The organism is Mycobacterium sp. PO1 (genome assembly GCF_017312405.1).
GTDB lineage: Bacteria > Actinomycetota > Actinomycetes > Mycobacteriales > Mycobacteriaceae > Mycobacterium.
Genome location: NZ_BLTG01000016.1, coordinates 1 through 114,233, shown reverse-complemented (window position 1 = coordinate 114,233; position 114,233 = coordinate 1). Strand labels below are relative to the sequence as shown.

The window sequence follows — 114,233 nt, the reverse complement described above, 5'->3', positions numbered from 1 at the left end:
TGGGCGACGGGACTGACGGTCGCAGCCTTCGTCGCCGCGGTCATCGGGACGGCGATCGTGGTGCTGAGCATCGGTCTGGCCCGGGTGCACCCGTTGCTCGCGGTGGGGCTCAACCTCATCGCGGTGGGCGGGTTGGCGCCGACGGTGTGGGGCTGGCGGGCGATACCGGTGTGGCGGTGGTTCGTGCTGGGATCCGGGATCGGTGTCGCGGGCGGATGGATAGTGCTGTTAACGCTCGCCGCCGCTGGAGCGAACGCCTAGCAGCACATCCTCCCAGGCGGGGACGGCCGGGCGCGCCTTGCTCTTGCGCGCACGCGCAGGCTTGGGCGCCGGCTGGGGCTCTTCCTCCGGCTCGATGTGCTGCTCGACCGGTGGGTGGGCGGGCTGCTCGGGTTCTTCGAGCGCCAGCTGGGGAACCGGCGCCAGGGGGCGCAGGGGCCGGCTGAAGTCGGGGTCGATGAGCTGCGAGGCGGCGTCGTCGAAGGCCGACACCGTGCCACCGTGGGCGCCCGGGGCGTAGCGGAAGTGCGCGACGTTGTCCGACATCCCCGCCTTCCACGCCAGCTGCACCGTCCAGCGGCCGTCCTCGTTGCGCCAGGCGTCCCACGTGGTGTCGTCCGGGTTCAACCCGCGCGCGACGAGTGCGGTCGTGACCGTCTCCAACAGGGTCAGCACCGACGGCCCGTCGGCCAGGATCGGGTGCGCGGCCGTGGCCAGCTCCGCGGCGCGGGAGCGCTCCAACAGCACCGGATGCGCGAAGCGCTCCACCCGCTCGATGTCGGCGCCCGAGGCCGAGGCGATCTGCTCGACGGAGGCTCCGGCGCGAATCCTGGCTTGAATGTCCTTGGGGCGCAGCACGTTGTGGACCTCGACATCGATCGTGGTTTGGTTCGAGCCGACTCTGTCGCCACGGACCGCGGCCTTGAGCCGGTCATCGGAGCGCAGCACGAACTTCTCGGTGGAGTCGTCGGTCTCGCAGATGATCCGCCTGCCGTCGACGTCGAGTCCGACGACCTTGAGCTCTCGCATGTCGACCTCCTCCGGGCTGTCGCAGGCCCGATGTTTTGGTCACCCTACTGTGTTATCAGTCCGTAACCGAGGTGACACGCGGCGGTCGGCTACAAACGCTGGACAACCCAGTCGATGCACTGAGTCAGCGCGCTGACGTCGTCGGGCTCCACCGCGGGGAACATGCCGACGCGCAGCTGGTTGCGGCCCAGCTTGCGGTAGGGCTCGGTGTCGACGATGCCGTTGGTGCGCAGGACCTTGGCCACCGCGGACGCGTCGACGTGGTCGGCGAAGTCGACGGTGCCGACCACCTGCGAGCGTAGCGCGGGATCGGCGACGAACGGGGTCGTGTACTCGGTCGTTTCGGCCCAGGCGTAGAGCCGCGCCGAAGAGTCGGCGGTGCGTTTGGTTGCCCACTCCAGCCCGCCGTTGCCGAGCAGCCAGTCGATCTGCTCGGCGAGCAGGATCAGCGTGGCGATGGCCGGGGTGTTGTAGGTCTGGTTCTTGACGCTGTTTTCGATCGCGATGGGCAGCGAGAGGAAGTCCGGCACCCAGCGCCCCGCCGCGGCCACCTTCTCCACCCGGGCGAGCGCAGCGGGGGACATCAGCGCGATCCACAGCCCGCCGTCGCCGGCGAAGTTCTTCTGCGGTGCGAAGTAGTAGGCGTCGGCTTCGGTGATGTCGACGGGCAGGCCACCCGCCGCGGACGTCGCGTCGATCGCGATCAGGGCGTCGCCGGCCCCCTGCGGGCGGTGCACCGGCACCGCGACACCGGTCGAGGTCTCGTTGTGGGCCCAGGCGATGAGGTCGACCGACGGGTCGCTGACCGGATCGGGTGCGCCGCCCGGGTCGGCCTTGACCACGATCGGGTCGCCGACGAACGGGTTATTGGCCACCGCCGAGGCGAACTTGGCGCTGAATTCCCCGTAGGTCAGGTGCAGCGAGCGGGTGTCGATCAGACCGAACGCGGCGGCATCCCAGAACGCTGTCGAGCCGCCGTTGCCGAGGATCACCTCATAGCCGTCGGGCAGGGAGAAGAGCTGACGCAGGCCGTCGCGGACTCTGCCCACGAGGTTCTTGACCGGCGCCTGGCGGTGTGAGGTGCCGAACAGGTCACCGGCCGCGGCCAGCGCCTGCAGCTGTGCGGGGCGGACCTTGGACGGTCCGCACCCGAATCGACCGTCGGCGGGCTTGAGCTCGGTCGGGATGGTCAGCGAAGTCGGGGCGTCGGCCATGGTTGCAAGCCTAGAACCGGCCATCGACCCCTCAGGATGCGGGCACCCCACGACCACGACTGTGATCTGGGACACATGTGATGTGGATAACCCGGCTAGGGCACAGCATGGAAAAGGGCCTGGTTAATTCCTGGGACCGTGGGTACTGTTACTGGACAGCGAGCAGACGAATGTAAAACGGCACGGGAGGCTGCAATGGCTGTCAAGACCGCAAGGACGCGCGTCATCCGGCGCTGGCGCAAGAACATGGACGTCCTCGACGACACCGAGTACGTCGACATGCTCAACACCCTGTCCGAGGGGTCGGTGCGGCGCAATTTCAACCCCTACACCGACATCGACTGGGATTCGCCCGAGTTTGCCGTCATCCCCAACGACGAACGCTGGATCCTGCCTGCGACGGATCCGATCGGCCAGCACCCGTGGTACCAGTCGCAGCCGGTCGAGCGGCAGATCGAGATCGGCATGTGGCGGCAGGCCAACGTGGCCAAGGTCGGTCTGCACTTCGAATCGATCCTGATCCGCGGACTGATGGAATACGCCTTCTGGGTCCCGAACGGATCACCGGAATACCGCTACTGCCTGCACGAGGCGGTCGAAGAGTGCAACCACACGATGATGTTCCAGGAGATGGTCAACCACATCGGTGCCGACGTGCCGGGCATGCCGCGGCTGCTGAAGTGGATCCAGCCGGCCATCCCGTTGGTAGCCGGGCCGCTGCCGATCCCGTTCTGGTTCGGCATCCTCGCCGGCGAGGAGCCGATCGACCACACGCAGAAGAACGTGCTCCGCGAGGGCAAGTCCCTGCATCCGATCATGGAGCGGGTGATGGCGATCCACGTCGCCGAGGAAGCCCGCCACATCTCGTTCGCTCACGAATACCTGCGCAAGCGGGTGCCCGACCTGCCCCGCCGCAAGCGGTTCTGGCTGTCGCTGTACGTCCCGGTCGTGATGCGCGTGCTGTGCTCGGCCATCATCGTGCCGCCGCGCGCGTTCTGGAAGGAATTCGACATTCCGCGCTCAGTGCGCAAGGAGATCTTCTTCAAGTCGCCCGGTTCGCGGAAGATGTTGCGGGACATGTTCGGTGACGTTCGCATGCTCGCCGAGGACACCGGCCTGATGAACCCGCTGGCCAAGTTGATGTGGCGGATCTGCCGGATCGACGGCAAGGCCAGCCGGTACCGCAGCGAGCCGCAGCGCCAGCACCTGGCGCCGGTCGCGTAACCGGAAGACCCACCGAGGTTCCTTCATGCCACACGTCATCACCCAGTCGTGTTGCAGCGACGGGTCGTGCGTCTACGCCTGCCCGGTGAACTGCATCCACCCGTCACCCGACGAGCCGGGCTTCGCCACCGCGGAGATGCTCTACATCGACCCGGCCGCCTGTGTGGACTGCGGCGCCTGCGTCAGCGCATGCCCGGTCGGCGCCATCGCACCCGACACGAAACTGACACCCGAGCAGTTGCCGTTCATCGAGCTGAACGCGTCGTTCTACCCCAAGCGGGAGGGCAAGCTGCCACCGACGTCGAAGCTGGCGCCGGTGCTGGACGCACCGGTGGTGTATCGACGGCCCGGCGGGCCACTTCGGGTGGCCGTGGTGGGCTCCGGTCCGGCGGCCATGTACGCCGCCGATGAGTTGCTGACCCAAGAAGGCGTGCAAGTCAACGTCTTCGAGAAGCTGCCGACTCCCTACGGACTGGTCCGCGCCGGTGTCGCGCCCGATCATCAGACCACCAAAAGGGTCACCGGGCTGTTCGACAGGATCGCCGCCAAGGACGGTTTCGGGTTCTACCTCAACGTCGAGGTGGGGTCCGACATCACTCACGATGAGTTGCTCGAGCACCACCACGCGGTGCTCTACGCGGTCGGCGCACCCAACGACAAGCGCCTTCAGGTCGAGGGTATGGACCTGCCCGGAACAGCCACTGCCACCGAGGTCGTGGCCTGGTACAACGGGCATCCCGACTACATCGACCTCCCCGTCAACCTCAGCGGTGACCGCGTCGTCATCATCGGCAACGGGAACGTCGCGCTGGACGTCGGGCGGATCCTGACCGCCGACCCGGACACGCTGGCGGGCACGGACATCGCCGATCACGCGCTGACCGCGCTGCGTGCGTCGCAGGTGCAGGAAGTGGTGATCGCGGCCCGCCGGGGGCCGGCGGCTTCGGCGTTCACGCTGCCAGAGCTGATCGGACTGACCTCTACCTGCGAGGTGGTTCTGGATGCGCTCGACCACGACCGCGTTCTGGCCGACCTGGCCGCCACCACCGACGCGTTGACCCGCAACAAGCTCGAGGTCTTGTCGAAGCTCGGATCGGCGAGCACGCCGATCACGCGGCCACGCATCCGGCTCGCCTACGGACTGACACCCGCGCGGGTGCTCGGGGACACCGAGGCCACGGGTGTCGAGTTCACCGTGACTGGATCCGATCAGGTCGAGCAGATGCCGGCCGGCTTGGTGTTGACCTCCATCGGCTACCGGGGCAAAGCCATCCCCGCGCTGCCGTTCGACGACGAAAATGCCGTGGTGCCCAACGCGGGTGGTCGGGTGCTCGAACCGGCGTCGGAGCGGCCGGTGGCCGGGACGTACGTGGCGGGCTGGATCAAGCGCGGGCCCACGGGCTTCATCGGGACCAACAAGTCGTGTGCCGCGGAGACGGTGCACAACCTGGTGGCCGACTACAACGAGGGTCGGCTGCGCGACCCCCACCACAAGCCCGGGGCGATCGGCCGATTCGTGCGTGGTCGTAAACCCGACGTGGTCGACGCCCGGGGTTGGGCCGCGATCGACGACGCCGAGCGGACCCGAGGCGGGGCCACCCGCCCGCGGGACAAGTTCACCGCGGTGACCGACATGCTCGACGCCGCCGCCGACGCACCGAGCCGGCCCCTGCACCAGCGCCTGCTCGCCGGCCTGCTGCGCTGAACCTCTTTCACCGCTGGACCTCTTTCACCAAAGGCCCTGCCCGAGGGCTCCGGCAGCGGTAAGCAGTGGGGATGAATGCTGCGCAGTTCGTCGGCCGGGTCGGGGGCCTGGCGGTGGCCCTGGGTGTCGGGGCCGCGGTGCTCACGGGTACCGGCGTCGCATGGGCGAGTGAGGATTCCGACGGGCCGGCCGCCGCGGCGGAGTCCCCGGCGACGTCCGCGTCGTCTGGCCGCGATGGCTCACCCCCGGATACGGGGTCGCCGCGGGACGCCGGCAGCGAGGCCAACGACATCGACGCCGCAGACACCGGCACCGCCGACGACTTCGACGGTCACCTCGCCGACGAGGACATCCCCGACGAGGAGATCGACGTCGACGTCGACGTCGATGACGCGAGCGGCCACGATGCAGCCGGCGGGGCCGTGCCCGCCGTCGACGACGAGCTCGTCGACGATGACGGCCCCGTCGAGGAGAGGCCGCTCGCCGAAGACGTGACCGACGTCGGTGGGGATGCGCCGGACGTCGAGAAGGCCCAGGAATCCGACGAACCCGGGGGCGGCGACGTCTCCGGCGACATCGACGGGACCGACGAATCGCCGGCCGCGGCCAGGCTCACTGCGCAGACCGCACCCGTCGACGAGGTCGGCGCCGCGGTGACCGACAGTGACCTCGTTCCGACGGCGCCCATCGAGAGTGACACGGCGGCCGCGTCGATCGCCGGCGAGCGGCACGCTTCCGCCACGGTCGCCATGGCCGACACCGCCGCCACCGCAGCGGCCGTGGTCGACCCCGTGGTGCCCTCCTGGCGGCCGTGGCCCACGGCGTTCGACCTGCGCACCGGGCTGGCCTACGTCAAGGACCTCATCACCAGCGTGGTCGACGCGGTGTTCCGGCCGTTCACCGCCGGTCCGCCCGCCCCCTCGGCGGACCCGGCGGCGTGGGGACTGCTCGCCTGGGTGCGCCGGGAGTTCTTCAACTCCACACCCAGTGTCGTGGCCAACCCGCTGCCGTACACCCAGAGCCTCACCGTCGACGGTGAGGTGGTGGTGACCGGCAATGTGGGCGTCGAGGACGCCGACGGCGACGAACTGACCTACACCGTCATCGGAAGACCTCTCAACGGCGGCACGGTGACCGTCGACGCCGACGGGGGTTTCGTCTACCGGCCCATGAACGCGATGGCCGCGCTGGGCGGAACCGACACGTTCACCGTGCTCGTCAGCGACGAGCACGCCGGACTGCACGTGCACGGTCTGTTCGGGCTACTGAAGTTCGTGCCGATCGTCGGTGAGCTTCTCTATCCCGGCGGCGGAGACCGCATCGAGCGCACCATCACCGTCACCGTCGAGCCCGTCGCCGGCATCGATCTCACGTTTCCCGACGAGTTCCGTTGGGGTGTAGCCCATTCGGGGTTCCAGGCCGAGGGCGGTCCGGGCTCCCCGGTCGACCCGGCATCGGACTGGTACCGCTGGGTGCACGACCCGCTGAACCGGCTGCTCGGGCTCGTCGGCGGCGTCCCCGAGAACGGGCCGGGAGCCTACGTGTCCTACGAGGATGACGCGGCGCTGGCCCGTGACGAGCTCGGCATGAACACCTTCCGCATCGGCATCGAGTGGAGCCGCATCTTCCCCAACTCCACCGCCGCCGTCGACACCTCCGACGAAAACGGCACCGTCAGCCTCTCGGACCTGCAGGCTCTCGACGCGCTCGCCGATCAGGGCGAAGTCGCCCACTACCGGGCGGTGCTCGACGCGTTGCGCGCACACGGGCTGGAGCCGATGGTGACGGTCAACCACTTCACGCTGCCGCTGTGGGTGCACGACCCGATCGTCGCCCGCCCGTTGATCCAGTTGGGGCTGCCGGCCCCGGCCGCCGGATGGCTGTCGTCGACGACGCCGCAGGAGTTCGAGAAGTACGCGGCGTACCTCGCGTGGAAGTACGGCGACCAGGTGGACAACTGGGCCACGGTCAACGAACCCTTCTCGCCGGTGCTGACCGAGTTCCTGGCGATCCCGTGGGTGGTGCCGAACTGGCCGCCCGGGGTCCTGCGTCCCGACCTGGCCTCGACGTTCCTGGTCAACCAGGCCATCGGCCACGTCGCGGCCTACGACGCGATCCATGCCTGGGACACCACCGTGGCCGCCGCGGACGGGCCCGCGGCGTTCGTCGGGTTCACCCACAACATGATCCCGGCGCGGCCGGCCAACGCGGCGAACCGGTTGGACGTGCAGGCCGCCGACGCCTGGAACCACTACTACAACGGCTGGTTCCCCAACGCGGTCATCGACGGCTGGGTCGACGTCGACTTCGACGGCGTCCGGGACGACGGCGAGTTCTTCGCCCACATGGCCGACAAGGTCGACTTCCTGGGCGTGCAGTACTACGGGTCGCAGCCGATGTTCGGCTTCGGCGTCGCTCCGGTGCCGGGGTTCCCGTTCCTGCGCGGGTTTCCCATCCGCTGCTCCGCCGAGTCGCCGACCTGCAGCGACTTCAACCAGCCGACCGATCCGGGCGGATTCCGTGAGGTCCTCGAGGTCGCGGCGTCCTACGGCAAACCGTTGTGGATCACCGAGAACGGCATCGCCGACGACGACGACACCAAGCGGCCGTCCTACCTCGTCAACCACATCGCGGTGGTGCAGGATCTGGTGGCCCACGGAACCGACATCCGCGGCTACACCTACTGGTCGTTCGTCGACAACCTGGAGTGGGCCGACGGCTACGATCTCCAATTCGGTCTCTACGGATCCGACCCGCAGACCCCCGAGTTGGAGCGGACACCGAAGCCGGCGAGTATCGCGGCGCTCAGCGGCATCACGAAATCCAACGCGCTGCCGTGGTGGTTGCTCGAGCAGTACCTGCCCGACTAACCGTCGGCGCCCATCTCCGCGAGGACCTGGTCCATGTCCACCTCACGCACGGTCTCGGCCAGCGACCAATGGTGGCCGAACGGGTCCCGGACCACCCCATAGCGGTCGCCCCAGAACATCTCCTCGAGTGGGCTGACGACAGTGGCGCCGGCATCGACCGCCCGCTGGAACCTGGCGTCGACGTCGGGACCGTGCAGGTGCACCGTCACCGGCGTGCCACCCAGTGCCGTTGGCGCACTCGACCGACCGTCGCAGAACTCGGGGAAGTCGTCGTTGACGAACACCATGTGTCCGTTGATCCGGAACGCAGCGTGCATGAGCTTGCCGCCGGGCCCGGGCAACCGGGCCATCTCCTCGGCGCCGAACGCCTTGGCGTAGAAGTCGAGCGCGGCAGCGGCGCCGTCGACGACGAGGTGCGGCACGAGCATCGGGGTGTTGTCGATCGCCATGGGTTCTCCTTGCGGTTCGGTGGTCGGCATGGCCGAACAGGTTGACCGGAGAAGACGCCAGAAGTCATCGCGGTCCGGGCACCCGGTCCTCGGCTCAGACCACCGAGAACCCCGGTGGCAGATCGCTTCGGCCGGTCAACCCCAGCAGCACGGCCGGTCCCTGGCCCAGCGCGACGCCGATGCGAGCGGCCAGCGCAGCGGCGTCGGCCAGCACCTCTTCCGGCGGGTCGCGGTCGACGCCGACAGCCCGCGCGATGTCGATGCCGTGCACGGCGAGTTCGAAGGTGCGGGTGGGCAGATAGCTGCTCAGCTTGATGCCCAGCCCGCCGATCACCTCGATCAGCGGATCGTCGACGCCATCGAGATCGTCGAGTACGCGCGCGAGCAGGTGATCGATCGCCACGGCGGGGTGGGCGCCGAGGTCGCGGCCGGCCTGCCGGCCGCGTTCGACGATGGCGTCGGCACCCATACCGGCGGCGTAGTCGCGGATCCTGACGTAGTAGTCGACCGCGCTCGAGACATCCTCGTTCACCGCCTGGGTACGCAGGTACGTGCTCACCGTGGTCAGTGACCGCGAGGTGTGACCGACCAGGTCGCGAACCGTCCAGTCACCCAGTCCAGGCTCGTCCCAGCGGTCGTCGGCGATGGAGCGGACCAGATCGGCGAAGTGACCCGCTGCGGCTTCGAACACGCCGCGCCGGCCACGGGTGCGCGTCGTCATGAGCGGTGGAGCTGATCCCAGCCGTCAACCGACTCCGGGCTGCGCGGGCCCGGCCCGACGTAGATCGCCGACGGGCGCACCAGCTTGCCCAGCCGCTTCTGCTCCATGATGTGCGCGCACCATCCGGCGGTGCGTCCGCAGGTGAACATGGCCGGCATCATCTGCGGCGGAACCTGAGCGAAGTCCAGGATGACCGCCGCCCAGAACTCGACGTTGGTTTCGATGGCCCGATCGGGACGGCGTTCCCGCAGCTCGGTGAGCGCGGCTTGCTCCAGCGCTGCGGCGACCTCGTAGCGCGGCGCTGCGAGCCGCTTCGCGGTGGCGCGCAGGACGCGGGCCCGCGGATCCTCGGCCTGGTAGACGCGGTGCCCGAAGCCCATCAGCTTTTCGCTGCGGTCCAGGATCCCCTTGACCACGGCTCGGGCGTCGCCGTTCTTCTCGGCCTCTTCGATCATGGGGATCACCCGGGCCGGCGCACCGCCGTGCAGCGGCCCGCTCATCGCACCGATCGCGCCGGACAGCGCGGCCGCCACATCGGCACCGGTGGAGGCGATGACCCGGGCGGTGAACGTGGAGGCGTTCATGCCGTGCTCGGCGGCGCTGACCCAGTAGGCGTCGATGGCCTCGATGTGGCGGGGGTCCGGCTCGCCTTGCCAACGGGTCATGAACCGCGCGGTGACGGTGTCGCACTCGTCGACGGTGCGCTGCGGCACCGCGGGCTGGTAGATGCCGCGGGCTGACTGCGCGACATAGGACAACGCCATCACCGATGCGCGGGCCAGCTGATCACGGGCCGTCTGGTCGTCGATGTCGAGCAGCGGGGGATAGCCCCAGATCGGCGCGAGCATCGCCAATCCGGCCTGCACGTCCACCCGCACGTCGCCGCTGTGGATCGGCAGCGGGAAGGGCTCGGCCGGCGGCAGCCCGTGGCCGAAACGGCCGTCGACGAGCAGGGCCCACACATCGCCGAACGTGACCCGATGGGCCACGAGATCTTCGATGTCCACCCCGCGGTACCGCAGGGCGCCGCCGTCCTTGTCGGGTTCGGCGATCTCGGTTTCGAACGCCACCACGCCCGCCAATCCGGGGGCGAAATCCTTCGGCACCGCAGTCATGGGGTGGATTCTTGCACCCGGCTTCTTCGGCGGTGCCAACGGTCCAATTTCGTGGGCGGTGCCGAGGTCGGGTTTCGTCACCGGGGCTGAGCTCCGCCGTCGACACCGGGGCTGAGCTCCGCCCCCTCGCCGGTGTCGGCCCCGCTGTCGCCGCAGCGCTCGACGTAACGTTGTGACGTGAGCACTTCTGATCATCTGGCGCGGATGCGGGTGGAGTACGGATCGGCGGAGAAGGACGGCAGCGCCGATCTGGACCCGGCCTGGCTCGGTGCCGACCCAGCCTCTGGTTGGGTCTCGCTGCTGGAGTCGTGGCTGGCCGAAGCGCACCAGGCCGGTGTCGCGGAGCCCAACGCCATGGTGGTCGGCACGGTCGACGTCGAGGGCAGGCCGGTGACCAGGACTGTGCTGTGCAAGAGCGTGTCCGAGACAGGAATCACCTTCTACACCAACTACGAGTCCGACAAGGGCCGGCAGCTTGCCGCGAACCCCTACGCCTCGGCAACGTTCCCCTGGTATCAGCTGGGCCGCCAGGTTCACGTGCGCGGCCCCGTGGTCACGGTGTCGGCGCAGGAGACCGCCGAGTACTGGTCCACCCGCCCCCGCGGCTCACAGCTCGGGGCGTGGGCGTCGGCGCAGAGCCGCCCGATCGCGTCGCGGGAGGACCTGATGCGCCAGCTCGCCCAGGTCACCGAACGGTTCGCCGACCTCGAGGACGTGCCCGTGCCGCCGCACTGGGGTGGCTATCTGATAGCTCCCGAGGTCGTCGAGTTCTGGCAGGGCCGCGAGAATCGGGTGCACAACAGGGTTCTGCTCAGCGGCGGTCGGGTGGCGCGGCTGCAGCCGTAGGTGTCGACCACAGCGGTTCACCGGAGTTCGCGCAAAGCGGATTCCCATCTATCTCGACGTCAGGCGGGATAGATTGTGGAGGTGGCCGACAACAGGGGGGCGCCCGTTCTGGGGTTGCGCGAACGCAAGAAACTGCGCACCCGCGCCACCCTGATCGACGCGGCGGTCGGTCTGTGCGAACGACAGGGGTTCGACGGGACCACCGTCGACCAGATCGCCGCCATCGCCGACGTGTCACCACGCACGTTCAGCCGGTACTTCGCCACCAAGGACGCGATCGCGCTGGCGCTCATCGACGAAATCCTCGACCACACCGCGGCTCAACTCGCCCGCCAACCGGCCGACATCGACCACTTCGAAGCGATGCGGCGCGCCTACATCGGGATGGCCGAGGCCACCAAGACCGCTCCGGTGGGCGGCTTCACGTCAGCGCGGCTGCTGCAGATCCTGCGGATCGTCGTCACCTCCTCGGCGCTGCGCCACGCCGCGATCGAGTACCGCGCCAACCCGGTCGACGCCGTCGTCGCGCAGCGCATGGGCACCACCGTCGACGACCGTCGGGTCAAGCTCGTCGCCGCGGTCTGGGGCGGCCTGTTGATGACCGCGCTGCAGGACGCCACGCGCGACCTCACCGACGCCGTCAGCATCACCGTCGACGACCTCATCGACGCTTTCGAGGCGACGTACACCGACTTCGTCGGCCAGATCGCTCCGCTTCGGCAACTCGTCTGACCCCGCCGGTGCCCCCCCCGCGGGCGTGACTGCTGGAATGGGACTACCTTTTGGTAGGCAGAGTTGTTTCGTGGTGGGCAGACTGCCTCGTGAAGACAGACTTGTGACCTCCGGATAGACCTGATCGACAGCGAAGGGATTCCAGTGGCCGATAACGCCGAAGCCGAGCAGCACGCCATCCTCAATTACCCCGGTGGCGAGCTCGAGCTCGACATCGTCAAGGCCTCCGAGGGGGCCGACGGCATCGCGCTGGGCTCGTTGCTGGCCAAGACGGGATACACGACGTTCGACGGTGGCTTCGTCAACACCGCCTCGACCAAGTCGGCGATCACCTACATCGACGGCGACGCCGGCATCCTGCGCTACCGCGGCGTGCCGATCGAGCAGCTCGCCGAGAAGTCGACGTTCATCGAGGTCAGCTACCTGCTCATCTACGGTGAGTTGCCGTCGAAGGAGCAGCTGGAGAAATTCACCACGCAGATCCAGCGGCACACCCTGCTGCACGAGGACCTCAAGCGCTTCTTCGACGGCTTCCCGCGCAACGCACACCCGATGCCGGTGCTGTCCAGCGCGGTGAACGCGTTGAGCGCCTACTACCAGGATTCGCTGGATCCGTTCGACGACGAGCAGGTCGAGCTGTCGACGATCCGGCTGCTGGCCAAGCTGCCGACCATCGCGGCGTACGCCTACAAGAAGTCCGAGGGACAGCCGTTCCTGTACCCGGACAACTCGCTGACGCTGGTCGAGAACTTCCTGCGCATGACGTTCGGCTTCCCGGCCGAGCCCTACGAGCTCGACCCGGAGATGGTGCGCGCGCTGGACATGCTGTTCATCCTGCACGCCGACCACGAGCAGAACTGCTCGACCTCGACGGTGCGGCTGGTGGGTTCCTCGCAGGCCAACCTGTTCACGTCGATCTCCGGCGGCATCAACGCGCTGTGGGGTCCGTTGCACGGTGGCGCCAACCAGGCGGTGCTCGAGATGCTCGAGAAGATCCGGCAGGCCGACTTCGACGTCAAGACCTTCGTCAAGAAGGTCAAGAACCGCGAGGACAACGTCAAGCTGATGGGCTTCGGCCACCGCGTCTACAAGAACTACGATCCACGGGCGCGCATCGTCAAGGAGCAGGCTGACAAGATTCTCGGCAAGCTCGGCGGTGACGACGAGCTCCTCGACATCGCCAAGACGCTCGAGGAGATCGCGCTGACCGACGACTTCTTCGTCGAGCGCAAGCTGTATCCGAACGTGGACTACTACACGGGCGTGATCTACCGGGCGATGGGTTTCCCGACGCGGATGTTCACCGTCTTGTTCGCGCTGGGCCGTCTGCCGGGCTGGATCGCGCACTGGCGGGAGATGCACGGCGAGCCGAACAAGATCGGGCGTCCACGCCAGATCTACACCGGCTACACCGAGCGCCCGTACGTGCCGCTCGACTCCCGCTAGGCCACGAAGTCACCGCGAGCGCGCGGGTCTGCACGCCGACACAGCCTCGCTGAGCGGGTGCTCTGCGGGCTCTCGGCGTCACACTCTCGTCGCTTGCCAGCCGAACGGTTGTAGTTTCACAATAGTTGTGTGAATGAAACTATCGGCGCGATGACGCCGCGGCGCAAGGCCGTCATCCTGGTCTCCTGCTGCCTGAGCCTGCTCATCGTGTCGATGGACGCCACCATCGTCAACGTCGCGCTCCCGTCGATCCGCACCGATCTGTCGGCCACTCCGGCGCAGCTGCAGTGGGTCGTGGACATCTACACGCTGGTGCTCGCCTCGCTGCTGATGCTCGCCGGCGCGGCCGGCGACCGACTGGGCCGCAGACGCGTATTCCAGACCGGCCTGGCCATCTTCGCGGTCGGGTCGCTGGCGTGCAGCCTCGCGCCGTCCATCGAGACCCTCATCGCCGCCCGCTTACTGCAGGGCATCGGCGGGTCGATGCTGAATCCGGTTGCGCTGTCCATCATCTCGCAGATCTTCACCGGCAAGGTGGAACGCGCCCGGGCCCTGGGCATCTGGGGCGCGGTGGTCGGCATCTCGATGTCGCTGGGCCCGATCGTCGGCGGCCTGCTGATCGAGACCATCTCGTGGCGGTCGGTGTTCTGGATCAACCTGCCCATCTGTGCCGCTGCCATCGTGCTGACGGCGGTGTTCGTGCCCGAATCCAAGTCGGCCACCATGCGCACCGTCGACCCCGTCGGTCAGCTGCTGGCCGTGTTGTTCTTGTTCGGCGTCGTCTACGCCCTCATCGAAGGGCCCGTGCTGGGATGGGGAAACGTGCGCGTCGTCGTCAGCGCTGCGGTCGCCCTGGTCGCGTTCGTGGCGTTCCTGCGCTACGAGTCGCGGCGCGCCGACCCCTTCCTCGATCTGCGATTCTTCAACAGCATCCCGTTCACCTCCGCGGTGATCAACGCGATCTGCGCCTTCGCCGCCTGGGGTGCCTTCCTGTTCATGATGTCGCTGTATCTGCAAGGCGAGCGGGGCTTCTCGGCGATGCACACCGGGCTGATCTACCTGCCCATCGCGGTGGGCGCGCTGATGTTCTCGCCGCTGTCGGGACGGTTGGTCGGGCGCTACGGGGCCCGCCCCTCGCTCGTGCTGGCCGGGACGCTGATCGCGGCGGCGTCGACGATGCTGACCTTTCTCACGGCGACGACACCGGTGTGGGAGTTGCTGATCGTCTTCGCCGTGTTCGGCATCGGTTTCTCGATGGTCAATGCTCCCATCACCAATTCCGCGGTCAGCGGGATGCCGCTGGACCGCGCCGGCGCGGCCTCGGCCGTCACGTCGACCAGCAGGCAGGTCGGCGTGTCGATCGGCGTGGCACTGTGCGGTTCGATCGCCGGGTCCGCGATGGCGACCGGCGGCACCGAATTCGCCAAGGCTGCCCACCCGCTGTGGTTCTTCTGCATCGCCCTGGGTCTGGTGATCCTGGCCACCGGCCTGTACTCGACATCGGAACGCGCCCAACGCTCAGCCGATCGGCTGGCTCCACTCGTGCTGGGCACGAACCGACCCACGGAGGCCGCCGATGTCCGGTGACGACCTGGCCGATCAGGTGTGGCGCGAGATGTCCGCATTCGTCCTCGACAACCGCGACGGATGGCGCCGCGCGGTCGTCGACCGCTCCGGGTTGCCGTTCAGCCGGATCCGAATCCTCAAGCGGCTCAATCGCCATCCGATGACGGTCAAGCAGGTCGCCGCGGCGGCCACCGTCGACGCTCCGGCGGCGATCGTCGCCGTCAACGATCTGGAGGAGCGCGGTCTGGTCGTGCGTGAGGTGGACCCGGACAACCGCCGATGCAAGGTGGTGTCGTTGACCGACGCCGGGCGTGACATGGTGCGGCTCATCGAGGGGGTTCACGACCCCGCGCCTCAGTCTCTGAGGTCGCTCGACCCTGACGATCTCGTTGCGCTGCGACGAATCCTCGATACGGCCGCCGGGCCTTGGACCGGCTGAGACCCCCACGTCTCAGCGGCCGAGAACCGCCATCGCCGCGTTGTGGCCGCCGATGCCCGATACCGTGCCTCCGCGACGGGATCCGGAGCCGCACAGCAGGATCCGATCGTGGGCGGTGGCCACTCCCCACCGTTGCGCGGGTGACCGCAGCGGTGCGTCGTCGTCAACGAACGGCCACTGCAGCGCACCGTGAAAGATGTTGCCGTGCGTCATTCCCAGCGTGCTCTGCAAGTCCCAGGTTGTCTTCGTCTCGATACACGGTCGCCCCGCGCGGTCCTCGATCACCACATCCTGGATCGGTTCGTCCAGCACTGAGTTCAGTGATGCCAGCGCCGCGGAGGTCAGCGTGTCGCGGAGCAGGTCGGGCGGCGAGCTGGAGACGAGACTGTGCGGGGTGTGCAACCCGAAAACCGTCAGTGTCTGCGCACCGGAGGCACGCAGCGGCTCCGACAGGATCGTCGGGTCGCTCAACGAATGGCAGTAGATCTCACACGGCAGCGGGTCGGGGACTTCGCCTGCGACGGCGCGGCGGTACGCGTCGTCGAGTTGGCTGTGAGTCTCGTTGATGTGGAAGGTGCCGCCGAAAGCCTGTGCCGGGGTGACCGAGTCGTCACGAAGGCGAGGTAACCGCCGCAACATCAGGTTCACCTTGACCTGCGCGCCCTGGGTGACGCCGGGATCGTCGTCGCCGAGCAGACGGGCCAACACGGCTGGGCCCACATTGGCCAACACCCGCTCGCACGTCACCGAGTACTCGTCGTCGTCGCGCCGATAGCGCACCTGTCCGTCCGGATCGATGTCGAGAACCTCTGCGCCGGTGAGTATTTCGGCACCTGCATGGGTTGCGGCGACTGACAGTGCCGCGGTGACCGCGCCCATCCCGCCGACCGGGACGTCCCAGTCCCCGCTGCCCCCGCCGATCAGATGGTAGAGGAAACACACGTTCTGGAGCAGAGTGTCGTCGCCGGTGTGAGCGAACGTCCCGATCAGCGCGTCGGTCGCCATCACGCCGCGGACGAGGTCGGACTCCACTGCCTCGGTGATCGCCTCGCCGATGGGACGATCGACGAGTGAACGCCAGGTGCGCTTCGCGTCGGGTCCGGCGTCGGTCGCCATCGAGAACATCTGCGCGCGGGTGCGAAGCGGTTCCAGCATCGTCGGCCACATCCGCGTCGTCAGGACTCGGCAGCGACGGTAGAACTCGGTGAAGCCGGCCTCGTCGGCCCCCGCGCCCACCGCGCCGAAGGTGGACTGCGGCCCGATCAGCAGACCGGTGCGACCTCCGTCGGCGGGATTGGGCGTGTACGAGGAGTACGTCCGGCGGGCCAGCAGGATCCTGGCGCCGACGTCGTCGATGATCCGGCGGGGCAGCAGGCTCACCAGATACGAGTAACGCGACAGCCGGGCGTCGACGCCGTCGAAGATGTACGCCGACACCGCAGCGCCTCCGACGTGGCCGAGCTTCTCGAGCACCTGGACGCGGCGACCGGCCTGGGCCAGGTAGGCGGCGGCCACCAGACCGTTGTGACCGCCCCCGACGATGACGACGTCGAAGTCACGCATGTCGGCTCGCAGCAGACCTCAGCTGAGGTAGCCTTCGACCTCGCCTTCCGGGCGCAGCTGCGCCGACTGCGGGTCGCCACCGGTCTCCCGCAGCGCGCGACGCTGGCGCAGCAGATCCCAGCACTGGTCGAGTTGCACCTCGATCGCCTTCAGTTGGCGGTGCTCCTCGGATTCGTCGATCTCGTGGTGTTGCAGCTTGTCGCGGAGCTCGCGCTCCTGAGCGACGAGTTGGTTGACCTGGCTGAGGATGTCTTCGTCTTTGGCCACGCCTCCAGTGTGCCCCGTCGGTGGCCCGCCGAGCGCCGGATCTCCGCACAGGATGTAATTGCCGCATGAACGAGCGCAGCGCCCTGGTCACCGGAGCGTCGAGCGGCATCGGTCTGGCGGTCACCCGGGCGCTGCGTCGGGAGGGCTTCGCCGTCACGATGGTGGCCCGCGACCCCGCCAAGCTCGCCGCCGCCGCGGGTCAGGTTGCCGAGGGGGCCGGGCCACCGGTGCAGCAACTGGCGGGCTCGGTCACCGAGGAAGCCTTCCTCGACGACGTGGTCGCCTTCCACACTGCCCGGCACGGCGCACTCGACATCTTGGTGAACAATGCCGGGGTATCCGGGCGCCGGTTGGTCGGTGACATCACGGCCGACTTCCTCGACCACCAGCTCGCAGTCAACATCCGCGCCGTCGTGCTGCTGACCGACAAAGCCCTGCCGTTGCTCAAAGCGGCTGTGCGTCAACGGGGCTGCGCGCAAGTGGTCAACACGGCATCCAACGCCGGTAAGCGCGGCGAGGCCACCCTGTCGTCGTATTCGGCGACCAAGGCCGCCGTCGTCGGCTTCACCGAAGCGCTGCACGACGAGCTGGCCCCGTCGGGGATCAAGGCCACCGCCGTCTGCCCGGGCCTGGTCGACACACCGATGGCCGACGGCTACCGCGGGGAGGTCGCCGCGTCGACGATGATCACGCCGAGTGACGTTGCCGAGGTGGTCGCGATGACGACCAGGTTGTCGGCTGCGTGCATCATCCCGGAGGTGGTCTTGCTCAGGCCGACCGAGTGGCTGCAGCCCGACGAGGTGCGCTCCGGTTTAGGCTGAGGCATGGCATCCAAACCCGAGATCGATTTCCCCGACGGCCCGCCACCGTCTGACTTGGTGATCGAGGACATCATCGTCGGTGACGGCGCGGAAGCTGTCCCCGGCGCCAACGTCGAGGTGCATTACGTGGGCGTCGAGTACGACACCGGTGAGGAGTTCGACAGCTCCTGGAATCGCGGCGAGTCCATCGAATTTCCGTTGCGTGGTCTCATCCAGGGTTGGCAGGACGGCATTCCCGGCATGAAGGTCGGCGGCCGGCGCCAGCTGACGATCCCGCCCGCGCAGGCTTACGGCCCCGCCGGTGGCGGGCACCGGTTGTCGGGCAAGACGCTCATATTCGTCATCGACCTGCTGGCTACCCGCTAAGTCGGCGGGGGCAGCTTCAGCAGCAACCGGGCCCCGCCCAGCGGGCTGGCGTCCAATGACGCCGTCCCTCCGTGCAACTCGGCTTGTTGCGCCACCAGCGCCAGTCCGAGACCCGAGCCCGAGTGCGACGCCGTCGACCCCCGGGAGAACCGGTCGAACACGACGGTGCGTTCCTGCTCGGGCACGCCGACGCCGTCGTCGTCGATGGCGATCTCGACGCCCTCGCGGGAGCTGACCGCCGACAGCTGAACCCGCGTCGCGCCGCCATGTTTGACGGCGTTGGCGATCGCATTGTCCACAGCCAACCGCAGGCCGGTCGGCAGCCCGACGATGATGACGGTGGGCGCAGGAACCAACGACACGTCCAGGTCCGGATAGACGCGCATCGCGTCGTGGGCTGCGCGGTCGAGCAACTCGGTGATGTCCACCGGCACGTGGTCGTCGGCGGTGGACAACTCGCCCTGCGCCAGTCGCTCCAGCGCGCCGAGGGTGGCCTCGATGCGGGTCTGGGTGCGGATCACGTCGCCGACCACTTCCTTGCGCTGTTCTTCGCCCAGGTCGAGCGTTGCGAGCACCTCGAGGTTGGTGCGCATCGCGGTGAGTGGGGTGCGCAGCTCGTGCGCCGACACCGAGGCGAAGTCCCGCGCGGAGGTCAATGCCGCCTTGGTGCGGCCCTGTTCTTCCCAGATGCGCTCCAACGTGCCTTTGAGGGCGTCGGCGATCTCGACGGCCTCGGTGGCGCCACGGATGTCGATGTCGGGGGGCTCGTCGCCGGCGTCGATCTGGCGGGTCTGCTGGGCCAGTCGCTTGAACGGGCGGACCGCGAACGCCGCCAGCAGCCAGCCGCCGAACGATCCGGCGGCCACCGCGAGTGTGCAGATGATCAGGACCCGACGGTGCAGGTTCTTGGTGTCGGCGATCGTCGCGTCGTAGGTCGCGCCGACGGCGACCGACATCGGCTCCGGCGCGGACAGCTCGACCGTGCGGACCCGGTAGCGCACCCCGTCGACGAACGTGTCGGCGTAGCCGGGGTCCAGCTCGGGGAGGACGACTTTGGAATTGGAGCTGACCTGCCCGTCCGGGCGGCGCACCGTGATGACGGCGTCCTGGTCGTTCGGGGACGGCGGAATTTCGTCGAGGCCGAGCGGCAGAAATGGAATGGCGAAACCGGCGGCCTCGTCCAGGCGACGGTCCAGCCGCTCCTTGCGGTCCTGTGTGATGCCGATCCAGACGACGGTCCCGACGATGCCGACCACGATCGCGGCGGCGACAGCGGTGGCAAACGCGACCCGTGTGCGCAGCGACGGTGTGCGACGAAAGATCCGGGACAGCGCGACCATGTCGTTCGGCGGCCGATCCTATTGCTGCCTGAGGACGAACCCCACGCCGCGGACGGTGTGCAGTAGCCGGGGCGCGCCGCCGGCTTCCAATTTGCGTCGCAGGTAGCCGATGAAGACGTCGACGACGTTGGTGTCGGCGGCGAAGTCATAGCCCCACACCAGCTCGAGCAGTTGCGCCCGGGACAGCACCGCCGTTTTGTGTTCGGCGAGCACCGCCAGCAGGTCGAACTCGCGTTTGGTCAGGTCGACGTCGGCACCGTCGACGCGGGCGCGTCGGCCGGGGATGTCGACTTCCAGCGGTCCGACGGTGATCGTCTCCGACGAGAACGTCGCGGTCGACCCGCGCCGACGCAGCAGCGCCTTGACCCGCGCGACCAGCTCGGCCAGCACGAACGGTTTGACCAGGTAGTCGTCGGCGCCGGCTTCCAGACCGGAGACCCGGTCGTCGACCGACGACCGGGCGGACAGCACGCAGACCGGTACGTCGTTGTCCATCGCGCGCAGTGCGGTGACCACAGACACGCCGTCGAGCACCGGCATGTTGATGTCGAGCACGATCGCGTCCGGTTTGGTCTCGGTGGCGCTGCGCAGCGCTTCTGCCCCGTCGACGGCGGTGAAGACCTCGAACCCAGACAGCCGCAGCCCCCGCTCCAGGGAAGCCAGGACGTCGGGATCGTCGTCGACGACGAGCACGCGAGGTGAGCTCACACCACTGTCCATGCCCGACATCTTGCCCGATGAAGGCCATCGCCCGGCGGAGGCAACGCCCGGCGGCCGGTGCGGCACGAAATCCGGCCTCGGCACGTCGGCCCGTGTGAAAGGCCCGCAGTTTCCGGACCGCGGCGTGCTGTGGCTCACGTGGCACGCCTGGAAGCCTTTGACCTGAATCTTTGTTCAGGTTTTACGGTGAAAACATGAGCTTGGAAACGGTTGCCCGGCAATCCCTGTACCGGCAGACGCGGGCGCGTGGTGGTGAGCTGCGCTCGCTGGCCGACCGACGCCTGCTCAGCCGGATCTGGCGGTTCGCCCAGCGGCATCACGGCAAGCTGGCGGTTTTCCTGGCTGTCAGCGTGGTCAGTGCCCTGCTCACAGTGGCCACACCGCTGCTGGCCGGGCGGGTGGTCGACGAGATCACCGGCCCGGGCACCACGTCGGTGGTGGTGATGCTGGCCGTGGTCATCGCCGTCGTGGCGGTGGCCGAGGCGGGGGTGGCACTGGTGACCCGCTGGCTGTCCGCGACGATCGGCGAAGGCCTGATCCTCGATCTCCGCACCGCGGTGTTCGACCACGTCCAGCGCATGCCGGTGGCGTTCTTCACCCGCACCAGGACCGGTGCGCTGGTCAGCCGGCTCGGCAACGACGTATTGGGGGCGCAGCGCGCGTTCTCCGACACGTTGTCCGGAGTGGTGTCCAACCTGGTCACGCTCACGTTGACGTTGGTGGTGATGCTGAGCATCTCGTGGCAGATCACGCTGCTGTCGCTGGCCCTGATGCCGCTGTTCCTGATCCCGGCCCGTCGCATCGGCGCGTCGATTGCGCGGCTCTCGCGGGAGGCGGCCATCCACAACGCGACCATGAACACCCAGATGACCGAGCGGTTCTCGGCGCCCGGCGCGACGCTGGTCAAGCTGTTCGGTGACCCCGGCGCGGAGTCCCGCGAGTTCGAGGTCCGTGCCGGACGGGTCCGCGACATCGGGATCCGCACCTCGATGTTGCAGTCGACGTTCATGAACTCGCTGACGTTGATGTCGGCGCTGGCGCTGGCGCTGGTGTACGGCCTGGGTGGCGCACTGGCTCTGGGCGGACAGTTGCAGGCGGGCTCGATCGTGGCGCTGGCGTTGCTGCTGACCCGGCTGTATGCGCCGTTGACGGCGCTGGCCAACGCGCGGGTGGAGATCGCCAGTGCGCTGGTCAGCTTCGAGCGAGTATTCGAGGTGCTCGATCTGGTGCCGCTGATCCGGGAGGCCCCCGACGCGGTCGAAGTGCCCCGGCGGGCAGACGGCGGGGTCGCCGTGCAGTTCGATGACGTGCACTTTTCGTATCCGTCGGCGGACAAGGTCTCTCTGGCGTCGCTGGAGGAGGTGGCCGAACTCGACGATCGGGGCGGCGACGAGGTGCTGCACGGGGTGTCGTTCACCGCCGAGCCCGGTCAGATGGTGGCGCTGGTCGGTCCGTCCGGAGCGGGCAAGTCGACGATCGCTGCGCTGATCGCCCGCCTGTACGACGTGGACGGCGGGCCGTCCGATCAGACCGGAGCCTCCGGCGCCGTCCGGCTCAACGGGCGGGACGTGCGCGACGTGACGTTCGCGTCGCTGAAGGACACGGTCGGCATGGTCACTCAGGACGGTCACCTGTTCCATGAGTCGATCAGGGCCAACCTGCAGCTGTCCGGACCGCCGGCGACCGACGACCAGCTGTGGGAGGCGCTGCGTCGGGCCCGGTTGGCCGATGTGGTCGCCGACATGCCCGACGGGTTGGACACGATCGTCGGCGAGCGCGGTTACCGGCTCTCGGGCGGGCAGCGGCAGCGTCTGACCATCGCCCGGCTGCTGCTGGCGTCCCCGCAGGTCGTGATCCTGGACGAGGCCACCGCGTCGCTGGACTCCGAATCCGAGGCCGCCGTGCAGCAGGCGTTGGCCGAGGCACTCAGCGGTCGGACGTCGATCGTCATCGCCCACCGGCTGTCCACGGTGCGCGCGGCGGACATGATCCTGGTCGTCGAGGACGGCCGCATCGTCGAGCGCGGCACCCACCAGGAGCTGCTGGGACGCGGCGGTCGCTACGCCGGGCTCTATCACACCCAGTTCGGCACCGAACGCCGCAGCTGCGCGCCCCGCGGTCCGCACGCTGCCTACTGCGCGCGCAACTCCGTTCCGGCGAAAGGGTTAACCAGTTGCGGGCAATGGGAAGATCTTCTAAGTGGTTGACGCCCGCCCGACCGCGCTGAACAAAGCGCCTGCGATCGCACCGCCACCGCGACGAGCCCGTCCCAGCTCCGACCTGTGGCGGATGCTGCCGTACCTGATGCCCTACCGGGTGCGCTGGATCGCGATGTTGCTGACCGCGCTTGCCAGCCTGGGCGCGACGATCTCGATCCCGCTGATGACCAAGGCCGTCATCGACGGCCCCGTGCGCCATCAGGACCAGCAGGGACTGTGGTTGCTGGGCGCGGCCGCCATGGGGGTGGGCATCACCGAGGCGGTGTTGTGGTTCATCCGCCGCTGGCTGGTGTCGCGAGCCACCATGGGTGTCGAGGCCGACATCCGCAAAGACCTGTACGCGCGTCTGCAGATCCTGCCCATGTCGTTTCACGGTCGCTGGCAGTCCGGGCAGCTGCTGTCGCGGATCATGAACGACCTGGGCACCATCCGCCGGTTCATGTCCTTCGGGCTGACGTTCCTGTTGCTCAACATCCTGCAGATCACCGTCATCACCACGATCCTGCTGGTGATGTACTGGCCGCTGGGCGTCGTGGTCGCGGTGTCCATCGTGCCGATCACGCTCACGGTGCTGCACTTCCAGCAGGAGTACACCCGCCTGTCCCGGCAGGCGCAGGACCAGGCGGGCCATGTCGCCACGCACGTCGAGGAGTCTGCGCTCGGGCTGCGGGTCATCAAGTCGTTCGGCCGCGAGGATTACGCCTACGACCGTTTCGACCGGCAGCTGACCGACCTCTACGAAACCCAGCTCGGCCGGGTGTCGGTGTCGGCGAAGTTCTGGACGCTGCTGGAGATCATCCCGAACCTGACACTGATCGTGGTGCTCGGCTTCGGCGCATACGCCGCCGGCAACGGCTCGGTCACGCTGGGCACGCTGGTCGCCTTCATCACGATGATGCTGTCGCTGGTGTGGCCGATCGCCTCGCTGGGTTTCCTGCTGTCGATGACCCAGGAGTCGTTCACTGCGGCCAACCGCATCGCCGAGATCTTCGACGCGCCGCGTGACATCACCGACGGACCGCTTGACCAGGCGCCGCGCGGGGGCCGTCTGGAGTTGGTCGACGTGGGCTTCCGGTTCCCTGACGACGCCCCGTTGGCCCCGTCCGGCGGGCCGGACAGTGTGGCCCCGTCCGGCGGGCCGGACAGTGATAGCGGCGCGTCGCAGGAATGGGCCCTTCGCCACGTCAACCTCACCGTCGAGCCGGGCGAGACGTTGGCCCTGGTCGGCGCCACCGGTTCGGGGAAGTCGGTGTTGGTCGGGCTGATGTCGCGCCTCTACGACGTCTCCGAGGGCCAGATCCGCATCGACGGCACGGACGTCCGCGAGCTGACGCTGGATGCGCTGCGGCAGACGGTGGCCACCGCCTTCGAGGACCCGACGTTGTTCTCCATGTCGGTCGCCGAGAACCTCGCGCTGGGCCGCCCCGATGCCGGCGACGCCGAGCTGCGCCGAGCCATCGAGGTCGCAGCGGCGCAATTCGTCTACGACTTGCCGTTCGGCCTGCAGACCCGCATCGGGGAGCAGGGCATGAGCCTGTCCGGCGGTCAGCGGCAACGCCTTTCGCTGGCGCGGGCGATTCTGGCGGCGCCCAAGATCCTCGTACTCGACGACACGCTGTCGGCGTTGGACGTACACACCGAGGCCGTGGTCGAGGCGGCGCTGCGGCGCGTGCTGGAGTCGGTGACCGGCGTCGTGGTGGCCAACCGCGCATCGACGGTGCTGCTCGCCGACCGGGTCGCGCTGCTGCAGCACGGCACCATCACCCATGTCGGCACCCACGCCGAACTGCTCGCCCAGGTACCCGAATACCGGTACCTGTTGGCCGCGGACGATGAACTCGACGACGGTGCCGAACGCGACTGCGAATGGTCCGACGAGCGCTGGCCCGAGGACCGCACCAGCATCGACCGGCTGCGGATGTTCGAGCCGGACGACGGTGACGACGGCAACCGGCTCGAGCACGAGATCCTGGAGCGGCGGCCGTGACCACCAGTGAGAAACGTTCGCGCGACGAGCGAACCGACGTGTCGGACTGGCGCGGGAAGTTCACCGAGCAGGCCGACCTTCCGATCGACGAGACGAAGCCCCGTCGACGGGAGGCGCGGGCGCTGCTGGGTTCACTGCTGCGACCGTACAAGTGGACGGTCGCGCTGCTGGCCGTCATCGTGGTGGTGGAAAACGCTGCCCGGCTGTCGGTTCCGATCCTGGTGCAGCGCGGCATCGATCACGGTATCCCGCCGCTGGTCGAGGGTGGTTCGGCGCGCACGCTGCTGACCATCGTCGCAGCACTCGGGGTCGTGGTCGTCGTGCAGGCCACCAGCCGGATGGTGTTCCTGCGTCGATCCGGTCGAACCGGTCAGAAGGTCCTGCTCGAGCTGCGCCGGCGGCTGTTCCGGCATTTCGGCCGACTCGACGTGGCCTTCCACGATCGCTACACGTCCGGGAGGGTCGTCAGCCGCTCGACCAATGACGTCGAAGCCATCCAGGACATGCTCGAAACAGGCTTCGACAGTCTGATCACCGCGGTGCTGACGCTGTTCGGCACGGCAATACTGTTGCTGACCCTCGACGTGAAGTTGGGGCTGATGTGCCTGGTCGCGTTCCCGGTGCTGGTCGTGCTGGTGGCGTGGTTCCATCGCGAATCGTCGAAGACCTACCGCGAGGTGCGCGAGATCGCCGCGCTGGTCATCGTGCAGTTCGTCGAAACGATGACCGGCATCAAGGCTGTGCAGGCCTACCGGCGGGAACCGCGCAACCAGGAGATCTTCGAAGACGTCGCCGACCGGTACCGGGTGATCAACGAGCGCACGTTCCGGCTGCTGGCGGTGTTCATGCCGGGCGTCAAACTGGTCGGCAACATCACCACCGGCGTGGTGCTGCTCTACGGCGGCTACCGGGTGTTGAACGGCGAAATGACGATCGGCACGTTGACCGCGTTCCTGCTGTATCTGCGGATGTTCTTCGAACCCATGCAGGAGATCTCGCAGTTTTTCAACACGTTCCAGTCGGCGGCATCCGCGCTGGAGAAACTGGCGGGTGTGCTGGCGCAGCAGCCGGCCATCGACGACCCGCGCGAACCCCGCCGGCTCGACGCGGTGCGCGGTGAGATCGCCTTGGCGGATGTGCGATTCGAGTACGTCGCGGGCCGGCCGGTGTTGCCCGGCCTGGATCTGACGGTGCCGGCAGGGCAGACGGTGGCGCTGGTGGGGACGACCGGTGCCGGCAAGACCACGATCGCCAAACTCGTCACGCGCTTTTACGACCCGACGGCGGGGTCGGTGACGCTCGACGGAGTGGATCTGCGCGACGTCGCACAGGCTGAGCTGCGTCACCATGTGGTGATGGTGACCCAGGAGAACTTCATGTTCGGCGGGACGATCGCCGACAACATCAGGTTCGGCCGTCCCGACGCGACCGACGACGAGGTGCGCGACGCGGCACGGGCCGTCGGCGCCGACGCCTTCATCGAGGCCCTGCCGGAGGGTTACGCCACCGATGTCGCCAAGCGGGGTGGACGGCTCTCGGCAGGGCAGCGCCAGCTCGTCGCGTTCGCCCGGGCGTTCCTGGCCGATCCTGCGGTGTTGATCCTCGACGAGGCCACATCGTCGCTGGACATTCCCAGCGAACGGATGGTGCAACGGGCCCTGGAGACGGTGCTGGCCGACCGGACCGCGCTGGTGATCGCGCACCGGTTGTCGACGGTGCAGATCGCCGACCGGGTATTGGTGCTCGAGCACGGCCGCATCATCGAGGATGGCTCGCCCGCCGAGTTGATCGCCGCGAACGGCAGTTACGCGAAGCTGCACCAGGCGTGGCAGGAGGCGCTGGCATGACGAGCGGGACGGATGCTGCCCACTACCCTGACGCCGAGAGTGCACCCGGGTTGCCACGGCGAGCTGCGAGCGCCAGGGAGTGCACCCGCGCGTGGCCACGCACGCTTGTGTCCCCGAGCGGCGAGAAAGATTGACGCGCCCACGCGCTGCCGGCGGCCCCACCGAGGTGGGCGGTCAGGCCTCCGGCGATTCGATGTATCGCACTTCCGGCATGTCGTCCGAACGAAAGCTCGCGATGGTTTCTCGCGCCAGCCGTGCCAGTTCCTTGGTCGCGGGGGACAAGATCGCCGACTCTTTTTGGATCAGGGCGACGGTGTCGTAGAGCGGCTCTGAGAACGGCAGGTACTTCACGCCCGGCGGCGCGATCGGCGAGACAGACACTGCCTTCGAGACGAATGTCTCTCCTGCTCCCGCGGCAACGAGATCCAGTGCCGTGTCCACTTGCTCCACTTCGATCGTCGGATTCAGCTCGAGACCTTGGAGCAGCGCGCGCTCGGCGAGTTGTCGGCGGGTGGGGTCGCGCCATCCCGCGTGGGCGTCGTACAGGATCAGCTTCGCGGCAGCGAGTTCGTCAATGGAGACGGCATCAGTGCGCCAGGCCTGAGAAGTCGCGAACATCACCTCGTCCTTGAACAGCGGTGTCACTTTCACGTAGATCCTTATTCCTTGCCGAAGCGGCATTTCTGTACTAGACAGTACACAGAATGTATTGATCGGTACATTTCGCATCAGGTGCGAAGCCAGCTGCGTGAGAGGTGTCCCGCTGACGCAGTTTTCGAACTGCAGGAGAACGACATGGAAATGAGAACCGATTTACGTCCCGCGCGGCCGTCACGGTTCACCGGGGCGGGTCCGCGGTGACCGTACGCGAACCCAGGTTCTCTGAACTTCGCAGTACGGCTGTGACGGTCCGAGTGGGCATGTGGCTCGGCATCGCCGTTGCGGTGTGCATCGTGACGGGGTTGATCAGTCACTTCATCCAGCATCCGCAGCCGTGGTTCTGGTGGCCGACGCGGCCGGTGTGGCTCTACCGCTTCACTCAGGGTCTTCACGTGATCAGCGGTATCGCGGCGATACCGCTTCTGGTGGTCAAACTCTGGTCGGTCTGGCCGAAACTGTTCGAGCGCCCCCTGATCGGCGGCCCCGCCCGGCAGTTGGAGCGGTTGTCGATCCTCGTTCTCGTCGCTGCACTGACCTTCCAGTTGGTCACCGGGTTGCTCAACATCGCGCAGTGGTACGTGTTCGGGTTCTTCTTCACGACGGCGCATTACGCGATGTCCTATGTGGCTGCGGGTGCAGTGATCGTCCACATCGGCGTGAAGCTCCCGGTGATCAGACGTGCTCTCGGCGAACCGATCGGAGACGTCGCCGACGGTGGGACCGTGGGTCCGTCAAGGAGGACCGTGCTGGTGGGAGCGGGTCTTGCCGTCGGTGTCGCCACCCTGGCCACGGCGGGTCAGACGGTCCCGTGGCTGCGTCGATTCGCGGTCCTGGCTCCCAGGTCAGGAGAAGGGCCGCAAGGTGTTCCGGTCAATCGGTCAGCTGCGGCCGCAGGGGTGCTTCGGTCCGCACGCGCCCCCGACTACACGCTCAGTGTCGTGAACGGTGAAAGAGCCCGGCAATTCACGCTTGCCGAACTGCAGGCCATGCCGCAGGCAACTCACCGACTTCCTATTGCGTGCGTAGAAGGTTGGAGTGCCGATGCCGAATGGACTGGCGTCGTTCTCGCAGATCTCGTCGCTGCCGTGGGCGGATCCGAGGACGCAGACGTCCGGATGATCTCGCTGGAACCACCTGGGCCCTACTCTCGGACCGCGTTGCCGGCTCGGCACGCTCGAGACTCGAGAACTCTGATCGCGTTGCAGATCAACGGCGAAGACCTCGACATCGACCATGGCTACCCATGCCGGCTCATCGCTCCGACACGCCCTGGCGTTCTGCAGACGAAGTGGCTCTCTCGGATCGAGGTGGTGGGACGGTGACCGCCTCCAGAATTCTGCTGGTCGTGGCGGGGCTCGCAGCGGCCGCCTACGGTGCCGTGCTGGTTCTTGATCTGCCGGGAAGAACGATTGCGTTGATCGCGGTGTGGGCGGGAGGCGGCGTCATCGTTCACGACTTCGTCTTCGCGCCGCTCAGTGCAGTACTCGGATACACGGGACGCCGGCTGGTCAAAGGGAGCTGGTGGGCACCCATCGCCGTCGCTGCTCTGTGTTCGGCGACCCTGATATTTCTTGCGGTGCCGGTCTTCGACACGCCCGGCGCCAAGCCTGACAACCCGACCGTCCTGGATCGTGATTATCCAATGGGTTTGATGATCTCTTTGCTGATCATCTGGGCCTGCGTGCCGCTCTATCAGGTGGGTGCCGCCCTGATGCAGCGGCGCCGGGCGAACAACTGATAAGGATCTCGGCCAGTGGCGGTTTACCTCACGGCAGCAGCCCGGCACGCCGCGCCTTGGACACCGCTTCATGACGGGTGTGTGCCCCGAGCTTGGTCGCCGCGCTGCGCAGGTAGCTCTTCACCGTCTCGGCTTTCAGCGACAGCCGCTGCGCTGCTTCGGCATTCGTGCATCCGAGGGCGATCTCGGCCAGCACGTCGAGCTCGCGCACGGTCAACACCGCCCCGGTCGGCGCGGTCTCACCGGCCAGTGCAGCGGCGAGTTGGCCGGCCAGGTCGCGGAGCTGTTGCTGCAGAGCGGGCGTGGCGTCGGCGGCGAGGCTGCGCAGCCCGGCATGGACCTCACGGATCTGTTCCACGCCGATCGGATGAGCGCCGGCCGGGCCCCGGGCGTCGGCGAGTCGCAGTCGTCGGTCCACCTCGTCGCGGATGCGCAATTCGTCGCCCAGTGCGCGGGCCGAGGTGATCATCAGGTCGGCGGCACGACCGCTGAACGGCGCCGACGAGCGGTAGGCGCCGTAGAGCATGGCCCGGGTCTGCCCGTCCACCAGCACGGGCACCGCGAGTACCGCGCGGATCCCTTCGGAGAGCACCGGCCGGTCGTAGTCGTGGGTGATGGTGACCGCGCGTCGGTAGTCGGCCACCGACATCGGCCGGGCCGCCACCATGCTGGCTCCACCGAGCCCCGAACTCGACCGCACCGCCAGACCCCGCAGGTTCTGGGTGCGGGTGCCGACGAACTCGCTGAGCAGCAGCGTGTCGCCGTGGACCTCACCGCCGAACAGCACCGGAACGTCGCCCTCGGTGGCCACCGCGCGCAGCGTCGCCCGCAGCGCGTCGGCGTCGCGGGGGCGCAGCAGGGACCGAGGCGTCGGGGTCACGGGGCTCACCCACTTTCGGGGGTAGTGGACCGACCGGTGTGACCTAGATCCTATTAGCCATGTCGAACACGGACAGATATCGCACCGCGCGCGACCAGCTCGTCGACCTCATCACCGACTACGACAAGGCCGTGGCCACGTTCCAGTGGCCCGAAGTCACCGGGCAGTTCAACTGGGCGACCGACTGGTTCGACGTGATCGCAGGTCAAGACCGCTCCGGCGGCGACATCAGCTACCGCAACCACCGCACCGCGCTGTGGATCGTCGAGCAGGACGGTACCGAGCAGAAGGTGACGTTCGCGCAGATGGCGCGGCGCTCCGATCAGGTCGCGACGTGGCTGCGGGGGTTGGGGGTCGGCAAGGGCGACCGCGTCATCTTGATGCTCGGCAACCAGGTGGAGTTGTGGGAGTCGATGCTGGCGGTGTCGAAGCTGGGCGCGGTGATCCTGCCGACCACGGCCGCGCTCGGCCCGGACGACATCGCCGACCGCCTGGCCCGCGGCGGCGCCCGTTTCGTCATCGCCAACGCGTCGGACATCGGCAAGTTCGATGGCCTCGACGCCGAGTTCACCGGCGTCGCGGTTGGGGGTCCGGCCGCGGGTTGGCGTGCCTACGCCGACGCCGAGGCTGTCGAGTCCACCGCCCCGTTCGAACCCGGCACCGCGGTCGACGACCCGCTGCTCGTCTACTTCACCTCCGGGACCACCAGCCACCCCAAGCTGGTTCAGCACTCCCAGGTCAGCTATCCCGTCGGGCACCTGTCGACGATGGCGTGGATCGGGGTGCGTCCCGGGGACGTGCACCTGGCCATCAGCTCGCCCGGCTGGGCCAAGCACGCGTGGAGCTGCTTCTTCGCCCCGTGGATCGCCGAGGCCACCATCTTCGTGTACAACTACGCCCGCTTCGATGCCGCAGCCCTGCTCGAGCAGATCCGCCGCGCCGGCGTCAGTACGTTCTGTGCCCCGCCGACCGTGTGGCGGATGCTGATCCAGGCTGAGCTGGGGGAGCGGCCGCCGGAGCTGCGCGAGATCCTCGGTGCCGGTGAACCGCTGAACCCCGATGTCATCGCCCAGGTACAACGCGCGTGGGGGTTGACCATCCGCGACGGCTTCGGCCAGACCGAGACCACCCTGCAGATCGGCAACACGCCAGGTCAGCCGGTCAAGGCCGGTTCCATGGGACGACCGATGCCCGGCGTGCCGGTGGTGCTGATCGATCCGGTGACCGGCGGGGCGGCCGACGAGGGCGAGATCTGCCTGGATCTGTGTGCCCGCCCGCTGAACCTGATGACCGGTTACGTCGACGACGAGCAGCGCAACGGCCACGTCATGCGCGACGGCTACTACCACACCGGCGACGTCGCCAGCCGGGACGAGGACGGCTACATCACCTACATCGGCCGCACCGACGACGTCTTCAAATCATCGGACTACAAGGTGTCGCCGTTCGAACTGGAAAGCGTGTTGATCGAGCACCCCGCGGTGGTGGAGGCGGCCGTGGTACCCCAACCCGACGACATGCGGCTGTCGGTACCCAAGGCGTATGTGACGCTGGCCGAGGGCTGGGCTCCCGACGCCGACACGGCCCGGGAGATCCTGCTGCACAGCCGCGAGCATCTCGCGCCGTATCTGAAGGTCCGGCGTGTCGAATTCGCCGAACTTCCGAAGACGATCTCGGGAAAGATCCGTCGTGTGGACCTGCGCCGTCGCGAGGAGGAGGCGCACCGCACCGGCACGCCGCTGCCTGCCGAGTACCGCTACGAGGAGCTGCTGTGATGACCTCGACGAAGTCCTACGATGCCGGCCCGACCGACATCCCGATCCTCGAGGAGACGATCGGGGCGAACTTCGAGCGCACCGCCGCCGCGCATTCGCACGTCGACGTCCTCGTCGAGGTCACAACCGGCCGTTGCTGGACGTACTCGGAACTCGACGACGAAATCAACACGCTGGCGCGAGGTTTGATGGCTGCGGGACTGGCGGTGGGGGACCGGATCGGCATCTGGGCGCCCAATTGCGCCGAATGGGTGCTCGTCCAGTTCGCCGCCGCGAAGATCGGGGCGATCCTGGTCAACATCAACCCGGCATACCGGACCCACGAGTTGGCCTATGTTCTCGAGCAGTCGGGTCTGCGAATGCTGGTCTCGGCGACGTCGTTCAAGTCCTCGGACTACGTGGCGATGGTCGGGGAGATCAGGCCCGAGGCCTCGGCGCTGCAGCAGGTGGTCTTCCTGGGTACCGACGACTGGGACCGACTGCGCGAGTCCGCGGCACAAATCAGCGTCGAGCAGTTGGCGGCTCGCCAGGCGGGACTGTCCAACACCGACCCGATCAACATCCAGTACACCTCGGGGACAACGGGTTTCCCGAAGGGGGCGACGCTGTCGCACCGCAACATCCTCAACAACGGCTACTTCGTCACCGGGCAGATCGGCCTCGGACCCGGCGACCGGCTGTGCATCCCTGTGCCGTTCTACCACTGCTTCGGCATGGTGATGGGCAACCTGGGCTGCACGACGCACGGCGCGACGATCGTGATCCCCGCTCCCGGGTTCGATCCGGGGCACACGCTCGCTGCGATCGAATCGCAGAGCTGCACAGCTGTTTACGGTGTCCCGACGATGTTCATCGCGATGCAGAACCATCCCGACTTCGCCGCCCGTGACCTGTCGTCACTGCGCACCGGCATCATGGCCGGCGCGGTGTGCCCGGTCGAGGTGATGAAGCGGTGCATCGAGGACATGCACATGGCCGAGGTGGCGATCGCGTACGGCATGACCGAGACGTCACCGGTGTCCTGCCAGACCCTGATCGACGACGACCTGGAGAGGCGGACCGCATCCATCGGCCGGGCCCACCCCCACGTAGAGATCAAGATCGTCGACCCGGATACCGGCGAGACCGTCGACCGGGGTGAGCCCGGCGAGTTCTGCACCCGCGGGTACTCGGTGATGCTCGGCTACTGGCGCGAAGACGACAAGACGGCCCAGGCCATCGATTCCGACGGGTGGATGCACACCGGGGATCTGGCGGTCATGAGGCCCGACGGCTACTGCAACGTGGTCGGGCGCATCAAAGACATGATCATCCGCGGGGGAGAGAACATCTACCCCCGCGAGATCGAGGAGTTCCTCTACACCCATCCCGACATCGAGGATGCCCAGGTGATCGGGGTGCCCGACGACACCTACGGCGAGGAGGTGTGCGCATGGATACGGATGAAGGCGAACCGCGAGCCGCTGGATGCCGCAGCGCTACGTGCCTTCGCCTCGGGACGGTTGGCGCACTACAAGATTCCGCGCTATGTACACCTGGTCGATGAGTTCCCGATGACGGTCACCGGCAAGATCCGTAAGGTGGACATGCGCGAGGAGAGCGCCCGGTTGTTCGGGTTGTGAGCTCAGCGGTGTTCGTTGAAGAACGCGGCGACGTCGTCGACGAACAGCTCGGGCTGCTCGAACGCGGCGAAGTGCCCGCCGCGCGGCATGGTGGTCCACCGGGTGATGGTGTAGTTGTCCTCGCACCAGTGCCGCGGTGCGCGCAGCACCTCCCTCGGGAACGCGGCCACCCCGGTGGGTAGCGTCACCGGGCCACCGCCGCCGAAGCTGCCGAAGCTCTCCCAGTACAGCCGCGCCGAGGACGCCCCGCAACCGTTCAGCCAGTACAGCATCACGTTGTCGAGCAGCTCGTCTTTGGTGAGCACGTTCTCGGGGTGGCCGTCGCAGTCCATCCACGACCAGAACTTCTCCACGATCCACGCCATCTGCCCGACAGGGGAGTCCACCAGTCCGTAGCCCAGCGTCTGCGGCCGGGTGGATTGCTGCTTCGAATAGCCCGAATCCCACTTTTGGTAGTAGTCAAGCCGCTCGAGGGCGGCCAATTCGTCGGGGCTGGGGTCACGCAGACCCTTGGGCGGCCGACCCAGCGGCATGTTGGTGTGGATGGCCACACAGTGACCACGGTTGCGACCGATCTGGGTGGTCACGGCGGCGCCCCAGTCCCCGCCCTGCGCGCCGTAGCGCTGATAACCCAGCCGTACCATCAGCTCGTCCCACGCCTGCGCGATGCGTTCCACACCCCAACCGGTGTGCGTCGGCTTGCCGGAGAAGCCATATCCGGGCAACGACGGGCACACCACGTGGAACCCGGCGGCGTTCAGCGGCTCGACCACTTTGTGGAACTCGACGACCGATCCGGGCCAGCCGTGGGTGATCAACAACGGGAACGCGTCATGCCGCGGCGCGCGCTGGTGGAGGAAATGGACGGGAAGTCCGTCGATGTTCGTGATGAACTGGTCGAACCGGTTCAGCGCGGCCTCGCGTGAGCGCCAGTCGTACTCATCGGCCCAGTACGTGGCCAGCTCACGGGTGTAGGCCAGCGGGATGCCCTGGCTCCAGTCGTCGACGCACTCCTGATCCGGCCACCGGGTGCGCGCGAGACGCTGTCGCAGGTCGGCGAGGTCGGCATCGGGGATGTCGATGCGAAAGGGCTGGATGTGGGCCATGCCACATCCTGGCATTTGGATAATCGGGAGACGTGTGGCCCCCTGCTGTCCTGGTGATCGCGATGACGACTCTGGCCGCCTGCATCCTGCTGGGCGGAGCTGTCTACGAGGCGCTGGTCGTCGATCCGTTCTGGCCCAAGCGGCCGGGCATCGTGCAGGCCCGCAACGGGGGGATCTCCCGGGTGCGTTTCTGGCGGCCCGCGCACCTCGCGTTCGAAGTGCTGCTCGCGGTGTCGCTGGTGGCCGCCTGGGGCGCCCCCGACGTCCGCGCCGCGCTGCTGGTGGCAGTGGCCGGTCACGTCGTCGTTCGAATCTGGTCGGCGGTCGACCTCACCCCGAAAGCACTTGCCTTCGAAACCACCGATCCTGCCGATGTGAACGAATCGGCGGCCGCACGGTGGGCGAGACGGAGCCTGCTGCGGCTGCCACTGCATGTGCTGACCTGCGCAGCAATGCTGAGCGCTCTCGCCCTGACCTGACGTCTCCGGGTCTTCGGACCTCAAATATGGCGAAATTTTCGGATGTTTCGTCGTTTCGCTTCCGATTTCGCACCCCCTACGTCTAGCCTGGCAAACTGCCACGATTGTTTGGGGGGACATCATGGGTTATTCGCGCTATGTCGGTCGGGTGGGTGCCTTGGCCATCGCGCTGGGAATCGGCACGGCAGTCGCGTCGACGTCTGGAATCGCCTGCGCTGAAACGGAAACAGGTTCGGCCGGCTCGTCGGTCGAACGGACGACAGCTGGAGCCGACGATTCGAACTATTCTGACTCCGGCCTCGACGCCGCCGATACGCAGTCGGTTGATGGTGACGAGTCAGCTGATGCCGGGGACGACCCCGGCCTCGATGAAGACGTTGATATCGACAGTGAATTCGACTCCGATGCCGACATTGCCGATGGGGACGAAGAAGACTCCGCTGCAGAAGAACTCGTCGGATTCGACAATCCCGAGGCTGAGCTCGTCGAACCGGTTGAGGATCGGAGCGAACGCTACGCCGCTGAGGCCGATCGAGTTTCGAGCACACCCGTGGAGCACCTCGAAGCAGTTCCGCCACGTCCGGAACCGGGCAGTGAGGTCGTCGACGATGTCCTCATCGACCTCGGAGACACCGAGCCGTTCACCGCGGATGATCCGATGATCAGCGCGGAAGCAACCGATCCCGGCATCGTCGAAGAGACGCGCCCTGTGTCGGCGCCTCCAACGGCGAGCACCGAACAGGCCGACCTGGCATCTATCGCATCACCCGTGATCTCGCCGTTCGACGCGTTCGGCACCGACATTCCGGCCGAATCGCCACTGCTGTGGGGCTTGTTGGCGTTCGCGCGTCGGCAGCTCGGACAGCGCGAAAAACCCGCACTCGAAGGGGCATTCGCTCCCGGGGCGTCGGCCATCGACGACAACAACGCCGCTCCGACCGGGTGGGCCTGGGTGGGTTCCCCAGGGTGGTTCACCGGCAAGGTGTCGGGACAGGTGTTCGGCTTCGATCGCGACTTCGACCGCGTGACCTACGCCGGGTCGACGAACACGGCCAAGGGCAGCGTGGTGGTCGATTCCCGCGGTCGCTTCACCTATACGCCGACGGATGCCGCACGTCACGCGGCGGCGAAGGACGGAGCCACCGAGGCGGACACGACTGATTCGTTCGTGGTCAGCATCGACGACGGCAACGGCGGGGTGACCGGGGTCGAAGTCACGGTCCGGATCCGTGCTGCCAACGACCGTCCCCGCTCGTCGGGCTCGGTAGGGCTGCCCGCGATGGACACCGGCGCGGTGACGGGGACGATCGTCACCCGCGACGCCGACGGGGACGTGCTCAGCTACCGGGTCACCGGCGTCGACAAGGGTGACGTGGTGTTCGGCGACGACGGCAGCTTCGTCTACACCCCGACTCCGCAGGCACGTGAGGACGCGGGTCAGCGGCCGGGATGGTCGTGGGACCGACGGGACACGTTCGCCGTCACCGTCGACGACGGGCACGGCGGCACCGACACCGTGCGGTTCACGGTGCAGATCGCCGCCCTCGACAATGCGGGGCCCGAGCTCGATGACGTCGTCCAGGGCGAGCCGAGCAGCTGGACGGCGACCGTGACCGGCCGTGTGCTCGCCACCGACGCCGACAACGATCGGCTCACCTACGCAGGGTCGACCGAGACCGACAAGGGCCGCGTCGTCGTGTACTCGTCGGGGCGCTTCAGCTACCGCCCGACTGCCGAAGCCCGCCACGCCGCCGCGGTCGAGGGCGCGGGCGCCGAGGCCACCACCGACAGCTTCAACGTGACCGTCACCGACGGATTCGGTGGCGCGTTGATCGTGCCCGTAACGGTGAACATCGCACCGCGCAACAGCGATCCACGCATCACCAGGGCGCGCGCCACCACACCGGATGAGAACAGCGGTGAAGTGACGGTGACGCTCACTGCCCGTGACTTCGACGGTGATGACCTGACCTTCAGTGCACCGGCTTCGACCGGCAAAGGCGCGCTGGTCGACAACGGGGACGGAACGTTCACCTACACGCCAACACTGGCCGCGCGGCTGGCCGCCGGCGCCGAAGATGCGCCGAACGCTGCCAAGACCGACGTGTTGACCTTCGCGGTCAGCGACGGACACGGCGGGACGGACAGTGCCAGTGTCACAGTGACCATCCTGCCCGCGGTCGGCAATGCCGCTCCGGTCGATGGCGAGTTCACCGCGTCCCCGCCGAACTCCGACGGCGTCGTCTCCGGTGTGGTGTCCGCCTCGGATCCCAACGGTGACGCGCTGACCTTCAGCGGGACGACGTCGACCGCCAAGGGGTCGGTGGTCGTCGACCCCGATGGTTCGTTCACCTACACCCCGGCCGCCGATGCCCGCCACGATGCCGCGGCGTCGGGTGCCTCGAGTGCCGACAAGCAGGACAGCTTCGATGTCACGGTGGTCGACGGCAACGGTGGCACCCTCGTTGTCGCTGTCACCGTCGCCGTGAGCCCTGCGAATGCCGCGCCGACCGCTTCCTATGCTGCCGGACAGCCGGATTCGGCTGACGGCGTGGTCGCCGGATTGGTGACGGGGTCCGATCCTGACGGCGACGCGGTGACCTTCACCGGACCGGTCACCTCCGCCAAGGGGGGCACGGTCGTGCTGAACAGTACAACGGGCCAGTTCAGCTACACCCCGACTCCGGCCGCGCGCGATGCCGCAGCGATGGCGGGCGCGACCGCGGCCGACAAGACCGACAGCTTTGCCGTCGTCGCGAGCGACGGTCACGGCGGCACCTCCACCGTCACGGTGTCGGTAGCGGTGCTGCCCGCACCGAACAGCGCTCCGAGCAACGGGAACGCCGTCGTCGGACAACCCGGAAACGCAGGCGTGGTGACCGGCACGGTGTCGGCGAGCGACGCCAACGGTGACACCTTGACCTTCGGCGGGTCCACGACGACGACGAAGGGATCGGTGGTGGTCAACGCCGACGGCAGCTTCGTCTACACACCCACCGAGGCGGCGCGGCACGCGGCGTCGGCCTCGGCCGCGTCGCCGTCGGACAAGCAGGACAGCTTCGATGTGACGGTGAGCGACGGCCGCGGCGGAACGCTGGCGGTCCCGGTCACCGTCACCATCGCCCCGAGCAACAGTGCGCCGGCCGCTACCTACACTGCGGGGCAGCCGAACACGGGCAGCGGCGTGGTCGCCGGCATCGTCTCCGGATCCGACCCCGACGGCGACGTGCTGTCCTACAGCGCGCCGGCCACGTCCGCCAAGGGCGGGGCCATCACGCTGAACACTGCGACGGGTCAGTTCAGCTACGTTCCGACCCAGGCGGCGCGAGACGCCGCGGCCGCACCGGATGCCACGGCGGCCGACAAGGTCGACACGTTCACCGTCACTGTCGACGACGCCCACGGCGGCGCCACTGCGTTGTCGGTGACCGTCGATGTCGCCCCCGCCTTCACGATCGACGGGACGCAGTTCCCCGGAGCTGCAGCGGGACCGGTTCAGTTCGCATCGGACGGCACCGGTTACCTGACGCTGTTCAACCAGAGCCCCGATGGGTCGCTGGACATGACCGTGGTGGTCATCCCGACGGCGGGGGCGCCGTTCGGGACCGATCCCATCCCGGGCTCCCTTCCCTTCGGCGCACCGATCCTGCGGCCCAGCGGCGATCTGTTCCTCGTCAACCTCGCCGGGCTGGCTGCGGGCACCGCGAAAACGGACATCTCGCTGGTTCGCTCGGATGGGTCGGTGACCACCCAGCAAGTCATGGGAAGCCCTTACACGGCACCGCAGTTCAGCCAGGACGGCACCGCATACCTGACGGTGCTCACCGTCGTCGACCGGGGTGACGGGACGGGTCCGGTACCGAGAATGTCCGTGGTCCGGGTGACCCCCGAGGGGCAATTCTCCACCCATGACACGGGGTTTGCCGCGGCTGCGGCCTACATTCCCCCGGGCTCGTCGCAGGCCTCGCCGAGTATCGTCGTCGGCCCGGACGGCACCGCGTATCAGGCGTTCATGGCGTCCACCGACCCCACGAGTGCGTTCTATCGTCTGGATCAGGTCGGCATCCTGGTGGTCCCGCGGAGCGGCGACTCGTTCGTGTCGACTGTGGTGCAGGGCTCGCCGTACGGTGCTGCGGCAGCGCTCGCCGACGGCACCGCCCGGTTGACGGTGAACACCTACGCCGAGGGGGCGGTGATGCTCGTTGTCGAGTCGGATGGAACCAGCCGGGTAATCGCCGTTGATGCTCTGCCGCTCGGCAAGCCGGCCATCGGTCAGCACGTCTCGTACCTGGTCGTCAGCGACGGAACCGTCGCCTCTTTGATCAGGATCGCCGCTGACGGAACGCAGTCCAGCACCGTCCTGGCGGGTGACCCGGTGCGGATTTACGACGTGCTGCAGCCGCAATCCCTCGTGGAGTCCTATGTGGCGGTCGGCCCGGATGACCGCGCGTACGTGCTGTTCGAAGGCGAACTGCGGGTCTACGGTCCGGCGGGAGTGGAGAGGGTGATTCCGGTCGACGGCCCACTCGGTGGGTTGCGGTTCGGCGCGGACGGCACCCCGTTCGGCGTGCTGGTGCACGAAGACTTCGACACGGCCGCGCTGGTCAACCTGTCCACTGGCATGGTCACGGATCCGATTCCGGTGGGCAGCGGGGGAACCGTCGTATTGGTGACCGGACCCGACAACTCGGCGGTTTTCGCTTCTGCCCTCACCGATTACGACACCGGGGCAACTGTCGGATCGGCCGTGGCGCTCATCGGCTCCTCCGTGGTCGACATTCCCCTCGGCGGCGGGCAGGTCAGTTCCGCGGTGTTCGGTCCCGACGGCCGCGCCTATGTGAACGCCGTGACGTACGAGGTCGACACCACCACGGGAACAGTCAACTCTGCGACAACCACCGTGTATGCCGTCAGCGCCGGCGGGGCAGCGGTGGTCTTCACCGGCGACGGCATCGGAAGCACCTCGATTCGTGACGGCAAGCTCTACCTCACGCTGACCGACGTCACGAACGCTCCCGACGTCGTCACCGTCATCCGTGAGCTGGACGTGTTCGGCCCGTCGACGGAGGTGTGACTTCGGCGTGGTTGTCGACGATCAACGACGACAACCACGCCGAAATCGCCAGGCGGCTGTGGTGGGATCAGGGGGTGACTGAGCCACACCCTGATCCGGCCATCACCGCGCGGGCCATCACGATGCGCGGACCGTGGGGTCCGGTCTACGGTCCGATCGACCTGAACGTCGAGTCCGGCGGGGTCACCGTCTTGGTGTGCCCACCCGGATCGGGGCGGACCGCACTGTTGATGACGCTGGCGGGCCGGATGCGCCCGGCATCCGGCGAGCTGACCGTCCTCGGCCGCAACCGGGTCCGCGACATCTTCGCCCATGCGGCGCTCGCGGGTGTCGACGAACTCGACACCGTCGCCGAGTCGGTCACGGTGCGTGACCTGATCACCGAACAGTTGCGCTGGGATGCCCCGTGGTACCGCCTCGTGCGCCGGGCCGACGCTGCCGACCTCGCCGACGTCTGCGCACGGGTGTTCGGTGACGTGCCGCTGCCACCGCTGACCGAGTACGTCGAGGAGCTCAGCGAACTCGACGGCCTGCTGCTGCGCATCGCGCTGGCCAACACCGGCCGGCCGCCCCTGCTGGTCGTCGGCAACCTCGAACAGGTCACCAGCGACCGCCACCGTGATGTGCTCGTCACCCGTCTCGTCGAACTCGGTCGCACCCAGACCGTCGTGACCGCCAGCGTCAACGGCGTCCCCGACCATCCGGTGCGCCACCTCGAGGTACCCAACGCATCGCGGACCGAGCTGGCCGGCGTGCAGAACGGCGGTGAGTGATCATGTTGGCCGGAATGTCGCTGGGCACCGATCTCAAGCGCTACTCGCGTGGCCTGATGCCCCGCATCGCGCTGATCACGATTATCGTGATGCCGCTGCTCTACGGGGCCATGTACCTGTGGGCGTTCTGGAACCCGTTCGCCGAGGTGAACAAGGTGCCGGTGGCGCTGGTCAACGAAGATCGCGGGGCGCAGGCACAGGGCCAGCCACTGCGGGCCGGCGACCAGGTGGCCCGGGCGCTGCTGGACTCCGGGCAGCTCGACCTCCATGAAATGTCCGCCCAGGATGCGGCGCAAGGAGTGGCCGACGGCGACTACTACTTCTCGATCACGCTGCCACCGGACTTCAGCGAGCGCGTGGCCTCACCGTCGGGTGGTCAGCCGCAGCAAGCCCAGTTGCGGTTCACGTTCAACGACGCGAACAACTACCTCGCCTCGGTGATCGGGCAGAACGCCGCACGCGAGGTGCTCAATCAGGTCAACGCCCGAATCGGTGAACAGACCGTCGGGACGGTGCTGACCGGCCTGACCGACGCCGGCGAGGGACTCGACCAGGCCGCCGACGGGGCCCGGCAGCTCGCCGACGGCCTGGGAACCGCCAACGACGGCGCGCAACGTCTCGCCGACGGTGCGCACGCGCTGTCGACCGGTCTCGACACCGCAAGTGCCGGTTCGGCGCAATTGGCCGCCGGCACCGAACAACTCGCCGCGTCGGTGGATACCGCCACCGGCCCGCTGCTCGAGGTGCTGGATCGGGTCGGCGAATTGAACCTGGACCCCACCGACGTCGCCGTCGCCGCCCAACACCTCTCGGGCGCGGTTCGTTCCACCACCGAGCGCGTCGCCGCGCTGAACGTCAACAGTGCGCAGGCAGCCGCCATCGTCGACCAGGCCGTGGGTTTCCTTCAGGCCAACCCTGATCCGGCCGTCCGCGACGCGGGCCACGCGCTGGCCGGTGCGCAGCGGCTGCTGCGCGCCCAGGGCATCGATCCCACGACCGACGAGGGGCTGGGCCGGCTCCGCGACAGCGCCGCCCAGCTCGAACACGAACTCGGCGACCCGAACAGCTCGCTGCGCGTGTTCCTCGCCAAAGCTCTCGACGGGGGGTTGCGCGCGGACGTCGCCCGGCTGCACGACGGGGTGGACGAGCTGAACGCCGGTGCCCAGCGGCTCAACGCGGGGCTGGTCCAGTTGGCCGACGGCGGCGACGAACTGGCGGCCGGGGCGAACCGACTCGCCGCCGGCACCGACCGTCTGCAGGCCGGCGGACAGGAGCTGGCGACCAAACTGCGAGAGGGCACCACGCTGATCCCGTCGTGGACCCCGCAGCAACGCACCGAGGTCGCCAAGACGATGGCTGCACCGGTCGGTCTGGACATCGTCAACACCAACCCGGCGGCGACCTTCGGCACCGGGTTCGCCCCGTTCTTCATGCCACTGGCGCTGTTCATCGGGGCGTTGATCATCTGGATGTTGTTGACGCCGTTGCAGTCCCGGCCGATCGTCAACGGTCTGGGCGCTCTGCGGGTGGTGTTGGCGTCCTATTGGCCCGGTCTTCTGGTGGCGGTGTGCCAGGTCGCGGTGATGTACGTCGTGGTGCACTTCGGCGTCGGGTTGAACGCCGAATATCCGCTGGCGACCGTGGCTTTCCTGGTTTTGGTGGCCGGCACGTTCCTGGCGATCATCCAGGCGTTCAACGCCCTGTTCGGCGTGGCCGTCGGCCGCGTTGTGACACTGGCCTTCCTGATGTTGCAGCTGGTTTCCGCCGGCGGCATCTATCCGGTCGAGACCACCGCGAAACCATTTCAGATCATGCACCCGTTCGACCCGATGACCTATGCGGTCAACGGGTTACGGCAGTTGACCGTCGGTGGGGTGGATTCCCGGCTGTGGGTCGCGATCGCGGTGCTGGCCGGGCTGATGGTGGCATCTTTGGCCGCCAGCGCCTGGGCGGCCCGGCGCAACCGGCAGTACACGATGGAACGGCTGCACCCGCCCATCGAGGTTTGAACGCTCGCGGGCTGGCAATGATTGTGTGGCACTGGCTCGCTCGGGTGGTGGGCAGAGACCGTACGACCCGTTCGGCGTTGACCGAAGCCGCTGAGGAGAAAATTGATGCTGACCCTCGCCGTCATCGTGGTGGTATCCGCGGCGTTGATCCTCGGAGCGTTGTGGGGGATCTATGGGTCTCTGCCTGAGGGGCTCGAAGGGTTCATCGTCGCGATGGCAGGCGGGGCGCTCATCGTGTCGGTCATCTTGGAGTTGGTGGAGCCGGCGACGGAACAGGCCCCGCTGTGGGCGGTGGCTCTGCTGGTCCTGACGGGGGCCGCCGTGTTCACCGTGCTGGATCACCTCGTCGACAAGAAGGAGGGATCCAACAACGGCGGCGGACTCCTGCTGGCCATCACGCTCGACGGTGTACCCGAGAATCTGGCCTTGGGGGTGGCGCTCATCGGCGCAGGTCCGCTGCAGGTCGCGGCGCTGTCCGGCTCCATCTTCCTGTCGAATCTGCCGGAAGCTGCCGGGGGAGCGAAGGGGATGGCGGCCAGTGGACGATCCAACGGCAAGGTGCTCGCATTGTGGGCTGGCACTGCCGCCATCCTGGCAGCAGCCGCGTTGGCAGGGAACCTGCTGCTTGCCGGGGTGCCGGACGTCGTGTTGGCGCTCATCAGGAGCCTGGCGGGCGGCGCGGTGGTGGCATCCCTGGCGACTGAGGTATTCCCGAAAGCCTTCAAGGACGGGTCCATGTCGGCCGGCGTCGCCGCCGCGATGGGCCTCGTATTGGCGCTCGCCCTGGATCAGCTCGGATGAGCGCTGGCCGGATACCGGCGCCGGGCGCTGCCACCGCCGGTCAACTGTCCTGTCCGCCCCCGTGACGGCGTCGCTTCTTCTCGATACGCACGAGCAGTTCCCCGACCGACCCGAGCAGCATCCCGGAGCTGCCGAACACGAACAGCCAGACTCCGAGCGTCTTTGTACTCTCCCAGAAGAACAGGACGCTGCCGACGACGAACAGCGTGTTGCCGAACAGCCCCAAGCCCAGATGAACCCAGGGAAAATCACTGAGCACAGCGCCGAACCCGCGTCGCTCGGTGCGTGTGGTGGGCTGCTGCTCGGCTCCCGCTGACCCGGTCGGTGGGCGCCCATCGATCGTCTCGCGCATGTGATGTCACCTCACAGTGGACTAGGCGGCTTTCGCAGCCCGTACCCGCCACTGCGGGGATCCACGCGTGGTTCGTGCGTCCGGTGTGGTGGGGCCACCTCGCGACCAGGCCGACATCACTCAGGGCAGGCCGATGCGGCGGTAACGCTGCAGGCGGGCAGCCAGGCGCTGCTCGGCGGGCACCGAACGCAACCGGTGCAACTCGACGGCGATGGTCGCCGACAGCCGCGCAGTGAACGCCTTGGGCTCGTCGGCCGCGTCGGGATGCTCGGGCACGATCGCGTCCACGATGCCGTCGCGCAGCAGATCGGCCGAGCGGATGCCCTGCGCGCCGGCCAACTGCGGGGCGTGTTCGAGGTCGCGGTAGACGATCGCGCTGGCCCCCTCGGGCGGCAGCGGTGCCAGCCACCCGTGCAGCGCGGCCAGCACCCGGTCGGCGGGCACCATCGCCAGTGCGGGTCCGCCGCTACCCTGCCCGAGCAGGACCGACACCGTCGGGGTGTCCAGCGTGACGAGCTCGGCGAGACAGTGCGCGATCTCACCGGCCAGCCCGCCCTGTTCGGCCTCGGTCGACAGCGCAGGCCCGGCGGTGTCGATGACCAGGACCAGTGGCAGCCGCAGCCCCGCCGCCAGCGCCATGCCGCGACGGGCCTCGCGCAGTGCAGCCGGCCCGACGACGCCGCCGACCACCCGTTGCTGGCCGACGACGACGGCCGGCTGGCCGCCGAAGCGTGCCAGCGCCAACAGCGTGGTCGCGGCCTCTCCTGATCCGGTGCCCGACAGCAGCACGCGGTCGGTGGCCCCGTGCCGCAGCAGATGGCTGATGCCGGGCCGGTCGGGGCGGCGCGACGCCTCCACCGACTCCCAGGCCGGGATGTCGGGCAGTGGCTCGGGGTGCGGCAGCTCGGGTGGTTCGCCCGGAGGATCCGACACCACCGTGAGCGCGCGATCGAGGGTGGCACGCAGGGTGGCCAGCGGCAGCACCGCATCGACCACGCCGTGGCGCTGCAGGTTCTCCGCGGTCTGCACTCCCGTCGGGAACGGTTCACCGTAGAGGTGCTCGTAGACCCGGGGGCCGAGGAAGCCGATCAACGCGCCGGGCTCGGCCGCGGTGACGTGACCCAGGGAACCCCAGGAGGCGAACACCCCACCGGTGGTGGGGTGCCGCAGGTAGACGAGGTAGGGCAGGTGGGCCTGTTTGTGCAGTTCGACGGCAGCGGCGATCTTGACCATCTGTAGAAAGGCGACGGTGCCCTCCTGCATACGAGTGCCCCTGGAGCTCGGCGACGCCAGCAGCGGCAGTCCTTCGGCGGTGGCCCGCTGCACGGCCGAGACGATGCGTTCGGCCGCGGCCACCCCGATCGACCCGGCCAGGAAGTCGAATTCGCAGGCCACGAGCGCCACCCGGCGTCCGAACACCCGGCCTTCGCCGGTCACCACGGCTTCGTCTAGCCCGGTGCGGGCGGCGGCGCCATCCAGTTCTTCGCGATAGGACTGCGACATCGGGATGGCCAGCGCCGGGGCGTCCCAGCTGACGAACGACCCGTCGTCGAACAGCGCGTCGCGCAGTTCCAGGGCACCGATCCGGCTCACAGGAAAAGGCTAATAGTGTGGGGACATGATTTCAGTGACCCGTGACGGCCACGTGATGACCCTGGAGATGCAGCGTCCCGAACGGCGCAACGCGCTCAACGCCGAGTTGGTCGACGGCCTGCGGAACGCGATCGAGAAGGCCGCCGCCGAGGACATCCGGGCGGTCGTCCTGACCGGCGGCGGCCACGTCTTCAGTTCCGGAGCGGACCTGTCCGGCGGTCAGGGGGTGGCCGATGAGCTGCCCGACAAGGCGCGCGCGCTGAACCTCGCCATCGACTCCGCGCCGATCCCGGTCATCGGCGCGGTCAACGGCCCCGCGATCGGCGCCGGCGTCATCCTGTCGATGATCTGCGATCTCCGCGTCGTGGCACCCGAGGCGTACTTCCAGTTCCCCGTCGCCAAGTACGGCATCGCCCTGGACAACTGGAGCATCCGGCGGTTGACGTCGCTGGTCGGCGCCGGGCGGGCCCGCGGCATGCTGCTGGCCGCTGAGCGGCTCACCGCCGACGCGGCGTTGCAGACCGGGATGGCCAACCGCATCGGCACCCTCGCCGACGCGCAGGCGTGGGCGCAGGAGATCGCCGGGTACGCGCCGCTGGCCTTGCAGCACGCCAAACGTGTCCTCAACGACGACGGCGCCTACGAGGATCCGTGGCCGGCGCACCAGGAGCTGTTCGACCGAGCCTGGGCCAGCCAGGACATCATCGAAGCCCAGGTCGCCCGCATCGAGAAGCGTCCGCCGAACTTCCGGGGAGCATGACGGTGCTGGGGTCGGCGCTGCGCTTCGGTTTCGGCACCGTGTCGCTGTTCGCCGGCGGTTGGGTGATGCGCGCGTTGCAGGGCACACCCGCCTCGTTGGGCGCCGGACCGGCCGAGATCACGCCGGTGGCGCGCCACTCGCCGAACTTTCGCGACGGCAAGTTCGTCAACCTGGAGCCCCCCTCGGAGACGACCGGTGAGGTGCAGCGCGCACTGATCCGTGACCTGGCCAACGCGGGGTCACACGGCAAACCGCCGAAACCGATCCCGCTGGCCGAACCGCCGACTGCCGAGATCGTCCCCGCCGCGGCCGCCGCGACCTGGTTCGGACACTCCAGCGTGCTGATCGAGGTCGACGGTTACCGGGTGCTGGCCGACCCGATATGGAGCGAGCGCTGCTCACCGTCACGCGCGGTAGGCCCGCAGCGGATGCACGAGGTGCCCGTGCCGCTGGAGGCGCTGCCGGCGGTCGACGCGGTGGTGATCAGCCACGACCACTACGACCACCTGGACATCGACACGGTGATCGCGCTTGCCCGCACGCAGCGCGCGCCGTTCGTCGTGCCGCTCGGAATCGGTGCCCACCTGCGCAAATGGGGTATCCCCGAAAGCCGGATCGTCGAACTGGACTGGAACGATTCTCACCGGATCGCCGACCTGACACTGGTGTGCACCCCCGCCCGGCACTTCTCCGGGCGGCTGTTCACGCGGGACACCACACTGTGGGCGTCTTGGGTGATCACCGGCCCGACCAACAAGGCCTTCTTCGGGGGCGACACCGGCTACACGAAGAGTTTCGCCGAGATCGGAGCCGAGTTCGGGCCGTTCGACCTGACGCTGCTGCCCATCGGCGCCTACCACCCGGCCTTCTCCGACATCCACATGAATCCCGAGGAGGCGGTGCGCGCCCATCTCGACCTCGGGGAGCGCGACCGCAGCCTGATGGTGCCGATCCACTGGGCGACGTTCCGGTTGGCGCCGCACCGGTGGGGCGAACCGGCGGATCGCCTGCTCGGCGCTTCCCAGACCGAACAGGTCCGGATCGCGGTGCCCATCCCGGGCGGCCGGGTCGACCCAGAGTCGGAATTCGATCCGTGGTGGCAGATGTAGGGCGCGGCGACGCGCTACCGTTTCGACCATGAGATCCCCGGCGCGCCTCGTCGCGTTCGCAGTGTCGGTGTCGTTGCTGGGCGGCTGCGCCGCCACGGACTCCGGTGATTCCACGACGTCCGCGTCGGCGCCCGAGTCGGCTCCGTCGGGTCAGGCCGCGGCTCCGACCACGTCCGCGGTGCCACCGCCGCTGATGCCGGCGATGCCGCTGCCGGCGAACGCCGTCGCCGACGCGGTGGGCGCCCTCGACGGCATGGCTGAGGACCTGATGACGAAGTCCGGCATCCCAGGGATGGCGGTCGCCGTGGTACATGACGGAAAAACGGTGTACGCCAAAGGTTTCGGGGTCAAGAACAACGAGTTGCCGAACGATGGGGACAACCGTGTCGACGCCGACACGGTGTTCCAGATCGCGTCGGTGTCGAAGTCGGTGAGCGCCACCGTGGTGGCTCAGCAGATCGGCAAGAACGATCTGGACTGGGATACGCCGGTGGTGTCGAAGTTGCCCTGGTTCGCGCTCTCGGATCCCTCTGTCACCCAGATGGTCACCGTCGGCGACATGTTCTCGCACCGGTCGGGGCTGCCCGACCACGCCGGTGACCAGCTCGAGGAACTTGGTTACGACCGTCGCAATGTGCTCGAGAGGTTGCGGCAACTGCCCCTCGACCCGTTCCGCATCTCCTACGCCTACACCAACTTCGGGCTGACAGCCGGTGCAGAGGCGGTCGCCGCCAGCGCGAGCACACCGTGGGAGCAACTCACCGAGGAGGCCCTGCTGCGTCCCCTCGGGATGACGGCCACCAGCTACGAATTCAGTGACTGGGTGGCCCGGCCCAACCGGGCCGTCGGCCACATCCATCTCGACGGCGGCTACACCCCGCGCTACGTGCGCGACGCGCAGCAACAGTCCCCGGCCGGCGGGGCCAGCTCGTCGGTCAACGACCTGACCAAATGGCTGGCGATGGTGCTGGCCGACGGGCAGCACGACGGCAAGCAGCTGATCGATCCGGAGGCGCTGCTGCCGGCGATCACCCCCCAGGTGGTGTCGTCGCGGGGCGACGAGCCCGCGGCTCGGTCGGGTTTCTACGGGTACGGCTTCAACGTCGGCACGACGTCGGGTGCGCGCACCGAGCTGAGTCACTCCGGTGCCTTCGAACTCGGTGCCAACTCGAACTTCGTCATCCTGCCCTCGGCTGACGTCGGGATCGTGGTGCTGACCAACGCCACCCCGATCGGCGTGCCCGAGGCGTTGACCGCGTCGTTCGCCGACCTCGTGCAGTTCGGTGACGTGCGGCAGGACTGGTTCGCGCTGTACTCCGGGCTCTACAAGCAGATGGAGAAACCCGAGGGCGAGCTCGCCGGCAAGCAGCGTCCCGCTGATCCGAAACCGCCGGCGCCACTGGCGTCCTACGCCGGCACGTACCGAAATGACTTCTGGGGTCCGGCGACGGTCACCCAACGGGACGGCAGGCTCGAGCTCACGCTCGGCCCCAAGGGCGTGTACGAGTTGAAGCCCTGGGACGGCGATGTCTTCGTGTTCGACATCAGCAGCGAGAACGCGCCGCCGGGGACGGTGTCGCGGGCGACGTTCGACGGACCCCTGCTGACACTGGAGTATTTCGACGACGACGACAACGGAGTGTTCGTGAAGTGACCCTGTCGCTGGCCGGCGGGCTGTCCGACGACGAGGTCGCCGCACGGGTCGCCCAGGGGAAGACCAACGACGTGCCGACCCGGGCGGCGCGCAGCGTCTCGGAGATCGTCCGCGGCAACGTGTTCACCCGCATCAACGCGATTCTGGGTGTGCTGCTGATCATCGTGTTGTCCACCGGCTCGGTGATCAACGGTGCGTTCGGACTGCTCATCATCGCCAACAGCGCCATCGGCATCATCCAGGAGCTGCGCGCCAAACAGACCCTGGACCGGTTGGCCATCGTCGGGCAGGCCAAACCGCTGGTGCGCCGGCGATCCGGAACCCAGCCACGACTTCCCAGCGAGGTGGTGCTCGACGACGTCATCGAGCTCGGCCCCGGTGACCAGATCGTCGTGGACGGCGAGATCCTCGAGGAGGCCAACCTCGAGGTCGACGAATCTCTGCTGACCGGGGAAGCCGATCCGATCCCCAAGGATGCCGGCGATGCGGTGATGTCGGGCAGTTTCGTCGTCGCCGGAACCGGCGCCTACCGCGCCACCAAGGTGGGTAGGGAAGCGTACGCCGCGAAGCTCGCCGAGGAGGCCAGCAAGTTCACGCTGGTGCGCTCCGAGCTGCGCAGCGGCATCAACAAGATCCTGAAGTTCATCACCTACCTGCTGATCCCGGCGGGGCTGCTGACCATCTACACCCAGTTGTTCACCACCGATGCGGGCTGGCAGCAGTCCGTGCTCCGGATGGTCGGGGCGCTGGTGCCGATGGTGCCCGAAGGGCTGGTGCTGATGACCTCGATCGCTTTCGCGGTCGGTGTGGTGCGGCTGGGCCGACGGCAATGCCTGGTCAACGAGCTGCCGGCCATCGAAGGGCTTGCCCGTGTCGACGTGGTGTGCGCGGACAAGACCGGCACGCTGACCGAGAACGGCATGCGGGTCAGCGATGTCGAGAAGATCGGCAGCGATGGCGTCGCCGACGTCCTGGCGCAGTTGGCCGCCGACGATCCCCGGCCGAACGCCAGCATCGCCGCCATCGCAGAGGCCTACCGGATGCCGCCGGGCTGGACGGCCACCGCCAGCGCCCCGTTCAAATCGGCGACCAAGTGGAGTGGGGCCTCCTACGGCGAGCACGGCAACTGGGTGATCGGAGCACCCGACGTGCTGCTCGACCCCGGGTCGGCGGCGGCCGCCGAGGCGGAGCGGATCGGTGCGCAGGGTCTGCGGGTGCTGCTGCTCGGGTCCTCGGATATGCCGGTCGACCACCCCGGCGCCCCCGGCACGGTGACACCGGCGGCGCTGGTGGTTCTCGAGCAGCGTGTGCGGCCCGACGCGCGCGACACACTGGATTTCTTCGCCGCGCAGAAGGTTTCGATCAAGGTGATCTCCGGGGACAACGCGGTATCGGTCGGGGCGGTGGCCGGCTCGCTGGGGCTGCACGGTGACTGCATGGACGCCCGCCACCTGCCCGAGGAGCCGGCCGCGTTGGCCGATGAGCTGGAGTCGCACACCACGTTCGGGCGCGTACGGCCCGACCAGAAACGCGCGATGGTGCACGCCCTGCAGTCGCGTGGCCACACGGTGGCGATGACCGGCGACGGCGTCAACGACGTGCTGGCGCTCAAGGACGCCGACATCGGCGTGGCAATGGGTTCGGGCAGTTCGGCGTCGCGGGCGGTCGCGCAGATCGTCCTGCTGGACAACAGGTTCGCCACGCTTCCCTATGTCGTCGCCGAGGGGCGGCGGGTGATCGGCAACATCGAACGCGTGTCGAATCTGTTCCTGACCAAGACGGTGTACTCGGTGCTGCTCGCGATCCTGGTCGGGCTCGCGGGCCTGTCGGCCAAGCTGTTCGGCTCCGACCCGCTGCTGTTCCCGTTCCAGCCGATCCACGTCACCATCGCGGCGTGGTTCACCATCGGCATCCCCGCCTTCATCCTCTCGCTGGCCCCCAACAACGAACGCGCCCGGCCCGGCTTCGTCCGGCGGGTGATGACCGCCGCGTTGCCTTCCGGGCTGGCCGTCGGTGCCGCGACGTTCACGTCGTACCTGCTGGCCTACGAGGGGCGCGCGGCCACCGAGACCGAGCAGACACAGGCGTCGACGGCGGCGCTGATCACGCTGCTGGTCGCGGCGCTGTGGGTGCTGGCGGTGGTGGCGCGGCCCTACGAATGGTGGCGGATCGCGCTGGTGGCGGGATCAGGCCTGGCGTATGTGGTCATCTTCTCGATCCCGGCGGCCCGCGAGCTGTTCATCCTCGACCCGTCGAATGTGGCGATCACGTCGACCGCGCTGGGCATCGGTCTGTTGGGCGCGATCGCCGTGGAGGTGATCTGGTGGGTCCAGGGCGCGGTGCTGGGGGAACAACGCCGGTTGTGGCGGGTCCGCCAGCGGTAGGGTTGGCACCATGGGATTTCTGGACAAGGCGAAGGATCTTCTCGCCAAGAACTCCGACAAAGTGGACAGCGCGATCGACAAGGCGGGCGATCTTGTCGACAAAAGGACGCAGGGCAAGTACGCCTCGCAGGTGAACAAGGTGCAGGACGCGGCCAAGAAGGCGGTCGCCGACAACGCCGCGCAGGGTCAGGTGCCGCCCGACCAGCACTCCGGTCAAGAGCCGCCTGCCTCGCCGCCACCGGCTGCGCCCCGCAAGCAGGACCCGCCGACGGCCCCGCCGACGTCCTAGGCACAATTCGTCGCATGGCAAAACTGTCGGTTTCCGTCGACGTGCCGATGCCTCCTGAGCAGGCGTGGGAGAGCGCGTCGGATCTGTCCCGGTACAGGGAGTGGCTGTCCATCCACCGGGTGTGGCGGTCGACGTTGCCCGAGACGATCGAGAAGGGCACCAAGCTCGACTCGATCGTCGAGGTGAAGGGCATGCCGAACCGGGTGAGCTGGACGGTGGTGCACTACCGTCCGCCGGAGTCGATGACGCTCAACGGCGATGGTAAGGGCGGCGTCAAGGTCAAGCTGATGGGCAAGATCAAGCCGAGCGAGGAGGGCTCGACGGTGACGTTCGACGTGCACCTCGGCGGCCCGGCGTTGTTCGGCCCGATCGGGATGGTGGTCGCCGGGGCGCTCAAGGGCGACATCCAGGAGTCGTTGAACCGCTTCAAGGCGGTCTTCGCCCCCTCCACCTGAAGGCCCGCCGGACGGCGCTTCTTGACGGCCCCGCCAGATGACTCAGCCTGACGGCCCTGACCGATTGACAGCGGCCTAGCCACCCAGCCCGGCGACGGCGTCGGTGATGCCGGTGTCCCCGGAGATGACATCGAATGTCAGGCCGGCCGTCTGCGGGGCGTCGAGCACGGCGACCAGCACTGAGGCGACGTCGGCGCGCGGGATGCTGCCGTACCCGGTGTCCGTTCCCGCGGCAACCCTGCCCGTGGCCGGGTCGTCGGTGAGACGGCCGGGTCGCACGATGGTGGACTGCAGCCCTGCCCGCGCCCGGATGTTGTCGTCGGCGGCGCCCTTGGCCCGCAGGTAGGTGACGAACACCTCGTCGCCGGCGTCGTCGGGCGCTGCGGCGTCAGCGGCCATCGCGGAGACCATCACGTAGCGGCGAACCCCGGCGGCTTCGGCGGCGTCGGCCAGCAGCACGGCCGCGTCGTGGTCGACGGTCTGTTTGCGCGCCGCTCCACTCCCCGGCCCGGCGCCGGCGGCGAAGATGACGGCATCGGCGCCGGTCAGGTGTCCGGCGACCTCGTCGGCACTGCTGCTCTCCAGGTCCACCACGATCGGTTCGGCGCCGGCCTGCTGTAGGTCGGCGGCGTGGTCGGGGTTGCGGATGAAGCCGGCGACCGAGTCGCCGCGGTCGGCCAGGAGTCTCTCGGTGAGCACCGCGATCTTGCCGTGTCCACCGGCGATGACGACCCGCATGAGCTACCTCCTTCGGCGCCGCCCGATGAGCCGACTGAACTCGATCGTCGAGCGACGCACCGATTCGAATTCCAGGGATACCGCCAACGTGTCTACCATCGCGAACGGCAGCGTGGTGACGACGGCGCCCCGGCCGTACTCGAGGTGCCAGGAACCGGGGTGGATGGTCAGACCGCGCGCGTGTCCGCGCTGCAGGCAGGTGTGGCCGCCGGGCAGCACCGCAGGCAGGGGCTCGATGTCCTCGGACTCGAGGTCGTAGGAGTCGATCCGGCCGGCGAGCAGGAACTTGTGGATGTCCACGTGCTTGTAGCGGCCGGAAAAGCCTTGTGTACCAGTCGGAGAGCCGAATATCACCAAGTACTCGCGGGTGCTGAAGTACAGGAACCGCACCTTGCCGAGGACTCCGCCGGCTTTGCTGCCCACCCAGCGTCCCGGCGCCGGGTCGATCACGTCGGGGTACTGCTCGGCGAGCAGTTCCACGGTTCGGGGTATCAGCTCGCGGCTGCCGAGCTGCAGGCCGGCGGCGTCCTCGACCACCTTCTGCAGCACATCGGGGTCGAAGCGGTGACTCACGTGCGCACCAGGCCCTGCGGCTTGACCAGTCCGAGGTCGAAGTGGGTGAGCCAGCCTGCCGGCGCATCGCACACGTCGGGAATCGCATTGATGGCACCCATCGCGGTCCAGGGGTAACCAGGGTGGGCCATCGTGCCGTCGGGTTGCCGCACCCCCTGCATCGTCAGCTCGGTGGGCGGGTCACCGTCGATGACGACCCGGTACCGGGTGTCGCCCCAATCCCAGGCCGGTTCCAGCAGGTCGGGACCGCCGGTGACGTAGATCGCGTGGAAGACGATCAGCGGCCGCCCGTCCACCCATGCGGTCCACTCGTGGCGCTGAGCGGCGACCGTTCCGCGGGCGATCGCTCCCTCGGCGTGCGCGATGTCCGCCACCGCCACCGCGACGTCGACCTCGGCCGCGGTGACGTCGTCGATCGTGACTCCGAGCCCGTCGGCCAGCATGTGCATCGACTGGGCGAAGAACGGCAGGCCGAGCCCCAGAATCGTCGGTTCGCTCAGGAAGGCGTCCTTGTCCTTGCCGAAACCCATCCAGTCGATGTGGTCCAGCGGGGCGTCCTTCAGCACCTCGACCACCTCGTAGACGTGGATGGTGTCGATCCTGCTCATGACCCGGGCGAGGGTGAGCGGCAGGACGTCTCCCGCGTACCCCGGATGGATCCCGCCGCCGTGAAACGAGGCGCCGCCTTCGCTACACGCCGCGCGGATCTGGTCGCCGGCGGCGCGGAAGTCCTCGGTGGGATGGAAGAACCCGGCGGTGGTGACGACGTTCTTGCCGGAGCGAAGTAGCCGGCACACCGTCTCGACGTCCATGATGATCGGGGTGTAGAACACGCAGTCGGCGTCGGTGGCGACCACCGCGTCCACGTCATCGGTGGCGATCACGCCGATCGGTTCGATCCCCGCGATCTCGCCGGCGTCCTTGCCGACCTTGTCCTTGCTGTGGACCAGGACGCCGACGAGCTCGAACGTCGAGCAGTCGGCGAAATGCCGGATGCCGGCCTGGCCGACGTCTCCGGTCATCCACTGGATCACGCGGTAGGTCTTGTCCGACATTGCTTCCCTGTCTCTATTCGACGCCACAGACGCTACGGCGTGGTGGCGTGAAAACGACCGGAATCGAACGGAACCCGCGGGTGATCGAGTTCCCGTGGAATTCGGGTGCGGAGCCGGGCTGCAGGGCGAAGTCCGGTATCCGGTGCAGGACCCGTTCCACCCCGACCTGGAATTCCAGGCGGGCCAGGTTGGAGCCGAGACATCGGTGCACGCCCGCGCCGAATCCGAGGTGTCGGTTGTCGTGACGGTCGAGGATGCAGCGGTCGGCTCCGGGAAAAACGCTCTCGTCGCGGTTGGCGGCGGCGAAGTTCACCACCACCGTCTCGCCGCGACGGAAGGTGTGGCCGTTGACCTCGACGTCCTTGACGACGGTTCGATGCAGGCCGTGGATCGAACCGGCGTAGCGGATCATCTCCTCCACCGCGCGGGGCGCCAGGTCGGGTTCGGCGATCATCCGATCGCGCTCCCCGGGGTGGGTGGCCAGATGGTGGAAGGCGAAAGACATGGCGTTGGCCGTGGTCTCGAGTCCGGCCTGCACGAGGAGCATCGCGTTTCCGACGACATCGACGTGCGCGAGCCTTTCGCCGTCGATCTCGCCGCGCAGCAGTACGTCGATCATGTCGTCGCCGGCGGGCTCGCGGGAGCGCGTCGTGACGAGCGCGTCGACACGTTGATAGAGGCCGGCCCAGGCCGCCATCCGTTCTCGTTCCGCCGTACCGTTGAGCGCGGTGTCGGTCAGCTCGAAACAGACTCCGATCTCCTCGGTGGGTATCCCGATCAGGTACTTGAACAGCACTATCCCCGGCTGACGCCAGGCGACGTGAGCCAGATCGCCGGCGCCATCGGCAATGAAACCGTCGATGAGCAAGTCGGTTTCGGCGGCGATCTGGGACCGCAGCGCCTTCATCCGCGCGGGGGAGAAGTACGGGTTGAGGATCTTGCGCAACTGTTGCTGCCGCGGCGGGTCCACCATGACCACCAGATCGCCGACGACGTGGTCGGCCGAACCGGCGGCCGGATTGCTGGAGAAGTGTTCCCAGTCTTGGGCGATCCGCAGGCAGTCGGCGTATCGCGTCGCCACCCAGGCGCCGCCGGGGACGTCGCTGAGGAAGGGGGTGTCGGTGTGGGCGAACGGGCAGCGTTCCCGCATCACCGCGTAGACGTCGTACAGCAGGTCCGGGGCATTCGGATCGTTGAAGTCCTCGTGCCGCAGATCCCAGTTCTGCGCGTGGTGCTCAGCTGATCGCGCCATCGCTATGGCTGGTCTGGTGTTGTTGGCCGCGCTTCGCGCTCGGTGGCTGCTTGTCGCGCTTCGCGCTCTTCATGAATGCGAACCAACTCACGAAATCCGATGCGGTGGTACTTCGGCACAGGCTGGATCCCCCACTCGTCCCGGGCGGTGTCCTTGCCTTCGGCGCCTTCCGGCGGGCCGAAGGCCGGATAGGGGACCTGGCATTCGAGGGTGTCGTCGGAGTACCTGACCTTGAGCAACTCGCTGCAGATCTCGGTGAGGCTCAGCGTGGGGTACCCGTAATAGACGGCCATGAACGGCAGCGTGAACGCTCCCTCGATGACGAGCGCGACAAGACAGACCAGCACGGCGCGCTTGATGTAGCGGTGCATGCGCGCGTAGTACGGCGTGGTCCCGGGAGGCAGGTCCTCGGACTTGGCCTCGGCGTCGGTCTCGGGAGTGGTGGTCACAAACGTGCTCCTTGAATGAGGCTCAGTCCGAGAAGATCTCGCGGTTGACCGTGTGCAGATAGGGGATCGCGAGGAAGGGGGTGATGTAGAAGATGTCGTAGAGCCACCAGCCGATGACGGGGAACACGACGCCGGCGAACCGGACATCGGCGTACATGGTCATGTTGAACACATAGACGCACCAGATCAGCACGCCCATCCAGCAGGTGATGATCATCCACTGGTGTCCCCACCGCTTCATCTGGAGGAAGCCGATCGCGGCTGCACAGCGCATCGCGAAGACCGTGACGATCATCCCGAACACCATCGACTTCTCGCCGGGCCCCGCGGCTCCGCCGACCCACAGTTCGTTGTAGTGCCAGAAGTAGCCGGCGTCGAACATGTTGCCCCAGCCCACCATCAGGACGCGGTTGATCAGCGTGTGGTTGGCGACGAGATCCAGAGCCCAGCCCAGACTGTTCAACATGCCGTCGATCAGCACCAGGTAGCCGATCAACGTGACGATCATGGGGCGCACGGACAGCCCCGCTCGCAACGCCTGGCGCTGCAGCCACACCCCGCGCATGAAGATCGGAAAGCCGATCAGTCCCGGTGCCCACATACCCATCAGTGCCGCGCCGGTGATCATCCACTTGTCTGCCCGGCGCTGCGCCAGCCTGGACTGTTCGTGATGCTGCTCGATGCCGCCCGCCGGGACCGGCGGTGCGGTCACGGGTTTCACAAGTCCCACCATCCTCTGGCGAAGGACATGTACAGCTGGATGCAGAACATCGTGAACAGATAGCCGTAGATGACGATCTGCAGGATGATCAAAGCCTTCTTGCGCTTGCGTTCCTTCTGGTCCACCATGTGTCGTTCCCCTCCCTAGCGGGCTGTGTTCGTGGCGTCGGCCAGGCTGGCGGCGGTGATCTCGCGAAGACCGTCGGCGATGGCACCGTCGCCCGACAACGGCGCCAGGATGCACGCTTCGGCGGCATCGAGTTCCGCGGCACCCGCTGCGATCATGTGCGCCGCGGTGACGAGAACCCGGGTCGACGGGGGCTCGAAATGGAATGCTTCGTCGGCGGTGCGAATAGCGTTGGCGCACCGCACCAACCGATCGGCCGTCGCCACGTCGACACCTGTCTCGGTCGCGACGACAGCAGCCTCCTGGTCGGGTGGCAGATACCTCATCGGTAGCGTGACGAAGCGTTGGCGGAACGACGGTTTGAGTTCCTTGAGCGAGCTGCGGTACGCCGGGTTGTAGGAACAGACCAGCATGAAGGTCTCGGGCGCCGCCACCACCTCGTCGGCCCGGTCCAGATAAAGGGTTCGGCGATGGTCGGTGAGCGAATGCAGCACTGCCAGAGAGTCATGCCGGGCTTCGACGACTTCGTCGAGGTAGCAGATGGCGCCGGCTTTGACCGCCCTGGTCAGGGGTCCGTCGCTCCACGCCACATCCCCACCGGTCACCATGAACCGTCCGACCAGATCGGCGCTGGTCAGGTCGTCGTGGCAGCTGATCGTCACCACGGGTCGGCCCAGCTGCGCCCCCATGTGCTCGACCAATCGCGTCTTGCCGCAGCCGGTGGGGCCGGTGAGCATCACCGGCAGCCGGCGCTGGAATGCGCGTTGGAACAGTCGGACTTCGTCACCGTTGGCCCGGTATCGATCGGTCATCTGGTCCTCGGGCAAGTGCTCATGTGTGGTCACGTCGACACCAACTCCCGATGCACGTGCGCGAGCACGCGGGGTAGGTCCTCGATTCGCCGAATGCGTTGGGAACAAAGAGGTCCGAAGACTTCGGGAAGCGGGTCTACCGTGACGGGGCCGACTCCGACGTAGTACATCGAGACGCCTGCATCGTGGGCCTCCTGCACGGCGTGCGCCGCGTCGGCCCAGGCGTAGCGGCCCTCGTAGCCTTCGTCGGAGATCAGGCCGTCCCCGATCACGATGATCAGCCGCCGCTCGGACGGCTGGTCGAGCAGTCTGCTCGTGAGGTGGCGCAGTGGAGCGCCGAGCCGGGTATACCCGCCAGTCGACAGTCCGAGCTCACCAGGGGGGACGAACCCTCGGTCCGCGAAGTCTTTGAGACAGCTGATCTCGACACGGTGGCGGGTGTTGCCGGTGAAGGTGAAGATGCCGTGTCGTTCGCGCGCCAGGGTCATCGCCCGCGACAGAGCATCCGCGCACGCCAGCTCCAGCTTGAAGATTCGGCCGCCGTGCACGCCCAGAGAAGAGCTGCCATCGAGAAGGAGCGCGGTGGTGACGTCACGGCTCGCCGGTCGTAGGTCCCGGAATATTCGCGGTTCGATCGCCTCGCCGGTGGCCACGTCGATGAAGTGAGCGACATACTGGTCGACGTCGAGGTCCGAGCCGTCCTCGAGACGGCTGTGCATCGCACGGTGGGTGTGCTTCTCGAACCATCGCCTGATGTCGGGTGCGACGGTCCCGGGCGGACGAGTGCCGCCGGAGCGCGGCAGTTCCAGGACCGCGACATGGTCGGACATGAAGCGCTCGGCCCACGCATTCCACTCCGGATAGGGGATGCCGGGACGGTGGTCGGGGGTGATGTCCAGGTCGTTGTCGTGCGGTCTGCTGGGCGGTGGGAGGTTCGGGTTACGTACCCCGCCGTCACCACCCGCCGGCACGGAATGTGCCCGCGGAAGCCTCTTCTGTGCGGTGGTCCAGGGCAGTCGGCCGAACGTTCGCCGTATCTTGTCGGTGAGGCCCTGGGCCGATGTCAACGCCAGCGGAAGTCTGCCGAGCAATGGGTCCGGGTCGGGGACCGGTCCGGCTTGTGCCCTCTCGACCGCGCGGTTGAACATCGCGGTAGCGTCCATGTCCGCGGGTAGAGGTTGTAGGCCGGGGATCATCCGCTCGATCTCAGGCAGCAGCCCCGGCCAGTTCGCGGTGATCCAGCCCAGTGCGGCGCCGGCTTCGACGAGCGTGAGGGCCCGTAATTCGCGGGCGGACAGCTCGTTGAGGCGGTATCCGGCGACAGCCTCTTTCGACGGCGAACACTGCAGCGCCACGCCACATGTCATGGTTCTGCGGGTCCAGTCCCGGACCGTCGGTGGATGGGGCACGTAGACGAGGTCGAGCGAGGCGTTGACGCCGAAGCGGCGATGCTGTCCGGTTACCAGGTTCACACCGGAGCGGCGGCCTCCGCTCAGCGCCACGGCGGTCAGGGCACAGCTACGCTCCATCGCCATGGCGGCGGCATCGGTCAGCTCGGACATGTTGACGGCAGGAGGTTTCAGAATGTGCCGAGGTTGGAGAACATCCAGTACCAGAACCAGATGATGAGGCCGGTACCGCCCCACGCGGCTACGTAGCGCAGGATCTCCCAGACCCAATCCATCGTCAGTCCTCCTTGGCGTGGACGCGTCCCGCCCGAGCCCTCGTCGTGCTCCCTTTTGTAGTTTGATTGCTGACCAAAGTCAATGAGTCAAGTCATTGAGTTCAGTCGGAGAAGACCTCGCGGTTGACCGAATGCAGGTAGGGGATGGCGAGGAAAGGTGTGATGTAGAAGATGTCGTAGAGCCACCACCCCACCACAGGCAGGACGACACCGGCGAAGCGGACGTCGGCGTACATGGTCATGTTGAACACGTACAGGCACCAGATCAGCACACCCATCCAGCAGGTGATGATCATCCACTGGTGTCCCCATCGCTTCATCTGCAGGAAGCCGATGGCGGCCGCGATGCGCATCGTGAAGACGGTGAGGATCATCCCCACTTCCATTGCCTTCTCTGCGGGGGCCGCGGCGCCACCGATCCACAACTCGTTGTAGTGCCAGAAGTACCCGGCATCGAACATGTTGCCCCAGCCGTTCAACAGAACTCGGGCCAATATCGTGTGATTGGCGACCAGGTCGAGCGCCCAGCCGACCGTGTTGATCGCTGCGTCGATGATGACGAGATAGCCGATGAGCGTGACCAGCATCGGCCGCACCGTCAGCCCGTCGCGCTGGGCTTTGCGCTGAAGCCACACTCCGCGCAGGAACAGCGGTAGCCCGAAGATCCCCAACGCGGCCGTCCCGATGAGGAGACTTCCGGAGATCAACCACTTGTCCGCCTGGCGCTGCGCACGCTGTGAGGCCTCGAGGTGTTCGTCCAGGCCGCTGGTGGAGAGGCGATGCGGTGCATCGTTGTCGCCACGCCGACTTTCGCGGGCCGTGGGAAGGTTCATGCAAGCTGACTATAGTCAGCAAAAGTGGGGAGTCAATCGGCTACTTCGTGCCGATGCCGCGCAGACTCGTGAGTAGGTAGTCGTCGATCATGGCGCTCTGTTCGGGCCAGTTGTGCGTGGTGGTGAGCAGCGCATACAGCCCGAGCAGGAAGAACACGGCACTGTTGAACGGATCGACGTCCCCGTCGACATCGCCCAGTTTCCGGGCACGTTCGATCGCCCGGGCGACCTCGACGATCACGGGATGTTGGTTCTCGGCATCGGTCTGGGGGCGGGTCTGAGAGAAGTGCAGGGCAAGAAAGTCTTTGAACAGGACCCCGCCGAGTCGTCGCTCCAAACCCGCGATCAAGCGGATGGCCTCGCCGAATGTCTGTGCAAGATCGTGATTGTCGGCGGCGAAACGCGCGAGTTGTTTGGCGATGCGTTCCTCTTCGCGGCGTTCCAGTTCCAGCAGGACATGTTCTTTGGTCGGAAAGTGGAAGAAGAACGTTCCGTGCGCGACACCGGCCGCAGCCACGATCGCACCCACGTCGGCCGCGGCGATTCCTGATCTCTTGAATTCCGCCACCGCGGCACCCATCAGGCGTTCGCGGGTCTGGAGTCGCTTGGTCTCTCGAGCTGAAGGCTTGTCCGACACGGCCATCCGTAGACAATAACCGCCCTCTTGCGGCGTCGGGGACATCCGATCAACGTTGACTCGAGTCAGGACTGCGCGTCAGATGAATTCCGCCCGACGAACAGGATCCCAGGCGTTGGCGTTCCTGCGGAGGGTAGTGCAGTTCTCCACCGGCATCACGGCGACCGGCGACCTCGACGCGTTCATCGCGGTGAGACCTGATTGCGTCGCCTGAACCGCCCTCGGCGAGACCCGCCGGATGGAGGCGCTTGAGTCACCGAGGCCGGCTGTGTGTCCAGCGCCGGATGAACGGAATCGACTGGGTGTGCCGCGGCCCGGACGCCCGATCGGACTGGAGGGGATCCCGCCGCCGGCACTGATCGGCGGCCCGATCGGAGCTGGAGGGGATCCCGCCGCCGGCAATGATCCGCGGCCTGATCTGGTGGATGCCCGCCCCGGTTCAGCCGGAACACCCTCCGCGGCGCTGAGCGGTCGCTTAGCATGGTTCGGCGATGGCGATGAAGCCACGCCTCAGCCCCTGGAAGTGCGGACTCAATGCCACAAACAACGACCCACCCGGGTATCTGCCGCATCTGTTCGGCTCACTGCGGTGTCCTGGCCACCGTGACCGACGGGCGGTTGACCAAGGTCGCAGGCGACCCGGACAACCCCATGTTCCAGGGCTACACCTGCGCAAAGGGCCGGGCGCTGCCGGAAATTCACAACGATCCGAAACGGCTCCTGCACAGCCGGAAACGCCAGACCGACGGCACCTACGCGCGGATCGGGTCTGAGCAGGCCATGGAGGAGATTGCGGAGAAACTTCGGGAAATCCTCGCTGCCCACGGCCCGCGGTCGGTGGCGATGTATCTGGGCACCAACGGCCTGCCCTATCCCGCGTCGGCGTTGATGGGTAACGCGTTCATGCGCGGCATCGGGTCGCCGATGTTCTTCACGGCCAACACGATCGACCAACCAGGTAAACAGATCGCCTTGGCCGCCCACGGCCACTGGCTGGGCGGCGACGTCGACTTCCACGAAGCCGACAGCTGGCTGCTGATCGGTACGAACCCGCTGGTGTCCAAGGCCATCGGCATCCCGGGTCAGAATCCGTCCCGGAACCTCAGAGCGGCCACCGCACGCGGCATGAAGCTGATCGTCATCGATCCGCGTCGATCTCAGACAGCCGCCCGCGCCGCGATCCATCTGCAGCCACGACCCGGTGAAGACGCGACGATCCTTGCTGGTCTGATCAACATCATCATCGGCAACGGCTGGCACGACGCCGCCTTCGTCGACGAGAACGTGGCAGGTTTCGAAGACCTGGCCCGCGCAGTTTCCGACTTCACGCCGGACTACGTGGCCGAACGGGCGGACATTCCGCTGGAGCAACTTCTGGCAGCGGCAGAACTCTTCGCGACCTACGGCACGAAGCGCGGGATGGTCAACGCCGGCACCGGGGCGAACTTCGCGATGCACGGAAACCTGGTCGAGTACCTGTGCCTGTGCCTGACGACCATCTGCGGACGTTGGCAACGGGCCGGTGAGAAGGTGACCCGCCCGAATGCGTTGTTGCCCGCGTTCACCGCCAAAGCGCAGGCGCACCCTCCGTACGAGGGGTGGGGCTACGGCGAGAAGTTGCGCGTACGCGGCCTGACCGACGCCGTGTGCGGGATGCCGACCGCCGCACTGGCCGACGAGATCCTGCTCGAGGGCGACGGTCAGGTCAAGGCGTTGATCTGCATCGGCGGCAATCCGATGGCGGCCTGGCCGGACCAACGCAAGACGCACCGGGCGCTACAGAGCCTCGAACTGCTGGTCACCCTCGACACGGAGATGTCACTGACGTCGCGGCTGGCCGACTACGTGATCGCCCCGATGATGCAGATGGAAACGCCCGCCATGACGATGGGCAGCGAGCTGATCAAGTACTACACCAGCGGCACCGGAATCCCTGCCGCCTACGCGCAGTACACCCCGCGTGTGGTTGACCCGCCGCCCGGCTCCGACCTGATCGAGGAATGGAAGTTCTTCCTCGGGTTGACCAAACGGATGGATCTCGAGCTGTGGTTCGTCAACTTCTTCGGCGGTGGCGGTGGCAAGTTCATGGAGTCGGCGCCGATCGTCCTACCCATGAACCGCGAGACCGAGCTGAGTACCGAGGAGCTCTTCGAGCAGATGTGTGCGACCGCGCGAATCCCGCTCGACGAGGTCCGGCGGCACCCGCACGGCGCGATCTTCGACGTCGACGCGGTGGTGCAGGAGCGTGATGCCGACACAACCGCGAGGCTCGACGTCGGGAACGCGTACATGCTGGCCGAACTGGCCGCCGTTCTCGACGAGGAGGTCGATGGCGCGAGAGCCGATTCGGCGTTTCCGTTTCGGCTCATCCCGCGTCGGCACCCCAACTTCATGAACTCCTCCGGCACTGCGCTGGCCGCCCTGAATCGGGGTAAGCCCTACAACCCGGTGTACATGCACCCCGACGCAGTGGCTGAGCTCGGCCTGCGATCCGGGTGCTCGGTCATGGTCACCTCCCGGCACGACAGCGTGCCGGCCGTGCTTGAATCCGACGACTCGGTGCGTCCCGACGTCGTGGCGATGCACCACGCCTTCGGCGGCCTGCCGGATGAGGACGACGAGTTCCGCGAGCGCGGAACCAACGTCGGCCGGTTGGTGTCCACCGAGGTCGACTACGACCCGATCACCGGTCTGCCTCGGCAGGGCAACATCGCTGTGCGTGTCGCGCCCTTGGGGCAAGGGTGAGTACCCCGAAACGAGAGCGCCGAGCGAGACGGTCGTGGCAGCATCGGGGAACACACCGGAATCTCGCTCTTTCTGGAGACAGCATGCTTCGTGACCTGGCCGCGGCTGCGCTGATGATGCTCGCAGCCGGTGCGTGTCTGCCGGCGCCGTCGGCGACCGCAGCTGACGGCGACCAACTCGTCGATGTCCAGGACGGGCGGCTGCGATGTCTGGTCAGCGCCCACTACGGCGCCGCGGGACAACCCATGGCCATCTGTGGCATGTCGAACGGAGCCCCGTTCGGGGCGTCGCCCAACTCGATCGGTAGCTCCACCCCGCTGAACCTCGCGGTCATGAACGGCACCGGACAGTCCTACTGGGCGGCCGGAACGCTTCCGGGCACCGCCGCCGACTCCATGTCTCTGGGGGTCGGCCAGACGTACACCGCCAACGGCTGGACGATCATCAACGAAGCCGGCCGGGCGCGGGTCAAGAACGACCACAGCGGTCACGGTCTGATACTGAACGTGGTGACCTGGCGGGCATTCTGAGCGTCCGGCGTGGTGTACTCAGCCGCCGAGCGCCGGCCCGGAGGCCGTGGCTTGATGTCTGATCATCTCGACCACGTCTTCACGGCTCTGCGGACGACTGAAAAGGTAACCCTGGGCCATCGTGAAGCCCATCTCGCGCAGCACCGCCGCCTGGCGGGCGGTCTCGACGCCTTCGACCACGATGGGCAGATGAAGGGCATTGGCGAGTCCCGCGACCGCCTGCAGCAGGCGCGGAGCAGACGGCGAGATGATCGACGACACGAATGAACCGTCGAGTTTGAGGAGGTCGGTCGGCAGCGTGTGCAGCCGGCTCAACGACGAGTATCCGGTGCCGAAGTCGTCGATGGCGACGCGGATTCCGTGGCGGCGTAGCTCATGCAGGGCGTTGATCGACGAGGGCCGGTCCACGTCGAGAACCGTCTCGGTGACCTCCAGCACGAGTTGGTCGGCGGGCCAGCCGGTGGCGCGCAGCGTGTCCACGACCCGGGCGGCATAGCCCCGCTTGACCAGTTCGAGGCCGGACACGTTGACGCTCAACATCAGTGGCAGGCCGGGGAACCGGCCCTGCACCCAGCAGGCGTCCAGGCACGCCCGGCGCAGCACGAACTGATCGAGGGCCGCGATCAGATCGTGGTCCTCGGCGACCCTGATCACCTCACCGGCATTCAGGTCGGGCCCCAGCGCCGGCGACCACCGCAGCAGCGCCTCGACACCCATCACGACATCAGGGTCACCAAGTCGCATCACCGGCTGGTAGCAGACCCTGATGTCTTCGGCGGCAAGCGCTTCTCTGAGCTGAACGGCAAGCGGCGGCAGCTCGGAGGACTCGAGCATCGTGCGGTTGCGTCCGGTGGACCGTGCGCGGCGAAGCGCCGCGTCGGCGCGCTCGAGAACCGGGGTGGGGGATTCACCGGCCGCCCAGGCGCTGACCCCGGCGGAGAATTCTCTGGTGCATTCCTGCCGGAGTCGCAGGGTCAGCGCGAAAGCGTCGTGCTCGGTGGTCGCCGGCAGCATCAACGCGAGTTCGCCGTCACTACGCCGTGCCAGCACGTGGCCGGGATCCAGCACACCGAGCCAGGCTGACGTCAACTGCTGCATCAACGCATCCGCGGCCCGATCGCCGAACTCCTGCTGCACCGCCGCGCGCGCGTCCACGCAGATCAGAACCACAGCCGGCCCGGTCTTCTCCCATGACGCCCTGCTGACCTCGGCGCTGAGGATCCGATCGAACCCGCGCCGGTTGGGCAGACCGGTCACCTCGTCGAGTTCTGCCTTGGCCACCACCTGCCCGAGGGCGAGGATGATCACTCCGACCGCGGCCGTGGTCGCGGCCGTGACGAGACCCGTCCACCACGGCACGGACCCGGTCACAGCCAGCGCAGTGGTCGAACACAGCATGGCGAGGCCCAGATAGAGCACCGCGGTGGGCCACGCCACGAAAAATGCCGCGCAGCCGACGAACACGTACAGCGTCGCGAAGGACACCGCCGCCGCGCCGGTCGCGAACGTGACCGAGAGCGTGATCTGCAGGATCGCGGTGACCACCAGGAGGTGAAACTGCACCAGCGTGACGCGCCGCCCGGTGAGCAGGACCGCGATCCCGATCGCCATCGCCGCCGTGGCGTTGGCGTACTGCACGACGGCGTGCTCGAACGAGGTCGGGGTCATCGCGGTGATCAGCGCCACCAGCACGCCGCCGAACACGAAACTGGACCCGGCGGTGCGCGCCCACAGCGCCGGCTGGGCAATACCGGGCCACTTCTGCGCGCGTGTGATCGCGGCCCGAACGGCCGACACCCTCCCCACCTCGAACATGTTAGCTGCGCACCCGCCGCCTGATGCGCTCTACCGGCGTTTCGGTCGGCCGCCGGTCAGATCACACGAGTTGCGCTCAGCTCAGTTGATCCCGCAGCTGACGTTTGAGCACTTTGCCGTAGCTGTTCTTGGGCAGTTCACCGACGAACGCGTAGCGTTTCGGACGCTTGAACCGGGCGATTCGCTGCAACAGCAGCGCGTCCAGGTCCTCGGGCGTGGCGTCGCCGACGATGAAGGCGACCACGACCTCGCCCCATTCCTCGTCCGGCGCGCCGACGACGCCCGCTTCGACCACGCCGGGGTGTTCGAGCAGCACCTCCTCGATCTCGCGCGGGTAGATGTTGCTGCCACCGCTGATCACCACGTCCTTGGACCGGTCCCGAAGTGTCAGCACGCCGTTGCCGTCGAAGGAGCCCAGGTCACCCGTGTGTAACCAACCGTCGCGCAGCGTCGCCAACGTCGCCGCCGGATTGTTCCAGTAGCCGGACATCACCACGTCTCCGCGGCAGACGATCTCGCCGATCTCACCGACTCCTGCCGGTGTCCCGCCCGGCCCCAGTACCGCGACGTCGACGCCGGAACGGGCGTACCCGACCGAGCCGAGCACCTCGTCGGAGGCCCACCCGGCGCCGTCGGCCTGGCCGGTGACGTGGTCGGCGCGGCGCAGGCCGGTGATCGTCATCGGCGCCTCGCCCTGACCGTAGAGCTGAACGAAGATCGGGCCGAACGCGGCCAGCGCCTTCTTGAGGCTGTCGACGTACATCGGTCCGCCCCCGTAGACGATCGTCTCGAGGTTGGCCGGCCGGGGCCGACCCGTCTGGACGAGCCGGGACACCATCGTGGGCGCCAGGAATGCGCTGCAACGGGGATGCAGGTCGCACAGGTCGAGGAACTCGTCCGGGTCGAACGCGCCGGATGCCGGCACCACCTGTCGTGCGCCGCGCAGGACGTACGGCGGCACATAGAGGCCCGAGCCGTGCGACATCGGGGCCCCGTGGATCAGGCTGGAATTCTCGTCGGGGGAGTCGAAGTCGGCCAGGTGTGACAGCGTCATCGCCATCAGGTTGCGATGGGACAGCATCGCCCCCTTCGAGCGACCCGTGGTCCCACTGGTGTAGAACAGCCAGGCCAGGTCCGCCGGATCGGTGGTGCGGGGGACGGCTGCCATGTCCGAGGTGCAACGCTCTTGGTACTCGACCGCCCCGATGGTCTCGATCGGGACCGACGTGACGTCGGACAGCGCAGACGCGATCTTGGCCGAAGCGAAAACCACTGCGGCGCCGGCATCGTCGAGAATCTGGTCCATCTCGCGCGGATGCAGCTTGTAGTTGAGCGGGACGAACACACACTCGGCCGCCCAGATCGCGAACATCAGCTCCACGATCTGCGGGCTGTTCTCGCCGGCCACCGCGATCCGGGCGCCAGGTCCCAGCTCCCGCAGTGATCCAGCCAGCCGTAATGCCCGCTCCCGCAGTGCAGACCAGGTGTGAACCTGCTGATCACCGTGGTACACCGCACCCCGGTCACCGTGGCGCGTGGCGGCCTGGTCGAGCAGCGCGAACAGGTTCACCGGGCGGACTCCCGGGGAACCCATTCGGAGGTGAGGGCGAAGTCGGACAGGTACTTCGTCGAGCTCCACCCACCGTCGACGACGATCGTCTGGCCGTTGATGAAGCTGCCGCCCTCGGAGCAGAGGAACGCCACGGTCGAGGCGATGTCCTCGACGCGGCCGAGGCGCTGGTGCGGGGTCATCTCGGTGTTGATCTTGCGGAACCGTTCGTCCTCCAGCCGGTGGGCCACCATAGGAGTGAGGGTGACGCCGGGAGCCACTGCGTTGCAGCGGATTCCGAGAGGGCCGTACTGGCAGGCGATGTGGGTGGTCAGCGCGGTGAGCCCGCCCTTGGCCGCTGAGTAGGCGCCGCCGCGCAGCCCACCGACGACTGCGAACGTCGACGTGACGTTGATGATCGCCGAGCCGGGCTGCATGTGCCCGATGACGTCGCGGGCCAGCCGGAAGGGTGCCCGCAGCATGATGCCGAGAAAATGGTCGAGCGTCTCGTCGTCGGTCTCGTGCAGCGGTTTCGGACTGCCGATGCCGGCGTTGTTGACCAGGAAGTCGATGCGGCCCCAGCGGTCCAGCGCCGCCGCCACGATGCGTTGCGGTGCGTCATCGGCGGTCAGGTCGACCGACAGCGTCGAGATCTCGCCGGCCCCGGGGTCCGCGTTCTCGAGCTCGGCCAACCGACCGGGGTCCCGGCCGGTGCCCAACACGGCCATCCCCTGCGCGGCCAGCGTTGTCGCGCAGCCGAACCCGATGCCGCTGCTGGCACCGGTGACGATCGCTACCTGCATGTCATGACTCCTTGATCAGATCGGCCTTGAGGACGTGCTTGAGCACCTTGCCCGCGTCGTTCTTCGGCAGCGCGTCGACGAACCGCACCTGCTCGGGCACCTTGAACTTGGCCACGCCGTGCGCCACCAGGAACTCGTGGAGGTCGGCGACCTCGGGGCCCCGGCCGCCGGAGGCGACAATGGCGGCGCAGGCACGCTCCCCGGTGCGGGAATCGGGAAGACCGACGATCGCGATCTCGGCGATCTGTGGATGCGTGACGAGGATGTCCTCCACTTCCTTGGGCGAGATGTTCTCGCCGTTGCGGATGATGATGTCCTTGGCGCGGCCTGTCACCACGAGGTGCCCGTCGTCGGTGAACCGGCCGAGGTCGCCGGTTCGGAAGTAGCCGAACTCGTCGAAGGCCGCGGCGTTGTCCTCGGAGTGCAGGTACCCGCGGAACATCTGCGGTCCGCGGGAGCGGATCTCCCCGTCGACGATGGCGACCTCCGCGATCCCGGGGTGACCGTCGGTGTCGGCGGCCCGCTCGGTGTCATCGAGCGATCCCACCGTCGTCACCGGAACCTCCGTCGATCCGTACACCCGGCTGACGGCCGCCTTGTCCAGGTATTCCGTGGCGCGTCGGATCAGCGACGGCGGTACCGAGGCGCCGCCGCAGATGAACACCTTCAGGTCGGGCAGGCGGGTATCGGCCCGTTGGGCCGCAGCCAGGAGTCCCTCCAGGAACGGGGTCGCACCGGCCATGTGCGTACAGCCGTGCTCGAGCATCAGCGCGACGGCGCGGTCGGGCTCCCAGCGCTGCATCAACACTGCCTGCGTGCCCAGCAGCAGGGGGCACTCGAAGGCGTAGATCGAGCCGCCGATGTGGGCGACCGGGGACGGCACGAGGAACGTGTCGCCGGCCTCGATGCGCCAGGACCGGCCGAGCTGGGTGATCAGCGCGTGGAGTGAATCGTGGCTGTGAAGAACGCCTTTGGGCCGGCCGGTGGTCCCCGAGGTGTACAGAACCAGCTGGATGTCGGACGGGTCGAGAGCCGGCAGGGTGCCGGCAGCGGGTTCGTCGAGCAGATCGGCGAACGCGGTGTGGCCGCCGGCGTCGCCGCGCACCACGACCACCTCGGGCGGGTCGGGCAACCCGGCGGTGACGCGATCGAGCATCGCGACGTAATCGTGCCCACCGACGACGTGCGGAATGAAGACCGCGCGACTGTTGGCATCGGTGAGGATGAACGACAGTTCGTGATCGCGCAGCGACGGCAGGATCGGGTTGGCGATCATGCCGGCCAGTGTTGTTCCCAGATAGATGACCGCCGCCTCGTGCCAGTTGGGCAGCGTGAAGGAGACGATGCTGCCGACGGGCATTCGCCGCGTCAAGGCGTGCGCGAGCAGGGTTGCCCGGTCCAGCAGTTGAGCAGCCGTCACGACGCTGTCGTCGTCGCGCACCAGGATCCGCCCCGGCGCGTCACGGGCGCTCGCGCGCAGCGCATCGGCCAGTGTGGCGTTCACCCGTTGTCCCGGACTCGGCGCATGGTCATCGAATGCCGGAAGCGCGACGACGGGTGGATGTTGACGGTGACCTGGGCGACCTCGCCGTCGGACGTGGTGTAGGTGCGCCGCATCTGCAGCGCGGCGGTCCCGCGCCCGACCTCGAGGTGCTCGGCGAGACCCGCCTCCAGCACGACCGCCGAGATCTCCTGGTGCACCTCGCTGATGCTGACCCCGAAGAGGTCCTCGACCAACGGGAAGATCGGCCCGCTGTGACGCTGCAGGAGCCGGCCGACCGCGGCGAAGTCGCGGTTGATGTAGTACTCGGTGCGGCATGCCGGCGGGGTGTGCTCGTCGACGCGCCGATATCCGGCGACTCCGAGCCATTGCGTGCCAGGTGCGAGCCCGGTGCGTTCGGCCAGCGCCGCATTCACCGTGACCATGGCGTTGGAGTCGATGGCGAACCTCGCACCCTGGGCGAAGGCGAGCAGGTCCTCGATCGAGACGACGTCCTGGGCGTAGGAGTTGTTCGTCGGCCGGGGGACCACCAGTGTGCCCGCGCGCGGTTTGGAGGTGACCAGGTTGTCGTCGCGCAGCCGCCGCAGCGCCTCGCGAACGGTGTAGCGGCTGACGGCGAACCGCTCGCACAGCTCGTGTTCGGTGGGCAGTTGGGAGCCGACCGGGTAGACGCCGTCGACGATCTCCTTGCGCAGGGTACGCGCGACCTGGAGGTAGCGATGATCGCCGGCGGTCGTCGTCATCGCCGGCCGATCGCCAGGACGCTACCGTCGGAGTCGGCGGACACATACAGAGTGCCGTCCGGCCCGCAGGTCACCCCGGCGAAGGGCCCCTGCGGACCCGAGAACGGCGGCATGCCTTTCAGCGGTTTCGGTTCGACGCCGGGCGGAGCGCCGACCGGCAGTCCGCTGGCGATCGTGGTGCGCGCCTTGGTGCCCAGGTCGAACTCGACGAGTTCCTTGGCGCCTGCGTCGACGATGTAGAGCCGGCCGTCGCGGACATGGATGCCCTGCGGGCACTGCAGTCCGTCCACCACGGTGTCCGGACCCGCCGATCCGAGCCGAACCACCCGCCCGGCACCGGATTCAGCCACCAGCGTCGCGCCGTCATCGTCGAAGGCGATCCCGACCGGCTCGTGCAGGCCCGAGCAGATCGTCTCGGCCCGCCCCGACTGCAGGCAGTGCACCTTTCCGGTGCCGAGCTCGGCGAACACGATCGCGCCGTGGGCGGCGGCGACACCGTAGAGCTGATCGAAGTCGGTTGCGAGGAATTCGGTTTCGCCGGTGCCCGGCCGGTAGCGTGCCACCTGGCCGCCGGACGTCGTGACGACGAACTCGTCGGTACCGACGGCGTCGACACCGCGCAGGAAGCCCGGATAGCCCGGGGAGAAGAGCATGCCCACCGTCTCGAGGGTGCCGTTCGCGCCGACTCGGTAGAAGTACGTGCCGTCGGCGATGTGGAGCGTTCCGCCGGCGATGGTGAGGTCCAAGGGCCAGTTCAGCCCGCCCGGCAGCACCGTCGATATCTGCCCGTCGGAGCCGATCTCGGTGATCTCGCCGGTGAAGTTCGACGTGAGCAACCGGCCGCCGACAAAGGTGAGGTTGTCCAGTCCCGGATTCAACTGTGCCAGCACCGTTTTGTCGCCCGACCGGGGATCGATACGCAGCACCTGGCCGCTGGCCACCTGAGTCGACACCAGGTATCCGGCCGAGTCGAACTTGACCGCGTCGGGCACACCGAGCTCGGTGGCGACGCGCTGCGGCTCGCCGCCGTTCGGGTCGACGCGCCAGATCTCGTTGGCGGTCATCAACGGGTAGTACAGCAACCCGTCGGGGCCTACTTCCATGGCGTTCGGGGAGGGCAGGTTCTCGAGCAGGACGCGCGGCTCGCCACCGTCGAGTGGTAGCTCCATCAGCCGTCCGCCGTCGCGGCACTCCCCGACGAACAGGCGCCCGTCGTGCACGGTGATGCCGTTGGCGCACGGCAGATCGTCGCGCAGGACCCGGGTGTGCCCCGCGGGGTCGCGGGCGCTGACCCGCCCGTCCATCACCTCGGTCGCATAGAGGGTGCCGTCGGTGCCGAACGCGACGTCGTCGGGAGCGATGATGTCGCCGCCCTTCGGGCTGACGACCTCCAGCGACCCGGACCCGAGGTCGAGCGCGCTGATCTGACTGCCGGTCACCTGGGCGACGTAGACGCGATCGTCCGGGCCGGTGCGAAGCCCGTTCGCGCCGAACAGCCGGCTCGGGCCGGTCACCGTCTGCAGCTGCCAACCCTCGGCGGTGACGGGATTCGGCGCGGCGTACCGGGGCTTCATGCATCCGGACGTTAGCAAGCCGAAGTTGGTCCAGACAATAGGACGGGAGCTGAGCAGCCAAGCCTTGACGGCTGCATAACCGCTGCGGAATAGTGTTCTTCGTTATGCAGAGTACCGTTTTTTGTCCGGACAAGTGACGTGGGCCCCGAAGCGGCGCTGAGGCTGGAAGACCGCATCGTGGTGGTCTCCGGCGCAGGTGGCGGCGGCATCGGAACGACGGTGACACGGATGGCCGCCGAGGCCGGCGCCACCGTCGTCGCGGTCAGTCGCTCGAAGGCCAACCTCGACGAACACGTCGGGCCGCTGGCCGCGCGGGGGTTGTCGGTCGTCTCCGTGTCCGCCGATGTGTCCACCGACGACGGCGTCGCCACAGTGCTCGATCAGGTGCGCACCGTTGCCTCGAACACCGGTGCCCGGCTCTACGGCCTGGTCAATGTCGCGGGCGGCGCCGCGCCGGCCACCTGGATGCCGTCCACCCGGGTCACCCGCGACGACTGGCGGGCACTGTTCGCGGCAAACCTGGAGACGGCCTTCTTCATGAGCCAGGCGGTCGCGGCCGAGATCCGGAACAACGGCGACCCCGGTTCCCTCGTGTCGATTTCGTCGATCAGCGGTATGAACACCGCGCCGTACCACATCGCGTACGGCACGGCCAAGGCCGCGGTGGTGGCGATGACCCGCACCATGGCGGTGGAACTCGCCCTCGACGGCATCAGGGTCAATGCCGTCGCACCCGGCGTCACCGCGACCGCCGCCTCGGCGACCTACGTCGACGCCGACCCCGAACGCGACCGCGCAGCCATCGCGATGGGCCGCCGGGGCACCCCGGCGGAACAGGCCGGCGCGATCCTTTTCCTGCTGTCCGATCTGTCGGGCTACATCACCGGGCAGACCCTGCTGGTCGACGGCGGCCTGAACCTGAAGTGGACCCACCTCGGCGCGGACAACACGTCGCTGTTCCTCAAGGACGAGTCGTTCCGCAGCACCATCAGCCGGTTCTGAAAGGAAGATGACGTGACGCACACCGAATCCGACCTCGACGCCGCCATCGAAAGCGAAGCGCCCGAGGATGATTCGACGGGTCAGATCGCGGAAGACCTGTCCGAGCCGACCACGATCTCCGTCGACGCGTACATCTCGGAGCGCTATGCGCGTGCCGAGCGCGACAAGTTGTGGCGCAAGGTGTGGCAGCAGGTCGGGCGGGTCGAGGAGATCCCCGAGGTCGGCAGCTACCTGACCTACGACATCCTCGACGACTCGATCATCGTGGTACGGACGGGCCCCAACGAGTTTGCCGCACATCACAACGTGTGCATGCACCGCGGCCGCAAACTGGTCGACACCCCTGACGGTGCGAAGAACGCCGTCGGGCGGGCGCGAAAGTCGTTCGTCTGCGGATTCCACGGCTGGACCTACGGTCTCGACGGATCCTGCACCCACATCCGTGAGCAGGACGACTGGGCCGGAAAGCTGACGCGGGAGAACACCCACCTCGCCCCGGTGCAGGTCGACACCTGGGGCGGCTGGTTGTTCGTCAACATGGACCCCGAGTGTGAATCGCTGGCCGACTACCTGTTCCCGGCCAACAAGATCCTCGATCCGTTCGGCCTGGAGAACATGCGCTACAAGTGGCGCAAATGGCTCTATTTCGACTGCAACTGGAAAGTCGCGATGGAGGCGTTCAACGAGACCTACCACGTGTTCACCACCCACCCGGAGTTCAACAAGTTCGGTGAGTTCAAGGGCTGGGCCAAGGCGCAGGGTCGGCACAGCAACATCGGCTACGACGCACCGAAAGGCATGGACGAGACCAAGTCCAAGATCCGTCTCGGCACGGGCGATCCGCGTATCTCCACCGCGGAGATGCAGGTGTACACGATGGAGGAGACCAACGCGACCACCACGCAGACGCTGGTGAACGCCGCCAAGCGGTTGGTCGACGAACTGCCTGAGGGCACCCCCGCCGACCAGGTGCTGCAGCACTGGCTGACCTCCGCGCGCCGCGACGACGAGGCCCGCGGGGTGATCTGGCCGACGATCCCGCCCGACATCCTCGGGCAGAGCGGCACCGCGTGGCAGCTCTTCCCGAACTTCCAGGTGGGCCAGGGACTGACGAGCGCGCTCTGCTACAGCGCCCGCCCTGATCCGAGTTACAACCCGGACAAGTGCATCTTCGAGGTCGCGGTGTTCGAGCTGTATCCCGAAGGCGGAGAGCCGCAGACCGAGTGGGTCTACACCCCGAAGGACTCCCCGAACTGGTTGTCGGTGCTGCCGCAGGACTTCTCCAACATGGCCGCCGTGCAGCAGGGGATGAAGTCGGCCGGCTTCCCGGGCACGCTGCCCAATCCGTACCGGGAGCGCAGCACGGTGAACCTGCATCACCAACTGTCCAAGTACATGGGTACTGGCGAGCCCCGCGAGATCTAGCGAATCCGGCGCGCGCAAGCACCCTCAGCGTCGCTTTGCGCGCCGAATTCGCACGAGGAGAACAGATGACCGAGACATGCGGGCCGACGGACACCCCGGCCGACATCGACATCGACGCGCTGCGCGAGAAGTACGCGCAGGAGCGCGCCAAGCGGTTACGGCCGGAAGGGGCCGACCAGTATCTGGAACTCGAGGGCGAGTTCGCCGAGTTCTACGAGACTGATCCCTACACCACGGCGACCGCGCGCGACCCGATCGTCGAGAACGCCGAGGTCGTCATCCTCGGCGGCGGATTCGCCGGTCTGCTCGCGGGGGCCTACCTGAAGAAGGCCGGGGTCGAGGGTATCCGGGTCATCGAGATGGCCGGCGACTTCGGCGGCGTCTGGTACTGGAATCGGTTTCCCGGCATCCAGTGCGACAACGACGCCTACTGCTACATCCCGATGCTCGAAGAGCTCGGCTTCATGCCGTCGAAGAAGTTCGCCGACGGCGCCGAGATCTTTCAGCACTGCCGCAACATGGGCAAGCATTTCGGCCTGTACGACGGTGCGCTGTTCTCCACCCAGGTTCGTGAGCTGCTCTGGGACGACTCGGCGAAGCGCTGGCGCATCAGCACCGACCGCGGCGACGAGATCGCGGCCCGGTTCGTGGTGATGGCGCAGGGCTCCTACAACCGGCCGAAGCTGCCCGGTATCCCCGGCATCCAGGAGTACCGGGATGCCGGCGGCCACGTGTTCCATTCCGCACGCTGGGATTACGACTACACCGGTGGTGACGCCGACGGCGGGCTGGACAAGCTCGCCGACAAGCGGGTCGCACTCGTCGGTACCGGCGCGACCGGCATCCAGTTGGTGCCGCACCTGGGCCGCGACGCCAAGGAGCTGTTCGTGTTCCAGCGCACGCCGTCGTCGGTGGACGAACGGGCGAACACTCCCACCGACCCGGACTGGGCGGCCACGCTGCAGCCGGGCTGGCAGGAGGAACGCAAGCGCAACTTCCACAACTGGTCACCGTTCGTCGGCGTGGTGTTCGGCGAGCCAGACCTGGTGTGCGACTTCTGGACCGAGCTGGGACGCAACCTGACCGCCCGTATCGCGGGCAGTGAGGACCCCACCACGGTGACCATCGAGCAGATCATGGCCTTCCGGGAAGAGGAGGACTACAAGATCATGGAGCGGCTGCGCCGCCGCATCGAGGCCATCGTCGACGATCCCGGCACCGCCGAGGCGCTCAAGCCCTACTACCGGTTCATGTGTAAGCGGCCGTGTTCGAGCGAGCAGTACCTGGCCACGTTCAACCGACCGAACGTGACACTGGTCGACGTCTCGGAATCCAAAGGCGTGGAGCGTCTGACTGCCAACGGCATCGTCGCCAACGGCATCGAGTACGACGTCGACTGCGTGATCTTCGCCAGTGGCTTCGAGATCTCCACCGAGATCAGCCGCCGGTACGCGATCGACAGCATCGTCGGCCGCGACGGGTTGTCGCTGTTCGAGTACTGGAAAGAGAGGTATCAGACGCTGCACGGGATGACGAGTCGCGGATTCCCGAACCAGTTCTTCATGGGTTTCATCCAGGGCGGCGTGTCGGCCAACACGACGGCGATGTTCGAACAGCAGGCCCAGCACATCGCCTACATCATCGCCGAGGCGCAGACCCGGGGCGCCACCACGGTCGAACCCAGCCGCGAGGGGCAGGACGCGTGGGTGGCAACGGTGCGCGAACTGGCGATCGACAACTCTGCCTTCGAACTGTCCTGCACGCCCGGCTATTACAACAACGAGGGCCGCGGCGGCGCCGTGGGTAACGGATCCTTCCTCGGCGACTTCTACTCGCCGGGCTTCTATGCGTTCGACGACCTGATCGCCGAGTGGCGCGCCAAGGGCGACCTGGACGGGCTGGAACTCCGTGCCTGACCTGCGGTTCGACGGCCGGGTCGCGGTCGTGACCGGTGCCGGGCGCGGGCTGGGCCGCGAGTACGCCCTGCTGCTCGCCTCGCGCGGCGCGAAGGTGGTCGTCAACGATGTCGGAGGTGGTCTGGGCGGTGATGGTCGCGATGACCGACCAGCGGCCGACGTCGTCCGGGAGATCCGGGCTGCCGGGGGTCACGCGGTGGTCTCCACGGATTCGGTTACGACGGTGGCGGGTGGACGCGCCATCATCGGTGCCGCGCTGGACAACTTCGGCCGCCTGGACATCCTGATCCACAACGCGGGCAATGTCCGTCGTTCCCCGCTTGCGCAGATGTCCTACCACGACTTCGACGCCGTTCTCGATGTGCATCTTCGCGGAGCCTTCCACGTGGTACGCGAAGCGTTCCCGCAGATGTGCTCGAACGATTACGGACGGATCGTGCTGACGTCGTCGATCGGTGGCCTCTACGGCAACCACGACGTGGCGAACTACGGTGTGGCCAAGGCGGGGATCATCGGCCTGTCCAACGTCGCCGCGATCGAAGGCGCGCCGTCGAACGTGAAATGCAATGTCATCGTTCCCGCAGCTGTCACCCGGATGGCCGAGGGGCTCGACACCTCCGCCTATCCGCCCATGGGGGCCGATCTCGTCGCACCCGCGGTGGGCTGGCTGGCACACGAACACTGTTCGATCACCGGCGAGATGCTGGTGGCCATCGCCGGGCGCATCGCTCGGGCCTACATCGCCGAGACCCCGGGCGTCTACCGGCCTTCGTGGACCATCGAGGACGTCGAGACCCACGCGGCGCAGATCCGCGACACCGCAGGATCGGTCATGTTTCCGGCGGCGCCGGACGGGCACGCAGAACACATCCGGTACAGCTTCGGCATGGCTGCGCGCGGAGTCACGCATGGGTGACTCCGGACCGCTGGCGGGAATACGCGTCGTCGACCTCACCGCGATGGTGATGGGTCCCTACTGCACCCAGATCATGGCCGACATGGGTGCCGAGGTCGTCAAAGTCGAACCCCCTCAGGGGGACAACACCCGATTCATCTCGGTGGGCCCGGTGTCCGGGATGAGCGGCGTGTTCGTCAACGTCAACCGCGGCAAGCGCAGCGTGGTGCTGGATCTGCGCTCCGAGAGCGGCAAGACGGCGATGCGTGCGCTGATCGAGCGGGCCGACGTGTTCATCCACTCCATGCGGTCCAAGGCGATCGCCACGCTGGGGTTCGGCTACGACGATGTCGCGGCGATCAATCCGTCGATCGTCTACACCAACTGTTACGGGTACGGCAGGCGCGGCCCCGATCGCGACCGGCCGGCTTACGACGACACCATCCAGGCCGAGTGCGGGTTGCCCGCCGTGCAGAAGCAGCTGACCGGCGAGGCCGACTACGTCGGCACCATCATGGCCGACAAGGTCGCGGGGCTCACCGCGCTGTACGCCACGACGATGGCGCTCTTCCACCGCGAGCGCACCGGCGAGGGCCAGGAGGTCGAGGTGGCGATGTTCGAGACCATGGCCTCATTCATGCTGGTCGAGCATGCCAACGGCGCCATGTTCGACCCGCCGCTCGGTCCGGCCGTCTACCCGCGGACGGTTGCGCCCAACCGCCGGCCGTACCAGACGAAGGACGGGTACATCGCGGCGCTGATCTACAACGACAAACACTGGAGCGCGTTCATCGACGCCGTCGCGCCGCCGTGGGCCACCGACCTGTATGCCACGCTGGAGTCGCGGGCCAACGAGATCGACACCGTCTACGGCTTGGTCGCGCAGACCTTGGCCGAGCGCACCACCGATGAATGGCTGAAGCTGTTCCGGGAGTTGGAGATTCCGGCGGCGCCGTTGAACACCCCGGACGCCTTGTTCGACGACGAACACCTCAACGCCGTCGGCCTGTTCGAAACCGTGGACACGCCGCACGGCCCCGTGCGCTTCCCAGGTGTGCCGACGTGGTTCTCCCGCACCCCCGGCAAGGTACGCGGACCTGCACCGGAACTGGGTGCCGACACCGCCGCCGTCCTCGACGAGCTGGGTCTGGGCACGCCCGACACGGTCGGCTCGGGATAGGGGAACGCGATGGATTTCGACATGGGGAAGCGCGCCGGCGACCTGCGCCGCGAGCTGCGCGAGCTGGTGGCCGAGCAGGTGCCGGAACACTTCTTGGGCGCCTTCACGCACGACCCCGCCGATCTCGAGACGGCGCAACGCTTCTGCCGCACCCTGGCCGAGCGGCACCTGCTGTGTCTGGCGTGGCCGCAGGAGTTCGGCGGCGGGGACGCATCGGTGTGGGAGCAGACCGTCGTGCGCGAAGAGATGTGGGCGGCCCACGAGCCGCGAGGCGCGCAGTACATGGGCGTCAACTGGGTCGGGCCGATCATCATGCGTCACGGCAGCGCCGAGCAGCGGCGCAGGCATCTGCCGCCGATCGCCGCGGGCGAGGTGATCTGGTGTCAGGGGTTCTCCGAGCCCGAGGCCGGCTCGGATCTGGCGTCGCTGCGCACCTTCGCCCGCCCGGACGGAGACGGCTGGCTGGTCAGCGGTCAGAAGATCTGGACGTCCTACGCGACGATGGCGCAGTGGTGTTTCCTGCTGGCCCGCACCTCCCGCATCGGGGAAGGCGCCACCACCAAGAAGCAACAGGGTCTGACGATCTTCCTCGTCCCGATGGACGATCCCGCGATCACGGTCCGCCCGGTCGGCACCATGCTGGGGCCGCATCACCTCAACGAGGTGTTCTTCGACGACCTGCGGGTGACCGGGGCCGACGTACTCGGCACCGTCGATGCGGGCTGGTCGATCGTGCAGGACGTGATGTCGTTCGAACGGGTCGGCATCGCCCGCTACGCGCGCTGCGAACGGCTGCTGACCGCCGCGCCCGCGGTGCTGGGTGAGCGGTGGGACGAGCTGTCGGACGAGCTGCGGGGACGGTGGATACGGATGCTCATGCACTGCCGCCGGGCCCGGCTGCTGGCCTATCGGGTGGTTGCGCTGCAGGACAGCGGCCGGGTCACCCCGGGTGATGCCGCCGCCTACCGCATCGCGGTGACGAAGCTGGACCAGGACAGCGCCGAGGTGTTGATGGACATCGCCGCCGAGGTCCGCCGCACCGACGCCCGGGCGGGGTGGTTCCTCGGCGAAGTCGAGGACCACTGGCGCTACTCGCAGGCGTCCACCGTGTCGTCGGGAAGCATCGAGATGCAGCGGATCCTGTTGTCCCGGGCGATGTTGGCGGGCCGGACATGATCCTCGACCTCAGCGATGACGCGCTGGAATACGGTCGGCAGGCTCGGCATGCCTTCGACGCCGCCGGCGGTGACGAGCTCGTCCTCCAGGCCGAGAAAGCTCCCAGCGCGCGGGAATCCCTGGTGGGCCCCGTGCTCGCCGGCCTGGGCGCGTGGGAACTCGATCCGCGTTCGGATACCGACGGAGTCGAGGCCGCCGCGGCACTGTGCCGCGCCGCCGGATACTGGGCCGTGCCGTACCCGCTGGCCGAACGCCTGGCCGCACCGACCGACCTCGACGCCGACGGCCTGATCGTCGTCGGCGGTGAACGCCCCGCCGCCGCGGTGGCCGGGCTCGATCTGCGGTGGGCGACGGTCGACGTGGCCGGACATCGGGCCATGGTGAGCCGGCACGGTGACATCCAGCCGGGCTTCGTCACCGAGCTGCAGCTGTCGTCGGTCGACGACGCGGGCTCCGGCGACGTAGGCCTCGCGCTGACGTTGCCGTGCTGGACGTTGCTGGGGATGCTCGACCGCGCGATCGAACTGACCGTCGCTCACGTCACGCTGCGCAAGCAGTTCGGCCAGCCGCTGGCGTCGTTCCAGGGGGTGCAGTTCCAGCTCACCGACGCCGAGGTGGAGCGCAGCGGCCTGGACATCCTGGCCAAGCACGCGCTGTGGAGCGCCGTCGGGGGCCGTCCCGACGCCGTCGCGGACGCGCTGGCGCTTCGGCTGGCGGCGATCGAAGCCGCCGACGTCGTGTTCCGGGTGTGCCACCAGCTGCACGGCGCGGTCGGCTTCTGCGACGAGACCACGCTGTCCTGGCTGTCGCGGCACAGCCAACCGCTGCGGCGACTGCCGTTCGGGCTCTCGGCGACGCGTCAGGAGCTGACGAATGTCGCCGACCGCCGAGGATTGGCGGGGTTGTTCGCATGAACACAGCCGAAGGTGAAGAAACGCCGAACAATCCGTGGGATTCACCGCAACAGGCCCGGTTTCGGCGCGAGGTCCGGCAATGGTGCCGCGACCACATCCCGCGTGACTGGCGCTCGACCCAATCCGGGGTCGACGACGCAGAATTCGTCCGGTTTCAGAAGGCCTGGTTCACCGAACTCCACAGTGCCGGCTATGCGGTGCCGCACTGGCCGGCGGAGTGGGCCGGCGGGCCGGCCACCCGAGGAGCCGATCCGGTGATGTCGGTGGAGGACCAGGTGGTGCTCTACCAGGAATTGGCGGCCCACGACGCGCCGCGGCTGGTGCTGGCGTTCGTCGGCATCCACCACGCGGCGTCGACGCTGCTGGTGGCGGGCACCGAGGAGCAGCGTCGGCGGCATCTACCGGCGATCCTCGACGGGGAGATCTGGGTCCAGGGCTTCTCCGAGCCCGACGCCGGCTCCGACCTCGCGTCGTTGCGCACCACCGCACGCCGAACCGGCGACAGCTTCGTCGTCAACGGCCAGAAGCTCTGGGCCAGCGGCGCTCGGCACGCCGACTGGTGCCTGCTGCTGGCCCGCACCGACCCCGACGCCGCCAAGCGGAAGGGGATCTCGTACTTCCTGATGGACATGTCGACACCTGGCGTCGACGTGCGGCCCATCCGCAACGCGGTCGGCGACTCCCACTTCTGCGAGATCTTCCTCGACGACGTCGTGATCCCCGCCGACAACCTGATCGGCGCCGAGAACGCCGGCTGGCAGGTCGCGCAGGCGACACTGGGCGCCGAGCGGGGGATGACGATGCTGGAACTGGCCGAGCGTCTCGCCCATGCCGGGTTCCGGCGGCTGGTGGAGACCGCCCCCGTCGACGACCCGGTCGTCGCAGACCGGCTGGCGCAGTTCGAGATCGAGATCACGGGTCTGCGCGGGATGTGCCGGCGCGTCGTCGAAGGCGTCGCCGGTGGACCGGCTGACGCGTCGATCGTCAAGCTGTACTACAGCGAGCTGCTGCAGCGCCTCACCGATTTCGCCGCCGAGATCAGCGGTCCGCAGGCGCACACCGCGTTGACCAAGCCGATGTCCAGTGGCTGGGAATCGGGTTCCTGGGTGCTGGATTTCGTCGGTTCGTGGGAGTGGACGATTCCGGGTGGGGCCAGTGAAATCCAGCGCAGCATCATCGCCGAACGCGGTCTGGGGTTGCCGCGGGAGCCGAGTGTGGCGTGATGGCTGACGACTTCACCGAATTCCATGACGAGCTGCGCGCCGTGGCCGGGGACCTGCTGGCCAAGGACCGCGAACCGGGGTGGCAGGAGCTGGTCGACGCCGGATGGGTCGGCATCGAGGTACCCGAAGACCTCGGCGGCGCCGGGGCCTCCTTCGCCGAAACCGCGATTCTGCTCGACCAGATCGGCCGCGCCGCCGGGGCCACGGGCTACCTGGGCAACGGGGTGCTGACGGTCGGTGCGTTGGCAGCCACCACAGGACCCGACGCCGAGGCTCTGCTCGGGCGGGTGACCCGTGGCGAGCTCCGGATGGCGCTGGCCTTCGGCGAGTTCGCGCTGGACGGGAGCCGACTGTCCGGACACGCCGAGTTCGTCCCGGATGCCGTCGGCGCCGACCACCTGCTCGTCGTCACCGGCAGCGCCACCGGTACCTGCCTGGCCGTCGTGCCCAGCGGGGGGCTGACCGTCGCGGGGCAACCGGTGCTCGACGAGACGCGCCACCTGGCCACCGTCACCGCCGACGCCGCGCCGGTGGACACCGTGCTGGACTTGTCCAACGATCGGGGGGTCGCCGCGCTGCTGGACCGCGCCGCCGTCGCGATCGCCTGCGACAGCGTCGGCGTCGCCGAGCAGATGCTCACCGCCACGGTCGATTACGTGCGGGTGCGCCATCAGTTCGGCCGCCCGATCGGCTCGTTCCAGGCCGTCAAACACGCCTGTGCCGACATGCTCGTCGACATCGAGGTGTCCCGCCGGCTCGTCGCCGACGCGGTGGACCTGGTGGCCGCCGGTGGAGACACCGAGATCGCGGCGGCCATGGCCAAGGCGCATGCCACGTCGACGGCCGTCGCCGTCGCCGGCAAAGCGATGCAGCTGCACGGCGGCATCGGCTACACCTGGGAAAGCGGCATCCACGCCTACCTCAAACGCGCCGTTCTGAACCGTTCACTGTTCGGTTCCCCTGCCGCGCACCGCAAGAAGCTCGCTCAGCGCTACTCGACCCGATGAAAAGGAAATGACGATGGGTGTACCTGTCTACCAACGCATTCTCGACCTGTTCGAGGCCGAGGGCGTGAACACGTTGTTCGGCATCCCGGACCCGAACTTCGTGCACATGTTCTCCGAGGCGCACGCGCGTGGCTGGTCCGTGGTCGCGCCGCACCACGAGCTCAGTGCCGGGTTCATGGCCGAGGCGGCCTCCCGGATGACGGGCAGGCCCGGTCTGTGCATCGGGACGCTGGGGCCGGGGGTGGCCAACATCGCCGGGGCCATGATGTGCGCGTTGGTGGAGAACTCGCCGGTGATCTTCCTCGGCGGGCAGCGGGCCCGCGTCACCGAACGCCGGGTCCGCCGCGGCCGGATCCAGTTCGTGCAGCAGGAAGGCCTGTTCGCGCCGTCGGTCAAGTACAGCAGCTCCATCGAGTACGCCGACCAGACCGATGAGATCATCCACGAGGCGATTCGCCGGTCGATGTCCGGAACCCCCGGCCCGTCGTATGTGGAGTTCCCCTCGCACGTGATCCTCGAAGAACTCAGTGTCGGGGACGCACCCGAGCCCTCGGCCTACCGGCTGGTGAACCAGGGCGCGGGTGCCCGCGAGGTGGCCGAGGCGGTGGAGCTGATCCGCGCGGCCAAGAGCCCCGTGCTGCTGGTCGGGCACGGCGTGCACACCTCGCGCACCCAGCAACAGGTCAAGGAACTGGCCGAGTTGATGGCCTGCCCGGTCGTCCAGACCTCGGGCGGAACGTCGTTCATCCCCGGCCTGCAGGACCGCACCTTCCCCTATCTGTTCTCGCCGGCGGCCAACCAGGCGGTGGAGGAGTCCGATCTGTGTGTCGCGTTGGGTACCGAACTCGGTGAACCCATGCACTACGGGCGCACCCAGCATTGGGCAGACAACGACGCGAATCGCAGATGGGTGCTCGTCGAGCAGGACCCGACGGCCATCGGTGTCAACCGCCGGATCGACGTCCCGCTGGTGGGTGACCTGCGCGGCGTCGTCCCCCAGCTCGTCGAGGCCTTGAAGGACAGCCCGCGTTCTCCGTCCGACAGCCTCGACACGTTGATCAAGGCGAACGACGCGGAGCTCGCGCGGGTCGCCGACGAGGCGCCGAGCGGACGCACGCCGGTACACCCGGCGCGCTTCGTCGTGGAGGCCACCAAGGCGTTCGACGAGTTCGCCGAGGACGGCATCATGGTGCGCGACGGCGGCGCCACGGTGATCTTCCAGTGGACCTACTCGCAGACCAAGCCCCGCGACGTGATCTGGAATCAGAACTTCGGTCACCTCGGAACCGGCCTGCCCTACGCGGTCGGCGCGTCGGTGGCCGAGGGGCGCAGCAGGCCGGTCATGTTGCTCACCAGCGACTCGGCGTTCCTGTTCCATGTCGCGGAGCTGGAAACGGCGGTGCGGGAGAACATTCCGCTGGTGTGCGTGGTGGGGGTGGACCATCAGTGGGGGCTGGAGGTGGGCGTGTACAAACGCACCTTCGAGCAACCGTCACCGCAGCCCGGTGTGCACTGGAGCAAAGACGTCCGGATGGACAAGATCGGTGAGGGCTTCGGCTGCCACGGTGAATACGTCGAGAAGGAAGACGAGATCGGTCCGGCCATCCAACGGGCCTACGCCAGCGGCAAGCCGGCCGTCGTGCACGTCTGCATCGACCCGAAGGCGAACTCCGAAGAGATGCCCAAATACGACCGCTTCCGGACCTGGTATGCAGAAGGCACCCAGTAACGGTTCCGACTGAGGGAGAGTGGAGTCATGCGCGAATACCTGAAGTTCTACATCGACGGCACCTGGGTCGACCCGGTGAGGCCCAACACCCTCGAGGTCGACAACCCCACCACCGAGCAGGTCTCCGGCGTCATCGCGATCGGATCGGCCGCCGACGTCGACGTCGCGGTGCAGGCGGCCCGCAGGGCGTTCGCCTCCTGGTCGCAGACCACCCGCGAGGAGCGCCTCGATGTGCTGCAGGCGATCCAGGCCGAGTACCAGAAACGGTCGGGCGACCTCGCAGACGCGGTGAGCGAGGAGATGGGCGCTCCGCCGTCGCTGGCGGCCGGACCTCAGGTGGCGATGGGAGCCGGTCACCTCATGACCGCCATCGACGTCCTGAAGAACTTCTCGTTCGAAGAGCAGCTCGGCAACACCCTCGTGGTCAAGGAGCCGATCGGCGTGTGTGGGCTGATCACGCCGTGGAACTGGCCGATCAACCAGATCGCGTGCAAGGTGTTCCCGGCGTTGGCGACCGGGTGCACGATGGTGCTCAAGCCGTCGGAGGTCGCCCCGTACTCGGCGCAGATCTTCACCGAGATCGTCGACGCTGCAGGCGTTCCCGCCGGGGTCTACAACCTGGTCTACGGCGACGGGCCGGGTGTGGGCGTGGCGCTGTCCAGCCACCCCGACGTCGACATGGTGTCGTTCACCGGATCAACTCGAGCCGGGGTGGAGGTCGCCCGCAACGCGGCGCCCACCGTCAAACGGGTCACGCAGGAGCTGGGCGGCAAGAGTCCCAACATCGTGCTCGACGACGACGCGTTCGCCGACAGCGTGACCGCCGGGGTCACCACGATGATGCTCAACAGCGGACAGAGCTGCAACGCGCCCTCGCGGATGCTGGTGCCCAACTCGCGGATGGACGAGGCCAAGGAGATCGCCCGCACCGTCATCGAGGGTGTGAAGGTCGGTGACCCCTCCGACAAGAAGGCCATCGGTCCCGTGGCGTCGCAGGCGCAGTTCGAGAAGATCCAGGGGTTGCTCCAGAAGGGCATCGACGACGGCGCCACGGTCGTGGCCGGAGGCACCGGCCGGCCGGAGGGTCTGCAGACGGGCTACTACGTCAAACCGACGGTGTTCGCCGATGTCACCAACGACATGACGATCGCGCGCGAGGAGATCTTCGGGCCGGTGCTGTGCATCCTCGGCTACGACGATCTCGACCAGGCCCTCGAGATCGCCAACGACACGGAGTACGGCCTGGCCGGCTACGTCTCGGGCGCTGATCTGGACGCGGCCCGGGCGGTGGCGCGGCGCATCCGTGCCGGTTCGGTCGCGATCAACCACGGCTTCGACCTGAACGCCCCGTTCGGTGGCTACAAGCGCAGCGGTAACGGCCGCGAGTGGAGCAGCTTCGGGTTCGACGAGTACCTGGAGACCAAGGCCACGCTGGGTTACGCGCCGGCGTAGCCCACGATCGCGGCGGCCCCGGGCGGAAATCCGCGACCGGGGGCGCCGCGATGCCGCGACGGGTCGATGAGTCTTCCGGTCGGCGACGGTCAGCACGGGTGTCGTGATCCCTGACTTTCGAGGAGCTGTCATGCCCGTCCGCGAAACCGCCCCGCTCGGCGCACCCATCTGGATCGACCTCACCACCTCCGACCTCGACGCCGCGCAGGAGTTCTACGGCGCCGTTTTCGGCTGGACGTTCGAGTCCTACGGTCCCGGATACCACGGCTACCTCAACGCCCTGTGCGATGGCCGGCCGGTCGCCGGGATGATGGCCAACGATCCGCAGTGGGACATGCCGGACGGCTGGACCGTCTACCTGCACACCGCCGATATCCGGGCCACCCTCACGCAAGCCGCGGCGGCCGGCGCGGTGCTGTGCGCCGAGGGCGGCGCTGAGCCGATGGAGATCAAGGACAAGGGCTGGATGTCGGTGTTCGTCGATCCCGCCGGTGCGGTGGTCGGGCTGTGGCAACCCGGTGGGCACCGCGGCTTCGAGGTGGTCGGGGAAGCCGGTGCGCCCGCCTACCACCAGCTCACGACCCGTGACTACGGCGCGGCGCTGCAGTTCTATTGCGACGTGTTCGGGTGGCAGACCGAGACCGTCTCCGACACCGACGAATTCCGCTACAGCACCGCCCTGTTCGACGGTGAGGCGCTGCTGGGTGTGATGGATGGATCGGTGCTGCCCGAGCAGACCACATCGACGTGGTCGGTGTTCCTCGCCACCGACGACGTCGACAAGACCGTCGACCTGATCGTCGAGCGGGGTGGCAGCGTTGTGCGCGCCGCGGAGGACACCCCGTACGGGCGGTTGGCGGCCGTGGCCGATCCGACCGGCGCCGGGTTCAACCTGACATCGCTCGCCGACCGGTGACGCGACCTGCTCATGCCCGAGGCTGCTCGTCGACGGCTGAGGTCGCTCGTGGCTGCTCGAGGCTGCTGAGGTCGCCCGTTTGACGGATCAGGTCACCGGTTCGACGGCTGCGGTCGTTCGTTGACGGATGAGTAAGGCTTGACGTAGCGGGTAGCCCCTGCGCCAAGATAGGCAGGGGGTGAGATGGCGATGACGAGTGCGACACAACGGAAGCTGCCCGACGTCGTGGTCACCGGCGTCGCGATGACGACCGCGCTGGGCACCGACGTCGACACGACCTGGCAGGCGCTGCTGGACGGCCGAAGCGGGATCCGGCTGCTCGAGGACGAGTCCATCACGCGCTATGACCTGCCCGTTCGGATCGGCGGACATCTGTTGGAGACGTTCGACGACCAGTTGACCGAGCACGAGGTCGAACACCTGTCCTACGTGCAACGGATGGCCATGGTGCTGTCGCGAAGGGTGTGGCGCGACGCCGGCGAACCCGATGTCGACACCCGCCGGCTGGCGGTGTCGATCGGCACCGGTGCCGGCGGGGTCGAGCGCCTCGTGTTCGCCTACGACGACCTGCGCGCCGGCGGTGTCGAGGCGGTGGCGCCCGACACGGTGCCGATGTATGTGCCCAGCGGCGCCTCCACCGCGGTCGCGGTGGAACGGCACGCGGGCGCCGGGGTCTTCACGCCGGTGTCGGCGTGCGCGTCGGGATCGGAGGGCATCGCGGCGGCCTGGCGCCAGATCGTGCTCGGTGAGGCCGACGTCGCGATCTGCGGCGGAGTGGAGTCGCGAATCGAAGCAGTGTCGATCGCCGGATTCGCCAAGATGCGGATCGTGCTGTCGCGCAACAACGAGGATCCCGCAGGTGCCTGCCGGCCATTCGACCGGGACCGCGACGGTTTCGTGTTCGGTGAGGGCGGCGCCCTGCTGGTCATCGAAACCGAGGAGCACGCCCGTGCTCGCGGCGCCCGGATACTGGGGCGGCTGATGGGCGCCAGTGTCACCTCCGACGGGTTCCACATGGTGGCCCCCGATCCCAACGGCAGACGGGCCGGGTTCGCGATGACCCGGGCGATGCAGCTGGCGGGTCTGCAGCCCAGCGACATCGACCACGTCAACGCCCACGCCACGGGCACCACGGTCGGCGACGTGGCCGAGTCGGTGGCGATCAACAACGCGATGGGCGAGCACCGCCCGGCAGTGTTCGCGCCCAAGGCCGCTCTCGGGCATTCCGTAGGCGCGGTGGGCGCGGTGGAGGCGGTGCTGACGCTGCAGGCGCTGCGGCATGGGGTGGTGCCGGCGACACGCAACCTGAAGAACCTCGACCCCGACGTGCACCTGGACGTCGTCGCCGGTTCGCCGCGCCCGGGCAACTACCGCTATGCGCTGAGCAATTCGTTCGGCTTCGGTGGCCACAACGTGTGTTTGGCGTTCGGTCGCTACTAGTTGGCACGCTGCGCGACGGCGGGTAGAGGTGAAGGTGGGTAGATCCGAGATCTACGTCACGGCGGCCCACGCGAACCTCACACACGGCCGCCCAGCAGCGAGAACAACGCGAACGACGGATCATCCGGGCCGAGACTGCCTTTGAGAGAATCCCTGACCATCGGGTGACCGAGGTCCACCGACGACGGGTCGTGCACGTGGGCCCAATCGGTGACGATGGTCCGCTCGAGGAATCTCCAGGTGCCGTCGCGCTTCTGGTACTTGTCGAGGTACCGCCCACCGACGATGACCTCGGTCTCACCGTGTTTCGCGGCGAAAGTGTGGGTGGCGATGCTGTAGATCTCCCCCTCCGCGCGATCGCCGTCGATCGCGAAGTTCACGGTCGTGATGTGATGCTGCATCGACCGCAGATGCTTACGGGACGCGGCGAGCCTGCCCAGGAAGTCGTCGACCGAACCCGTCGAGAAAGCCCCGTGCCCGTCCACCGCGTCGGGGTGGTACATCCCGCGCAGCGCCTCGTTGTCGCCACGGTCCACGGCGCGGCAGTATCCGTGCACCAATTTGCGCAGCGCGTGCTCGTCGCGCATCTCCTGCAGGACCGGGTCTGGAGGCGTCGTCGGCATCGTGCCACGGTATCGGAACGTCCCCACCCCCATCATGACGCTCACCTGGAACGACGAGTCCGACGGCCAGGCCGTCGGACTCGCAATCCGTTCGGCCTCGGTGGCCACAACGTGTGTTTGGCGCTCGATCGCTACCAGAGCGTGCCCGGCACGCTGCGCGCGACGGCGGGTAGAGGTGAAGATGGGGAGATGGCCAGTCCCAAGATCTATGTCAAGGCGTGCATCAACGGTGCCCGCACTCCGGACCAGCATCCGCACCTGCCCGTCACGCCCGAGCAGCTCGCCTCCGAAGCGGTGGCGGCACACCGGGCGGGGGCGCTGGCGGTGCACATGCATCCCAAGAACGCCGACGGGGTGGACTCGCTGATGGCTGCTGAGGTGGATGCGGCGGTGTCCGCGGTGCGCCATGCCGCTCCGGGGCTGCCGCTGGGGGTGACGACCGGGTATTGGGCGTTGCCCGACGCCCAGCAGCGGCTGCGTGCCGTCGAGAGCTGGACCGTGCTGCCCGACTTCACGTCGTTGAACTGGCACGAGCCCGGGTCACCCGAGCTCGCCGAGGTCATCCTCGGCCGGGGTCTGGGTGTCGAGGTGGGCATCTTCCATGCCGAGGCCGCCGAGTCGTGGGCCGCGTCGGACATCGCCCCGCACTGCATGCGGGTGATGATCGAGCTGGGCCCCGACGGTGACGTGGCGACGGCGGACGAACTGATCTCACTGGTGGGCGCGGCGGGCTCACCGGCGCCGGTTCTGCTGCATGGCCTCGACGAAAGTTGTTGGCCACTGCTCGAACACGCGGGAGTGAGGGGAGTGCAGACCCGCATCGGTATGGAGGACACCCTGCGGCTGCCCGACGGATCCACCGCCCAGGACAACGCTGCGCTGGTGTCCGCCGCGGTCGAGCTGCTCAGTCGGTAGACGCGCCCAGGACGAAGTCGGCGAAATCGAACCCGGGCACGACGACGCAGCTGACCAGGCAGGGCTCGTCGCCGCGTGGCACGGCGCGCTGCCAATATCCGGGCGGCACGACGTACTGCGGGCTCTCACCGGCCATGATGTCGGCCCCCAGCACGTGCGTCGTCGCGTCGTGCTGCTCGGCGCCGACCTCGAGCAGTAGCGGACCCCCGGAGTGATACAGCCACAGCTCGGCGCTGCGAACGGTGTGCCAGGCGGACTGTTGGCCGGGCATGAGCAGGAACAGGATCGCGGTTCCGGCGTTGCGGGGACCGGTGTAGTCGGGCGGGAGCACCGATTGCGGAATCCTCAGATCGCTGCGCCAGGTCTCACGGAACCAGCCGCCCTCGGGGTGCGGGGAAAGGTCCAGCCGACGCGCCCATTCGGGGAGATCGCTCATCGGTTCACCCTAGTAGTCTTTGCCCATGGTTCGCGCGTATCCGGGTTGGCTGGTCGCGCTGTGTGCGCTGGTGGTCGCCGTCAGCGCATGGTTGCCGTGGCTGCGGTCGTCGGCCGCGGGCGGCGGACGCGCCAACGGCATCGGCGGTGTGGCCGGCGTCATGCCGGTGCCCCCGCCGGGCTTCGGCGTCGGTCAGCTGATCGTCCTGCTGGCGGCGGCGCTGGTCGTTGCCGGGGCGATGGCGGCTCGCGGGATCTCAGCACGAATGGCTTCCACTGGTGCGCTGACCATTTCGGTGGCGATCGTGGTCCTAGCGGTCTGGTACTACCGGCTCTACGTCTATCCGCCGGTGTCGGCCGCCTACGGACTCTATGTCGCCGGGTCGGTGGCCGTGGTCGCCGCGGTGCTGTCGGTGTGGACGATGCTGGCGGTCTGGCGGTCGACGCCCTCGTCCGTGCGCGGAGCCTCGTGACGATGCTGGTCGAGCCGGTGGAACTGACCGGGCAGCGCTGGGTGAGTCTGGAACCGCTTGGCCGTGAGCATCTTCCGGAGATCGACGCAGTGGCTGCCGACGGCGAGTTGGGCGGACTGTGGTTCACCGGCGCGCCCAAGGCCGGCTCGTCCGCGCAATGGGTCGATGCGCGGCTGACGGTGCAGAGTCCGGCGACCGGGCTGACGTTCGTGGTGCGCGACAAGGGCGGCACGTTGATCGGTTCGTCGAGTTACCTGAATGTCGACGGGCCGAACCGCCGCCTCGAGATCGGTCACACCTGGTACGTCTCGCCGGCGCGCCGGACCGGTGTCAACGCCGAGACCAAGCTGTTGATGCTGGGACATGCGTTCGACGAATTGGGTTGTGTCGCGGTCGAATTCCGGACCCATTTCTTCAACGCGGCCAGCCGTGCCGCCATCGAGCGGTTGGGCGCCAAACTGGACGGCGTGCTGCGTAGCCACCAGCTGCTGCCCGACGGATCGCGCCGCGACACGATGGTCTATTCGATCCTGGACATCGAATGGCCGGCCGTGCGGTCCAACCTGCTCTTCCGGCTGGACCGCAACGGCTGACCGGGCCGGTTACTCGGATTCGACGGTCGTCGGTTGGATGGACTTCTGATTGCCGGAGTGGCTGACCTCGACCTTGCGCGGTTTGGCCTTCTCGGCCACCGGAATCGTCACCGTGAGCACGCCGTTCTCGTAGGTCGCCGAGATCGCCGCGGAGTCGACGCCGTCACCCAGGGAGAGTTGGCGCCGGTAGGTGCCGAAGAACCTCTCGTTGGCCAGCCACTGCGCGGACTCGTCAGACCTGGCGGTGCGGTGCGCGGAGATCGTCAACGTGCCGTTGTCGACATTGACGTCCACCGAGCCGGGGTCGACACCGGGCAGGTCGGCGGTCAGGACGTAGTGGTCGTCGATCTTGCAGAGGTCCATGGGCATGAACCGGGGGGAGCGATTCGATCCGGTCTGGCTGGTCAGCAAGCCCCGGGTCAGAGCGTCAAGGTCACTGAACGGATCAAAGCGAAGCACAGCAATCCACCTCCTATGTCACGTCAGAGCCCGCCACCCCGGCGGGCAGCCAAATCACTGTGCACCAGCGAGATTAGCACTCTCAGTCCGAGAGTGCCAGCGGTTGAAGCCGGCAGTTTCCGATGCTTGTCACCCGGCCACGGGGATGATGTGCGGACCGCGCAGACGTTCGCCGCACCGGTCGCATTCCAGCACCGGAACGAATCTCCGGCCACACCTGTTGTGGGTCAGCACGACCGCGGGGCCCTGCGCATCGCCGAAGACGTTCTGCGCCCAGTGCAGCGCGCACACCAACACCGGGAAGAACGCTCGGCCCTTCTCCGTCAGGGCGTAACCGTCGTCGTGGCGGGCCAGAATCTCTTCTGCGGTGAACGTCGACAACCGCGCTGCGATGGTGCCCGGCGGCGTGCCGAGCTGCTGCTGGAAGTCGGTGAACCGGCTGACACCGACGAAGGCCGCCACCAGCAGAGCGAAGGCCCACCGGTCGCCGATTACGCTCATGGTCTGCGGGAAGAGCACGCCCGCGCTCGACCGCCGATGAGGTGACCGGCGGCGGTTGGCCGACGCGGGGATCGACCGCTGCCACGATCCGGTCGGCCCCCACCGAGCGCTGACCTCGCCGTGGACGACGGCCTCACCGCAGGCCCGGCAGGCCACTCGCGGTGCGAAGCTGCTCCGGCACAGACTGTGCCGCATGGACGGTAGCGGCTGGGCGTGGTCGGGAACCCAGGCACGCTCCCACGCCCAGACCGAGGTGAGCATCGGCCACAGCGCGCGGCTGCGAGCCGTGGTCAGGTACTCCGAGCGCGACGGGCGGGTCTGATACTCACGTCGGATCAGCAGATCGTCGCCGACCATCGACTTCAGCCGTGAGGTCAGCACCGCACTCGAGATCGGCAAGGCCCCGGCGAACTCGGCGTAGCGGCGGCCGCCGAGCAGGGCCTGTTGGGCGATCAACAGCGTCCACTCGTCGCCGAGGACGCCCAGCATCTTCGCGACCGCATTGGGCTGGTCGGGCAATCAGAGTCCGATCGCGGCAGCCGCGGTGTCGGTGTCGCGCCACCGTCGCAGCTCGGCGCCGGCCACCCACGTCGAGTGGGTGCCGCTCGAGATACGTTCGGGCAGCGCGATCGTGCACACCGGCCCGTCACCCACCCGGGCGGCGTCGAAGACCAGGCAGAACGATGCGTCCGCGGTCATGTCGGTCGTCAGGGTCACCAGGTATCCGTCGTCCTCGGCATTGCCGCCGGGGCGGGGCGCCATCGCCGTCTCACTGCCGTAGACGCCGTCACCGAAGGTGAACGCCTCCTCCGCTCCGGTCTGCAGGTCGTGGCGGACCAGGCCGTCGAACAGAAACCACCCGGGTATCGCGGTGGCGGCGTAGGCGTAGCGGTAGGGGCGGCCGGCATGGACGGGGTTGATCATCCCGAATTCGGAGATCGTGTCGGTCAGCTGTTCTTCGCGTACCGCACCGGTTCTGAGGTTGAAGCGCCAGCGATGCAGCCGCGCCTGCATGCGGTCGAGCGCCAGGAAACGAAAGGCGCGCTGCCACTTGGTTCCTGCGCCGTCGTCGGCAGGCTCCGGATCACCCTGGTAGAAGCCGTCGAGCACGATCTCGTCGCCGTCTTCGAACGCGTTGGGGAAGTGCAGGACGTACGTGGGGTCGGCCTCGAACCAGCGGATCTGGGAGGTGTCACCGCGCCGGGGAAGCACCGCGAACCGGGAGGGGATGTCGCGATGGAAACGGGGGAGGTGCATGTTGTGCTCGAGCAACGCGGGATCCCAGAACAGCGGGAAGTCGTTGAAGATCACGTAATTGTCGGTGAAGGCCATGTCGTGGGGCAACCGCGGCCCGGGCAGCGGAACATCGGTGCGGTGCACGACGTCACCGTCACCGCTGACCACCCCGTACCGCAGATAGGGCGCCTGCTTGCTGTAGCTGAAGTACAGCAACTCGCCGGTGCGCTCATCGACTTTGGGATGCGCCGAAACCCCCCAGTCCGAGGGAAACCCACCCTGCCAGGCCTCCTTGCCGAGCGCGGCGCCGGTGCAGGGATCGGTGCGGTACAGGTCGCCGCACTGATAGTGGCTTGTCAGCGCCACCCCGCGGTGCACCACCACGTCGGTGGACGACGCATCCTTCATCAATGTTCTTGCACCCCAGCCGTAGTCGACGCGGGCCAGTTCGACGGGTTCGGCGATACCCGGCCACAGGGGCCCGCCGGCCCGGTTCTCCGCGTCGAAGCCGTCGGTGCGCACGAACCTGTTGCGGTAGAACGCCTTCCCGTCCCGAAAGCCCACGATGTGCAGCATGCCGTCGCCGTCGAACGGGTGGTAGTTCTTCAGCGCCGGGTGCAGCGGGTTCTCAGTGTTGCGTAGATACACGCCGTCGAGGTCGGCCGGCAGTTCTCCGGCGATCACGGTGAGGTCGTCGGAATCCCACTCGCACGTCTGAGGCCGCCACGGACCGGTGCGGTAGGGATGGTCGTCGTCCTCGGGCAGCGTGGACAGGAACTTGCCGACGATCTCGGCGTGGGTCACGGCGCACTCCTGACGACGAAGCTGACGGTGGTGGAGGTGCTGCCGCCGAAGTTCAGGGTCGCGAACGTCGCAGCACCGTCGACCTGGTAGTCGCCGGCGGTACCGCTGACCTGTCGCGTGGCGTCGAGCAGCATCCGGATTCCCGATGCGCCGACGGGATGCCCGCCGCCGATCAGACCGCCACTGGGGTTGATCGGGAGCCGCCCGCCACGCTCGATCTCGCCGTTTTCGATGGCCTTCCACGACTCACCGGGACCGGTCAACCCGATGTGGTCGATCGCCATGTACTCGCTGGGAGTGAAGCAGTCGTGTACCTCGAAGCCGTCGACGTCGTCGAGGGTGACGTGGGCACGGTCGAACGCGTCGAGCACCGTGGCCCGCACGTGGGGGAGGACGTAGGGGTCCTCGCGCGAGCGGTCCAGCTTCTGCTGCAGGCCGAGACCGACGGTGCGGTGGCCCCACCCGGCGATCCTGGCCAGCGGACGGGCGCTGGGGTGGGTCCGCAGCCAGTCGTCGGTGACCAGCACGACACCGGCGCCGCCGTCGGTGATCTGGCTGCAGTCGAAGCGTCGCAACCGCCCCTCGACCACGGGGTTGATCACGTCGTCATCGGTGAGGGGGTCGGGAACCGACCAGTCCCGGGTCTGGGCGCGGGGGTTGGCGCGTGCGTTGGCCAGGTTCAGCGACGCGATCGACCGCAGGTGCGCCTCGTCGAGTCCGTAGCGGCGGTCGTACTCGGCGGCCACCCGATCGAACATGTGCGGCCACATGTACTTGGCGTCGTCGCCTTCGTGACCGGTCCATGCCGCCGCGCCCAAAATCGTCGTCGCGACGTCACCGGGGACGGTCTTCTCCAGTTCGATCCCGATGACCAGAGCGGTCCGGCAGGCGCCCGAGCGCAACTCGCTCAGTGCCGCCAGGGTCGCGACGCTGCCTGAGGCGCAGGCCGCCTCGTGGCACGACGCCGGCGTGCCCCACAGCCCGTCGTCGACGCTGGCGGGCATGGCGCCGAGATGGCCCTGACCGGCGAACATCTCCCCGAAGGCGTTTGCGACGTGCACGGTTTCGACGTCCTGCGCGTCCATGGCGGCGGACTCGAGTGTGCCGTGCAAGATCTCGTCCGTCAGATCGGAGAAGTCGCACCCCTCACGGTGGACGTTGCGCGCGAAATCGCTCTGATACCCGCCGAGCACCCAGACATCCGGCCACGCCACAGCCGAACAGTACTACAACTAACAGAGTGACTAAAAGGAGGCGGCTCCGTCGGCTGCGTGTCTGAACCGACGGAACCTGAGCAGAAGCAACGGTCGACCGCCCCCTCTGCCTCGACCGTGCATTGCCCGCGGCGGCCTCCGGCAAACCCGACTCCGTGTACCTTGCTCACCGGAGGGAATGTTTTTCATGACTGATGCCAACCAGCACGAGCTGGCTCAGCGGATGGCCGAGTTGGCCCGAACCGTCGCGGGGCCGCGCAGCGTCGATGAGGTGCTGACCGAAGTCAGCGCCGAGGCCAAGGACCTGATCGCCGGGGTCGACGCCGCGGGAGTCCTGTTGATCGGCAAAGGCGGTCGTTTCCGATCGGTCGGGGTCACCTCGGAGCTGCCGCAGCGGCTCGACGAACTGCAGATGAGATACAGCGAAGGCCCTTGCGTGGAGGCCGCGGTCGACGAGCTGATCGTGCGCAGCGACGACCTGCGCACCGAGCGACGCTGGCCGATGTACTCGGCGGCGGCCGCAGCGCTGGGAGTGCGCAGCGCGTTGTCGTTCAAGCTGTACACCAGCTCGCAGACGGCGGGCGCCCTGAACCTGTTCGCGCTCGAGCCCGGCGCGTTCGACGCCGAGGCCGAGACGATCGGTGCGGTTCTCGCCGCCCATGCCGCCGCGGCGATCATCGCCAGTAGACAGAGCGAACAGCTGGAGTCGGCGCTGTCGACGCGGGACCGGATCGGTCAGGCCAAGGGCATCATCATGGAGCGCTACAACATCGACGACGTCGCAGCGTTCGACATGCTGCGCCGACTCTCCCAGGACGGCAACACCAAGCTGACCGAGATCGCCGAGCAGGTCATCCGGACCCGGGGCACGTAACCGCCTCCACCACAACTGAGCCGAAGCCGGTAGATCCAGCGCACACTTCATGAGGAGTCGGCGGTGAGAGGAGGCTGACATCGGTGCAGTGACAACCGCGGCCTCGCTGGTCGTGTTCCCGGTGCTGGCGGGTGCCGTCGGGGGCGCCGTCGCGGTGTGGCGCCCACCGTCGACCGCGATGGTCAGCGGCGTGCAGCATCTGGCGGCCGGCATCGTCCTGGCTGCGGTAGCCGGCGAAGTGCTGCCGGAGCTGCGTGACCAAGGGCCGCTGTGGCTGATCGTCGTCGGATTCAGCGCAGCCGTCCTTCTCCTTCTGCTGATGAGTCGTTTCGAGGGACATGGTGACCAGTCCTCGGGCGTGCCGGTCGGCTTTCTGGTCGTCGTCGGCGTCGACCTGGCGATCGACGGCCTGCTGGTGGGAGCCAGTGCTGCCGTCAACCGCGATACCGCGACGGTCATCACCGTGGCACTGACCGCCGAGGTGCTGTTTTTGGGCTTGGCGGTGGCGTTGCAGTTGACCCGCGGTGGGATGAGTCGCTTCGTGGCCGCTGAGATCACCGCCGGGCTCAGTCTGATCGTCGGTGTAGGCGCGCTCATCGGCGCAGCAGTGCTCACCGACGCGAGTGCCGCGGTATTGACTCTGGTGCTGGCGTTCGCCGCCGCTGCGTTGCTGTGGTTGGTGGTCGAGGAATTGCTCGTCGAGGCTCACGAGACGCCGGACCGGCCGTGGATGGCCGCACTGTTCTTCGTTGGTTTTCTGGCTCTGTTCGTTCTGGAATCACTGCGATGAGCGGTCCGCTCTCCGGGTGGACGATCACCGGTGACGGTGTGCGGCTGCACCACCTGGAGGCCGGTTCCGGCCCAGCCGTGGTTCTACTGCCCGGGTGGTCGCTGACCGCGCAGACGTTCTCGGCTCAGCTGGCCGAGCTGTCGCTGTCGCGGCGGGTGGTGGCGATCGATCATCGCGGCCACGGCCGATCGTCCACCCCGCCGGCCGGCTACCACCTGCATCGCCTCGCAGCCGATCTCGCTGCGGTGCTGAGCACGCACAACCTCGACGACGTTCGGCTGGTGGGACACTCCATGGGTGCCGCGGTGATCTGGTCCTACCTGGAACTGTTCGGGACCCATCGACTGCGCTCTGTGGTGTTCGTCGACCAGATGCCCTGCGCGCTGCGCAATCCCGCGTGGAACGATGCACAGGCAGCCGAGGCCGGCGCCACGATGGACGCTGCCGCGCTGTTCGCCTTCACCGACCTCCTTCGGGGTGAGGGGCCCGACCCGCGCAGCGGCTTCCTCGCCGAGACGACATCGCCCGGGGTGTCAGCCCAGCGGCTGGCCTGGCTGTCCGATCAGGTCGCGATGTTCGAGCGGCGGTACGCCGCCGACCTCATCTTCGATGTCGCGACGCACGACTGGCGCGCGCTCATTCCGCGGATAGACCTGGCGACATTGGTCGTCGCCGGTGACTCGGTCAACGTGCCGATCGCCTCGCAACAGTGGATCCGAGACCGGATCACGGGCTCGCGTTTCGCGCGGGTCGAGGGCCTCAGCGGTGGCACGCATTTTCCGCACTGGGAAAACCCCGCCGCGTTCAACGCGGCGCTGACGGCGTTCTGGAACTCGGCTGACTAACTGGCCTGCAGGTGTCGGTGAGGCTCGGGATGTTCGGCCAGCCACTGGCGCTCGACCCGCTTGACGCGCCGGTGTTCCAGTGTGATCGCGATGGCGCCGGCGGTGACCAGTGCGCCGGCGATCAGACCGAGCACGATGGACACGTCGCGTTCGCCGTATGCGGTGGCGGCGACGGTGCCGGCGATCAGCACGGTGCCGATCCCGATGAGGATCAGTCCGGGAAGCCAGAGCGTGTCGATGAAGGACTCACCGGCGTGCGGTTGCGTGGTGCGGGCGTGGTCCACCGGGTCGCGATGCGCGCCTTTCATGGCATCTCCTTTCTTCTGAAGAGATGCCTTCAGCGTACGCCCGCTGTGAGCTGGATCACATAGTCATGACGTCTTGGTCATCATCCACGAGATCATCCGATCGGCCAGCTCGGACCCGCAGTCCTCCTGCACGAAGTGGGAGCCGTGCAGCCGCGCGTGGGGCTGACCGGCCGCACCGGGAATGTGCCGGATGAGCGGCGCATCGGCGCGACCGAGGATGGGGTCCTTGCTGCCGAACAGGGCCAGGAACGGCTTGTCCCAGCGACCGAGCGCCTCCCACGCGGCCCGGTTGGCGGGGATGGCCGGATTGTCCGGTGAGGTCGGCACCAGCTGGGGGAACGCCCGCGCTCCGGCCTGGTAGCGCTTGTCGGGGAACGGTGCGTCGTAGGCGGCGCGCACGGGTGCGGGCACCTTGCTGGTGGTCCCGACCGCGACCAACCGCCCCGCCGGGAGAATGGGGGAGTACTTGGCGAAGGCGCGCCAGACCTGGAACGCCGGCGGGGTGGGGCGGTCGGCGATCGGCAGGAAACCGTTGCCGACGACGAGGCGGGAGAACCGCTGGCCCTGCTCGCCGGCGATGCGCAGGCCGATCAGAGAGCCCCAGTCCTGGACGAACGCGGTGATTCCCGTCAGATCCAGCGTCTCGATCCACGACGACACCCACTGCACGTGCCGCAGATAGGTGTAGTCCTCGAAGCGGGTCGGTTTGTCGGAGCGGCCGAACCCGATCAGATCGGGTGCCAACACCCGGTAGCCGGCGGCGACCAGCGGCGGGATCATCGTCCGGTACAGGTAACTCCACGTCGGCTCGCCGTGCAGCAGCACGACCGGCTCACCGTCGCGCGGTCCTTCGTCGACGTAGTGCATCCGCACCGGCGTCGTGTCGGCTGCCGAGACGTCGACGTAGTGCGGCGCGAACGGGTAGCCCGGCAGGTTCGCGAACCGGGATTCGGGGGTGCGCAGGATGTCCATGAACACCTGACGGTAGTCCGGGGTGACCTCTGAGGGAATGGCGTAGTGGCTGGGATGAACGAGTGCCCCCGGCAGGATTCGAACCTGCGACACCGGCTTTAGGAGAGCCGTGCTCTATCCCCTGAGCTACGAGGGCATGACCGCTGGGAGCTTACCCGGCCGACGCGTTGCGCCCGCAACGGCCGATCCCGAGTTATGGCAAAAGTGTCAAAACTTGGAGCGGCGGCGGTAGCCTGCCAGCCGTGGAGCTGACACTGCAGCGAATCGGCGCGTGGGCCGGCACGATCATGATCCTTCTCTACGGCACCAGCTTCTCCGGCATCGCGCAGCTGTTCCCACCCCTGTCGCCGGTGTCCTCGGCCGACGAGATCGCCGCGTTCTTCACCGACCACAAGCTCTGGGTGCGCTTCGGGGTGTCCGGCGCGCTGCTCTCCGCTGCGCTGGCGCTGCCGTTCCTGGCGACGATCGTGCTGCGCATCCGCCGCGCCGAGGGCGGCTTCGGCATGCTGTCGATGACCCAGCTGATGGCCGCGACGGTGTTCGTCCCGGCGTTGATCTTCCCGCAGTTCTTCCTGGGAGTGGCCGCCTACCGCCCCGAACAGCGCTCGGCCGAACTGACCCAGGCGCTCAACGACGTCTTCTGGCTCTGGTTCATCGGCATCGTCGGCACCATCATCGTCCAGAACGTCACGCTGGCGATCGCCGCGTTCGTCGACCAGGGTGACCCGCCGACCTTCCCGCGCTGGTACGGCTACCTCAACCTGTGGGTCGCCATCCTGTCGCTGCCCGGCTGCGTCGTCGTGGTGTTCAACGACGGTCCGCTGGCCTGGAACGGCGTGTTCGCCTTCTACATCCCCGGCCTGGTGCTGGTGATCTGGCTGTTCTCCACCACGGCGGTGATGCTGAAGTCGATCAAAGCCGAGCAGGCAGCGCTGGCACCGGCGTGACCGGCAAGACCGCCACGGCGGCGCCGCCTGGGCAGGCCCGCCGGATCCCCGGGGAGAGCGGCACCTGGGTGTTCCTGTTCGGCGACATGCTCGTCTTCGGCGCGTTCTTCGTCACCTTCCTGGTCGAGCGGGCGAAAGAACCCGACGTGTTCGACGCCGCGCGCACCACCTTGCACCTCGGTGTGGGCGTGCTGAACACGCTGGTGCTGCTGACCAGTTCGCTGTTCGTCGTGCTCGCGCTGGCAGCGACGCGCACCGGTGCGCGGACCCTCGCCACCCGCGCCGTCGTCGCGGCCATGGGGTGCGGCCTGGTCTTCATTGCGCTGAAGGCGTTCGAATACGTCTCGCTTGCCGGCGCCGGTCACGGCCCCGGCGCCAACCACTTCTATCTCTATTACTTCATCCTCACCGGGCTGCACCTGTTCCATGTCTGCCTGGGGCTCGGCGCACTGGCCTTCATGGCCACCCAGACCCGGCGGGCCGAGCTCGGCGTCACCCGTACCGCGCTGGTCGAAGGTGCGGCCTGCTTCTGGCACCTGGTCGACCTGTTGTGGATCGTCCTGTTCGCGCTGCTGTACCTGGTGAGCTGAATGACTGCGCTGAAGCTGCTGAGCAACCGCGCCGGGGTCACCTGGCTGATCCTGGTCGCCGCGACGATCGTGTCGTGGGCTGTCGGGGCCGAGCACGGCACCGGTTCGATGGTGGGGGTGGTGGTGCTGGCCATCGCCGCGGTCAAGGTTCGGCTGGTCGGGCTGGACTTCATGGAACTGCGCCATGCGCCGATCCCGCTGCGCGCCGCGTTCGAGCTGTACTGCGTGGGGATGTGGGCGCTGCTGTCGGGGCTCTACCTGTGGCTGTGACCACGTCACAAAACCGGGCTACCTCAGCAGCGCGGACTACTTCAGAAGCGCGATGACCTTGCCGAACGCCTCGACGTGGCGCGCCTGCACGATGACGTAGCTGATGCCGTAGGTGTCGCGGTAGCCGCGCAGACGCTCGGCTATCTCGTCGGTGCTGCCCGACAGGACACCGGGGTGGCGCAGCAGCTGCTCATCGGTCAGGCCGGGCAGCGACCGCCGGGCGATGGCCAGGTCGGGCGCACCAGAGTCGTCCACCGGCATCGCGGTGATGGCGACATTGAGCTCCAACTCGTCGAATCGTTCCCCGGCCGCGTCCCGGACGAATCCGATGCGCTCGGCCAGTGGATCGTCACCGGGCTCGGCGGGCCGGTCACCCCCGGTCAAGCCGATGATGTCGGCCCAGCGCGCCGCGATGCGCAGCACCCGGTCACCGTTGCCGGCGATCATGATCGGCACGTCGGGCAGGTGTTCGGCCATGTACTCGCAGGTGTCGCGCAGGTGGTCGACCCGTTCACCCGCGCTGGGGAACCGCAGACCGGCCGCGTCGAATTCCTCCTTGACGTAGCCCGTCCCGAGCCCCAGTTCGAAGCGGCCCTCGGACAGCTCGTGCAGCGCACCGACATCGCGCGCCAGCAGCGCCGGCCGGTAGAACGCCGAGTTGACGACGAATGTCCCGACCCGCAGCGCCGGAGCGGCCAGCGCGATGGCCGTCATGACCGGGAACGGCGCCGGGCCACCGAGGTGGTCGGGCACGTGCATCACGTCGAACCCGAGATCCTCGGCGCGGCGCGCCGACTCCCTCAGCGAGCCCAGCGAGCGCACCCGCGTGACACCGACCCCGAACCGGAAACCCTTGGCCACGAAATCGATCGTAGGACCTGAGGTTTGAGCCCGAGGGGCGCTGGGCATAAAGGGTTTCGACTTTTCACGATGATCCGGCCCGTTGTGCACACTCCGACGGGCCGGATCAAATTTCTTCCAGGGAGTTTCGGTGGCGTCTTCGAAGGGGTCGACACCCACGCTCGGCGTCGAGGAAGAGTTCCTGCTCGTCGACCCGACGTCGGGCGCCCCTGTCGCGCTCAACCGCGCGGTGGCCGACCGGGCCGCGCGCGACGGCGTCGATCTCCAACTCGAACTGACCAGTTGCCAGGTCGAAACCACCAGCTCGGTCGTGGAGAACAGCTCCGACCTGCGCGACGAGCTGCTGCGGTTGCGCACGGTGGCGGCCGGCGCCGCCGAGGCCGCGGGTGCGCAGTTGCTGGCGGTCGGCCTGCCGCCCACCCTGCCCTCGCAGTTCCCGGTCACCGACACCCCGCGTTACCGCGACATCGGGGAGCGCTTCGGGATGATCGCCCACGAGCAGGGCATCTGCGGCTGCCACGTGCACGTCGCCGTCCCAGACCGGGATGCGGCCATCGGTGTCAGCAACCGGCTGCGGCCCTGGCTGCCGCTGCTGCTCGCGCTGACCGCGAACTCGGCGATCTACCGCAACGCGGACACCGGCCACGCTAGCTGGCGCAGTGTGCTGTGGGCGCGCTGGCCCAGCGCCGGCCCGCCGCCGCAGTTCGACTCGGCCGACGAGTACGACGCCGCGGTCCAGATGCTGTGCCATTCCGGGGTGATCCGCGACGACGGCATGGTCTATTGGGATGTTCGGCCCTCCCGCAACTTCCCCACCATCGAGGTCAGGGTCGCCGACGTGCCCGCCACGGTCGCCGAGTCGGTCACGTTCGCCGCACTGGTCCGAGGCTGCGTGATGACCGCACTCGAGGAGCACCGACGCGGCGAACCGGTGCAACCGTTGGCGTCGTTCGCACTCAAGGCCGCCTACTGGAAGGCCGCGCGCGATGGTCTCGACGGCGACAGCCTCGACCTGCAGGAGCACGCCCCTGCGGCCACCCGGCAGCTGCTGGAACAGCTGATCGAGCGGGTCCGCCCCGCGCTCGAGCAGGTCGGCGACTACGAGCTGGTCTCGTCCGGGTTGGCCGGGGTGGCCGAACGGGGCAACGGCGCGATGCGTCAGCAGGCGGCATGGCGGCGCAGCCACGAGGTGTCCGACGTGCTGGCCGAGGCGGCCGCCGCGACGCTGGAGAGTCCTAGCTGAGCGGTAACTCGGCGAACACCGGGCTGGTCGGTTCGGTCGATCCGCCCGGTGGTTCGACGGTGAACGCGAGCGCCCGCGAGGACCCCAGGTCCGGGATCACAGCGGTCGTCGACGGTGCGACCGAGTCCGGGCCCATGGTGCCGGCCGAGTGCGGCCCTTGCCCGTCGACCAGCCACATCTGATAGACCGTTCCCGGTTGCGGAGGCGGCACGTTGTTCATCACCAGCACCCCGGAGCCCTGTTCGCGAGAGAACACCACCGTCGCGGTACCGCCCCCGGGAATCTCCCCGGACACCGTGCGCACGTCCGGCGCGGCGAACACCTGATCGGCGGTCGACGGCACAGTGGGCGGGCGCAGCGCCATGCCGACACCCAGAGCACCCAGCCCGACCACCGCCACCGCGGCCGCGGCCAGCACCATGCGGGGCCAGCGGCGTTCCTGCGACGAACGACGCAGCGGCACGGGTTCCTCGGCGATGCGGCTCAGCAGCTGGTCGCGGAGCTCCGGCGGTGGTTCCACTGCGGTGGCCGACGCCAGCGCGGCCATCGTTTCGCGCACCGCCTGCACCTCGGTGTGGAAGGCGTCGGCGACGTCGGGCGGTGCATCGTCGAGCAGCCGCTCGACGTCGGCCGCTTCGGCATCGCGGAGCGCGTGCAACGCGTACGGCGTCGCCAGCGACAACAGCTCAGCTGCATGTGGTCCGGTCATGCGGCCCCCAAGCATCGACGCAGGCCTCGGATGGCGTCACGCATCCGGGACTTGATGGTGGCAAGGTTCGCCGACAGGCGCTCGGACACCTGCGCGTAGGTCAGCCCGTCGTAGTACGCGAGTTGAATGCATTCGCGCTGGGTGTCGGTCAGCGACGCGAGGCATTCGGTGACCTGGCGACGTTCTTCGCTGAGGATGACCGTGTCGGCGACGTGGTCGGAGGGCGGCTCCATGCTGGCGGCGCCGTAGCGCGACTCCCGGGTGCTGGCGGCCTGCTCCGAGCGCACCCGGTCCACGGCGCGGCGATGGGCCAGCGTCATCAGCCAGGCCAGCGGGCTTCCCGCGGCGGGGTCGTAGTTCTCGGCGGTGCGCCACACCTGCAGATAGATGTCCTGTGTGCATTCCTCGCTGTATCCGGGGTCCCGCAAAACGCGGGTGACCAGGCCGAACACCCGGGAACGGGTCTGGTCGTAGAACGCCGCGAAGGCGTCGACATCCCGACGGGCCACCTGGCGCAGCAATGCGTCGAGTTCGGCGGTCACGAGCGGTAGCCTAGCCACCTGCGTCAACGTCGTCACGTCAATCCCCGCTTCCGCCAAGCCGTGGTGAAAGGGAATGTGCGCAAACATTATTCATGGAAACTCGGCCGACGGGCACCAGCGACTCGGCTTTTTCGGGTTTCTCGGCGCCGCGTGAGGCCAGCGGCACCCCCCGCAACCGCAGCGTGATGGCCTGCACCCGCATGCCGATCGAGTTCATCAGCGGGGCGCACGGCGCCACCAGTTGCAGCGCCAGAACCTGGCCGATACGCGCGCGTCGCCGGTCGCCGCGCATGGTCGCGACGAAGGCCGGGTGGTCGTCGCGGTGCAGCGAGATCCTGACGTCGAGCGTGTTTTCCGGTTGGGGTGCATGGACCAGGTAGTGGCCGCTGACATCGTTGAACGGGGAGGTGTGGAACTTCTTGGCCACCATCGCGGGCCGGTCGCCGGACGGGGGCAGAAGGTAGGCGTGGCGCTCGCCGCGGAGGTTCTGGACCTCGGCGACGACGTGGCGCAGCACTCCGCGCACGTCGTGGCACCAGTACAGGCTCAGGGGGTTGAAGACATAGCCCAGCACCCGCGGCTGGAACAGCGCTGTGATCCTGCCACCGGGCAGGTCCACACCCTTGTCGGTCAGGAACGACTCGACGCGGGTGCGCAACGTGTCCTGATCGGAACCCCACAGATGGTCGCGGGGGTCGAACGTCGCAAACGGACGCAGCCAGCGGGGGAGCCGGGGCAGCGCGTCGACGTCGACGAACCAGCTGTAGCTGCGGTGCTCGAAGTAGTGATGCACCGGCGCGCGGCGCAGGTGGGTGATCCGGGTGCGGTAGAGGGCCGTCGTCACGTCGGCTCCGCCACGGCATCCGGCGGATTCCAGGGCGCTGACCTCGTCGTCATCGACGTTGGTCGCTGGCCCCGCGTAGATGGGTTCCACATACCGGCATTCGGAGCGGTGCGCCCCGTGGATGGGTGGCCGAGCGCAGTGATTCGGGGGCTAGCGTCCCTGCCAGGAGCGTGCTGCCGCCGCCAGCCCCTGCACCAGCGCCGACGTCGCCGGTGCCAGCCCGTCGTCGCTGGGCAAACCGCTGCGGGGGCTGACCCCGCGCACCCGCGCCGACAGTTCCAGCTGCGTTCCGCCGTCGCGGGGCCGGTTCACGGGGTTGCCCGGGTGCAGCCCGCGCAGCTCGCGGGGGATGGCGTCGAGGTCGGTGACGACCTCATAGCCAGGGATCGTGATGTGCTGATCGAGGTGTGCGGCGAGCGTGCGATGGCGGCCGCCGGCCAGGATCTGGGTGCTGCGGCCCGCGCGGCCATAACCGTGCAGTGAGACCGCGACGTCGACGTGGTCGAGGAACTCGGCCAGCCGCTCGGATTCTGCCGGGTCGTAACGCGCCGAAGGCAGATGGTGCGGGTAGTGGTCGGGGTGGCGCACGACGTAGAGCGAGGCGTCGGCGGCGTCGGCCGCCCGTTCGGCGATCACATCGGTCATCTGTTCCAGACCGCCGCCATGGATGGCAAGGAAGCCGAACGTCGAGCGCAACACGCTGTGCTCGAGGATCGCGGAATCACACAGCAGTTCCGAAAGGGACTGTGGTGCAGCGGCATCCGGTGCAGCAGTGCGCTGTGGCCAGCGGGTGGGATCCCACCGCTCGAGGAACTCGATCCAGCGGTGGGGCAGGCCGTGGTGGCGGGCGCCGTCGAGGATCCGCTCCAGGTAGCCCGGTCGCGGAGGGCCCGCCTCCACGCGGTGGTCGATGTAGACCCACGCCGTGGCCGGGCCGGTGTCGGTGTGCACGGTGAGCTCGTCGCGCCGATATCGCACCGGAACGCCCTCGGCGCTGTCCAGGGTCGCCAGATCGTGATCGGACAGCTGCCAGATGACACCGTGCACCTCGGCGCCGGCGAACCGCTCGACGGTGGCCACGCCCCGCTCGTTGATCAGCCAGTCGTGATCGGACAGCGTCGCGCGCCGCGGATCGCTGGCGTCGGGGCATCGTTGCGCCATCTGTCGCACGCACAGGTTCGACCCGTACGCGAAGTAGCTGTGCTTGCCCGCCATTCAGCCTTGGACGGTCAGCTCGGTCGGCGTCACGAAGAAAAGAGTAGCGGGCTCGGCAACCAAGCCGTCCCGAGCCGGGGCCGACAGCCCGCGTCTGCTATTCGAAGCCCAGCCCGTAACCGCCCACCAACGGCCAGAAACCGATGCCCTGCCAGCCGCCCCAGTTCCAGGGCGGCGGGGTGGTGATGAGCTGGGTGCTGCCGTTGGTCTCACAGAACGTCACGGTCTCGCCGACATCCGTGCACTCCGGGGCGGCCGATGCGGTGTGCGCGGTACCCAGGGCCACCGCGACTCCCGCCAGCGCGACGAGCGCGCTGCGGGTGACTCGTGTCATGACCGGTTGTCGCTCAGAGGACGAACATGCCGTAGTCCCACGGGAACATGCCGCCGCCGTACCAGGGCTGGGCATAGGCCGGGGGAGTCGAGCTGATCTGGGCGTTGCCCGGCGACTCGCACAGGGTGGTCGCGCCACCCTGGTAGCCGCCACCGCCGGAGCTGGTCTGCTCACAGTTCGGCTGAGCGAGTGCGGCGGGGGCGGCGGCGATGGCCAGTGCGGCCCCGCCGCCGGCGAGAAGGGCGGACAGAGCAGTGAGGCGGGCCTTCATCTTCTTCTTCCTTCCAGCGGAGTTGGGCCAAGCCTACAGGTCTTTCACAGTTCAGGAAGCCACTCCGGCGCTCGCGAAATTGCCCGGCGCAGAGCCGATCAAGGGCCGATCAGAGGGTGAACATGTTGTCGTCCCACGGGAACCCGCCGGTTCCGCCGTAGCGGTAGCCGGGCGGTTGGACCGTGGGCAGCTTGCCGTCGATCTCGGCGTTGCCGGGGGACTGGCACACCTCCCCGCCGCCGGTCTGCCCGGCGCCGCTGGGGTTGGTCTGGTCGCAGGCCGGCTGGGCGAAGGCTGCCGGAGCGGCGGCGATCGCAGCGGCGGTGACGCCGGCACCGAGCAGGGTTGCCAGGGCGGTGAAGCGCGCAGTCATCTTCTCGGTCCTTCCGGCTCGGTTCGTCAACCAGCGTATAGCCCGTGCCCCGTCACCAGCGGTAGATCCAGCGTCGTGGCGATGCCGGGAGCCGCGTCGATCACCGCCGGGATCGCATTGATCACCCGGGACGCGGTGGCAACCAGGCCGGCATGGTTGTGGTCGCCGTTCGGGCTGCTCAGGCACAGGTCGAGAGCGTAGGAGGGTTCACCGGTGACCTCGATCCGGTAGGACCCGCCGGGCTGGGCGGGCTGTGGCCAGTCCGGGCACAGGTCGTCGCGCAGCCGGGTGACGTGTTCGAGCACGACGGCCACATTGCCGTCCTTCATGCCGCGCACCTCGAACCGGATCGCAGCGGTCGTGCCCTTGCCGATGGGACCCGCCGCGATGTCGAAGTCCTCGGGTGCCGGCACCCGGACGTGAGTCTCGGTGACCTCGTCCAGCTCGATGCCCAGGCCGGCCGCGAGCTGGCGGACCACCGAGCCCCAGGCCAGGCTCAGCACGCCGGGTTGGAGCAGCATCGGTGTCTCGTCGAGGCTGCCACCGAATCCCATCACGTCGAACATCACCGGCGCGCTGTCATAGGTGTCGTAGTTGATGATCTCCATGCACCGGATCTGCTGCACGCTCTGGCACGTGCCGGCCAGCGCCAGCGGCAGTAAATCGTTGGCGAAGCCCGGATCGATGCCGTTGACGAAGATCGTCGACGAACCTTCCTTCGCGGCGTCTTCGATGGGGGTGACCATCTCGGAGGGGATCACCTGCCACGGGTACTGCAGGAACACCGCGCTGCTACCGACCACGTTGATTCCGGCGGCCAGGATCTTGCGGTAGTCCTCCAGCGCTTCGATCAGCCGGTTGTCGGCCAGCGCGGTGTACACCACGCAGGCGGGCTTGGTGGCGATCACGGCGTCCAGGTCGGTCGTCGCCAGAATTCCTGTCGACCCAGGGAGGCCGGCGAGTTCGGCGGCGTCCTTGCCGGCCTTGGCCTCTGAGGACACCCACACCGCGGTGAGGTCGAAGCGGTCGTCGTTGATCAGCTGGGTCAGCGCGTGCTTACCGACGTTTCCGGTGCCGACGGCGGCGACGGGGATCGGGCTGGGGCTGGAAGTGGCCACGGTGGTGTCCTCACAGATCGGGAATCGGGAGCTCGAGGTTGGGGAAGGTGATGCCACCGTCCACTTCGAGTGTCTTGCCGGTCAGATAGCCACCTGCCGGGGAGGCGAGGTACACCGCCGCCGCGGCGATGTCGAGAGGATCGCCGAGCCGACGCAGCGGGGTGGCCTGCTCCATCGGCGTGCGCAGTTCCTCGTTGCTCGCGACGATGTCGAGTGCGGAGGTCAGGATCGACCCCGGTGCGATGGCATTGACCCGGATGCGTGGCGCCAGGTCCAGCGCCGACAACCGGGTGTAGTGGGCGAGCGCAGCCTTGGCGGTGCCATAAGCGGCGAACCCGCGCCCGGCGACCCGGCTCATCGTCGAGGTGACGTTGATGATGCTGCCGCCGCCGGAATGCTCGAGCATCAGCGGGGCGGCCGCCGCGGTCAGCGCGTGGGCGGTGGCGACGTTGAACGTGAACGCATCGCGCATGTCCTTGGCAGTGGTGTCCAACAGCGCGCCCGGCATCGTCCCGCCGACGTTGTTCACGACGATGTCTAGTTTGCCGAACGCCTCGACGGCCTGCGCGGCCAGCGACGAGGTGTCCTCCGGCCGGGCGAGGTCGGCGACCACGATGTGCGCGCGCCGACCTGCGCCGCGCACCTGCTCGGCAACCTCTTCGAGCTGGGCCTGCGTGCGCGCGGCAATCAGCACGTCAGCGCCGGCTTCGGCGAAGGCGAGGGCCATGGCGGCGCCGAGGCCCCGCCCGGCGCCGGTGACCACGGCTACTCGATCGTCGAGGCGGAACCTGTCGAGAATCACGCGCGTCACCGTAACAAGAACCTGTTCTAGTTTGGCGCGAATTCGGCGTGATCGCCTTCCGGTGACCTATTTCTTGGCAGCGGCCTTCTTGGCCGTGGACTTCTTCGCCGGAGCCTTCTTGGCGGCCGACTTCTTCCCCGGGGCCTTCTTGGCGGCGGCCTTCTTGGCGGGAGCTTTCTTCGCGGGCTTGCCGTCTTCCTCGGAATCGTCTTCGGCGTCGTCCTGGCCGGAGTCCTTGGCAGAGCTCTTGGCGGAGCCCTTGCCCGAGCCCTGCTCCTTGCGCGCCTTGACGCTGGCCTCGAGTTTGGCGAGCAGATCCGAGACGTCTTCGGTCTCGTCGAGCTCCTGCGGCTCTTCCTCGGTGGTGAACGCCTCGCCGCCTTCGAGCTTGGCCTGGATGAGCTCGTGCAGATGTTCCTGATAGTCGTCGTGATAACGATCGGGATTGAAGTCATCGGTCATGGAGTCGACGACCTGGCTGGCCATCTTCAGCTCGGCCGGCTTGACCTCCACCTCTTTGTCCAGCACCGGGAAGTCCGGGTCGCGGATCTCGTCGGGCCACAACAGCGTGTGGACCATCATCACGTCGCGCTTGCTGAAATCCTTGACCCGCAGTGCGGCCAGCCGCGTCTTGTTGCGCAGCGCGAAGTTCACGATGGCGACGCGATCGGATTCCATCAGCGTCTTGGCCAGCAGCACATAGGATTTCGACGATTTCCCGTCCGGCTCCAAGAAATACGACTTGTCGTACATCATCGGGTCGATGTCGCCGGCCGGCACGAACTCGAGCACGTCGATCTCGCGGCTGCGTTCTTCGGGCAGGCTGGCGATGTCGTCGTCGGTGATGATGACCGTCTGGCCGTCGTCGGAGTCGTAGGCGCGGGCGATGTCGCGGTACTCGACGACCTCGCCGCACACCTCGCAGACCCGCTTGTACCGGATGCGCCCGTTGTCCTTGGCGTGCACCTGGTGGAACTTGATGTCGTGATCCTCAGTGGCGCTGTAGACCTTGACCGGCACGTTGACCAGGCCGAAGGCGATCGAACCCTTCCAGATGGACCGCATCAGCCCAGTATCTCCGATGAACCCGCGGTATCCAGTGCAGCGCGATCCGGCAGGTCGGCACCGGCCCGGGTGACGGTGACGGCGGCGCACAGGGTTGCGGCCCGCACTGTGGCGGTCAGGGTGTCGGTGTCGAGGCGGGCCAGGGCGGCCCTGCGCGGCGCACCCAGCAGATCGCGCGACCACAGCGCGTCGACCAGGCCCGTCATGAACGCGTCCCCGGCGCCCACGGTGTCCACCACTTCCACACGTGGTGCTGGTACCCGCACATTCCCGGCCGCACACATGGCCAGCGCACCCTCGGCGCCGAGCGTCACCACCACGATCGACGCGCCGAGCGCCAGCCACGCCTCACCGATCTGTTCCGGTGAGCGGCGGGGATCGATCCAGCGCAGATCCTCGTCGCTGACCTTGATCACGTCGGCCTTCTCCAGCAGCCGGTCGATGCGGTCCCGCGCAGCATCAGCGTCGGTGATCAACGCCGAACGGATGTTCGGGTCGAATGTCACGGTGGCCGAGGTGTGATAGGTGTCCACCAGCGCGGCGGTGGCCAGGCAACCCGGTTCGAGCACGGTGGCGATCGAGCCGGTGTGCACGACCAACGGGGGTGGCACAGGTGCAGTCCCGCTGAGCTGCCAGTCGATGTCGAAGGAGTACGTCGCGGAGCCGTCCTCGTCGAGGACCGCTCGCGCCGTGGCGGTCCGCTCAGCGGTGTCACTGCCCGGAACCACGTGCACGCCCGCGGTTTCGACGAACTCGCGGACGCGGTGTCCGTAGTCGTCGGTGCCGATGTGGGTGAGGAAGTCGACCTCCCGCCCCAGCCGCGCCAGACCGACCGCGACGTTGAGCGGACTGCCGCCGACGTGTTCGCCTGCGACCCGCCCGTCTCGCTCGGTGCCGGCTGCTCGCTCGTGGCCTCGCTCGACGACGTCGATGAGCGCCTCTCCGATGACCAGTGCCCTCACATTCTCGACGCTACCGCGTCGCCACCGGGTAATACCGTGATGTGGTGGACCGTTATGACCGGGTGAAGCTGACCAACCCGGACAAGGTGCTGTACCCGGCAACCGGGACGACGAAGCGAGAAGTCTTCGAGTATTACGTCGACGTCGCTGCAGCGATGCTGCCGCACATCGCCGGCCGTGCCGTGACGCGCAAGCGCTGGCCCAACGGGGTCGACGAGGCGGCGTTCTTCGAAAAGCAGCTGGCGTCCTCGGCGCCGGACTGGCTGGATCGCGCCACGATCGTGCACAAGTCGGGGAGCACGACCTATCCCGTGATCGACACCGTCGAGGGGCTGGCCTGGATCGCACAGCAGGCAGCCTTGGAGGTGCACGTGCCGCAGTGGCGGTTCGTCGACGGACAGAGGGGGCCCGCGACGCGCATCGTGTTCGATCTCGACCCCGGCGAGGGCGTGTCATTTCAGCAGCTGTGTCAGGTCGCCCACGAGGTGCGGGGGCTCATCGACGACATCGGCTTGCGGACCTTTCCGCTGACCAGCGGCAGCAAGGGCCTGCATCTCTACGTTCCGCTGGACGATCCGATCAGCTCGCAGGGCGCCTCGGTGCTGGCCAAACGCGTGGCCCAGCAACTGGAGCAGACCATGCCCAAGCAGGTCACCGCCACGATGACCAAGAGCCTGCGTCACGGCAAGGTCTTCGTGGACTGGAGTCAGAACAACGCGAACAAAACCACGATCGCGCCGTATTCGCTTCGGGGACGCGAACATCCGACGGTAGCGGCACCACGTACCTGGGCGGAGATGTCCGATCCCGATCTGCGGCACCTGACGTTCGAGGAGGTTCTCGACAGGCTGGACCGCGACGGCGATCTACTCGCCGATCTCGATGAGGCGTTGCCCGTGCCCGACCGACTCACGACCTATCGCGGCATGCGTGACAGAGGCAAGACCCCGGAGCCTGTTCCCGCCGAGGCGCCGACGGTCGGCGGCAACGACAAGTTCGTCATCCAGGAACACCATGCCCGCCGGTTGCATTACGACTTCCGGCTGGAGCGCGACGGAGTGCTGGTCAGCTGGGCGGTTCCGAAGAACCTGCCCGAATCGCCGTCGGTCAACCACCTTGCGGTGCACACCGAGGATCATCCGATGGAGTACCTGACGTTCGCCGGGGAGATCCCCAAGGGTGAGTACGGCGGCGGCGAGGTCTACATCTGGGACACCGGTACCTATGAGGCGGAGAAGTTCCGCGACAATCCGCCGGACGGGCCCGGCAAGGGCGGTGAGGTCATCGTCACGCTGCACGGGCAGAAGATCGAGGGTCGTTACGCGCTGATCCAGACCGACGGCAAGAACTGGCTGGCGCACCGCATGAAGGAGCAGAACCGGCCCACCTTCGCCGATCTGGCACCGATGCTGGCCACCGAAGGGTCGGTGGAACGACTCACCAAGAGCCAGTGGGCGTTCGAGGGAAAGTGGGACGGCTACCGGTTGTTGGTCGAGGCCGACCACGGCTCGCTCTCGCTACGGTCGCGTCGCGGTCGGGACGTGACCGGGGAATACCCGCAACTGCAGGCACTGGCCGCCGACCTCGCCGACCACCACGTGATTCTCGACGGTGAGGCAGTAGCCCTCGATGAATCCGGCGTGCCGAGTTTCCGCGAGATGCAGAACCGCGCCCGCTCGACCCGACTCGAGTTCTGGGCATTCGACATCCTGGCACTCGATGGGCGATCCTTGTTACGCGCCAAGTACTCCGATCGCCGCCGGGTACTCGAGGCCCTCGCCGAGCAGGGCGGACTGATCGTGCCGGCGGTGATCGAGGCCGGCAGCGGGCCCGACGCTCTCGAGGTGGCGCGCTCGAAACGGTGGGAGGGCGTGATCGCCAAGAAGCGTGACTCGACGTACCAGCCTGGGCGGCGGTCATCGTCCTGGATCAAGGACAAACTGTGGAACACCCAGGAGGTCGTGATCGGCGGCTGGCGGGTCGGCAACGGTGGGCGCAGCAGTGGCATCGGCGCGCTGATGCTCGGTGTTCCCGGTCCTGACGGGCTCCAGTTCGTCGGACGCGTCGGAACCGGGTTCACCGACAAAGAACTGGCGTCGCTGAAGAAGACTCTGGCGCCGCTGCATACCGATGAATCGCCCTTCAGCGCAAAGCTTCCCAAAGCCGACGCGCAGGGTGTGACATTCGTGCGGCCGGAGTTGGTCGGGGAGGTGCGCTACAGCGAGCGCACCTCCGATGGTCGGCTGCGCCAGCCGAGCTGGCGGGGACTGCGGACCGACAAGGAACCGGCCGATGTCGTGTGGGAGTAGTTCAGTGTGAGAGGGAGTCCGTCATCTCTGCGAGTCCATCGGCGAGGCTGACGGACGGAGCGTAGCCGAGTTCTGTTCTTGCGGCGGTGATGTCGTAGCTACGGTCGCGGCCCATGAACGTGGTGATCCAGTTCGTCAGCATCGGCGGTTCAGGCCGACGCAGCAAGCGTGCCCCTGCTTCGAGGAGCGCTCCCAGAGGGGCCGCCACCGCCAAAGGCACACTGGGGGCCGCGCTGACGTCGACACCCCGGGTCGCCAGCAGCGGGATGAAGAAATCCCGGGCCGGCATGGGTGTGCCGTCGGTGACGTAATAGGCCCCACC

The 114,233-nt window shown here is 67.8% G+C and carries 107 protein-coding genes, 1 tRNA gene and 2 pseudogenes (1 of these 110 running past the window's edge); 57 read left to right on the top strand and 53 right to left on the bottom strand.

The genetic code is table 11. From position 1 onward, the window contains the following. Nucleotides 1-261, top strand: partial view of a DUF2537 domain-containing protein gene (locus J3476_RS07130; RefSeq protein WP_207065786.1) — the 3' portion only. 27 nt of this gene lie to the left of the window's left edge; only the last 261 of its 288 coding nucleotides appear in the window; its start codon lies beyond the left edge, outside the window; it ends in the stop codon at nt 259-261. Here J3476_RS07130 and sepH read toward each other — a convergent pair. Next, complete coding sequence (gene sepH, locus J3476_RS07125; RefSeq protein ID WP_207065785.1) at nt 229-1,029, bottom strand: septation protein SepH; 801 nt, start codon at nt 1,027-1,029, stop codon at nt 229-231. The genes J3476_RS07130 and sepH overlap by 33 nt on opposite strands. Before the next feature lie 89 nt (nt 1,030-1,118). Continuing rightward, nucleotides 1,119-2,243, bottom strand: a complete 1,125-nt coding sequence (gene serC, locus J3476_RS07120) for a phosphoserine transaminase (protein WP_207065784.1) — start codon at nt 2,241-2,243, stop codon at nt 1,119-1,121. Nucleotides 2,244-2,438: 195 nt separating this feature from the next. Between serC and J3476_RS07115 the strand changes: the two genes are divergently transcribed. The 3 genes from J3476_RS07115 to J3476_RS07105 all read left to right on the top strand — a co-directional run bounded on the left by J3476_RS07115 (nt 2,439) and on the right by J3476_RS07105 (nt 8,042). Further along, nucleotides 2,439-3,467, top strand: coding sequence for a diiron oxygenase (locus J3476_RS07115; RefSeq protein ID WP_207065783.1), 1,029 nt, complete (start codon nt 2,439-2,441; stop codon nt 3,465-3,467). 25 nt (nt 3,468-3,492) lie between these two features. Next, on the top strand, nt 3,493-5,172 hold the full coding sequence (locus tag J3476_RS07110; protein ID WP_207065782.1) for a 4Fe-4S binding protein: 1,680 nt from the start codon (nt 3,493-3,495) through the stop codon (nt 5,170-5,172). Nucleotides 5,173-5,243: 71 nt separating this feature from the next. Beyond that, nucleotides 5,244-8,042, top strand: a complete 2,799-nt coding sequence (locus tag J3476_RS07105) for a family 1 glycosylhydrolase (RefSeq protein WP_207065781.1) — start codon at nt 5,244-5,246, stop codon at nt 8,040-8,042. Here J3476_RS07105 and J3476_RS07100 read toward each other — a convergent pair. The 3 genes from J3476_RS07100 to J3476_RS07090 form a co-directional block, all read right to left on the bottom strand. Continuing rightward, nucleotides 8,039-8,491: a VOC family protein gene (locus J3476_RS07100; protein WP_207065780.1), complete on the bottom strand. Its 453-nt coding sequence runs from the start codon at nt 8,489-8,491 to the stop codon at nt 8,039-8,041. The genes J3476_RS07105 and J3476_RS07100 overlap by 4 nt on opposite strands. A gap of 94 nt (nt 8,492-8,585) precedes the next feature. After that, nucleotides 8,586-9,212, bottom strand: coding sequence for a maleylpyruvate isomerase family mycothiol-dependent enzyme (locus J3476_RS07095; RefSeq protein ID WP_207065779.1), 627 nt, complete (start codon nt 9,210-9,212; stop codon nt 8,586-8,588). Further along, complete coding sequence (locus J3476_RS07090; RefSeq protein WP_207065778.1) at nt 9,209-10,327, bottom strand: citrate synthase 2; 1,119 nt, start codon at nt 10,325-10,327, stop codon at nt 9,209-9,211. The genes J3476_RS07095 and J3476_RS07090 overlap by 4 nt, the downstream gene beginning before the upstream one ends. 177 nt (nt 10,328-10,504) lie before the next feature. Here J3476_RS07090 and pdxH point away from each other — a divergent pair, with 177 nt between their 5' ends. The 5 genes from pdxH to J3476_RS07065 all read left to right on the top strand — a co-directional run bounded on the left by pdxH (nt 10,505) and on the right by J3476_RS07065 (nt 15,356). Next, nucleotides 10,505-11,173, top strand: coding sequence for a pyridoxamine 5'-phosphate oxidase (gene pdxH, locus J3476_RS07085; protein WP_286182696.1), 669 nt, complete (start codon nt 10,505-10,507; stop codon nt 11,171-11,173). 81 nt (nt 11,174-11,254) lie between these two features. Next, nucleotides 11,255-11,905, top strand: a complete 651-nt coding sequence (locus tag J3476_RS07080; RefSeq protein ID WP_207065777.1) for a TetR family transcriptional regulator — start codon at nt 11,255-11,257, stop codon at nt 11,903-11,905. A gap of 144 nt (nt 11,906-12,049) precedes the next feature. Then, entirely contained in the window at nt 12,050-13,351 is a 1,302-nt protein-coding gene (locus tag J3476_RS07075) for a citrate synthase (RefSeq protein ID WP_152518642.1), read from the top strand. A gap of 150 nt (nt 13,352-13,501) precedes the next feature. Continuing rightward, nucleotides 13,502-14,938, top strand: coding sequence for an MFS transporter (locus J3476_RS07070; protein WP_207065811.1), 1,437 nt, complete (start codon nt 13,502-13,504; stop codon nt 14,936-14,938). Beyond that, on the top strand, nt 14,928-15,356 hold the full coding sequence (locus J3476_RS07065) for a MarR family winged helix-turn-helix transcriptional regulator (RefSeq protein WP_207065776.1): 429 nt from the start codon (nt 14,928-14,930) through the stop codon (nt 15,354-15,356). The genes J3476_RS07070 and J3476_RS07065 overlap by 11 nt, the downstream gene beginning before the upstream one ends. Before the next feature lie 12 nt (nt 15,357-15,368). Here the strand turns inward: J3476_RS07065 and J3476_RS07060 are convergent, their stop codons facing one another. Further along, nucleotides 15,369-16,919 (bottom strand): NAD(P)/FAD-dependent oxidoreductase, encoded by a 1,551-nt coding sequence (locus J3476_RS07060; protein ID WP_207065775.1) that lies wholly within the window; start codon nt 16,917-16,919, stop codon nt 15,369-15,371. A gap of 18 nt (nt 16,920-16,937) precedes the next feature. Then, entirely contained in the window at nt 16,938-17,186 is a 249-nt protein-coding gene (locus J3476_RS07055; RefSeq protein WP_207065774.1) for a DUF2630 family protein, read from the bottom strand. A gap of 65 nt (nt 17,187-17,251) precedes the next feature. On the opposite strand from J3476_RS07055, the gene J3476_RS07050 reads away from it, so the two are divergent. Both J3476_RS07050 and J3476_RS07045 read left to right on the top strand, forming a co-directional pair. Then, nucleotides 17,252-18,007 (top strand): SDR family oxidoreductase, encoded by a 756-nt coding sequence (locus J3476_RS07050; protein ID WP_207065773.1) that lies wholly within the window; start codon nt 17,252-17,254, stop codon nt 18,005-18,007. 3 nt (nt 18,008-18,010) lie between these two features. Next, complete coding sequence (locus J3476_RS07045; RefSeq protein ID WP_207065772.1) at nt 18,011-18,373, top strand: FKBP-type peptidyl-prolyl cis-trans isomerase; 363 nt, start codon at nt 18,011-18,013, stop codon at nt 18,371-18,373. Here the strand turns inward: J3476_RS07045 and J3476_RS07040 are convergent. Continuing rightward, nucleotides 18,370-19,713, bottom strand: coding sequence for a HAMP domain-containing sensor histidine kinase (locus tag J3476_RS07040; protein WP_207065771.1), 1,344 nt, complete (start codon nt 19,711-19,713; stop codon nt 18,370-18,372). The genes J3476_RS07045 and J3476_RS07040 overlap by 4 nt on opposite strands. An 18-nt stretch (nt 19,714-19,731) precedes the next feature. Continuing rightward, nucleotides 19,732-20,442, bottom strand: a complete 711-nt coding sequence (gene prrA, locus J3476_RS07035) for a response regulator transcription factor (protein WP_207065770.1) — start codon at nt 20,440-20,442, stop codon at nt 19,732-19,734. Between prrA and J3476_RS07030 the strand changes: the two genes are divergently transcribed. From J3476_RS07030 to J3476_RS07015, 4 genes are all read left to right on the top strand, one after another. Next, nucleotides 20,432-20,599 carry a hypothetical protein gene (locus J3476_RS07030; RefSeq protein WP_207065813.1) on the top strand — a complete coding sequence of 56 codons (168 nt, stop codon included), beginning with the start codon at nt 20,432-20,434 and terminating at the stop codon, nt 20,597-20,599. The two genes, prrA and J3476_RS07030, sit on opposite strands and share 11 nt — an antisense overlap. A gap of 28 nt (nt 20,600-20,627) precedes the next feature. Next, entirely contained in the window at nt 20,628-22,640 is a 2,013-nt protein-coding gene (locus J3476_RS07025) for an ABC transporter ATP-binding protein (RefSeq protein ID WP_207065769.1), read from the top strand. Nucleotides 22,641-22,722: 82 nt separating this feature from the next. Continuing rightward, complete coding sequence (locus J3476_RS07020; RefSeq protein WP_286182698.1) at nt 22,723-24,639, top strand: ABC transporter ATP-binding protein; 1,917 nt, start codon at nt 22,723-22,725, stop codon at nt 24,637-24,639. Then, nucleotides 24,636-26,486, top strand: coding sequence for an ABC transporter ATP-binding protein (locus J3476_RS07015; protein ID WP_286182694.1), 1,851 nt, complete (start codon nt 24,636-24,638; stop codon nt 26,484-26,486). The genes J3476_RS07020 and J3476_RS07015 overlap by 4 nt, the downstream gene beginning before the upstream one ends. 174 nt (nt 26,487-26,660) lie before the next feature. Here J3476_RS07015 and J3476_RS07010 read toward each other — a convergent pair whose 3' ends face one another. Then, entirely contained in the window at nt 26,661-27,137 is a 477-nt protein-coding gene (locus J3476_RS07010; RefSeq protein WP_207065767.1) for a LysR family transcriptional regulator substrate-binding protein, read from the bottom strand. A 269-nt stretch (nt 27,138-27,406) separates the two neighbouring features. On the opposite strand from J3476_RS07010, the gene J3476_RS07005 reads away from it, so the two are divergent. Beyond that, nucleotides 27,407-28,468, top strand: coding sequence for a molybdopterin-dependent oxidoreductase (locus tag J3476_RS07005; protein ID WP_207065809.1), 1,062 nt, complete (start codon nt 27,407-27,409; stop codon nt 28,466-28,468). After that, on the top strand, nt 28,465-28,884 hold the full coding sequence (locus J3476_RS07000; protein ID WP_207065766.1) for a hypothetical protein: 420 nt from the start codon (nt 28,465-28,467) through the stop codon (nt 28,882-28,884). Before J3476_RS07005 ends, J3476_RS07000 begins: the two co-directional genes overlap by 4 nt. 28 nt (nt 28,885-28,912) lie before the next feature. Here J3476_RS07000 and J3476_RS06995 read toward each other — a convergent pair whose 3' ends face one another. Next, nucleotides 28,913-29,773 (bottom strand): LuxR C-terminal-related transcriptional regulator, encoded by an 861-nt coding sequence (locus J3476_RS06995; protein WP_207065765.1) that lies wholly within the window; start codon nt 29,771-29,773, stop codon nt 28,913-28,915. Nucleotides 29,774-29,823: 50 nt separating this feature from the next. Here J3476_RS06995 and J3476_RS06990 point away from each other — a divergent pair, with 50 nt between their 5' ends. Both J3476_RS06990 and J3476_RS06985 read left to right on the top strand, forming a co-directional pair. After that, nucleotides 29,824-31,539, top strand: a complete 1,716-nt coding sequence (locus J3476_RS06990; protein ID WP_207065764.1) for an AMP-binding protein — start codon at nt 29,824-29,826, stop codon at nt 31,537-31,539. Continuing rightward, a complete protein-coding gene (locus tag J3476_RS06985; protein ID WP_207065763.1) occupies nt 31,539-33,161 on the top strand; it encodes an AMP-binding protein in 1,623 nt (540 codons plus the stop codon). The genes J3476_RS06990 and J3476_RS06985 overlap by 1 nt, the downstream gene beginning before the upstream one ends. 2 nt (nt 33,162-33,163) lie before the next feature. Here J3476_RS06985 and J3476_RS06980 read toward each other — a convergent pair whose 3' ends face one another. Further along, a complete protein-coding gene (locus tag J3476_RS06980) occupies nt 33,164-34,267 on the bottom strand; it encodes an epoxide hydrolase family protein (RefSeq protein ID WP_207065762.1) in 1,104 nt (367 codons plus the stop codon). 62 nt (nt 34,268-34,329) lie between these two features. Here J3476_RS06980 and J3476_RS06975 point away from each other — a divergent pair, with 62 nt between their 5' ends. The 5 genes from J3476_RS06975 to J3476_RS06955 all read left to right on the top strand — a co-directional run bounded on the left by J3476_RS06975 (nt 34,330) and on the right by J3476_RS06955 (nt 43,403). Beyond that, complete coding sequence (locus J3476_RS06975; RefSeq protein WP_373889037.1) at nt 34,330-34,746, top strand: hypothetical protein; 417 nt, start codon at nt 34,330-34,332, stop codon at nt 34,744-34,746. Between the two features lie 121 nt (nt 34,747-34,867). Next, nucleotides 34,868-39,820 (top strand): Ig-like domain-containing protein, encoded by a 4,953-nt coding sequence (locus J3476_RS06970; RefSeq protein ID WP_207065760.1) that lies wholly within the window; start codon nt 34,868-34,870, stop codon nt 39,818-39,820. 122 nt (nt 39,821-39,942) lie between these two features. Next, nucleotides 39,943-40,593 (top strand): ATP-binding cassette domain-containing protein, encoded by a 651-nt coding sequence (locus J3476_RS06965; RefSeq protein ID WP_207065808.1) that lies wholly within the window; start codon nt 39,943-39,945, stop codon nt 40,591-40,593. Nucleotides 40,594-40,595: 2 nt separating this feature from the next. Continuing rightward, on the top strand, nt 40,596-42,602 hold the full coding sequence (locus J3476_RS06960) for a YhgE/Pip domain-containing protein (RefSeq protein WP_286182693.1): 2,007 nt from the start codon (nt 40,596-40,598) through the stop codon (nt 42,600-42,602). A gap of 105 nt (nt 42,603-42,707) precedes the next feature. Continuing rightward, the gene (locus J3476_RS06955; protein ID WP_207065759.1) at nt 42,708-43,403 is read left to right on the top strand and encodes a ZIP family metal transporter; all 696 of its coding nucleotides are present in this window, start codon (nt 42,708-42,710) and stop codon (nt 43,401-43,403) included. Between the two features lie 40 nt (nt 43,404-43,443). On the opposite strand, the gene J3476_RS06950 is transcribed toward J3476_RS06955, so the two are convergent. Together J3476_RS06950 and J3476_RS06945 are read right to left on the bottom strand one after the other, a co-directional pair. Continuing rightward, entirely contained in the window at nt 43,444-43,755 is a 312-nt protein-coding gene (locus J3476_RS06950; RefSeq protein WP_207065758.1) for a YrhK family protein, read from the bottom strand. Between the two features lie 120 nt (nt 43,756-43,875). Then, nucleotides 43,876-45,348, bottom strand: coding sequence for a carboxyl transferase domain-containing protein (locus tag J3476_RS06945; protein WP_207065757.1), 1,473 nt, complete (start codon nt 45,346-45,348; stop codon nt 43,876-43,878). Between the two features lie 25 nt (nt 45,349-45,373). Here J3476_RS06945 and J3476_RS06940 point away from each other — a divergent pair, with 25 nt between their 5' ends. From J3476_RS06940 to J3476_RS06915, 6 genes are read left to right on the top strand one after another with little or no spacing between them, the layout of a single operon-like run. Further along, nucleotides 45,374-46,108 carry an enoyl-CoA hydratase gene (locus J3476_RS06940; RefSeq protein WP_207065756.1) on the top strand — a complete coding sequence of 245 codons (735 nt, stop codon included), beginning with the start codon at nt 45,374-45,376 and terminating at the stop codon, nt 46,106-46,108. A gap of 2 nt (nt 46,109-46,110) precedes the next feature. Further along, complete coding sequence (locus tag J3476_RS06935; RefSeq protein ID WP_207065806.1) at nt 46,111-47,217, top strand: MBL fold metallo-hydrolase; 1,107 nt, start codon at nt 46,111-46,113, stop codon at nt 47,215-47,217. A 28-nt stretch (nt 47,218-47,245) separates the two neighbouring features. After that, entirely contained in the window at nt 47,246-48,871 is a 1,626-nt protein-coding gene (locus tag J3476_RS06930; protein WP_207065755.1) for a serine hydrolase, read from the top strand. After that, nucleotides 48,868-51,255, top strand: a complete 2,388-nt coding sequence (locus J3476_RS06925) for an HAD-IC family P-type ATPase (RefSeq protein ID WP_207065754.1) — start codon at nt 48,868-48,870, stop codon at nt 51,253-51,255. Before J3476_RS06930 ends, J3476_RS06925 begins: the two co-directional genes overlap by 4 nt. 10 nt (nt 51,256-51,265) lie before the next feature. Continuing rightward, on the top strand, nt 51,266-51,544 hold the full coding sequence (locus J3476_RS06920; RefSeq protein ID WP_207065753.1) for an antitoxin: 279 nt from the start codon (nt 51,266-51,268) through the stop codon (nt 51,542-51,544). Between the two features lie 14 nt (nt 51,545-51,558). After that, nucleotides 51,559-51,999, top strand: coding sequence for an SRPBCC family protein (locus J3476_RS06915; RefSeq protein WP_207065752.1), 441 nt, complete (start codon nt 51,559-51,561; stop codon nt 51,997-51,999). Between the two features lie 75 nt (nt 52,000-52,074). Here J3476_RS06915 and J3476_RS06910 read toward each other — a convergent pair whose 3' ends face one another. From J3476_RS06910 to J3476_RS06865, 11 genes are all read right to left on the bottom strand, one after another. Then, nucleotides 52,075-52,737, bottom strand: coding sequence for an NAD(P)H-binding protein (locus tag J3476_RS06910; protein ID WP_207065751.1), 663 nt, complete (start codon nt 52,735-52,737; stop codon nt 52,075-52,077). Nucleotides 52,738-52,740: 3 nt separating this feature from the next. Beyond that, nucleotides 52,741-53,310 (bottom strand): isomerase, encoded by a 570-nt coding sequence (locus J3476_RS06905; protein WP_207065750.1) that lies wholly within the window; start codon nt 53,308-53,310, stop codon nt 52,741-52,743. Further along, nucleotides 53,307-54,365: a dihydrodipicolinate reductase gene (locus J3476_RS06900; protein WP_207065749.1), complete on the bottom strand. Its 1,059-nt coding sequence runs from the start codon at nt 54,363-54,365 to the stop codon at nt 53,307-53,309. Before J3476_RS06900 ends, J3476_RS06905 begins: the two co-directional genes overlap by 4 nt. Before the next feature lie 13 nt (nt 54,366-54,378). Further along, a complete protein-coding gene (locus J3476_RS06895) occupies nt 54,379-55,617 on the bottom strand; it encodes a cytochrome P450 (RefSeq protein WP_207065748.1) in 1,239 nt (412 codons plus the stop codon). 2 nt (nt 55,618-55,619) lie between these two features. Next, the gene (locus tag J3476_RS06890) at nt 55,620-56,066 is read right to left on the bottom strand and encodes a hypothetical protein (RefSeq protein ID WP_207065747.1); all 447 of its coding nucleotides are present in this window, start codon (nt 56,064-56,066) and stop codon (nt 55,620-55,622) included. Nucleotides 56,067-56,088: 22 nt separating this feature from the next. Then, nucleotides 56,089-56,799, bottom strand: coding sequence for a hypothetical protein (locus J3476_RS06885; protein ID WP_207065746.1), 711 nt, complete (start codon nt 56,797-56,799; stop codon nt 56,089-56,091). After that, on the bottom strand, nt 56,784-56,915 hold the full coding sequence (locus J3476_RS27855; protein WP_286182701.1) for a hypothetical protein: 132 nt from the start codon (nt 56,913-56,915) through the stop codon (nt 56,784-56,786). Before J3476_RS27855 ends, J3476_RS06885 begins: the two co-directional genes overlap by 16 nt. 15 nt (nt 56,916-56,930) lie before the next feature. Beyond that, the gene (locus J3476_RS06880) at nt 56,931-57,725 is read right to left on the bottom strand and encodes an AAA family ATPase (RefSeq protein WP_207065805.1); all 795 of its coding nucleotides are present in this window, start codon (nt 57,723-57,725) and stop codon (nt 56,931-56,933) included. Between the two features lie 29 nt (nt 57,726-57,754). Next, the gene (locus J3476_RS06875; protein WP_207065745.1) at nt 57,755-59,287 is read right to left on the bottom strand and encodes a nitric oxide reductase activation protein NorD; all 1,533 of its coding nucleotides are present in this window, start codon (nt 59,285-59,287) and stop codon (nt 57,755-57,757) included. Between the two features lie 223 nt (nt 59,288-59,510). Continuing rightward, nucleotides 59,511-60,242, bottom strand: a complete 732-nt coding sequence (locus J3476_RS06870) for a hypothetical protein (RefSeq protein WP_207065744.1) — start codon at nt 60,240-60,242, stop codon at nt 59,511-59,513. 40 nt (nt 60,243-60,282) lie between these two features. Beyond that, nucleotides 60,283-60,885 carry a TetR family transcriptional regulator gene (locus tag J3476_RS06865; RefSeq protein WP_207065804.1) on the bottom strand — a complete coding sequence of 201 codons (603 nt, stop codon included), beginning with the start codon at nt 60,883-60,885 and terminating at the stop codon, nt 60,283-60,285. Nucleotides 60,886-60,961: 76 nt separating this feature from the next. Here J3476_RS06865 and J3476_RS27850 point away from each other — a divergent pair, with 76 nt between their 5' ends. The 3 genes from J3476_RS27850 (at nt 60,962) to J3476_RS06855 (ending at nt 64,154) form a co-directional block, all read left to right on the top strand. Continuing rightward, the gene (locus J3476_RS27850) at nt 60,962-61,093 is read left to right on the top strand and encodes a hypothetical protein (RefSeq protein ID WP_286182690.1); all 132 of its coding nucleotides are present in this window, start codon (nt 60,962-60,964) and stop codon (nt 61,091-61,093) included. 320 nt (nt 61,094-61,413) lie between these two features. Continuing rightward, the gene (locus tag J3476_RS06860) at nt 61,414-63,624 is read left to right on the top strand and encodes a molybdopterin-dependent oxidoreductase (protein WP_207065743.1); all 2,211 of its coding nucleotides are present in this window, start codon (nt 61,414-61,416) and stop codon (nt 63,622-63,624) included. Between the two features lie 83 nt (nt 63,625-63,707). Further along, on the top strand, nt 63,708-64,154 hold the full coding sequence (locus J3476_RS06855) for a hypothetical protein (RefSeq protein ID WP_207065742.1): 447 nt from the start codon (nt 63,708-63,710) through the stop codon (nt 64,152-64,154). Nucleotides 64,155-64,172: 18 nt separating this feature from the next. Here the strand turns inward: J3476_RS06855 and J3476_RS06850 are convergent, their stop codons facing one another. The 6 genes from J3476_RS06850 to J3476_RS06825 form a co-directional block, all read right to left on the bottom strand. After that, on the bottom strand, nt 64,173-65,951 hold the full coding sequence (locus J3476_RS06850; protein ID WP_286182688.1) for a bifunctional diguanylate cyclase/phosphodiesterase: 1,779 nt from the start codon (nt 65,949-65,951) through the stop codon (nt 64,173-64,175). 94 nt (nt 65,952-66,045) lie between these two features. Next, entirely contained in the window at nt 66,046-67,539 is a 1,494-nt protein-coding gene (locus tag J3476_RS06845) for a long-chain fatty acid--CoA ligase (protein ID WP_207065740.1), read from the bottom strand. Then, the gene (locus tag J3476_RS06840) at nt 67,536-68,321 is read right to left on the bottom strand and encodes an SDR family NAD(P)-dependent oxidoreductase (RefSeq protein WP_207065739.1); all 786 of its coding nucleotides are present in this window, start codon (nt 68,319-68,321) and stop codon (nt 67,536-67,538) included. Before J3476_RS06840 ends, J3476_RS06845 begins: the two co-directional genes overlap by 4 nt. Before the next feature lies 1 nt (nt 68,322). Further along, nucleotides 68,323-69,825: an AMP-binding protein gene (locus J3476_RS06835; RefSeq protein ID WP_207065738.1), complete on the bottom strand. Its 1,503-nt coding sequence runs from the start codon at nt 69,823-69,825 to the stop codon at nt 68,323-68,325. Next, nucleotides 69,822-70,565: a GntR family transcriptional regulator gene (locus J3476_RS06830; protein ID WP_207065737.1), complete on the bottom strand. Its 744-nt coding sequence runs from the start codon at nt 70,563-70,565 to the stop codon at nt 69,822-69,824. The genes J3476_RS06835 and J3476_RS06830 overlap by 4 nt, the downstream gene beginning before the upstream one ends. Then, complete coding sequence (locus J3476_RS06825) at nt 70,562-72,139, bottom strand: SMP-30/gluconolactonase/LRE family protein (protein WP_207065736.1); 1,578 nt, start codon at nt 72,137-72,139, stop codon at nt 70,562-70,564. The genes J3476_RS06830 and J3476_RS06825 overlap by 4 nt, the downstream gene beginning before the upstream one ends. 138 nt (nt 72,140-72,277) lie before the next feature. Between J3476_RS06825 and J3476_RS06820 the strand changes: the two genes are divergently transcribed. From J3476_RS06820 to J3476_RS06760, 13 genes are all read left to right on the top strand, one after another. After that, complete coding sequence (locus J3476_RS06820; RefSeq protein WP_207065735.1) at nt 72,278-73,141, top strand: SDR family NAD(P)-dependent oxidoreductase; 864 nt, start codon at nt 72,278-72,280, stop codon at nt 73,139-73,141. Nucleotides 73,142-73,153: 12 nt separating this feature from the next. Then, nucleotides 73,154-74,566, top strand: coding sequence for an SRPBCC family protein (locus J3476_RS06815; protein ID WP_207065734.1), 1,413 nt, complete (start codon nt 73,154-73,156; stop codon nt 74,564-74,566). Between the two features lie 65 nt (nt 74,567-74,631). Continuing rightward, nucleotides 74,632-76,482, top strand: a complete 1,851-nt coding sequence (locus J3476_RS06810) for an NAD(P)/FAD-dependent oxidoreductase (protein ID WP_207065733.1) — start codon at nt 74,632-74,634, stop codon at nt 76,480-76,482. After that, complete coding sequence (locus tag J3476_RS06805) at nt 76,475-77,398, top strand: SDR family NAD(P)-dependent oxidoreductase (RefSeq protein WP_207065732.1); 924 nt, start codon at nt 76,475-76,477, stop codon at nt 77,396-77,398. Before J3476_RS06810 ends, J3476_RS06805 begins: the two co-directional genes overlap by 8 nt. Then, nucleotides 77,391-78,557 (top strand): CoA transferase, encoded by a 1,167-nt coding sequence (locus J3476_RS06800; RefSeq protein ID WP_207065731.1) that lies wholly within the window; start codon nt 77,391-77,393, stop codon nt 78,555-78,557. Before J3476_RS06805 ends, J3476_RS06800 begins: the two co-directional genes overlap by 8 nt. Before the next feature lie 9 nt (nt 78,558-78,566). Beyond that, on the top strand, nt 78,567-79,733 hold the full coding sequence (locus J3476_RS06795; RefSeq protein WP_207065730.1) for an acyl-CoA dehydrogenase family protein: 1,167 nt from the start codon (nt 78,567-78,569) through the stop codon (nt 79,731-79,733). Next, entirely contained in the window at nt 79,730-80,647 is a 918-nt protein-coding gene (locus J3476_RS06790; protein ID WP_207065729.1) for an acyl-CoA dehydrogenase family protein, read from the top strand. Before J3476_RS06795 ends, J3476_RS06790 begins: the two co-directional genes overlap by 4 nt. Next, entirely contained in the window at nt 80,644-81,870 is a 1,227-nt protein-coding gene (locus J3476_RS06785; RefSeq protein ID WP_207065728.1) for an acyl-CoA dehydrogenase family protein, read from the top strand. Before J3476_RS06790 ends, J3476_RS06785 begins: the two co-directional genes overlap by 4 nt. Continuing rightward, nucleotides 81,870-82,877 carry an acyl-CoA dehydrogenase family protein gene (locus J3476_RS06780; protein ID WP_207065727.1) on the top strand — a complete coding sequence of 336 codons (1,008 nt, stop codon included), beginning with the start codon at nt 81,870-81,872 and terminating at the stop codon, nt 82,875-82,877. Before J3476_RS06785 ends, J3476_RS06780 begins: the two co-directional genes overlap by 1 nt. 13 nt (nt 82,878-82,890) lie before the next feature. Next, nucleotides 82,891-84,606: a thiamine pyrophosphate-binding protein gene (locus tag J3476_RS06775; protein ID WP_207065726.1), complete on the top strand. Its 1,716-nt coding sequence runs from the start codon at nt 82,891-82,893 to the stop codon at nt 84,604-84,606. A gap of 27 nt (nt 84,607-84,633) precedes the next feature. Beyond that, nucleotides 84,634-86,058, top strand: coding sequence for an aldehyde dehydrogenase family protein (locus tag J3476_RS06770; protein ID WP_207065725.1), 1,425 nt, complete (start codon nt 84,634-84,636; stop codon nt 86,056-86,058). A 130-nt stretch (nt 86,059-86,188) separates the two neighbouring features. Further along, nucleotides 86,189-86,974, top strand: a complete 786-nt coding sequence (locus J3476_RS06765) for a VOC family protein (RefSeq protein WP_207065724.1) — start codon at nt 86,189-86,191, stop codon at nt 86,972-86,974. 183 nt (nt 86,975-87,157) lie between these two features. Continuing rightward, entirely contained in the window at nt 87,158-88,414 is a 1,257-nt protein-coding gene (locus tag J3476_RS06760) for a KasA/KasB family beta-ketoacyl-ACP synthase (protein ID WP_373889036.1), read from the top strand. 77 nt (nt 88,415-88,491) lie between these two features. Here the strand turns inward: J3476_RS06760 and J3476_RS06755 are convergent, their stop codons facing one another. Then, complete coding sequence (locus J3476_RS06755; RefSeq protein WP_207065722.1) at nt 88,492-89,037, bottom strand: nuclear transport factor 2 family protein; 546 nt, start codon at nt 89,035-89,037, stop codon at nt 88,492-88,494. Between the two features lie 189 nt (nt 89,038-89,226). Here J3476_RS06755 and J3476_RS06750 point away from each other — a divergent pair, with 189 nt between their 5' ends. After that, nucleotides 89,227-89,952, top strand: coding sequence for a 3-keto-5-aminohexanoate cleavage protein (locus tag J3476_RS06750; protein ID WP_207065721.1), 726 nt, complete (start codon nt 89,227-89,229; stop codon nt 89,950-89,952). Here J3476_RS06750 and J3476_RS06745 read toward each other — a convergent pair. Continuing rightward, nucleotides 89,942-90,388, bottom strand: a complete 447-nt coding sequence (locus J3476_RS06745) for a cupin domain-containing protein (protein WP_207065720.1) — start codon at nt 90,386-90,388, stop codon at nt 89,942-89,944. The genes J3476_RS06750 and J3476_RS06745 overlap by 11 nt on opposite strands. Nucleotides 90,389-90,413: 25 nt before the next feature. On the opposite strand from J3476_RS06745, the gene J3476_RS06740 reads away from it, so the two are divergent. Together J3476_RS06740 and J3476_RS06735 are read left to right on the top strand one after the other, a co-directional pair. Beyond that, nucleotides 90,414-90,860, top strand: a complete 447-nt coding sequence (locus J3476_RS06740; protein WP_207065719.1) for a hypothetical protein — start codon at nt 90,414-90,416, stop codon at nt 90,858-90,860. Then, nucleotides 90,857-91,453 carry a GNAT family N-acetyltransferase gene (locus J3476_RS06735; protein WP_207065718.1) on the top strand — a complete coding sequence of 199 codons (597 nt, stop codon included), beginning with the start codon at nt 90,857-90,859 and terminating at the stop codon, nt 91,451-91,453. Before J3476_RS06740 ends, J3476_RS06735 begins: the two co-directional genes overlap by 4 nt. A 9-nt stretch (nt 91,454-91,462) precedes the next feature. Here J3476_RS06735 and J3476_RS06730 read toward each other — a convergent pair whose 3' ends face one another. The 4 genes from J3476_RS06730 to J3476_RS06715 form a co-directional block, all read right to left on the bottom strand. Further along, nucleotides 91,463-91,912: an Hsp20/alpha crystallin family protein gene (locus J3476_RS06730; protein ID WP_152518584.1), complete on the bottom strand. Its 450-nt coding sequence runs from the start codon at nt 91,910-91,912 to the stop codon at nt 91,463-91,465. Nucleotides 91,913-92,041: 129 nt separating this feature from the next. After that, a complete protein-coding gene (locus tag J3476_RS06725) occupies nt 92,042-92,902 on the bottom strand; it encodes a winged helix-turn-helix transcriptional regulator (RefSeq protein ID WP_207065803.1) in 861 nt (286 codons plus the stop codon). Nucleotides 92,903-92,932: 30 nt separating this feature from the next. Then, on the bottom strand, nt 92,933-94,453 hold the full coding sequence (locus J3476_RS06720) for a carotenoid oxygenase family protein (protein WP_286182683.1): 1,521 nt from the start codon (nt 94,451-94,453) through the stop codon (nt 92,933-92,935). After that, nucleotides 94,450-95,667: an acetyl-CoA acetyltransferase gene (locus tag J3476_RS06715; protein WP_207065717.1), complete on the bottom strand. Its 1,218-nt coding sequence runs from the start codon at nt 95,665-95,667 to the stop codon at nt 94,450-94,452. The genes J3476_RS06720 and J3476_RS06715 overlap by 4 nt, the downstream gene beginning before the upstream one ends. A 187-nt stretch (nt 95,668-95,854) precedes the next feature. On the opposite strand from J3476_RS06715, the gene J3476_RS06710 reads away from it, so the two are divergent. From J3476_RS06710 to J3476_RS06700, 3 genes are all read left to right on the top strand, one after another. Beyond that, nucleotides 95,855-96,541 (top strand): GAF and ANTAR domain-containing protein, encoded by a 687-nt coding sequence (locus tag J3476_RS06710; protein ID WP_207065716.1) that lies wholly within the window; start codon nt 95,855-95,857, stop codon nt 96,539-96,541. 79 nt (nt 96,542-96,620) lie between these two features. Next, a complete protein-coding gene (locus J3476_RS06705; protein ID WP_207065801.1) occupies nt 96,621-97,331 on the top strand; it encodes a ZIP family metal transporter in 711 nt (236 codons plus the stop codon). Next, nucleotides 97,328-98,176: an alpha/beta fold hydrolase gene (locus tag J3476_RS06700; RefSeq protein ID WP_207065715.1), complete on the top strand. Its 849-nt coding sequence runs from the start codon at nt 97,328-97,330 to the stop codon at nt 98,174-98,176. Before J3476_RS06705 ends, J3476_RS06700 begins: the two co-directional genes overlap by 4 nt. Here the strand turns inward: J3476_RS06700 and usfY are convergent. From usfY to J3476_RS06685, 3 genes are all read right to left on the bottom strand, one after another. Then, nucleotides 98,173-98,484, bottom strand: a complete 312-nt coding sequence (gene usfY / locus J3476_RS06695) for a protein UsfY (RefSeq protein ID WP_207065714.1) — start codon at nt 98,482-98,484, stop codon at nt 98,173-98,175. The genes J3476_RS06700 and usfY overlap by 4 nt on opposite strands. Before the next feature lie 63 nt (nt 98,485-98,547). Then, nucleotides 98,548-99,456: a haloalkane dehalogenase gene (locus tag J3476_RS06690; RefSeq protein ID WP_207065800.1), complete on the bottom strand. Its 909-nt coding sequence runs from the start codon at nt 99,454-99,456 to the stop codon at nt 98,548-98,550. A gap of 63 nt (nt 99,457-99,519) precedes the next feature. Then, nucleotides 99,520-99,592: transfer RNA gene (locus tag J3476_RS06685), tRNA-Arg, on the bottom strand. 151 nt (nt 99,593-99,743) lie between these two features. On the opposite strand from J3476_RS06685, the gene J3476_RS06680 reads away from it, so the two are divergent. From J3476_RS06680 to J3476_RS06670, 3 genes are read left to right on the top strand one after another with little or no spacing between them, the layout of a single operon-like run. Continuing rightward, the gene (locus J3476_RS06680) at nt 99,744-100,403 is read left to right on the top strand and encodes a hypothetical protein (protein ID WP_207065799.1); all 660 of its coding nucleotides are present in this window, start codon (nt 99,744-99,746) and stop codon (nt 100,401-100,403) included. After that, a complete protein-coding gene (locus J3476_RS06675; RefSeq protein ID WP_207065713.1) occupies nt 100,400-100,993 on the top strand; it encodes a cytochrome c oxidase subunit 3 in 594 nt (197 codons plus the stop codon). The genes J3476_RS06680 and J3476_RS06675 overlap by 4 nt, the downstream gene beginning before the upstream one ends. Next, the gene (locus J3476_RS06670) at nt 100,994-101,263 is read left to right on the top strand and encodes a cytochrome C oxidase subunit IV family protein (protein WP_207065712.1); all 270 of its coding nucleotides are present in this window, start codon (nt 100,994-100,996) and stop codon (nt 101,261-101,263) included. It begins immediately after the preceding gene. 36 nt (nt 101,264-101,299) lie between these two features. Here the strand turns inward: J3476_RS06670 and J3476_RS06665 are convergent, their stop codons facing one another. After that, nucleotides 101,300-102,124, bottom strand: a complete 825-nt coding sequence (locus tag J3476_RS06665; protein ID WP_207065711.1) for an LLM class F420-dependent oxidoreductase — start codon at nt 102,122-102,124, stop codon at nt 101,300-101,302. Between the two features lie 130 nt (nt 102,125-102,254). On the opposite strand from J3476_RS06665, the gene J3476_RS06660 reads away from it, so the two are divergent. After that, the gene (locus tag J3476_RS06660; RefSeq protein ID WP_207065710.1) at nt 102,255-103,367 is read left to right on the top strand and encodes a glutamate--cysteine ligase; all 1,113 of its coding nucleotides are present in this window, start codon (nt 102,255-102,257) and stop codon (nt 103,365-103,367) included. Here the strand turns inward: J3476_RS06660 and J3476_RS06655 are convergent. The 11 genes and pseudogenes from J3476_RS06655 to J3476_RS06605 all read right to left on the bottom strand — a co-directional run bounded on the left by J3476_RS06655 (nt 103,360) and on the right by J3476_RS06605 (nt 111,602). Next, nucleotides 103,360-104,076: an anti-sigma factor gene (locus J3476_RS06655; RefSeq protein WP_207065709.1), complete on the bottom strand. Its 717-nt coding sequence runs from the start codon at nt 104,074-104,076 to the stop codon at nt 103,360-103,362. The two genes, J3476_RS06660 and J3476_RS06655, sit on opposite strands and share 8 nt — an antisense overlap. Then, complete coding sequence (locus tag J3476_RS06650; RefSeq protein WP_207065708.1) at nt 104,073-104,654, bottom strand: sigma-70 family RNA polymerase sigma factor; 582 nt, start codon at nt 104,652-104,654, stop codon at nt 104,073-104,075. Before J3476_RS06650 ends, J3476_RS06655 begins: the two co-directional genes overlap by 4 nt. Before the next feature lies 1 nt (nt 104,655). Continuing rightward, nucleotides 104,656-105,462, bottom strand: a complete 807-nt coding sequence (locus J3476_RS06645) for a DUF1365 family protein (protein ID WP_207065798.1) — start codon at nt 105,460-105,462, stop codon at nt 104,656-104,658. A 150-nt stretch (nt 105,463-105,612) separates the two neighbouring features. Further along, the gene (locus J3476_RS06640; protein ID WP_207065707.1) at nt 105,613-106,677 is read right to left on the bottom strand and encodes a poly-gamma-glutamate hydrolase family protein; all 1,065 of its coding nucleotides are present in this window, start codon (nt 106,675-106,677) and stop codon (nt 105,613-105,615) included. A 97-nt stretch (nt 106,678-106,774) separates the two neighbouring features. Continuing rightward, entirely contained in the window at nt 106,775-107,011 is a 237-nt protein-coding gene (locus tag J3476_RS06635; RefSeq protein ID WP_207065706.1) for a hypothetical protein, read from the bottom strand. A gap of 13 nt (nt 107,012-107,024) precedes the next feature. Next, on the bottom strand, nt 107,025-107,282 hold the full coding sequence (locus J3476_RS06630; protein ID WP_207065705.1) for a hypothetical protein: 258 nt from the start codon (nt 107,280-107,282) through the stop codon (nt 107,025-107,027). 109 nt (nt 107,283-107,391) lie between these two features. Beyond that, complete coding sequence (locus tag J3476_RS06625) at nt 107,392-107,655, bottom strand: hypothetical protein (RefSeq protein WP_152518554.1); 264 nt, start codon at nt 107,653-107,655, stop codon at nt 107,392-107,394. 26 nt (nt 107,656-107,681) lie between these two features. Beyond that, a complete protein-coding gene (locus J3476_RS06620; protein ID WP_286182679.1) occupies nt 107,682-108,773 on the bottom strand; it encodes a diacylglycerol kinase in 1,092 nt (363 codons plus the stop codon). 10 nt (nt 108,774-108,783) lie between these two features. Further along, on the bottom strand, nt 108,784-109,575 hold the full coding sequence (locus J3476_RS06615; RefSeq protein ID WP_152518553.1) for an SDR family oxidoreductase: 792 nt from the start codon (nt 109,573-109,575) through the stop codon (nt 108,784-108,786). 264 nt (nt 109,576-109,839) lie between these two features. Beyond that, nucleotides 109,840-110,640: pseudogene (locus J3476_RS06610) on the bottom strand (Ku protein); the annotation flags it as partial. Further along, nucleotides 110,640-111,602: a carbohydrate kinase gene (locus J3476_RS06605; protein WP_207065703.1), complete on the bottom strand. Its 963-nt coding sequence runs from the start codon at nt 111,600-111,602 to the stop codon at nt 110,640-110,642. The pseudogene J3476_RS06610 and the gene J3476_RS06605, both read right to left, overlap by 1 nt. A gap of 41 nt (nt 111,603-111,643) precedes the next feature. Here J3476_RS06605 and J3476_RS06600 point away from each other — a divergent pair, with 41 nt between their 5' ends. Then, a complete protein-coding gene (locus J3476_RS06600; protein ID WP_207065702.1) occupies nt 111,644-113,911 on the top strand; it encodes an ATP-dependent DNA ligase in 2,268 nt (755 codons plus the stop codon). Between the two features lies 1 nt (nt 113,912). Here J3476_RS06600 and J3476_RS06595 read toward each other — a convergent pair. Further along, a pseudogene (locus tag J3476_RS06595) lies at nt 113,913-114,233 on the bottom strand (NAD(P)-dependent oxidoreductase); the annotation flags it as partial.

What these genes read in the sequence shown, in the direction of transcription:
- sepH (WP_207065785.1), bottom strand. Translation starts at nt 1,029, where the DNA reads ATGCGAGAGCTCAAGGTCGTCGGACTCGACGTCGACGGCAGGCGGATC.
- serC (WP_207065784.1), bottom strand. Translation starts at nt 2,243, where the DNA reads ATGGCCGACGCCCCGACTTCGCTGACCATCCCGACCGAGCTCAAGCCC.
- J3476_RS07115 (WP_207065783.1), top strand. Translation starts at nt 2,439, where the DNA reads ATGGCTGTCAAGACCGCAAGGACGCGCGTCATCCGGCGCTGGCGCAAG.
- J3476_RS07110 (WP_207065782.1), top strand. Translation starts at nt 3,493, where the DNA reads ATGCCACACGTCATCACCCAGTCGTGTTGCAGCGACGGGTCGTGCGTC.
- J3476_RS07105 (WP_207065781.1), top strand. Translation starts at nt 5,244, where the DNA reads ATGAATGCTGCGCAGTTCGTCGGCCGGGTCGGGGGCCTGGCGGTGGCC.
- J3476_RS07100 (WP_207065780.1), bottom strand. Translation starts at nt 8,491, where the DNA reads ATGGCGATCGACAACACCCCGATGCTCGTGCCGCACCTCGTCGTCGAC.
- J3476_RS07095 (WP_207065779.1), bottom strand. Translation starts at nt 9,212, where the DNA reads ATGACGACGCGCACCCGTGGCCGGCGCGGCGTGTTCGAAGCCGCAGCG.
- J3476_RS07090 (WP_207065778.1), bottom strand. Translation starts at nt 10,327, where the DNA reads ATGACTGCGGTGCCGAAGGATTTCGCCCCCGGATTGGCGGGCGTGGTG.
- J3476_RS07070 (WP_207065811.1), top strand. Translation starts at nt 13,502, where the DNA reads ATGACGCCGCGGCGCAAGGCCGTCATCCTGGTCTCCTGCTGCCTGAGC.
- J3476_RS07065 (WP_207065776.1), top strand. Translation starts at nt 14,928, where the DNA reads ATGTCCGGTGACGACCTGGCCGATCAGGTGTGGCGCGAGATGTCCGCA.
- J3476_RS07060 (WP_207065775.1), bottom strand. Translation starts at nt 16,919, where the DNA reads ATGCGTGACTTCGACGTCGTCATCGTCGGGGGCGGTCACAACGGTCTG.
- J3476_RS07050 (WP_207065773.1), top strand. Translation starts at nt 17,252, where the DNA reads ATGAACGAGCGCAGCGCCCTGGTCACCGGAGCGTCGAGCGGCATCGGT.
- J3476_RS07045 (WP_207065772.1), top strand. Translation starts at nt 18,011, where the DNA reads ATGGCATCCAAACCCGAGATCGATTTCCCCGACGGCCCGCCACCGTCT.
- J3476_RS07040 (WP_207065771.1), bottom strand. Translation starts at nt 19,713, where the DNA reads ATGGTCGCGCTGTCCCGGATCTTTCGTCGCACACCGTCGCTGCGCACA.
- J3476_RS07030 (WP_207065813.1), top strand. Translation starts at nt 20,432, where the DNA reads ATGCCCGACATCTTGCCCGATGAAGGCCATCGCCCGGCGGAGGCAACG.
- prrA (WP_207065770.1), bottom strand. Translation starts at nt 20,442, where the DNA reads ATGTCGGGCATGGACAGTGGTGTGAGCTCACCTCGCGTGCTCGTCGTC.
- J3476_RS07025 (WP_207065769.1), top strand. Translation starts at nt 20,628, where the DNA reads ATGAGCTTGGAAACGGTTGCCCGGCAATCCCTGTACCGGCAGACGCGG.
- J3476_RS07020 (WP_286182698.1), top strand. Translation starts at nt 22,723, where the DNA reads ATGCTGCCGTACCTGATGCCCTACCGGGTGCGCTGGATCGCGATGTTG.
- J3476_RS07005 (WP_207065809.1), top strand. Translation starts at nt 27,407, where the DNA reads ATGTGGCTCGGCATCGCCGTTGCGGTGTGCATCGTGACGGGGTTGATC.
- J3476_RS06990 (WP_207065764.1), top strand. Translation starts at nt 29,824, where the DNA reads ATGTCGAACACGGACAGATATCGCACCGCGCGCGACCAGCTCGTCGAC.
- J3476_RS06985 (WP_207065763.1), top strand. Translation starts at nt 31,539, where the DNA reads ATGACCTCGACGAAGTCCTACGATGCCGGCCCGACCGACATCCCGATC.
- J3476_RS06980 (WP_207065762.1), bottom strand. Translation starts at nt 34,267, where the DNA reads ATGGCCCACATCCAGCCCTTTCGCATCGACATCCCCGATGCCGACCTC.
- J3476_RS06975 (WP_373889037.1), top strand. Translation starts at nt 34,330, where the DNA reads ATGACGACTCTGGCCGCCTGCATCCTGCTGGGCGGAGCTGTCTACGAG.
- J3476_RS06970 (WP_207065760.1), top strand. Translation starts at nt 34,868, where the DNA reads ATGGGTTATTCGCGCTATGTCGGTCGGGTGGGTGCCTTGGCCATCGCG.
- J3476_RS06965 (WP_207065808.1), top strand. Translation starts at nt 39,943, where the DNA reads ATGCGCGGACCGTGGGGTCCGGTCTACGGTCCGATCGACCTGAACGTC.
- J3476_RS06960 (WP_286182693.1), top strand. Translation starts at nt 40,596, where the DNA reads ATGTTGGCCGGAATGTCGCTGGGCACCGATCTCAAGCGCTACTCGCGT.
- J3476_RS06955 (WP_207065759.1), top strand. Translation starts at nt 42,708, where the DNA reads ATGCTGACCCTCGCCGTCATCGTGGTGGTATCCGCGGCGTTGATCCTC.
- J3476_RS06950 (WP_207065758.1), bottom strand. Translation starts at nt 43,755, where the DNA reads ATGCGCGAGACGATCGATGGGCGCCCACCGACCGGGTCAGCGGGAGCC.
- J3476_RS06940 (WP_207065756.1), top strand. Translation starts at nt 45,374, where the DNA reads ATGATTTCAGTGACCCGTGACGGCCACGTGATGACCCTGGAGATGCAG.
- J3476_RS06930 (WP_207065755.1), top strand. Translation starts at nt 47,246, where the DNA reads ATGAGATCCCCGGCGCGCCTCGTCGCGTTCGCAGTGTCGGTGTCGTTG.
- J3476_RS06920 (WP_207065753.1), top strand. Translation starts at nt 51,266, where the DNA reads ATGGGATTTCTGGACAAGGCGAAGGATCTTCTCGCCAAGAACTCCGAC.
- J3476_RS06915 (WP_207065752.1), top strand. Translation starts at nt 51,559, where the DNA reads ATGGCAAAACTGTCGGTTTCCGTCGACGTGCCGATGCCTCCTGAGCAG.
- J3476_RS06910 (WP_207065751.1), bottom strand. Translation starts at nt 52,737, where the DNA reads ATGCGGGTCGTCATCGCCGGTGGACACGGCAAGATCGCGGTGCTCACC.
- J3476_RS06900 (WP_207065749.1), bottom strand. Translation starts at nt 54,365, where the DNA reads ATGTCGGACAAGACCTACCGCGTGATCCAGTGGATGACCGGAGACGTC.
- J3476_RS06895 (WP_207065748.1), bottom strand. Translation starts at nt 55,617, where the DNA reads ATGGCGCGATCAGCTGAGCACCACGCGCAGAACTGGGATCTGCGGCAC.
- J3476_RS06885 (WP_207065746.1), bottom strand. Translation starts at nt 56,799, where the DNA reads ATGGTGGGACTTGTGAAACCCGTGACCGCACCGCCGGTCCCGGCGGGC.
- J3476_RS27855 (WP_286182701.1), bottom strand. Translation starts at nt 56,915, where the DNA reads ATGGTGGACCAGAAGGAACGCAAGCGCAAGAAGGCTTTGATCATCCTG.
- J3476_RS06880 (WP_207065805.1), bottom strand. Translation starts at nt 57,725, where the DNA reads ATGACCGATCGATACCGGGCCAACGGTGACGAAGTCCGACTGTTCCAA.
- J3476_RS06875 (WP_207065745.1), bottom strand. Translation starts at nt 59,287, where the DNA reads ATGTCCGAGCTGACCGATGCCGCCGCCATGGCGATGGAGCGTAGCTGT.
- J3476_RS06870 (WP_207065744.1), bottom strand. Translation starts at nt 60,242, where the DNA reads ATGAACCTTCCCACGGCCCGCGAAAGTCGGCGTGGCGACAACGATGCA.
- J3476_RS06865 (WP_207065804.1), bottom strand. Translation starts at nt 60,885, where the DNA reads ATGGCCGTGTCGGACAAGCCTTCAGCTCGAGAGACCAAGCGACTCCAG.
- J3476_RS27850 (WP_286182690.1), top strand. Translation starts at nt 60,962, where the DNA reads ATGAATTCCGCCCGACGAACAGGATCCCAGGCGTTGGCGTTCCTGCGG.
- J3476_RS06860 (WP_207065743.1), top strand. Translation starts at nt 61,414, where the DNA reads ATGCCACAAACAACGACCCACCCGGGTATCTGCCGCATCTGTTCGGCT.
- J3476_RS06855 (WP_207065742.1), top strand. Translation starts at nt 63,708, where the DNA reads ATGCTTCGTGACCTGGCCGCGGCTGCGCTGATGATGCTCGCAGCCGGT.
- J3476_RS06840 (WP_207065739.1), bottom strand. Translation starts at nt 68,321, where the DNA reads ATGCAGGTAGCGATCGTCACCGGTGCCAGCAGCGGCATCGGGTTCGGC.
- J3476_RS06830 (WP_207065737.1), bottom strand. Translation starts at nt 70,565, where the DNA reads ATGACGACGACCGCCGGCGATCATCGCTACCTCCAGGTCGCGCGTACC.
- J3476_RS06825 (WP_207065736.1), bottom strand. Translation starts at nt 72,139, where the DNA reads ATGAAGCCCCGGTACGCCGCGCCGAATCCCGTCACCGCCGAGGGTTGG.
- J3476_RS06810 (WP_207065733.1), top strand. Translation starts at nt 74,632, where the DNA reads ATGACCGAGACATGCGGGCCGACGGACACCCCGGCCGACATCGACATC.
- J3476_RS06800 (WP_207065731.1), top strand. Translation starts at nt 77,391, where the DNA reads ATGGGTGACTCCGGACCGCTGGCGGGAATACGCGTCGTCGACCTCACC.
- J3476_RS06795 (WP_207065730.1), top strand. Translation starts at nt 78,567, where the DNA reads ATGGATTTCGACATGGGGAAGCGCGCCGGCGACCTGCGCCGCGAGCTG.
- J3476_RS06790 (WP_207065729.1), top strand. Translation starts at nt 79,730, where the DNA reads ATGATCCTCGACCTCAGCGATGACGCGCTGGAATACGGTCGGCAGGCT.
- J3476_RS06785 (WP_207065728.1), top strand. Translation starts at nt 80,644, where the DNA reads ATGAACACAGCCGAAGGTGAAGAAACGCCGAACAATCCGTGGGATTCA.
- J3476_RS06780 (WP_207065727.1), top strand. Translation starts at nt 81,870, where the DNA reads ATGGCTGACGACTTCACCGAATTCCATGACGAGCTGCGCGCCGTGGCC.
- J3476_RS06775 (WP_207065726.1), top strand. Translation starts at nt 82,891, where the DNA reads ATGGGTGTACCTGTCTACCAACGCATTCTCGACCTGTTCGAGGCCGAG.
- J3476_RS06770 (WP_207065725.1), top strand. Translation starts at nt 84,634, where the DNA reads ATGCGCGAATACCTGAAGTTCTACATCGACGGCACCTGGGTCGACCCG.
- J3476_RS06765 (WP_207065724.1), top strand. Translation starts at nt 86,189, where the DNA reads ATGCCCGTCCGCGAAACCGCCCCGCTCGGCGCACCCATCTGGATCGAC.
- J3476_RS06760 (WP_373889036.1), top strand. Translation starts at nt 87,158, where the DNA reads ATGGCGATGACGAGTGCGACACAACGGAAGCTGCCCGACGTCGTGGTC.
- J3476_RS06755 (WP_207065722.1), bottom strand. Translation starts at nt 89,037, where the DNA reads ATGCCGACGACGCCTCCAGACCCGGTCCTGCAGGAGATGCGCGACGAG.
- J3476_RS06750 (WP_207065721.1), top strand. Translation starts at nt 89,227, where the DNA reads ATGGCCAGTCCCAAGATCTATGTCAAGGCGTGCATCAACGGTGCCCGC.
- J3476_RS06745 (WP_207065720.1), bottom strand. Translation starts at nt 90,388, where the DNA reads ATGAGCGATCTCCCCGAATGGGCGCGTCGGCTGGACCTTTCCCCGCAC.
- J3476_RS06740 (WP_207065719.1), top strand. Translation starts at nt 90,414, where the DNA reads ATGGTTCGCGCGTATCCGGGTTGGCTGGTCGCGCTGTGTGCGCTGGTG.
- J3476_RS06725 (WP_207065803.1), bottom strand. Translation starts at nt 92,902, where the DNA reads ATGCTGGGCGTCCTCGGCGACGAGTGGACGCTGTTGATCGCCCAACAG.
- J3476_RS06710 (WP_207065716.1), top strand. Translation starts at nt 95,855, where the DNA reads ATGACTGATGCCAACCAGCACGAGCTGGCTCAGCGGATGGCCGAGTTG.
- J3476_RS06700 (WP_207065715.1), top strand. Translation starts at nt 97,328, where the DNA reads ATGAGCGGTCCGCTCTCCGGGTGGACGATCACCGGTGACGGTGTGCGG.
- usfY (WP_207065714.1), bottom strand. Translation starts at nt 98,484, where the DNA reads ATGAAAGGCGCGCATCGCGACCCGGTGGACCACGCCCGCACCACGCAA.
- J3476_RS06690 (WP_207065800.1), bottom strand. Translation starts at nt 99,456, where the DNA reads ATGGACATCCTGCGCACCCCCGAATCCCGGTTCGCGAACCTGCCGGGC.
- J3476_RS06680 (WP_207065799.1), top strand. Translation starts at nt 99,744, where the DNA reads ATGATCCTTCTCTACGGCACCAGCTTCTCCGGCATCGCGCAGCTGTTC.
- J3476_RS06670 (WP_207065712.1), top strand. Translation starts at nt 100,994, where the DNA reads ATGACTGCGCTGAAGCTGCTGAGCAACCGCGCCGGGGTCACCTGGCTG.
- J3476_RS06655 (WP_207065709.1), bottom strand. Translation starts at nt 104,076, where the DNA reads ATGACCGGACCACATGCAGCTGAGCTGTTGTCGCTGGCGACGCCGTAC.
- J3476_RS06640 (WP_207065707.1), bottom strand. Translation starts at nt 106,677, where the DNA reads ATGGCGGGCAAGCACAGCTACTTCGCGTACGGGTCGAACCTGTGCGTG.
- J3476_RS06635 (WP_207065706.1), bottom strand. Translation starts at nt 107,011, where the DNA reads ATGACACGAGTCACCCGCAGCGCGCTCGTCGCGCTGGCGGGAGTCGCG.
- J3476_RS06630 (WP_207065705.1), bottom strand. Translation starts at nt 107,282, where the DNA reads ATGAAGGCCCGCCTCACTGCTCTGTCCGCCCTTCTCGCCGGCGGCGGG.
- J3476_RS06625 (WP_152518554.1), bottom strand. Translation starts at nt 107,655, where the DNA reads ATGACTGCGCGCTTCACCGCCCTGGCAACCCTGCTCGGTGCCGGCGTC.